This is a genomic window from Chryseobacterium taiwanense, from assembly GCF_000813825.1.
Classification (GTDB): domain Bacteria; phylum Bacteroidota; class Bacteroidia; order Flavobacteriales; family Weeksellaceae; genus Chryseobacterium; species Chryseobacterium taiwanense.
The window spans coordinates 1-115,343 of the sequence record NZ_JWTA01000007.1 but is presented as its reverse complement, the minus strand read 5'-3'; the positions used below and the strand labels follow the sequence as shown (position 1 = coordinate 115,343).

112 protein-coding genes and 1 pseudogene (1 of these 113 running past the window's edge) are annotated in these 115,343 nt (G+C 34.4%); 59 read left to right on the top strand and 54 right to left on the bottom strand.

The window, feature by feature from the left end; genetic code table 11:
• Positions 1–1,000, bottom strand: the 5' portion of a protein-coding gene (gene thrS / locus RM51_RS09980) for a threonine--tRNA ligase (protein ID WP_039368469.1). The gene continues 938 nt to the left of window position 1, outside the view; 1,000 of the gene's 1,938 nt are visible here — the first part of the coding sequence; the start codon lies at positions 998–1,000; the stop codon falls past the left edge of the window.
• A gap of 93 nt (positions 1,001–1,093) precedes the next feature.
• Here thrS and RM51_RS09975 point away from each other — a divergent pair, with 93 nt between their 5' ends.
• On the top strand, positions 1,094–2,281 hold the full coding sequence (locus tag RM51_RS09975) for a DUF4932 domain-containing protein (RefSeq protein ID WP_039368467.1): 1,188 nt from the start codon (positions 1,094–1,096) through the stop codon (positions 2,279–2,281).
• Between the two features lie 149 nt (positions 2,282–2,430).
• Here the strand turns inward: RM51_RS09975 and RM51_RS09970 are convergent, their stop codons facing one another.
• Complete coding sequence (locus tag RM51_RS09970; protein WP_039368465.1) at positions 2,431–3,975, bottom strand: hypothetical protein; 1,545 nt, start codon at positions 3,973–3,975, stop codon at positions 2,431–2,433.
• Positions 3,976–4,122: 147 nt separating this feature from the next.
• Here RM51_RS09970 and RM51_RS09965 point away from each other — a divergent pair, with 147 nt between their 5' ends.
• The 4 genes from RM51_RS09965 to leuB all read left to right on the top strand — a co-directional run bounded on the left by RM51_RS09965 (position 4,123) and on the right by leuB (position 8,528).
• On the top strand, positions 4,123–5,286 hold the full coding sequence (locus RM51_RS09965; RefSeq protein ID WP_084111055.1) for a 2-isopropylmalate synthase: 1,164 nt from the start codon (positions 4,123–4,125) through the stop codon (positions 5,284–5,286).
• Positions 5,287–5,316: 30 nt separating this feature from the next.
• Positions 5,317–6,699: a 3-isopropylmalate dehydratase large subunit gene (gene leuC, locus RM51_RS09960; RefSeq protein ID WP_039368463.1), complete on the top strand. Its 1,383-nt coding sequence runs from the start codon at positions 5,317–5,319 to the stop codon at positions 6,697–6,699.
• Positions 6,700–6,817: 118 nt separating this feature from the next.
• The gene (gene leuD / locus RM51_RS09955; protein WP_039368461.1) at positions 6,818–7,417 is read left to right on the top strand and encodes a 3-isopropylmalate dehydratase small subunit; all 600 of its coding nucleotides are present in this window, start codon (positions 6,818–6,820) and stop codon (positions 7,415–7,417) included.
• Positions 7,407–8,528, top strand: coding sequence for a 3-isopropylmalate dehydrogenase (gene leuB / locus RM51_RS09950; RefSeq protein ID WP_039368459.1), 1,122 nt, complete (start codon positions 7,407–7,409; stop codon positions 8,526–8,528). Before leuD ends, leuB begins: the two co-directional genes overlap by 11 nt.
• Positions 8,529–8,998: 470 nt before the next feature.
• On the opposite strand, the gene RM51_RS09945 is transcribed toward leuB, so the two are convergent.
• The 10 genes from RM51_RS09945 to RM51_RS09905 all read right to left on the bottom strand — a co-directional run bounded on the left by RM51_RS09945 (position 8,999) and on the right by RM51_RS09905 (position 17,609).
• Positions 8,999–9,184 carry a hypothetical protein gene (locus tag RM51_RS09945; protein ID WP_039368455.1) on the bottom strand — a complete coding sequence of 62 codons (186 nt, stop codon included), beginning with the start codon at positions 9,182–9,184 and terminating at the stop codon, positions 8,999–9,001.
• Between the two features lie 60 nt (positions 9,185–9,244).
• Entirely contained in the window at positions 9,245–9,370 is a 126-nt protein-coding gene (locus tag RM51_RS19665; protein WP_262483698.1) for a hypothetical protein, read from the bottom strand.
• A 10-nt stretch (positions 9,371–9,380) separates the two neighbouring features.
• Positions 9,381–9,986, bottom strand: coding sequence for a DUF4230 domain-containing protein (locus tag RM51_RS09940; protein WP_039368452.1), 606 nt, complete (start codon positions 9,984–9,986; stop codon positions 9,381–9,383).
• A 5-nt stretch (positions 9,987–9,991) separates the two neighbouring features.
• Positions 9,992–10,555 (bottom strand): TlpA family protein disulfide reductase, encoded by a 564-nt coding sequence (locus RM51_RS09935; RefSeq protein WP_039368450.1) that lies wholly within the window; start codon positions 10,553–10,555, stop codon positions 9,992–9,994.
• A gap of 1 nt (position 10,556) precedes the next feature.
• Positions 10,557–11,024, bottom strand: coding sequence for a pyrophosphohydrolase domain-containing protein (locus tag RM51_RS09930; RefSeq protein ID WP_039368447.1), 468 nt, complete (start codon positions 11,022–11,024; stop codon positions 10,557–10,559).
• 227 nt (positions 11,025–11,251) lie between these two features.
• Entirely contained in the window at positions 11,252–11,680 is a 429-nt protein-coding gene (locus tag RM51_RS09925) for a hypothetical protein (protein ID WP_039368444.1), read from the bottom strand.
• A 13-nt stretch (positions 11,681–11,693) separates the two neighbouring features.
• Positions 11,694–12,401, bottom strand: coding sequence for a glycohydrolase toxin TNT-related protein (locus RM51_RS09920; protein WP_039368441.1), 708 nt, complete (start codon positions 12,399–12,401; stop codon positions 11,694–11,696).
• 414 nt (positions 12,402–12,815) lie between these two features.
• A complete protein-coding gene (locus RM51_RS09915; protein ID WP_039368438.1) occupies positions 12,816–15,749 on the bottom strand; it encodes a reprolysin-like metallopeptidase in 2,934 nt (977 codons plus the stop codon).
• A 205-nt stretch (positions 15,750–15,954) separates the two neighbouring features.
• Positions 15,955–16,452 carry a DinB family protein gene (locus RM51_RS09910; RefSeq protein ID WP_039368435.1) on the bottom strand — a complete coding sequence of 166 codons (498 nt, stop codon included), beginning with the start codon at positions 16,450–16,452 and terminating at the stop codon, positions 15,955–15,957.
• Between the two features lie 17 nt (positions 16,453–16,469).
• Positions 16,470–17,609, bottom strand: coding sequence for an acyl-CoA dehydrogenase family protein (locus RM51_RS09905; protein ID WP_039368432.1), 1,140 nt, complete (start codon positions 17,607–17,609; stop codon positions 16,470–16,472).
• Positions 17,610–17,800: 191 nt separating this feature from the next.
• Here RM51_RS09905 and RM51_RS09900 point away from each other — a divergent pair, with 191 nt between their 5' ends.
• Positions 17,801–19,666, top strand: coding sequence for an endonuclease (locus RM51_RS09900; RefSeq protein ID WP_039368429.1), 1,866 nt, complete (start codon positions 17,801–17,803; stop codon positions 19,664–19,666).
• Positions 19,667–19,740: 74 nt separating this feature from the next.
• On the opposite strand, the gene RM51_RS09895 is transcribed toward RM51_RS09900, so the two are convergent.
• From RM51_RS09895 to RM51_RS09885, 3 genes are all read right to left on the bottom strand, one after another.
• The gene (locus tag RM51_RS09895) at positions 19,741–22,188 is read right to left on the bottom strand and encodes a TonB-dependent receptor (RefSeq protein WP_039368426.1); all 2,448 of its coding nucleotides are present in this window, start codon (positions 22,186–22,188) and stop codon (positions 19,741–19,743) included.
• A gap of 192 nt (positions 22,189–22,380) precedes the next feature.
• Positions 22,381–23,853: a trehalase family glycosidase gene (locus RM51_RS09890; protein ID WP_039368423.1), complete on the bottom strand. Its 1,473-nt coding sequence runs from the start codon at positions 23,851–23,853 to the stop codon at positions 22,381–22,383.
• Positions 23,854–23,855: 2 nt separating this feature from the next.
• Positions 23,856–25,085, bottom strand: coding sequence for an MFS transporter (locus RM51_RS09885; protein ID WP_039368421.1), 1,230 nt, complete (start codon positions 25,083–25,085; stop codon positions 23,856–23,858).
• A 123-nt stretch (positions 25,086–25,208) separates the two neighbouring features.
• Here RM51_RS09885 and RM51_RS09880 point away from each other — a divergent pair, with 123 nt between their 5' ends.
• The 5 genes from RM51_RS09880 to purF all read left to right on the top strand — a co-directional run bounded on the left by RM51_RS09880 (position 25,209) and on the right by purF (position 29,884).
• Positions 25,209–26,114 carry an AraC family transcriptional regulator gene (locus tag RM51_RS09880; protein ID WP_039368418.1) on the top strand — a complete coding sequence of 302 codons (906 nt, stop codon included), beginning with the start codon at positions 25,209–25,211 and terminating at the stop codon, positions 26,112–26,114.
• A 116-nt stretch (positions 26,115–26,230) separates the two neighbouring features.
• Complete coding sequence (locus tag RM51_RS09875) at positions 26,231–26,836, top strand: SatD family protein (protein ID WP_039368407.1); 606 nt, start codon at positions 26,231–26,233, stop codon at positions 26,834–26,836.
• Between the two features lies 1 nt (position 26,837).
• Entirely contained in the window at positions 26,838–27,533 is a 696-nt protein-coding gene (locus RM51_RS09870) for a DUF3307 domain-containing protein (RefSeq protein WP_039368404.1), read from the top strand.
• Between the two features lie 21 nt (positions 27,534–27,554).
• Complete coding sequence (gene purC / locus RM51_RS09865; RefSeq protein ID WP_039368402.1) at positions 27,555–28,274, top strand: phosphoribosylaminoimidazolesuccinocarboxamide synthase; 720 nt, start codon at positions 27,555–27,557, stop codon at positions 28,272–28,274.
• A gap of 110 nt (positions 28,275–28,384) precedes the next feature.
• Entirely contained in the window at positions 28,385–29,884 is a 1,500-nt protein-coding gene (gene purF, locus RM51_RS09860) for an amidophosphoribosyltransferase (RefSeq protein ID WP_039368399.1), read from the top strand.
• 76 nt (positions 29,885–29,960) lie between these two features.
• On the opposite strand, the gene RM51_RS09855 is transcribed toward purF, so the two are convergent.
• The 3 genes from RM51_RS09855 to aroB form a co-directional block, all read right to left on the bottom strand.
• Positions 29,961–30,539 (bottom strand): porin family protein, encoded by a 579-nt coding sequence (locus RM51_RS09855; RefSeq protein WP_039368397.1) that lies wholly within the window; start codon positions 30,537–30,539, stop codon positions 29,961–29,963.
• Between the two features lie 232 nt (positions 30,540–30,771).
• Entirely contained in the window at positions 30,772–31,395 is a 624-nt protein-coding gene (locus RM51_RS09850; RefSeq protein ID WP_039368395.1) for a porin family protein, read from the bottom strand.
• Between the two features lie 262 nt (positions 31,396–31,657).
• Positions 31,658–32,704 (bottom strand): 3-dehydroquinate synthase, encoded by a 1,047-nt coding sequence (gene aroB / locus RM51_RS09845; protein WP_039368394.1) that lies wholly within the window; start codon positions 32,702–32,704, stop codon positions 31,658–31,660.
• Between the two features lie 102 nt (positions 32,705–32,806).
• Between aroB and RM51_RS09840 the strand changes: the two genes are divergently transcribed.
• Entirely contained in the window at positions 32,807–33,958 is a 1,152-nt protein-coding gene (locus RM51_RS09840) for a pseudouridine synthase (RefSeq protein ID WP_228375805.1), read from the top strand.
• Between the two features lie 146 nt (positions 33,959–34,104).
• Here RM51_RS09840 and pncA read toward each other — a convergent pair whose 3' ends face one another.
• On the bottom strand, positions 34,105–34,710 hold the full coding sequence (gene pncA / locus RM51_RS09835; RefSeq protein ID WP_039368392.1) for a bifunctional nicotinamidase/pyrazinamidase: 606 nt from the start codon (positions 34,708–34,710) through the stop codon (positions 34,105–34,107).
• 165 nt (positions 34,711–34,875) lie between these two features.
• Between pncA and RM51_RS09830 the strand changes: the two genes are divergently transcribed.
• The 5 genes from RM51_RS09830 (at position 34,876) to RM51_RS09810 (ending at position 38,122) form a co-directional block, all read left to right on the top strand.
• Positions 34,876–36,018, top strand: coding sequence for a DEAD/DEAH box helicase (locus tag RM51_RS09830; protein ID WP_039368389.1), 1,143 nt, complete (start codon positions 34,876–34,878; stop codon positions 36,016–36,018).
• Positions 36,019–36,154: 136 nt separating this feature from the next.
• Entirely contained in the window at positions 36,155–36,691 is a 537-nt protein-coding gene (locus RM51_RS09825; RefSeq protein WP_039368388.1) for a YfiT family bacillithiol transferase, read from the top strand.
• Positions 36,685–37,146 (top strand): DUF1569 domain-containing protein, encoded by a 462-nt coding sequence (locus tag RM51_RS09820; RefSeq protein ID WP_039368386.1) that lies wholly within the window; start codon positions 36,685–36,687, stop codon positions 37,144–37,146. The genes RM51_RS09825 and RM51_RS09820 overlap by 7 nt, the downstream gene beginning before the upstream one ends.
• The gene (ytxJ, locus tag RM51_RS09815; protein WP_039368384.1) at positions 37,143–37,529 is read left to right on the top strand and encodes a bacillithiol system redox-active protein YtxJ; all 387 of its coding nucleotides are present in this window, start codon (positions 37,143–37,145) and stop codon (positions 37,527–37,529) included. Before RM51_RS09820 ends, ytxJ begins: the two co-directional genes overlap by 4 nt.
• Positions 37,529–38,122, top strand: a complete 594-nt coding sequence (locus RM51_RS09810; protein WP_039368382.1) for a Crp/Fnr family transcriptional regulator — start codon at positions 37,529–37,531, stop codon at positions 38,120–38,122. The genes ytxJ and RM51_RS09810 overlap by 1 nt, the downstream gene beginning before the upstream one ends.
• A gap of 61 nt (positions 38,123–38,183) precedes the next feature.
• Here RM51_RS09810 and RM51_RS09805 read toward each other — a convergent pair whose 3' ends face one another.
• Positions 38,184–39,338 (bottom strand): helix-turn-helix domain-containing protein, encoded by a 1,155-nt coding sequence (locus RM51_RS09805; protein ID WP_039368378.1) that lies wholly within the window; start codon positions 39,336–39,338, stop codon positions 38,184–38,186.
• A 258-nt stretch (positions 39,339–39,596) separates the two neighbouring features.
• On the opposite strand from RM51_RS09805, the gene RM51_RS09800 reads away from it, so the two are divergent.
• Positions 39,597–42,464 (top strand): TonB-dependent receptor, encoded by a 2,868-nt coding sequence (locus RM51_RS09800; protein WP_039368374.1) that lies wholly within the window; start codon positions 39,597–39,599, stop codon positions 42,462–42,464.
• Between the two features lie 20 nt (positions 42,465–42,484).
• Complete coding sequence (locus RM51_RS09795; RefSeq protein ID WP_039368371.1) at positions 42,485–43,309, top strand: tyrosine-protein phosphatase; 825 nt, start codon at positions 42,485–42,487, stop codon at positions 43,307–43,309.
• A 151-nt stretch (positions 43,310–43,460) separates the two neighbouring features.
• Here the strand turns inward: RM51_RS09795 and RM51_RS09790 are convergent, their stop codons facing one another.
• The 13 genes from RM51_RS09790 to RM51_RS09730 form a co-directional block, all read right to left on the bottom strand.
• Positions 43,461–43,835 carry a rhodanese-like domain-containing protein gene (locus RM51_RS09790; RefSeq protein WP_039368369.1) on the bottom strand — a complete coding sequence of 125 codons (375 nt, stop codon included), beginning with the start codon at positions 43,833–43,835 and terminating at the stop codon, positions 43,461–43,463.
• Positions 43,832–44,134, bottom strand: a complete 303-nt coding sequence (locus RM51_RS09785; RefSeq protein WP_039368366.1) for a DUF3817 domain-containing protein — start codon at positions 44,132–44,134, stop codon at positions 43,832–43,834. Before RM51_RS09785 ends, RM51_RS09790 begins: the two co-directional genes overlap by 4 nt.
• 2 nt (positions 44,135–44,136) lie before the next feature.
• A complete protein-coding gene (locus RM51_RS09780) occupies positions 44,137–44,637 on the bottom strand; it encodes a hypothetical protein (RefSeq protein WP_228375804.1) in 501 nt (166 codons plus the stop codon).
• Positions 44,638–44,666: 29 nt separating this feature from the next.
• Complete coding sequence (locus RM51_RS09775; RefSeq protein ID WP_039368805.1) at positions 44,667–45,257, bottom strand: TetR/AcrR family transcriptional regulator; 591 nt, start codon at positions 45,255–45,257, stop codon at positions 44,667–44,669.
• 90 nt (positions 45,258–45,347) lie between these two features.
• Entirely contained in the window at positions 45,348–46,421 is a 1,074-nt protein-coding gene (locus tag RM51_RS09770) for an SDR family oxidoreductase (RefSeq protein ID WP_039368364.1), read from the bottom strand.
• A gap of 90 nt (positions 46,422–46,511) precedes the next feature.
• Positions 46,512–47,090, bottom strand: coding sequence for a Crp/Fnr family transcriptional regulator (locus RM51_RS09765; RefSeq protein WP_039368362.1), 579 nt, complete (start codon positions 47,088–47,090; stop codon positions 46,512–46,514).
• Between the two features lie 24 nt (positions 47,091–47,114).
• Positions 47,115–47,621: a PPC domain-containing DNA-binding protein gene (locus RM51_RS09760; protein ID WP_228375803.1), complete on the bottom strand. Its 507-nt coding sequence runs from the start codon at positions 47,619–47,621 to the stop codon at positions 47,115–47,117.
• Positions 47,618–48,007, bottom strand: a complete 390-nt coding sequence (locus RM51_RS09755) for a MauE/DoxX family redox-associated membrane protein (protein ID WP_039368359.1) — start codon at positions 48,005–48,007, stop codon at positions 47,618–47,620. Before RM51_RS09755 ends, RM51_RS09760 begins: the two co-directional genes overlap by 4 nt.
• 44 nt (positions 48,008–48,051) lie before the next feature.
• Positions 48,052–48,903 carry an NAD(P)-dependent oxidoreductase gene (locus tag RM51_RS09750; RefSeq protein ID WP_039368357.1) on the bottom strand — a complete coding sequence of 284 codons (852 nt, stop codon included), beginning with the start codon at positions 48,901–48,903 and terminating at the stop codon, positions 48,052–48,054.
• Positions 48,904–48,921: 18 nt separating this feature from the next.
• Positions 48,922–49,974 (bottom strand): aldo/keto reductase, encoded by a 1,053-nt coding sequence (locus tag RM51_RS09745; RefSeq protein WP_039368354.1) that lies wholly within the window; start codon positions 49,972–49,974, stop codon positions 48,922–48,924.
• Positions 49,975–49,986: 12 nt separating this feature from the next.
• The gene (locus RM51_RS09740) at positions 49,987–50,277 is read right to left on the bottom strand and encodes a DUF3861 domain-containing protein (protein ID WP_039368351.1); all 291 of its coding nucleotides are present in this window, start codon (positions 50,275–50,277) and stop codon (positions 49,987–49,989) included.
• A 66-nt stretch (positions 50,278–50,343) separates the two neighbouring features.
• Complete coding sequence (locus RM51_RS09735) at positions 50,344–51,327, bottom strand: aldo/keto reductase (protein ID WP_039368349.1); 984 nt, start codon at positions 51,325–51,327, stop codon at positions 50,344–50,346.
• 15 nt (positions 51,328–51,342) lie between these two features.
• Positions 51,343–52,701 (bottom strand): amidohydrolase family protein, encoded by a 1,359-nt coding sequence (locus tag RM51_RS09730; protein ID WP_039368347.1) that lies wholly within the window; start codon positions 52,699–52,701, stop codon positions 51,343–51,345.
• Positions 52,702–52,861: 160 nt separating this feature from the next.
• On the opposite strand from RM51_RS09730, the gene RM51_RS09725 reads away from it, so the two are divergent.
• Positions 52,862–53,704: an AraC family transcriptional regulator gene (locus RM51_RS09725; RefSeq protein ID WP_039368344.1), complete on the top strand. Its 843-nt coding sequence runs from the start codon at positions 52,862–52,864 to the stop codon at positions 53,702–53,704.
• Between the two features lie 78 nt (positions 53,705–53,782).
• Positions 53,783–54,409 (top strand): chloramphenicol acetyltransferase, encoded by a 627-nt coding sequence (locus RM51_RS09720; protein WP_039368342.1) that lies wholly within the window; start codon positions 53,783–53,785, stop codon positions 54,407–54,409.
• 195 nt (positions 54,410–54,604) lie between these two features.
• On the opposite strand, the gene RM51_RS09715 is transcribed toward RM51_RS09720, so the two are convergent.
• Positions 54,605–55,771, bottom strand: coding sequence for a pepsin/retropepsin-like aspartic protease family protein (locus RM51_RS09715; protein WP_039368339.1), 1,167 nt, complete (start codon positions 55,769–55,771; stop codon positions 54,605–54,607).
• Between the two features lie 164 nt (positions 55,772–55,935).
• Between RM51_RS09715 and RM51_RS09710 the strand changes: the two genes are divergently transcribed.
• Positions 55,936–57,918, top strand: coding sequence for an LTA synthase family protein (locus RM51_RS09710; RefSeq protein WP_039368337.1), 1,983 nt, complete (start codon positions 55,936–55,938; stop codon positions 57,916–57,918).
• Positions 57,919–58,005: 87 nt separating this feature from the next.
• Here the strand turns inward: RM51_RS09710 and RM51_RS09705 are convergent, their stop codons facing one another.
• Positions 58,006–58,737 (bottom strand): MBL fold metallo-hydrolase, encoded by a 732-nt coding sequence (locus RM51_RS09705; protein WP_039368334.1) that lies wholly within the window; start codon positions 58,735–58,737, stop codon positions 58,006–58,008.
• A gap of 202 nt (positions 58,738–58,939) precedes the next feature.
• On the opposite strand from RM51_RS09705, the gene RM51_RS09700 reads away from it, so the two are divergent.
• Both RM51_RS09700 and RM51_RS09695 read left to right on the top strand, forming a co-directional pair.
• Positions 58,940–60,124: a dipeptidase gene (locus tag RM51_RS09700; protein ID WP_039368332.1), complete on the top strand. Its 1,185-nt coding sequence runs from the start codon at positions 58,940–58,942 to the stop codon at positions 60,122–60,124.
• Positions 60,125–60,365: 241 nt separating this feature from the next.
• Positions 60,366–61,553 carry an MFS transporter gene (locus RM51_RS09695; RefSeq protein WP_039368318.1) on the top strand — a complete coding sequence of 396 codons (1,188 nt, stop codon included), beginning with the start codon at positions 60,366–60,368 and terminating at the stop codon, positions 61,551–61,553.
• 9 nt (positions 61,554–61,562) lie between these two features.
• Here RM51_RS09695 and RM51_RS09690 read toward each other — a convergent pair whose 3' ends face one another.
• Positions 61,563–61,964 (bottom strand): winged helix-turn-helix transcriptional regulator, encoded by a 402-nt coding sequence (locus tag RM51_RS09690; RefSeq protein WP_052248459.1) that lies wholly within the window; start codon positions 61,962–61,964, stop codon positions 61,563–61,565.
• Positions 61,965–62,054: 90 nt separating this feature from the next.
• Here RM51_RS09690 and RM51_RS09685 point away from each other — a divergent pair, with 90 nt between their 5' ends.
• From RM51_RS09685 to RM51_RS09665, 5 genes are read left to right on the top strand one after another with little or no spacing between them, the layout of a single operon-like run.
• Complete coding sequence (locus RM51_RS09685) at positions 62,055–63,056, top strand: alpha/beta hydrolase (protein ID WP_228375802.1); 1,002 nt, start codon at positions 62,055–62,057, stop codon at positions 63,054–63,056.
• A 6-nt stretch (positions 63,057–63,062) separates the two neighbouring features.
• Positions 63,063–64,229 carry an MFS transporter gene (locus RM51_RS09680; RefSeq protein ID WP_039368315.1) on the top strand — a complete coding sequence of 389 codons (1,167 nt, stop codon included), beginning with the start codon at positions 63,063–63,065 and terminating at the stop codon, positions 64,227–64,229.
• A gap of 58 nt (positions 64,230–64,287) precedes the next feature.
• Positions 64,288–64,986 (top strand): DsbA family oxidoreductase, encoded by a 699-nt coding sequence (locus tag RM51_RS09675; RefSeq protein WP_039368312.1) that lies wholly within the window; start codon positions 64,288–64,290, stop codon positions 64,984–64,986.
• Between the two features lie 15 nt (positions 64,987–65,001).
• Positions 65,002–65,583 (top strand): 5'-methylthioadenosine/S-adenosylhomocysteine nucleosidase family protein, encoded by a 582-nt coding sequence (locus tag RM51_RS09670; protein ID WP_039368309.1) that lies wholly within the window; start codon positions 65,002–65,004, stop codon positions 65,581–65,583.
• Between the two features lie 15 nt (positions 65,584–65,598).
• Positions 65,599–66,120, top strand: coding sequence for a GNAT family N-acetyltransferase (locus tag RM51_RS09665; protein WP_039368306.1), 522 nt, complete (start codon positions 65,599–65,601; stop codon positions 66,118–66,120).
• A 65-nt stretch (positions 66,121–66,185) separates the two neighbouring features.
• Here RM51_RS09665 and RM51_RS09660 read toward each other — a convergent pair whose 3' ends face one another.
• Positions 66,186–67,667, bottom strand: coding sequence for an aminotransferase-like domain-containing protein (locus RM51_RS09660; protein WP_039368303.1), 1,482 nt, complete (start codon positions 67,665–67,667; stop codon positions 66,186–66,188).
• Positions 67,668–67,732: 65 nt separating this feature from the next.
• On the opposite strand from RM51_RS09660, the gene RM51_RS09655 reads away from it, so the two are divergent.
• Genes RM51_RS09655 through bioA form a run of 5 tightly spaced genes read left to right on the top strand, consistent with a single transcriptional unit; the run spans position 67,733 to position 72,435 of the window.
• A complete protein-coding gene (locus tag RM51_RS09655; protein ID WP_039368300.1) occupies positions 67,733–68,356 on the top strand; it encodes a hypothetical protein in 624 nt (207 codons plus the stop codon).
• Positions 68,349–69,458 carry an aminotransferase class I/II-fold pyridoxal phosphate-dependent enzyme gene (locus tag RM51_RS09650; RefSeq protein ID WP_039368297.1) on the top strand — a complete coding sequence of 370 codons (1,110 nt, stop codon included), beginning with the start codon at positions 68,349–68,351 and terminating at the stop codon, positions 69,456–69,458. The genes RM51_RS09655 and RM51_RS09650 overlap by 8 nt, the downstream gene beginning before the upstream one ends.
• A gap of 25 nt (positions 69,459–69,483) precedes the next feature.
• Positions 69,484–70,131 (top strand): dethiobiotin synthase, encoded by a 648-nt coding sequence (bioD, locus tag RM51_RS09645; protein WP_052248458.1) that lies wholly within the window; start codon positions 69,484–69,486, stop codon positions 70,129–70,131.
• The gene (bioB, locus tag RM51_RS09640; protein ID WP_052248457.1) at positions 70,131–71,144 is read left to right on the top strand and encodes a biotin synthase BioB; all 1,014 of its coding nucleotides are present in this window, start codon (positions 70,131–70,133) and stop codon (positions 71,142–71,144) included. The genes bioD and bioB overlap by 1 nt, the downstream gene beginning before the upstream one ends.
• A gap of 19 nt (positions 71,145–71,163) precedes the next feature.
• A complete protein-coding gene (gene bioA, locus RM51_RS09635; protein WP_039368295.1) occupies positions 71,164–72,435 on the top strand; it encodes an adenosylmethionine--8-amino-7-oxononanoate transaminase in 1,272 nt (423 codons plus the stop codon).
• 50 nt (positions 72,436–72,485) lie between these two features.
• Here bioA and RM51_RS09630 read toward each other — a convergent pair whose 3' ends face one another.
• On the bottom strand, positions 72,486–72,956 hold the full coding sequence (locus RM51_RS09630) for an Lrp/AsnC family transcriptional regulator (RefSeq protein WP_039368292.1): 471 nt from the start codon (positions 72,954–72,956) through the stop codon (positions 72,486–72,488).
• A 145-nt stretch (positions 72,957–73,101) separates the two neighbouring features.
• Here RM51_RS09630 and RM51_RS09625 point away from each other — a divergent pair, with 145 nt between their 5' ends.
• From RM51_RS09625 to RM51_RS19480, 3 genes are all read left to right on the top strand, one after another.
• Positions 73,102–74,487, top strand: a complete 1,386-nt coding sequence (locus RM51_RS09625; protein ID WP_039368289.1) for an MFS transporter — start codon at positions 73,102–73,104, stop codon at positions 74,485–74,487.
• Between the two features lie 58 nt (positions 74,488–74,545).
• Positions 74,546–75,466, top strand: coding sequence for a DUF3078 domain-containing protein (locus tag RM51_RS09620; protein WP_039368287.1), 921 nt, complete (start codon positions 74,546–74,548; stop codon positions 75,464–75,466).
• 329 nt (positions 75,467–75,795) lie between these two features.
• The gene (locus RM51_RS19480; protein ID WP_039368284.1) at positions 75,796–76,080 is read left to right on the top strand and encodes a bacteriocin-like protein; all 285 of its coding nucleotides are present in this window, start codon (positions 75,796–75,798) and stop codon (positions 76,078–76,080) included.
• A gap of 69 nt (positions 76,081–76,149) precedes the next feature.
• On the opposite strand, the gene RM51_RS09610 is transcribed toward RM51_RS19480, so the two are convergent.
• Both RM51_RS09610 and RM51_RS09605 read right to left on the bottom strand, forming a co-directional pair.
• Positions 76,150–76,848 (bottom strand): DUF1826 domain-containing protein, encoded by a 699-nt coding sequence (locus tag RM51_RS09610; protein WP_039368283.1) that lies wholly within the window; start codon positions 76,846–76,848, stop codon positions 76,150–76,152.
• Between the two features lie 131 nt (positions 76,849–76,979).
• Positions 76,980–77,876, bottom strand: coding sequence for a helix-turn-helix domain-containing protein (locus tag RM51_RS09605; protein ID WP_039368279.1), 897 nt, complete (start codon positions 77,874–77,876; stop codon positions 76,980–76,982).
• Between the two features lie 170 nt (positions 77,877–78,046).
• Between RM51_RS09605 and RM51_RS09600 the strand changes: the two are divergent.
• The 17 genes and pseudogenes from RM51_RS09600 (at position 78,047) to RM51_RS09525 (ending at position 90,940) form a co-directional block, all read left to right on the top strand.
• Positions 78,047–78,897, top strand: a pseudogene (locus RM51_RS09600) (aldo/keto reductase).
• A gap of 5 nt (positions 78,898–78,902) precedes the next feature.
• Entirely contained in the window at positions 78,903–79,760 is an 858-nt protein-coding gene (locus RM51_RS09595; protein ID WP_228375801.1) for an alpha/beta hydrolase, read from the top strand.
• A 9-nt stretch (positions 79,761–79,769) separates the two neighbouring features.
• The gene (locus RM51_RS19630; RefSeq protein ID WP_228375800.1) at positions 79,770–79,949 is read left to right on the top strand and encodes a hypothetical protein; all 180 of its coding nucleotides are present in this window, start codon (positions 79,770–79,772) and stop codon (positions 79,947–79,949) included.
• Positions 79,950–79,951: 2 nt separating this feature from the next.
• On the top strand, positions 79,952–81,004 hold the full coding sequence (locus RM51_RS09590; protein ID WP_039368788.1) for an alpha/beta hydrolase: 1,053 nt from the start codon (positions 79,952–79,954) through the stop codon (positions 81,002–81,004).
• Positions 81,005–81,139: 135 nt separating this feature from the next.
• Complete coding sequence (locus RM51_RS09585) at positions 81,140–81,967, top strand: helix-turn-helix domain-containing protein (RefSeq protein ID WP_039368276.1); 828 nt, start codon at positions 81,140–81,142, stop codon at positions 81,965–81,967.
• A gap of 99 nt (positions 81,968–82,066) precedes the next feature.
• Positions 82,067–82,645, top strand: coding sequence for a sugar O-acetyltransferase (locus tag RM51_RS09580; protein WP_039368273.1), 579 nt, complete (start codon positions 82,067–82,069; stop codon positions 82,643–82,645).
• A gap of 99 nt (positions 82,646–82,744) precedes the next feature.
• Positions 82,745–83,173, top strand: a complete 429-nt coding sequence (locus RM51_RS09575) for a cupin domain-containing protein (protein ID WP_228375799.1) — start codon at positions 82,745–82,747, stop codon at positions 83,171–83,173.
• Positions 83,173–84,225: a carboxymuconolactone decarboxylase family protein gene (locus RM51_RS19110; protein ID WP_084111049.1), complete on the top strand. Its 1,053-nt coding sequence runs from the start codon at positions 83,173–83,175 to the stop codon at positions 84,223–84,225. Before RM51_RS09575 ends, RM51_RS19110 begins: the two co-directional genes overlap by 1 nt.
• A 3-nt stretch (positions 84,226–84,228) precedes the next feature.
• The gene (locus tag RM51_RS09565) at positions 84,229–85,272 is read left to right on the top strand and encodes an alpha/beta hydrolase (protein ID WP_039368268.1); all 1,044 of its coding nucleotides are present in this window, start codon (positions 84,229–84,231) and stop codon (positions 85,270–85,272) included.
• An 8-nt stretch (positions 85,273–85,280) separates the two neighbouring features.
• On the top strand, positions 85,281–86,465 hold the full coding sequence (locus RM51_RS09560) for an NAD(P)-dependent alcohol dehydrogenase (protein ID WP_039368265.1): 1,185 nt from the start codon (positions 85,281–85,283) through the stop codon (positions 86,463–86,465).
• Between the two features lie 367 nt (positions 86,466–86,832).
• Entirely contained in the window at positions 86,833–87,699 is an 867-nt protein-coding gene (locus RM51_RS09555; protein ID WP_039368262.1) for a DMT family transporter, read from the top strand.
• A gap of 138 nt (positions 87,700–87,837) precedes the next feature.
• Positions 87,838–88,167, top strand: coding sequence for an ArsR/SmtB family transcription factor (locus RM51_RS09550; RefSeq protein ID WP_039368259.1), 330 nt, complete (start codon positions 87,838–87,840; stop codon positions 88,165–88,167).
• Positions 88,168–88,235: 68 nt separating this feature from the next.
• A complete protein-coding gene (locus tag RM51_RS09545; RefSeq protein WP_039368257.1) occupies positions 88,236–88,694 on the top strand; it encodes an SRPBCC family protein in 459 nt (152 codons plus the stop codon).
• 95 nt (positions 88,695–88,789) lie between these two features.
• Complete coding sequence (locus RM51_RS09540) at positions 88,790–89,368, top strand: YdeI/OmpD-associated family protein (protein WP_039368255.1); 579 nt, start codon at positions 88,790–88,792, stop codon at positions 89,366–89,368.
• A gap of 17 nt (positions 89,369–89,385) precedes the next feature.
• On the top strand, positions 89,386–89,784 hold the full coding sequence (locus RM51_RS09535; RefSeq protein ID WP_039368252.1) for a DoxX family protein: 399 nt from the start codon (positions 89,386–89,388) through the stop codon (positions 89,782–89,784).
• 24 nt (positions 89,785–89,808) lie between these two features.
• Positions 89,809–90,366, top strand: a complete 558-nt coding sequence (locus RM51_RS09530; RefSeq protein WP_039368250.1) for a DUF4256 domain-containing protein — start codon at positions 89,809–89,811, stop codon at positions 90,364–90,366.
• Between the two features lie 73 nt (positions 90,367–90,439).
• Complete coding sequence (locus RM51_RS09525; protein ID WP_039368247.1) at positions 90,440–90,940, top strand: hypothetical protein; 501 nt, start codon at positions 90,440–90,442, stop codon at positions 90,938–90,940.
• 33 nt (positions 90,941–90,973) lie between these two features.
• Here the strand turns inward: RM51_RS09525 and RM51_RS09520 are convergent, their stop codons facing one another.
• A complete protein-coding gene (locus RM51_RS09520; protein WP_039368244.1) occupies positions 90,974–92,005 on the bottom strand; it encodes a threonine aldolase family protein in 1,032 nt (343 codons plus the stop codon).
• Between the two features lie 85 nt (positions 92,006–92,090).
• Here RM51_RS09520 and RM51_RS09515 point away from each other — a divergent pair, with 85 nt between their 5' ends.
• Positions 92,091–92,744, top strand: coding sequence for a metal-dependent transcriptional regulator (locus RM51_RS09515; protein ID WP_039368241.1), 654 nt, complete (start codon positions 92,091–92,093; stop codon positions 92,742–92,744).
• Positions 92,745–92,818: 74 nt separating this feature from the next.
• On the opposite strand, the gene RM51_RS09510 is transcribed toward RM51_RS09515, so the two are convergent.
• From RM51_RS09510 to RM51_RS09495, 4 genes are all read right to left on the bottom strand, one after another.
• On the bottom strand, positions 92,819–93,997 hold the full coding sequence (locus RM51_RS09510) for an aminotransferase class V-fold PLP-dependent enzyme (RefSeq protein ID WP_039368238.1): 1,179 nt from the start codon (positions 93,995–93,997) through the stop codon (positions 92,819–92,821).
• 85 nt (positions 93,998–94,082) lie between these two features.
• Positions 94,083–95,222, bottom strand: coding sequence for a hypothetical protein (locus tag RM51_RS09505; protein ID WP_039368235.1), 1,140 nt, complete (start codon positions 95,220–95,222; stop codon positions 94,083–94,085).
• Between the two features lie 27 nt (positions 95,223–95,249).
• The gene (locus RM51_RS09500) at positions 95,250–96,152 is read right to left on the bottom strand and encodes a TssN family type VI secretion system protein (RefSeq protein WP_039368232.1); all 903 of its coding nucleotides are present in this window, start codon (positions 96,150–96,152) and stop codon (positions 95,250–95,252) included.
• Positions 96,153–96,209: 57 nt separating this feature from the next.
• Positions 96,210–97,127 (bottom strand): type VI secretion system baseplate subunit TssG, encoded by a 918-nt coding sequence (locus RM51_RS09495; protein ID WP_228375798.1) that lies wholly within the window; start codon positions 97,125–97,127, stop codon positions 96,210–96,212.
• A gap of 347 nt (positions 97,128–97,474) precedes the next feature.
• Here RM51_RS09495 and RM51_RS09490 point away from each other — a divergent pair, with 347 nt between their 5' ends.
• The 4 genes from RM51_RS09490 to RM51_RS09475 all read left to right on the top strand — a co-directional run bounded on the left by RM51_RS09490 (position 97,475) and on the right by RM51_RS09475 (position 101,521).
• Positions 97,475–98,266: a S1/P1 nuclease gene (locus RM51_RS09490; protein ID WP_039368227.1), complete on the top strand. Its 792-nt coding sequence runs from the start codon at positions 97,475–97,477 to the stop codon at positions 98,264–98,266.
• Between the two features lie 551 nt (positions 98,267–98,817).
• Positions 98,818–99,684 (top strand): sigma-70 family RNA polymerase sigma factor, encoded by an 867-nt coding sequence (locus RM51_RS09485; RefSeq protein ID WP_002979276.1) that lies wholly within the window; start codon positions 98,818–98,820, stop codon positions 99,682–99,684.
• 62 nt (positions 99,685–99,746) lie between these two features.
• Positions 99,747–100,403 carry a hypothetical protein gene (locus RM51_RS09480; protein WP_039368208.1) on the top strand — a complete coding sequence of 219 codons (657 nt, stop codon included), beginning with the start codon at positions 99,747–99,749 and terminating at the stop codon, positions 100,401–100,403.
• Complete coding sequence (locus tag RM51_RS09475) at positions 100,403–101,521, top strand: FAD-dependent monooxygenase (protein ID WP_039368205.1); 1,119 nt, start codon at positions 100,403–100,405, stop codon at positions 101,519–101,521. Before RM51_RS09480 ends, RM51_RS09475 begins: the two co-directional genes overlap by 1 nt.
• 146 nt (positions 101,522–101,667) lie before the next feature.
• Here RM51_RS09475 and RM51_RS09470 read toward each other — a convergent pair whose 3' ends face one another.
• From RM51_RS09470 to RM51_RS09430, 9 genes are all read right to left on the bottom strand, one after another.
• Entirely contained in the window at positions 101,668–104,448 is a 2,781-nt protein-coding gene (locus tag RM51_RS09470) for a multicopper oxidase domain-containing protein (RefSeq protein WP_039368199.1), read from the bottom strand.
• Positions 104,449–104,548: 100 nt separating this feature from the next.
• Entirely contained in the window at positions 104,549–105,022 is a 474-nt protein-coding gene (locus RM51_RS09465) for a DUF3347 domain-containing protein (RefSeq protein WP_039368197.1), read from the bottom strand.
• 104 nt (positions 105,023–105,126) lie between these two features.
• Positions 105,127–105,504: an HYC_CC_PP family protein gene (locus RM51_RS09460; protein WP_228375797.1), complete on the bottom strand. Its 378-nt coding sequence runs from the start codon at positions 105,502–105,504 to the stop codon at positions 105,127–105,129.
• A gap of 107 nt (positions 105,505–105,611) precedes the next feature.
• Positions 105,612–107,819, bottom strand: a complete 2,208-nt coding sequence (locus RM51_RS09455) for a TonB-dependent receptor plug domain-containing protein (RefSeq protein ID WP_039368193.1) — start codon at positions 107,817–107,819, stop codon at positions 105,612–105,614.
• A 40-nt stretch (positions 107,820–107,859) separates the two neighbouring features.
• Entirely contained in the window at positions 107,860–108,375 is a 516-nt protein-coding gene (locus tag RM51_RS09450; RefSeq protein ID WP_039368188.1) for a hypothetical protein, read from the bottom strand.
• Positions 108,375–109,184, bottom strand: a complete 810-nt coding sequence (gene kdsA / locus RM51_RS09445) for a 3-deoxy-8-phosphooctulonate synthase (protein ID WP_039368186.1) — start codon at positions 109,182–109,184, stop codon at positions 108,375–108,377. The genes RM51_RS09450 and kdsA overlap by 1 nt, the downstream gene beginning before the upstream one ends.
• Before the next feature lie 268 nt (positions 109,185–109,452).
• Positions 109,453–109,977: a DUF1697 domain-containing protein gene (locus RM51_RS09440; RefSeq protein WP_039368184.1), complete on the bottom strand. Its 525-nt coding sequence runs from the start codon at positions 109,975–109,977 to the stop codon at positions 109,453–109,455.
• Positions 109,978–110,010: 33 nt separating this feature from the next.
• A complete protein-coding gene (locus RM51_RS09435; RefSeq protein WP_039368182.1) occupies positions 110,011–111,504 on the bottom strand; it encodes an LTA synthase family protein in 1,494 nt (497 codons plus the stop codon).
• A 90-nt stretch (positions 111,505–111,594) separates the two neighbouring features.
• Positions 111,595–115,080 (bottom strand): glycosyltransferase family 117 protein, encoded by a 3,486-nt coding sequence (locus tag RM51_RS09430; RefSeq protein WP_039368178.1) that lies wholly within the window; start codon positions 115,078–115,080, stop codon positions 111,595–111,597.
• Between the last annotated feature and the right edge of the window lie 263 nt (positions 115,081–115,343).

The following is a 115,343-nucleotide window of genomic DNA, read 5'->3' as shown; positions in this document are numbered from 1 at the left end:
TCATTGGCTTCAACATAAATTCTTCTCCTTCATTCGGAGTTTTAATAGGCTGGAAGCTGTCTGCTCCATATTTATCCCAGTGTCCTGAAGTTACATACAATTCTTTTGCTCCGATGTGCGGAGAAATTACGAATTCATAACCTGCTTTTTTCTGAGCTTCAGAAAGGAAATTTTCTAATTTTTTTCTTAAAGCAGCTCCTTTTGGCAACCATAAAGGTAAACCTTGACCTACTTTTTCAGAGAAAGCGAAAATTCCAAGTTCTTTACCTAGTTTTCTGTGATCTCTTTTTTTAGCTTCTTCTAAAAGCTCAAGATATTCTGTTAAATCTTTCTGTTTTGGGAAAGAAATACCATACACTCTCGTTAACTGAGGGTTATTTTCATTTCCTCTCCAGTATGCTCCGGCTGCATTCAAAATCTTCATTGCCTTGACAATACTCGTATTCGGAATGTGTCCACCACGACAAAGATCTGTGAAATCGTCGTGTGTTACAAAAGTGATTTCTCCATCATTAAGGTTTGAAATCAATTCCACTTTATAAGGATTGTCTGCATACACTTTTAAAGCTTCTTCTTTAGAAACCGGATATAAAGAGAATGTAGAACCTTTTTTCGCGTTTTCTAAAACCTTCTTTTCGATCTTTTCGAAATCTTTATCAGACAAACTTTCGTCACCGAAATCTACGTCATAATAAAATCCTTTTTCAATTGCAGGACCGATTGTCAACTTAGCATTAGGATAAAATTCAAGGATAGCCTGCGCCAAAAGGTGAGCAGAAGAATGCCAGAAAGCCTTCTTTCCAAGATCATCATTCCAAGTCAACAACTGTACTGTAGAATCCGTAGTTATAGGCGTGGTCGTCTCTACTTGTTTGTCATTTACAACTGCGGAGATGGTATTTCTAGCCAATCCCTCGCTTATAGATTTTGCCACATCTAGCGGAGTTACTCCCGCCTCGAATTCTTTGACGCTATTGTCTGGAAGTGTAATTTTTATCATTGTTTACTAAGAAATTTTAAGATGCAAAAATACGCATTTTTTAGTTAAAATACTATATTCGCATGTACTTAAACCAAGAATTAATATTTAATAATGAAAAAAATACTTTTAGCATTTGCTATTACCATTTGCTCATTCAGTTTTTCTCAACAAAATACCTCAAAATTTTCAGTAACTTATAACAAGAACATTGAAACCTATTTTCTTGCAGAAATCCTTTCAACAGAGCATAGAAGAAACAATAAAGACTTTGAATTATATAAAATTAAAGAATGTTCAGGTTATCAACCCATCGTAAAAAAGGCATTAAATAAATTCGGTCATTTAAAGAACTCTCCAATTGCTGTAGCCACCGCAGAACTCAATGATGTCATCATGGAAAAATACGGTTTAGGGAATGATGCTTTAATGAAATCTCTAGTCTATCATAAAGAATTTCCTTCCAATAATTGGCAAAATGATTATCAATTTGAGTTTTCTCGTTTAAATAAAGACCAAAATAAAGAAGTAACTCTTTTAATTAAAAACTATATTAACGAACTTTCAAAATTCTATACCCAAGAGAAAGTAGAAGTATTTTTTAATGAAAACAAAGACTTTTACCAAGGTTCAATAAATGAATACAACAAACATATTCCTACGGGTTTTACCTATGCAATGGAACAATTTTATGGCGAAAAATTCAATCAGTATGTGATTTTAATATCACCAATGATGATGTGGCCTATTTCTGATGGAGAAGGAAGAGGGATTGGAACAGATGTCGTCTTAAAATCTGGTGCAAAAAATATTTATGAGATAGCAAGTCCGTTTGTAAAAGTTGAAAAACAAGGACAATTTGGATATGACAATCAGTTCCAAGCTAGTTTTTTAAGTGTACATGAATTTGGTCATTCTTTCGTCAATAAAGAAGTGTACAAATATTCCGACAAACTTCTGAAGTTTAAAGATATGTTTGAGAAATCAAATTTGAAAGAAACGATGATTAAAACAGGTGGTTATGGAGATCATGAAACCTGTGTTGCAGAACATTTGGTGAGATTGGGAGAAATTCAAACCGCAAAAATTCAGAAAGATTTTGAGAGAGCAAAACGATTGGAAGAATACCATTTAAAGAACAATTTTATCTTTTTACCTCAATTAGAAGAGAAAATAAAAGAGTATAATTCCAACAGAGCAACATATAAAACTTTTGGTGATTTCGTTCCGCAATTACTTGAAGTTTTTGAAAACAGTAATATTGATTTTATAAATTCTGAACTGGAGAAAGTTAAGAAATAATGTATTTTTTGAACCATTAAGGTTTTAAATAAGGAATTAAGGCAAGTTAAGAAAAATCAAGTAGATTTTTAAATCAAAACTCAACTTAATACTCTTAATTTCTAAATAAATCTTAATGGTTCAAATTAAAACGTTGCATCAAAAAAAAATCAATGATTTCTCTTATATCGCACTTTTTCTTTGATGATTTCAATAACATCCACATTTCTCACTTTAGATTTTACCCAACCATGAATATCTATATAAAACAAAGATCTGCGGTAATATTCATTCCCGGCAAAAACCTCTAGCTTTTTATCAAATTCTTTAAAGGAATCCAATTGTTTATCCGGAGTTAAATTATTCAGATTCTTGAAAAATTTAATGCTTTCAAAATGAAATTCATCCGGCTTTTTCATCTTTTTGGCAAACTTCAAAATCGCCTTGATAAATTCATCATAATCTTCATCATTTCCCGATTCATGTTTTGCCATTAAAATCAGAATCCTTGTGTGAAACAGAAGGTCTTCCTGTACATTTCCTTTAGATTCAATTACTTTTAATGAGTATTTTATGGAATCTTTAAACTTCTTACTTCCAAAAAACATAGCAGCCATTTTCAGGTAAAGAATCATGAAATGATGCTCATCGATTTTATCCCGAAGCCTTTCCATTTTCAGTTCGATTTCAGGAATTAATTTTGAGCCTGAAAAGAATTCACCTTTCACAAAGTGAATATTCATTAATGTATTATAATGTGTCAGAAAAACAAGAGATTGTATATTTTCATTTTGAGCAAAACTTGAAGAGGATACCACCACATTAAAATCTTTAAAACTCTCTTCCAGAATATCAATATTTCCATACAGAAATAGGATTTTTAACAGATAAGTATTGCCTTTGATATACCAAACCGGATGACTCATAATCATCTCTGGATTTTTATGAAACAGATCTACCCATTGATAGGCGTACTTCAAGGTGTATTTATATTCCTGAAGCAACTGATTTTTCCAAACATGTGCCTTAAAATACCATAGTTTTTCTGTGAAATTCAGTCTTTCGAAAGTTATTTTCTGAATTTGAGCATTGAAAACTTCCATGATTTCAGTCCTGCCTTCATCATTTTTTACATATCCATGTGTCAACATTTCGCTGTATAATTTCAACGAAAGATTTGACAGTTCAGTAGCATAATGATTCTGTTTACTGATTTCCGTAGATTGTTGTATCAATTCATCGGCGCGTCCTTCAATACTCCGTGTAATAAATTGAGATTCAATAACTTTTTCAAGATCTATAATTTCTGAAGCTATACTTTTTTCGTCTAATTCTAAAGCAGTCTGCTTAGTTTTATCTAATATTTTAAGAGCCTGTTTATAAAGCCCTTTTTGATATAAAATATTGGCAAAATCAAGCTGTTCACGTAATTGTATTCTGTAATTCTGATGACTTGGGTTCATTCGCAGGCTCACCAAAATTTGTTTATAAAGATGAGCTTTCAGATTGGACAATTGTTGCTTCGTCGAAATTTTTTTGTCAATAATGATGTTTTCATCATATTCCTTCATCTTATCAATTTCTGAAAACAGGAGAAGAAACTTTGCGTCTACATTTATTCCGAGACGGTTTACATAGAGCTTGAATTGCCTTTTTTCGGAGGTCGTTAACGACTTAATTAATACAAATAAAAAATCTTTCTGCAATTCTGCCATTGTAAATTTTTATAATTTAAAATAATGATAATCAAATAATTAAAATAAAAAATCAATATTTTGAGTATTGTAATTTTTATAAAAAATGAAAATTAAAAAACCTTTCAACTTTCTAGTTTTGAATCAAAATTAAATAAAAACTTCATTATGAATTCCGAAAAAGTTGAAATTTTTGATACCACATTGCGTGATGGAGAGCAAGTCCCGGGTTGTAAATTAAATACTGAACAAAAATTAATTATTGCCGAAAAACTGGACGAGCTGGGAGTAGATGTTATCGAAGCTGGTTTCCCAATTTCTAGCCCCGGAGATTTTCATTCCGTTTCGGAGATTTCAAAACTGGTAAAAAACGCCAAGGTTTGCGGATTGACGAGAGCCAATCAAAAAGATATCGATACTGCTGCAGAAGCCTTAAGATATGCTAAAAGACCAAGAATACACACAGGAATCGGAACTTCTGATTCTCATATCAAATTCAAATTCAATTCAAACAGAGAAGATATTATCGAAAGAGCTGTTCAGGCTGTAAAATATGCTAAAACATTCGTTGAAGACGTAGAATTTTACGCTGAAGATGCTGGAAGAACTGATAACGATTATTTAGCAAAAGTTTGTGAAGCCGTTATCAAAGCCGGAGCTACAGTGCTGAATATTCCTGATACAACCGGATATTGTTTGCCTGAAGAATACGGGCAAAAAATAAAATATTTAAAAGAGAATGTAAAGGGCATTGATAAAGCTATCCTGTCTTGTCACTGTCACAACGACTTGGGAATGGCAACTGCAAATTCTATTGCAGGAATTGTAAACGGAGCAAGACAAATTGAATGTACCATCAACGGACTTGGAGAAAGAGCCGGAAATACCGCTTTGGAAGAAGTGGTAATGATTCTTAGACAACATGCACATTTAAAATTATATACTGACGTTCAGTCCAAAATGCTCAACCCTATGAGCATTTTGGTTTCTGAATTGATGGGAATGCCGGTTCAGCCCAACAAAGCAATTGTTGGAGCCAATGCTTTTGCACATAGTTCTGGAATTCATCAGGATGGTGTCATCAAAAACAGAGAAACTTATGAAATTATCGATCCTGAAGAAGTGGGGGTAAATTCTTCAACGATTGTATTGACAGCAAGAAGCGGACGTTCTGCGTTAGCTTATAGATTCAAGCATATTGGTGTAGATGTTACCAAAAACGAGCTCGATTTTTTATATCAGGAGTTTTTGAAAATTGCTGATAGAAAGAAAGAGGTCAACAATGATGATTTAAGTTCAATCATCGAAAAAGTAACAAGAAAAATAGGGTAGTATAATTGATTTAAATGTGCTAAAATTAAAATGAACAACGATAAAAAGACACTTTTTGACAAAGTTTGGGATGCTCACGTTGTAGAAACGATTCCGGACGGACCTCAAATTATATACATCGACAAACATCTGATTCATGAAGTAACAAGCCCACAAGCTTTTGCAGAACTGGAATCTAGAGGTCTAGAAATCTTCAGACCTAAACAGATTGTTGCTACTGCCGATCACAATGTTCCGACCTTAGATCAGGATAAACCGATTCGCGATGATTCTTCAAGAAATCAGGTGGAACAGCTCACAGCAAACTGTAAGAAAAATAATATTGAATTATATGGTTTAGGACATCAATATCAAGGAATTGTTCACATTATTGCTCCTGAATTAGGAGTAACACAACCGGGAATGAGTATCGTTTGCGGAGACAGTCACACATCTACTCACGGTGCTTTCGGTTCTATTGCTTTCGGAATCGGAACAAGTCAGGTAGCGCAGGTTTTTGCAAGCCAGTGCTTATTGTTGAACAAACCAAAATCGATGAGAATTACCGTAAATGGTAAATTAAACAGAAATGTTCAGCCGAAAGATGTGATTTTATACATCATTTCAAAAGTCGGAACCGATAGCGGAACAGGATATTTCTGTGAATATGCCGGAAATGTTTTTGAAGAAATGTCGATGGAAGGAAGAATGACGGTTTGTAACATGAGCATAGAAATGGGCGCTCGAGGAGGAATGATTGCTCCTGATGAAACGACTTTCAATTATGTTAAAGACAGAACTTTCGCGCCAAAAGGCGAGGAGTGGGAAGAAAAAGTAGAATATTGGAAAACCTTAAAAACAGACGACGAAGCCGTTTTTGATGCCGAATTTTCTTTTGATGCCTCAGAAATCTATCCAATGATTACTTACGGAACCAATCCGGGAATGGGAATTTCTATCAACCAGAATATTCCGAATCCGCAAAACGAATCTGAGGAAAAGGCATTGAAATATATGGGTTTAAAAGCCGGGCAAGCACTTTCTGACATTAAAGTTAATTATGTTTTCATCGGAAGTTGTACGAATGCAAGAATTGAAGATTTTCGTTCTGCTGCGAATTATATTAAAGGGAAAAGTAAATCCGAACACGTTCAGGCTTTGATTGTTCCGGGTTCTCAACAGGTTGTAAAACAGATTTTCGAAGAAGGTTTGGATAAAATTTTCAACGAAGCTGGTTTTCAGATCAGACAACCGGGATGTTCTGCTTGTTTAGCAATGAATGACGATAAAATTCCGGAAGGAGAGTACTGTGTTTCAACTTCTAACAGAAACTTTGAAGGAAGACAAGGACAGGGAGCCAGAACGATTTTAGCAAGTCCTTTAACGGCGGCAAAAGTTGCTATTGAAGGAAAAATCTCAGTCTTTGAAAACTAATGATAAAGTGAATTTTATTTCAAAAGTGAAAGGTCAATGGTCAATATAAAAACAGTTGAAAAATTCACCATTGACTTGCGAAACAAAATTCACATTTCACATTAATAATTTTAACACAATGCAAAAATTAGTCATAATACAATCCCGAGCAATTCCTTTGCCGGTAGAAAATATAGATACAGACCAGATTATTCCTGCCAGATTTTTAAAAAGTATTGATAAAAACGGTTTTGGAGATAATCTTTTCAGAGATTGGAGATACAATGTTCATACGAATGAGCCTAATCCTGATTTCGTTTTAAATAATCCGACATACAGCGGTGAAATTCTTGTTGCAGGAAACAATTTCGGTTGCGGAAGCAGTCGTGAACACGCCGCTTGGTCTTTAACAGATTATGGTTTTAAAGTGGTTGTTTCAAGCTTTTTCGCAGATATTTTTAAGGGAAATGCTTTAAACAATGGATTATTGCCTGTAAAGGTTTCCGAGGAATTTTTAAAAGAAATACTATCTGACATTACAGAAAATCCTGAAAAAGAAATTTTGGTAGATGTCGAAAAGCAGACCATTACTTTCAATGACAAAAGCGAAAGCTTCGAAATTGATTCTTATAAAAAAATATGTCTGATGAACGGTTATGATGATATTGACTTCTTAATCAGCAGAAAACAAGCTATTCAGGAATTTGAATTAAAAACACAAAAAGTATATGAAAACTGATTTTAAAATTGCGGTTCTTGCTGGAGATGGAATCGGACCGGAAGTAGTAAATGAAAGCATTAAAATTTTAGATGCTATTGCTGAAGCTTTTCACTATAAATTTGAATTTAAACAAGCTTTAGTAGGTGCAGAAGCTATTTTCCAGACAGGAAATCCTTTACCGGATGAAACCCTTGCCATCTGTAAAGAATCTGATGCCGTGCTTTTCGGAGCTATCGGAGATCCTTCTTTTGATAACAATCCTGATGCGAAAGTCCGTCCTGAACAAGGTTTATTGAAACTTCGTAAAGAATTAGGGCTTTTTGCCAACATCAGACCTTTGAAAACATATAGTTCTTTGATTGAGAAGAGTCCATTGAAAAAAGAAATCATTGACGGTACCGATATTCAGATTTTCAGAGAATTGGTAAGCGGGATCTATTTTGGTGAAAAATTTACGGATGAAGAAGCAGGTTACGCTTATGATATCTGCAAATACAATCGTGATGAAATTACTCCGATTGTACATATGGCTTTTCAGGAGGCACAGAAACGCAGAAAAAAATTAACCTTAATCGATAAGGCAAATGTGTTGGATACTTCCAGATTATGGAGAAAAGTATGCAAGGAAATTGCAGCAGAATACCCTGATGTAGAACTTGATTTTATGTTTGTAGATAATGCAGCTATGCAGTTGATCTTAAATCCAAAACAGTTTGATGTGATCGTTACAGAAAATATGTTTGGAGACATTATTTCTGACGAAGCGAGTGTGATCGGAGGTTCTATTGGTTTACTTCCTTCCGCTTCTATTGGTAATGACAATGCTATGTTTGAACCCATTCACGGTTCTTATCCGCAGGCAAAAGGAAAGGGGATTGCCAATCCGATTGCTTCTATATTAAGTACAGCAATGATGCTTGATTATTTAAAACTGGATCATGCTGCCGAAAAATTAAGAGAATCTGTAGAACATGCAATAGAAAACAAATACGTAACCATAGACCTTAATGCAGAGCAACCATATTCTACAAGTGAAGTAGGTAGTTTTATTGTAGATTACATTAAATATTCTGAGAAAAGCTATTATAATTTTGAGAATGTAAAAATCGGAAAATCAACGATTGTATAATAATAAAGTGACTTGTCAATTTTGCTTCGTAAGTCAATAGTCAAATAGTTAGGGGTAGTTTACGAGCGAAGCGAATTGACCACTGTCAGTTCATAAAAAACGTTTGACTTTTATTTGTATATTTTTTTAAGGTTTCACTCAATGAGCTGAAACCTTTTTATATTTTGAACATGTGTAAATTTGATTAAATGTTCTAAAATCATCATTTGTTTTTTTGACGCAAAGAATATGCTTAAAGACTTAATTATTTAAGTGAGCAAAGAGGAATCAACAAGTTGATTTGATGAAGCTAAACTTTCAAGCTTCGCGCAACAAAATTATTTGCATTTGCTTTCTAAAAAAATGTAAAGTTGAATTAAAAACTTGTGTTAAAAAAAATAGAGTTATAAAAATTTAGACGACTATATACAACTTTATACCATTATCATAGCCTTAACAAAAAAATCCACCTTATAAAGATGGTTTTTTTATTATTCTTCTGTATTATCAGTTTTCCCTGATTTATTTTTTGAAGGTTTCTGAATATCTTCTTTTTTAATATCGGGCGGATTCGTTTTCTTTGACGAAGCAGGAATATCGGGAAAATCCTGATTCTGCTTCCTCGTTTCTGCACTGTTGGCAGATTCTTTCTTTTTGTCGTTTTCTTTGGTGTTCATAACTTTATATTTTATAGTTACTATCATTCAAAGGGTTTGCCAAAAAGAAATTATAATAAACTATCCTCCGTTTTTTCCTGATTTATTCGTTGATGATTTCGGAAGATCTTCTTCTTTATTCTTCTTAGGAAGATTAACTGCTGTATTTTCTTCCTTTTTAGTATTTTTTTCGTTTTCTGGTGTCATGGTCTTATTTTTAAAGACCTAAGATACCAATTTTCCCAGTCTGATCTTCAATCTCGTAATTCAATGCCTTTGCCAACACGAAAATAGTATTGAGGTTTTCCATTAATTGCTTGTGTCCTTCTGTTCTCAATTTATTTTGATCAACAGATTTCACAGCCGTTTCTTTAGCTTTCTGAGTTACATTTTTAATGTCTTTCTCAGAAATTCTATTGAAAAAAGAATCATCTAACGATTGAATTTCCACACTTGGCGTAATTCTCACATCTGCTTCAGGAAGGTCTGTAATAATCAGTTTTTTATTAATCGAATCAACCTTAATTTTCATTTTATTAAGATCATAAGAAACCTGCGCATTAGTCTTAGTATAAGTAATAATGCTATTGCTGGAAACTTCTTTTCCGAAAAACTCGTAACCCATTTTTGTTTTCTGCATCGAAGAAAAATTCTGTTCAATCACCACCATTTTATTCATTTTGGCAATCTGATTGGTCAGAATATAATAGTCTGACTGTTCTGTTTTATTACCAAAATTAAAACAGGATTTCAATCCAAAAAACAATACGACCATTAGCAGAGCTCCTGCCACGAAAGGGAGTATAAATCTGATATTTTTCAAATCTATTATTTTAATATTTCATTGATTACAGATTGGTCGTCTTTCTTCAGAATATTCACCAAATCTCTTTCAATATATCCTGTTGTAGGCATTTCTATGATTCTTCCGATTTCTTTACCGTATTTCTCAACAATAATTGTCGGAACTTTCTGAATATTATAAAGACCTTCATCTCCTGTTGGAGATTCTTTTTTACGGTTTACAGCAATTATCGTCAGTTTATTATCCGGATATTTTACTTCCTCCAAAATCTTCATTAATCTTGGAAAATCCCTATGACTGTCCTCACACCATGTTCCCATGAAAACGATGATATTATAGGAATTGATTTTATCCTTTTTAAGATCATTAATCGCTTTTTGATCCATTGCATATTCATCATGCTCTTTCACATACCAGTCTGCGTATGGAGCTTTCAGGAACTGATCTTTTAATTGGTGTCCTAAAAGCATTTTGCCGTCATTGGTAGTTTCAACCTCGCGGTTTACGACTACTTTCTGAGCATTGAACTGCTGAGCTGTAAAAGCCAAACAGGAAATCACGGCAACATTTGTAATGAGTTTTTTCATATTATTTTTCGATAATTGTCTTCAAATCAGCCGGAGAATAATATTTATTTTTCAGGACTTTATGATCTGCCTGTCTGTAAACATTAAATTTCTCACCCGATTTTTCATAAAATGATTCTACGTCTTTTGCTTTGTAAAATTCAACGGTTTCCTGTGCCTGTTCTTCATTATCGCAAGCTTTTGACATATTGGAGCGCTGAACTTCGTTGAATAGTTCTACAAATTTGTTGCCAAGTCCGAATTCCAGTACGGCACCACTCAAAACATATTGCAAATCACACAATGCATCAGCAATTTCTACGATATTATTGTCAGCAATCGCTTGTTTTAATTCATTTAATTCTTCCTGTAAAAGCTCAACTCTAAGGTTACATCTTTCCGGAGAAGGAATTTGTGGAGTATCTAAAATAGGGGCTTTGAAAGTTGTGTGGAATTCTGCTACTTGGTTCAGACTATCAATTTTATCCATGAATATTTTTTATTTAAAGCAAATATAGAAAACGATTTTGAAAAATTTACCACGCTTTTTTGAATAAAATCTAAACCTGATGAATTGCAGGATATTTTCATTAAAAAAAATCCACAGCTTACTACTGTGGATTTACTTCAATTATTTATTGTCATTCTGAATGAAATGAAGAATCTCTTCATCATAAATTAGATTTCTCCTTCCGTCGAAATGACAAACAATTTATTCTAGTTTAATGATTCTAGTTCTTTATATTCCCAAATACCTGAAACATCTAAAACAGTTAATCCCGGTTGTTTTTCGCCATAACTGAAAACTCCTAAGTATTTTGATTGGCAAGATTCACAGTGTGTTCCAAAATATAAAGTAGGCAACTCATTCACCGTTAATTCTCCATAATGAATTCTTCCGGGTGATGTTTTCGTTACTATATTGTTATTTAAAAGATCTGTTTTAGTCAATACTTTGTCTTCATTATAGAGCTGAAAAATTGGAAACCCAGATTCATAAGGCGTAATTTCAACGGTATTTACATGGTTGCACTTATTACAGGTAAACTTTACGATTGCCGATGGGCTTATCTCATCATTACTAAAGTAATTTTTTGCAACAAGAGCTTTTTTACCTAGGATTATTTTTTTTGATATTGAATGCATTTAGGTTTGTTTATTACTGTATTACCGTACCTACCAAGTTATTGTATTTTCCACTTGGACTTTTTTTGATGGTAATTTTCACATATCCTTCCTGTGCTAATTTATTCCATGTTTTTTGATAACCTGTTGTAATATCAATTGGAATTTTCCACATCGTCTGTTTACCTCCTCCGACTTGGCCAAACCAAGGAATAACATCAGCAGTTTGAGATTTGAAAGATAATAAATTATTTAAAACATCGATCTCATAATAGAAATCATAAGCATTCTCAGGTTGATTTAAGGCTCTTTGTGAAAACGTATAGACATATCCGTTAATGATTGGGCTTGTAAAACTTCCTCCCAAAGTAGGAACTCCGGTTCCATTATAATTACCGACAGCTCCGCTGTATCTGTCAAATTTTTGTCCAGCCTGGAAAGGAACATCATCTACAATATTGTATCCTCCGTTTGCAGGTGGCCATCCTCCGTTTAAATTATTAACTTTAAAAAGAGCTTCCAATTCTCCCCATTTTCCTTGTTTATAGAGCTCAAATATATAATCTCTGGTTTGCTGATCTACCGTTCCGCCTGTATCGTAAGTTGCTGCAAAGTCATTAGCACTTTTGTAGAATACCGTTTTTACAGGTGGAATAGCTGCTTCCGTCTCATCGTCTGAACTACAGGCAATGGAAAGAAAAGCAGTTGACAAAAAAAATAAATACTTAAATAAATGTTTCATATAAAAATTTTAAATTATGTAAAATAGGGAAGATCAACAGTTACTCGTCCTTATACTTATTTACAGGAAGTCTTATGTATAAAAGATCATTTCAAATCCTATGAAATGAAAATACATTTGAAGAAAAATACAAAATGATATTGCCTGGTTTTTCTAAAAAACATTTTAGAACTTCCGTGAAAGACAAGTCGGGTAGACGGTACAATAAGAATAATCTCAGCGATAAAATTAAATAAAAAATTCATTTACTAGTGACTTTTTTTAATAAAATTATCATTCTTACAGTAATAATGATTTATAAAAGAAAATTTCACATTCATCTCTGAATTGATTCTGAATACATTAATTGAATTTCCATCAATAAAAAAGCTGCCTGTTTTCACAGACAGCCTTACATAATTTAATAACTTGTTATTAGTTTTTAATGAATCTCTTAGAAACCTCTCCAATCTGAATAATATAAGCACCTTTAATAAGACTGCTAACATTCACAGAACCTCTTTCAAGTTTTCCTGAAGTAATTAGTTTTCCACCCATGTCGAAGATTTTATAATCTTCTGAAGCCGAATTTGAAATATGTAATATATCTCTTGCCGGATTTGGATATAGTTTAATATCAGTTACTAAATCTTTAGTATCCAATAGATCTCCTCTTCCGGATGAAACAATATTCAAGGTATAATCTTCAACCTGTCCGTACGTATACGATCCACAAGAAGATGTAGGAAGAGAGCTGTATTTCATCATTACTCTCATTCTTGTCGTTCCTAAAGTTGCCGTAGCAGGAATGGTAATTGATCCTGTAGCCGGACTTGTTGTAGAACCTGCTTTAGACCAAGCTAATTCACCGCTGTCTGCAAAGTCTCCATCTTTATTGTAATCAATATACACAGCGTACGCTTCACTATACTTCGTAGACGTCCAGGTTGGAGTTACTGAAATAGTATAAGCGCTTCCTCTTGTTACATTTGTAGAAACAGAGGTAAAGTCTTCGTAACCTGCAGTACCTGTAGAAGTATTATTAATTGTACCGAAGCTTACATTTCCTATTCTTTCATCGGCTGTGTTCGTTGCCGCTGCTGAACAGTAGCTCACCGAAGTTCCTGCAAGGGTTGTTACACTTACTGTATTGCTGGAAACAGATACATTTCCTGCTGCATCTTTCGCTTTCACCGTGAAACTGTAAGTTGTAGAAGGCGTTAAGCTTGTTACAGTATAAGTAGTAGATGCTGTGGAACCGATCAACGAAGAACCTTGATAAACATCGTAACCTGTAACTGCTACGTTGTCTGTTGCTCCTGACCAAGAAAGATTTGTGCTTGTAGAAGTAGTGCCTGAAGCTGCTAATGTAGGTGCTGTAGGAGCAACAGTATCTGAAGATCCTGAACCTGCATTTACAGTAATATTTGCGTTATTTACATCAAAGAAAATATGATTGGAACCTTTTACCATAATTCTTCCTGTAGTGGTAGAAACATTCGGAATCGTTACTGCCTGAGTTCCATCGTTTGGAGTCCCTGCCAATAGAGTAGTCCATGTATTCCCGCTGTCTGTAGACCAAAGAATATCAACGTTTGCAGCGTTTACGTTATTAGCTGTAGTTCCGGCTACATTCCAGGTTATCGTTTGAGAAGTACCTCCGGAATACGTTGTTGCTGAATTTTGCGAGCTTACACTGAAAGGTCCTGCTGTACCATTTACAGTAATTACTGCATCGTCAGAATTATTTCCGGAACCTCCGGCTCTGTTATCACGAACTGTAAATCTGAAATTATATGTTCTTGCTACATTTGATAAAGCTTCGACTGTGATTTCAGAACCTGCCGTTGTGGTTGCTCCCGCTAAAACAGATGCCATTCTTGGGAAATATCTCGTTGGAGTTGTTTGCGGAGTCCAAGATCTGAAAGTTGGCCCTGTTGCTTTTGTAGCACTTGCTGCAGAGCTTGCTCCAGTTTGAGAAGAGGATGCATTATCCATCTGCTCCCAAATGTATGTTAAAGAATCACCATTAGCATCAGTTCCTGCTCCGGTTAACATAAATGGCGTTCCTTTTGGAATCGTATAGTCTAAACCTGCACTTGCTGTAGGAATTGAATTTCCTGTAGCTGTATTTACAGAACACGTTTTAGCTTTAATATTATTGGTAATCTGCTGAATACTGATCGCATGGAAGAATGCATCTGAATGTGGCTGAATATCCTGACTTGTAATTCCTGCATAACCCATAATTGTTGATCCTGAACCGGGTTCCATATTTGCTCCCGTTCCTTCGTTGCTCATTGAGAAGGTATGATTTCCACCGAATTGATGCCCCATTTCGTGAGCTACATAATCAATATCGAAGTTATCTCCTGAAGGAATTGCATCCGCAGGAGAAGTATAACCACTTCCTTTTGAACCGTTTGTACAGATACAACCGATACAACCTGCGTTTCCTCCACCTCCTGAAGCTCCGAACAAGTGACCGATATCGTAGTTCGCTTCACCAATTACTGAGGTTAAAGTACTTTGAAGCTGAGAATTCCAGCTGCTCATTCCTGAAGCTGCAGAATACGGATCGGTAGAAGCATTGGTATAAATTACCGCATCATTATTAGCAATTAAAACCATTCTGGAAGCAAAATCTTTTTCAAAAACTCCGTTTACACGAGTCATGGTATTGTTCATTGCTGCTAAAGCGTTGGCTTTTGTTCCACCGAAATAGGTAGTATATTCTCCTGTACAAGACAATGCCAGTCTGAATGTTCTTAACTGAGCATCATCTGCGTTGGGTCTTGCAACTAAGCTTGATGAATTTGCAGCCCCTTTTTGCGCAACATCAATTACGCTACATTCAAATTTACTCAGATCATCTTTCTTATCAGACTTTTTATACACGACGTAAGTTGAAAGATCTTTTGTATAAGGCTCGATAAAAACAGCAGATTTATCACCGTAAATTTCCATAGATGATAATCCTAATGGGGAAATACTGAAGTACACTGTAGAATTGGGGTCTTCTAATCCTGTCCCTACGTAAGACTTGATATCGGGATATTTCGCAGCCAGCTCAGGAGCAAAGTTGGAATTCTCTTTTACTTTAAAGTTTTCCATCTTACCTTCAGAGTTCGGGAAAGAAATAATAATTTCCGACTTTTCTCCTGCTGCCAATCTCTTGGGAGCCTTTGCAAGAACATTTTTCAATCCGTTAATGTCCAGACTGAAAATCCTTGGAGTGGCAATCGTGGATTTGTTTTCAAAAATTTCTGAAGTTGTTTTTCTTGAACTTTCAGACCAAAGACGGTCGGTTTGTGCGAAAGAAATGCCTGAGATCAGAAGTACTCCGATCACGGATAATTGTTTTCTCATATAATCTTTATTTTGTTTGTGGAATATCAAAGCTAATAAAAAATATATTACAGAAAATAAAATTATTTAAGAAAATTTTAGATTATCTATTTAAAATATTATGCAATACATTGAAAATGGTTTAAATATTATTTTTTCACTAAAAGAAAATAGCACACGCAAAATACGTGTGCTATTGGGTTATTGATAATATAATTCTAAATTTCTAAAACTTATCGTCGGCAGTCGGTCCGTACAATCCCGGAACTTTATTTCCCGTAGATCTTAAATAGACAACCAACTCACCTCTATGATGGTACAAATGATTGTAAAGGAATGAACGAATCACCTGAATTTTCGGCATAGGAGGGAAGAGTACGTTTCCGTCCATTTCCATTTTCCATTCGTTGAAATACGTGCTTTCGTCCGAATTTTCTAAAACCTTCTGAGCTTTAGCAACATTTTCTTCAAACTTAGCAACAATATTTTCTGCTTTGGAAATATCTCCTTTGTCGTATTTGTATGATCCCATATCAAATACATCCTGATTAAAAGTAGATTCAAACCAATTATAGACTTCTGCAACGTGTGATGCCAACTGACCCGTTGTCCAATTAATTTCAGACGGCTTCCAGTCCAAAGCAGTGTCCGGAATTGCCTTCAAAAGTTTTCGGGTACTTTCTGCTTCATGCAAAAACTCACCCAACAAAGCCTGTTTAATCATTTGTTTATGTTTTATGGTTATTTTGTGATATCTCTACCGATCACCAATCTCTGGATTTCAGAAGTACCTTCACCAATAGTACAAAGTTTTGAATCTCTGTAGAATTTCTCAGCAGGGAAGTCTTTTGTGTACCCGTATCCTCCGAAAATCTGAACGGCATTGTTAGAAATTCTTACACAAGCTTCAGAAGCATACAATTTTGCCATAGCTCCTTCTCTTGTCATTTTTTGTTTAGCATTCTTCAATGTAGCCGCTCTTTGGATCAATAATTCAGCAGCATCGATTTCAGTTGCCATATCTGCCAACATAAAGTTGATCGCCTGGAATTCTGAAATTGATTTCCCGAACTGATGTCTTTCTTTTGCATATTTTAAAGCAGCTTTATAAGCTCCTCTTCCTGTTCCTAAACTAAGAGCTGCAATAGAAATTCTTCCTCCATCTAGAATTTTCATTGCCTGTTTGAAACCTTCACCCACTTCTCCTAAACGGTGAGAATCCGGAACACGAACGTTGTCAAAAATCAATTCCGCTGTTTCAGAAGCTCTCATTCCTAGTTTGTTTTCTTTTTTACCAGAAGTAAAACCAGGCATTCCTTTCTCCAATACAAAAGCCGTTGAATTATTTTTAGCTCCTTTTTCACCTGTTCTTGTCATTACTACTGCAATATCTCCGGAAATAGCGTGAGTAATAAAGTTTTTAGCTCCATTAATAATCCAGTCATCTCCGTCTCTTACAGCAGTTGTAGACATTCCTCCTGAATCTGAACCTGTATTGTGCTCTGTTAATCCCCAAGCTCCGATTACTTTACCTGAAGCCAACTGAGGAAGCCATTTATTTCTTTGCTCTTCATTTCCAAATTCATAGATGTGGTTCGTACAAAGTGAATTGTGAGCTGCAACTGAAAGACCAATAGAAGGATCTACCTGAGAAATCTCATCAAGAATTGCAACATACTCATGATAACCAAGACCAGAACCTCCATACTGCTCAGGAATAACAATCCCCATAAAACCCATCTCACCTAACTGATGAAATAAATCTTTAGGAAAAGTCTGGCTTTCGTCCCACTCCATAATATTAGGTCTGATATTTTTCTCAGCAAACTCTCTTGCTGTTTCAGCTATCATTTTAATGTTGTCAATAGTCTCTGTATTCATAATAGATAATAGTTAGTTCCCAAAGATAAATAAATTGACGGAACGTCCAAAAAAATTATTTTCGCCATAATAATTAGTCAACAAAGCTTTAGTTTTCAATTTTTTATATTCTAAAAATTAATGATTTCTTAATATTTTTTTCTAAAAATCAATTTTAATAATTTACTAATTTAGCCTCCCAATACTAAAGCATGAAAAAACTTCTACTTCCTGTAATTTTGATTTCATCATATTTTGCAGCGCAAGTTCCTGCAGGATATTATGATGGCACAACCGGTTTGAGTGGTTATGCACTAAAATCAAAACTTCATGATATTATTTCTGCAAAAAATATCAACTGGCACTATGGTGATCTTACCAACTATTATAACCAGACCGATCTAGATAAATATTATGATTATGGTGCCGCCAACACCACTATATTATTAGATATGTATTCTGAGATTCCGACAGGACCGGATGCGTATGAATATACCACCGCAAACATCATCGGAAGTGCAAGTGCAGAAGGGCAGGGCTGGAATCGTGAACATATGATGCCACAAAGTACATTTTACAGTAATTATCCAATGTATTCGGATTTATTTTATGTAGTTCCAACCGATGCGAGAATTAATCAGTTAAGAAGTAATTATCCTTACGGAATAGTAGGCTCTACGATTTATTATACATTTACCAATACTTCAAAAATCGGGAATTGCGCCATCCCTGGAATGACTTATACAGGACGTGTGTACGAACCTATTAATGAATTTAAAGGAGATGTAGCGAGAAGTTTGTTATATTTTGCCGTACGATATGAAGGAAAGTTAGGCACTTTTAATTTTAATAACAATACCAATCCGGCTTCAGATACCAATCCTTTGGATGGCACAGAAGAAAGAGCTTTTGATCCAGCTTATATTGCGATGCTCCTTCAATGGCATCAGCAAGACCCTGTTTCTCAAAAGGAAATCGACAGAAATAACGCCGTATATACTTTACAGAAAAACAGAAACCCTTTTATTGATAATCCGACTTGGGTAAATGCCATTTGGGGACAAACTCCTGATACGGTTGCTCCACAAACACCTACCAATTTAGCAGTAACTCAAAACAGTGCTTATTTCACCACACTAAGCTGGACACCAAGCTCTAGTACAGATGTTATCGGTTATAAAATTTACCAAAACGGAACTTTGGTAGGAGCTACAAGAAATACAACTTTCAGTGTAGATCATTTAACTCCTTCAACAGCGTATACTTTTACCATTAAAGCTTATGACAACGGATACTTGCTTTCTTCGGACAGCAATACAGCCTCTGCAACAACTTTAGCTTCTGATAGCTACGCTAAAGATCTGATGGTTACAAAATATCTGGAAGGAACATCCAATAATAAGGGAATAGAAATCACCAATAAAACGGGACACCCTGTAAATTTGAGCAATTACAGATTATCAATTCAGTTTTACAGCGGCAGTAACTATTATTTTGTAGATCCTTATGAACTGGATGGGATCATTCAAGACAATGAAACGTTTGTCGTATTACATCCTGAAGCTAATTTTTCTTGTTATACCATTAATCAGGCAAAATTTGTAACTGCAGCTCCGCAAATGACGTATTCAGGAAGCCAGTATCTTGAATTAAGATATCAATCGACAACAGTAGATGCAATCGGAGTTTCCGGTGCAAGCAATTCTTCAACATTAGGAAATGTTTCTTTATACAGAAAGGCAAGTGTAACCCAACCTACGACAAGCTTTGCTATTTCTGAATGGGATTCTTATGCAAGCAATTATTGCCAGAACTTGGGATCATTATCAACTTCAGACCTTATCACTTCTCGCGATGAATCACTTAAAATCTATCCAAATCCTGCTAATGAAAACATTTTTGTAAGCGGAAAAACAGAAGAGATACAGTCTGCACAAATTTTAGACTACTCAGGAAAAGTGATTTCTACAGAAAAAACTCCGTTCAAAAGTAAAAAGAATATTTCCGTTCAGCACTTATCTACAGGTTCTTATTTATTAAAACTTGACGGGAAAATCTATCCGTTTATCAAAAAGTAATTTTACACTTTTACTATAACAACAAAAACCGCCAGAAAATCTCTGACGGTTTTTTATTTATAAAGAAACTAATTTTAGAAATCTAATGTAATTGATGCTCTTACAGCAGCTCCCATAATAGGTCTTGCCATTCTGATATCTCCTGTTCCTGTAAGCGGAGATCTCGGATCGCCTTCTGTAATTCCGATCGTATTGAAAATATTGGTTCCGTCAACAGCAAATCTTATTTTTCCCATCTGATAAGAGGTTCCTGCCCCGAATTCCGAAAATGAAGGTAAGATATTTTTGTCCGTATTCGCTTCATCCTGGAAACGTTTACCATAGTAATTCATGCTTACATACGCTCTCCATTGTTTGGTAATATTCACGGCCGGAGCAATATTAAAATAGAATTTCGGCATTCTTCTTACCGTATTTCCGTCGTAATCAAAGAAATTACCTGCTGAATCTGTTCCTGTGAAGTTTTTATATTTCGGATTCTGAATTGTTCCGTTAAAATTCACTTCCAGCAAATTATTGAATAATCTTGCATATCCTTCCAATTCCACTCCAAAGTTGGTGGTATTGGCAAATTTATTTTCAGAAGTTCCGTCAGAGAATACATCCGTAAATGAAAGATTTTTCAAAGTAGAGTAGAACGGAATCACCGCGACATCGAATGTTCTTGAATAATATTTATATCCAACTTCCAATTGATTGGTTGTTACCGGTTTTATCGCCGACAAATCATTCATATTATTATAGTACGCCTCTTCATTCGGAGATCTGAATCCATTAGAGAAACGTGCATAGACTGCATTTTCTTTATTGATTTTATAATTCAAAGCCGTTGTGAAAGACACTCTGTCTACATCATAGTACCAATACGTGTATTTATTTCCTAACACTGCAATATTATCATCAGCAGTAGTTGTCAAGAAAGAATGTGTTCCGTCTGTAGTTAATCCTGAATTATTCAGGTTTGCAGTAGTTGTATTTACACCATACCCCTTATAAGAATCTTTGCTGTAACGGATTCCTCCATTGAAACTCAAATTATCAGTAATATTATAATCTAAATTCAAATACAGATCATTCAGACTTCCCTGAACTTGAGAATCTCTGACTAGGAACGACATATCTGTAACTCCGTTATAAGTTTTAGAATATCCTGCGCTTGTCGGAGTTAAGGAAGTATCAACCAAATTCAAAAGTTCCGGTCGGTCTGAAGCGGTTGTTAAAATATTGCTCCAGTTCCAGTATTGATGAGATTTCCAGTTGGATTTATAAAAACCTGCCGTTACATTTCCTTTGTCAAATTTATAATTGAACTGTAAATCGTTTACGAAATTATTCATTTGCTTATCAATTGCCCAGAAACCCAACTTCTGAACATAAGCAGGATTTACAATTGCTCCGTTACTTACCAATGAATACTGATAATTATTTCCAGTGATTCCTTCTGACTGAGCAAAATCAGCCATTGTTTGAGGTCCTCCAGCCGGGAAAATTCCGGTATAATTCATATTGATATTCGTATACCTTGTTTTATTGATCACAGAGAAATTACCTCCCAAATCATATTTAAACTCAGCTCCCAACACATCAACTCTAGGATGAATTCCATCTTCTAAATTTCTATTGAAAAATCCACCTCCTGCTTGCGGAATATTTAACTGACTAATCGCTCTATAGCTGTATGTTCCATAATTAGCATCAAAACCAGGGAATTCTTTCAGATCATTTCCATTTTGAGACAAGGGAATAGGAAGGAAGAATGTATTTCTATCATCAAGCTTTTTATAATAAACTTTAGCATAACCTTTATCGAAGACATATTTCAGATTCATTCTGACTTGTCCGCCATTATTTGCTTTAAAACCTGTTTTTCTGATTCCGTTATCTGTTCTGTAAAAACCACCGACATTAAAGAATAATTTATCCTGTACCAAAGCACCACCCAGATTAACATCTGTACGCATCAAACCATACGTACTGGTCTCTACTTTTGTGGTTCCTTTAAAATCATTGCTTCCTTCTTTTGTAATAAAGTTGATCAAACCTCCGGGAGAATTATTAGCATAAATAGATCCTGAACCACCTCTCAAAGCTTCCAGCCTGCTTACAGAATTATCTACACGGAAGAAATTATCCGCATTGGCAAACTGCAAAGCTCCGTCTTCAAAAACCGGAAGTCCATCTTCCTGAACCTGCACAAATTCATAAGCTCCAGCAGAAGGGATACCCCTTGCAAAAAGGTTATTTCCCACTTCACCACCCGAAGTTTCCACTGCAAAACCAGGAACTCTTTGTAATAAAGCAGCTGCACTGATCGGGTTTTGCTTCTGAATTTCCTTTGCGGTAAACGTAGAAATTGCTGTACTGGATTCTATTTTCTTTTTTGGATTTGAGTTTCCTGTGATTACTACCTGATCAATAGATGCCGTTCTCGTAGAGTCCTGTGGAGTCGTTTCCTGAGCATACGTATTATTAAAATAAAGCGTTGCAATTCCGGCAAGTAAAAAGATCGATTTTTTTTTCATAGCCCTGTTAATTTATAGTTAGTTTTAATTTTGAGTTTGATCTATTTTAAACATTAAGAGTAGGTAAGGTTTTAAGTTGAATGAAGGAAAACATCAAAGATGTTTTATAAGCACATTACTAAATATTTGATAAAATCAAATCTCTTATTCTCCTTTTTAAACCATAACATCTTAATTCCTTAATGTTTCATTTTATTTTAGTTTAAGATACACTCCATTTGTCCATCCAAAACCATCCTGATTAGGATATTCTCCACCTCCTGCAACTGTTTCTATATCTAAAGCATTGTACTTCTCCATTAATTTCCCTGTGTTTTTATACACCCTTTCCACATTCGCACACCAATTTCTTTTTATCCTTTCTGCCAAGTCGTCAAAACCGTAATTTTTCATGGCTTTATAGCCCAACCATTGATATGGTGCCCAAGCATTCGGAAGATCCCATTGTTGTCCGGTTTTCTTTGTGGTGGTCACCAATCCGCCTTGATAGAGAAACTTGTCTTCAATATTTTTTGCAATAGACCTTGCCTGTTCTTCATTTGCCAATCCCAGAAACAAAGGATAAAGAATAGCAATATGTTCAGATGAGGTTGTTGTATTTTTCTTCCTGTGAAAATCTCTATAAGTCCCGGATTTCCCATCCCAGAAATACTTATCGATCATCTCTTTTCGGTTTTCGGCTTTTTCTTTGAAAATATTTTCTTTTTCCGTCAAATGTTGAAGCGATGAAGATTTTGCTAATGTTTTTTCCAAATGCCATAAAAGACAATTCAAATCAACTTGAGCCAAATTCAATGTTTCAATCGTCTGTATGTTTTCTCCGTCTGCAAACCATCTGCTGGAAAAATCCCAGCCCGATTCACAGGCGCTTCGTATGTTTCTGTAAAATTCGCCACCTGCATTTTCAGAATCTTCAATATCTATTAAATAACTTTCAGGACGTGGTTCGTTTTCTGCATCATAATATCTGTTTAAAACATCTCCATTACTGGTTTTCAATACTCTTTCTGAACTTGATCCATTTTCCAGCTTTTCAACGCCATTCATCCAGAAAGCATATTCTTTTTCTAGTGTATCATGATAGTTGATGTAAATATTTTCATCTTTAGTTGTTTCAAAAAGCAGATCCAGCATCAATGAAAAATACGGTGGTTGAGAACGACTTAAAAAATGAGTTCTGCTTGCATTCGGGACAAATCCAACGGTCTGAATCAAATAAGAACAGTTCTCAATAATGTTTTCCATCATCTCAATTCTTCCCGAAGCCTGTAAACCCAGCATGATATAATAGCTATCCCAATAGAAGAACTCATTGAAACGTCCTCCCGGAACAACATAAGGTTTTGGAAGTTTTAGTAAAGTTCCTTTTTCTTCGTAAGCTGTTCTCGTCAATTCATCCCAAAGTTTTTCAATATGCTCTTCAATTGGCAATTGTTCTTCTCTTTGAATCGAAACTTTTGCTCCTAAAAAGTCAAAATTCGATAGGACAAATTCTTTCAAATCAAAATTTTCCGACTGTTTTTCCGCTTCATATTTTACATTTATATCATCAATTGGAAATAACGGAACTGCATCGGTCATCATCTTTTGATCTTCGAAAATCTTTGATCGTTGAACATCATCAAAAAGAGTCTGAATTTCGTTTATGTATAATTGTTTGTTCATCTTTATTTTTTTGGATTTATTTTTAATTTATTCATGAAAATTGCTGAAATAATCAACAACGAAAGGGGAATTAAGGAAAGGTAAAACGCCTGCTGTCCGCTAAATTCCTGGAACACAAAACCGGTAATTATCGATCCTATTGTTCCTCCGATTGCAGAGAAAACTACGATTAAACCAGACATTGCACTGTGTAAGTATTTGGGAATCGATGCTAAAATCACAGAGTTAATACTTGGATAAATTGGAGCTAATAAACCTCCCATTAATGGAAATAAATACACAACCAATGGGGCATTTAACCAAGTTGTTCCAGCATCAATAGTAATGTTGTGAGTCAAAGGAAGTACCAATAAAATACTAATAGCGAAACCAACCACACAAAAAGAAACCACGTAGATCCAACTGAATTTCTTCGAGAAAAAACCAGATAAGAACCTTCCCAACGCAAAAGCTCCCGCCAAAACCGCTCCCGCCTGAATACTCATCGAAGTTGGAACTTTTAAAATTTCTTTATAAAAAGTCGGTGTCCAAGTCTGGAAACTTTGTTCAACCAACACAAAAAGGAATGTGCATAATAAAAAGAATAAGACTTTTCTGTAGCCAAACAAACTTGCACTGTTTTTTAAATCTCCCAGCAAATCTGTTTTTTCACTTTTTGCTTCATGTTCATCTAATTTTGTGAAGAATAAAAACAAAAATGACAAGGTTGAAATTCCACCCAACACCCAATATACATTCAGCCAATGGGTCGATCTTGGATTGTGGTCATCTATGAACAAGCTGAATAAAACATTTCCCATTAATACGCCGATCATAAAAAAACCTTCCAGATAACCCATAAAACTTGAATGTTCTTTATCTGTATTCGTCACCAATCCGATGGAGGTGAAAACTGAAATTTTAATTAAAGCGAAAGAAATTCCGACAATCGTAAATAAGAGTTTAAAAAACCAAAAAGCATTAGTGAAAGGCATCACAAAACACATACAGCTCACCAATAACAAAGCAATCAGCATTGATTTTTTGATTCCGATTTTTGGTAAAAATGATGCTAAAATGAATGAACAAATTGCAATCGGTAAATCTTTGAAACCTTCCAAAACACTCGCATGAGACTTGGAAATTCCGAAGTTTTGCTGAACCTGAAGAATCACGGTTCCTACAGAATTCAAAAGAATCGCAAAAACGAAATAATTTAAAAATAAAACTGCTTTAATATTGAAATTTTTCATTCATATAATTTCTTGTGGGCTAAGATAAAAGCATTTGACTTCACATTAATTTAACATGATAAATCAATATTTGAACTATATTAATATAATTATTATTTTAGCTAATAAAATTCGATTAATTAAATGAAAGTCACTTTTGAACGAGTCATTCCTGATGAAAAAAGCTCTTTTCGCACGATTCACAATAATTCGCCCATTTCTGAATTCAAATGGGAATACCATTATCATCCAGAAATTGAACTTGTCTGTGTGATTTCAGGGAGCGGAACCCGACACGTTGGCTATCATAAAAGTAATTATACGAATGGCGATTTGGTATTAATTGGTTCCAATATTCCTCATTCAGGTTTTGGTTTAAATTCTATTGATCCGCATGAAGAAATTGTGCTTCAGTTTAAAGAAGAAATTCTACAGTTTCCACAACAGGAAGTGGAGGCGAGGTCAATAAAAAACCTTTTGGAGTTATCAAAATATGGAATTCATTTTCATGATGAGGTACACAAAACAATGCTTCCAAAATTGGAATTAATGTTAAAATCAGAAGGATACAAAAGATACTTATTGTTATTGGAAATCTTGTTTGAGCTTTCAAAATGTGAAAATTATGAGCTTCTGAACAAGGAAATCATGCCTTATACGATTATCTCTAAGAACAAAACACGCCTTGAAAACATATTCACGTACGTTGAACACCACTTTGATAAAGAAATCAATATTGAAGATGTTGCCAAACTTGCAAATTTAACATTACCCGCTTTCTGCAATTTTTTCAAAAAAGCGACACAGATTACCTTTACAGAATTCGTGAATCGATATCGTATTAATAAAGCCTGTTTATTGATGGCACAGGATAAAAGTATATCAGAATGTAGCTACAGTTGTGGTTTTAACAATGTGACGTATTTCAACAGAATGTTTAAAAAATACACAGAAAAAACACCTTCAGAATTCATGAAGAACTTTGCCCATAATAAAGTGAATGTAGATTTAAAGGTAGAAGATGAGGTAAAAATTAAAGCTTCATTCTAACTTTATACCCATCATTTTATAGATTATTGATATAAGCAGATTCACTAATAATCAATATCTATAAGTCTTTCTGCTTATATTTTTTATTTATAAGTAATTATGCTTATATTTGCAAAATGATAGCGGTCATTACCGGAGATATTATAAATTCACAACACGCGGAAACGGAAGTTTGGATCACCAGACTTAAAAATCTTCTCGAAAATTGGGGAAGCGCTCCTCACACATGGGAAATCTACAGAGGAGATGAGTTTCAGTTCAAATGTAATATAGATGACGTTTTCTGGCGTTTCTTAGCCATAAAATCATTAATAAAAAGTCAGGAAAATTTAGACGTAAGAATTGCCATTGGAATTGGTGAAGAAAATTTTTCTTCTGAAAAAATCACCGAGTCCAACGGAACCGCCTATGTACATTCCGGAAGACTTCTTAATGATTTAAAAAACGACGGTCATACCGTTGCTATCAAAACCTCAAATGATTCAGTAAATAAAGATTTGAATATTCTTCTCAAATGGTCATCAAAGGATTTTGACAACTGGACAATGGCTACTTCAGAAATCATTCACGAGATGATTATGAATCAAGATATTACACAAGAAGATTTAGCAAAAAGGTTTAATATCTCACAGTCCTCCATAAGCCAGAGGCTGAAGCGTGCAAACTACGAGCTTATCGTAGAGACCAATCAATATTTTAGAAAGAAAATTTCAGAACTGTAAGATGATTTTTATTCAACTCATATTGGCACATTTACTTGGAGATTTTATTCTTCAGCCAAATTCTTGGGTTGCAGAGAAGGAAAACAAAAAACTAAAGAGTAAATATTTGTACCTTCATATTCTGATTCACACAGTGTTAAGTTTTATATTTCTTTGGAACTTAGAACTTTGGTGGGTAGCCGTTTTGGTGGGAATTTCACACTTTATTATTGATGCCACGAAACTGAGTTTTCAAACCATTAAAAATAAAAAAAGCTGGTTTTTTATCGATCAGGCTTTACATATTGTAGTGATCACAGGAGTTTCTTTTTATTTTAATGAATTCAATCTTGAATTTTTAAAAGATCAGAGCTTCTTAAAAATTTTGATGGCAGCATTGTTTTTAACGACACCTGCATCAATTTTTATTAAAATATTATTGTCTTCATGGACACCCGTTCCGGAGACCGTAAGTAATATACAAACCGAATCTTTATCGAGTGCCGGAAAGTATATTGGGATTTTAGAACGTTTACTCGTTTTCACTTTTATCATGGTGAATCACTGGGAAGGCGTAGGTTTTATGGTTGCAGCAAAATCTGTTTTCAGATTCAGCGACTTAGCACAGGCCAAACAAAGAAAATTGACAGAATATGTACTAATCGGTACGCTGTTGAGCTTTGGAATGGCAGTTTTAACAGGAATTTTAATTAAATAATAAAAATAAATCTAGTAAGAAATGGAAAAGAAAGAAATGTTGTACGAAGGTAAAGCAAAACAAGTATTTGCTACCGATAATCCTGATCAAGTAGTAGTACGTTTCAAAGACGACGCTACAGCATTTAATGCTCAAAAAAGAGGATCTGTTGATTTGAAAGGTGAAATGAACAACGCCATCACAACTTTGATTTTTGAATATTTAAATGAAAAAGGGATTAAGACTCATTTCATTAAACAATTGAACGAAAGAGAGCAATTGGTAAGAAAAGTATCTATTATTCCTTTGGAAATGGTGGTAAGAAACTATTCAGCAGGAAGTATGGCTCAAAGATTAGGAGTGGAAGAAGGAATTAAATCTCCGGTTACCATCTTCGATATCTGCTACAAAAAAGACGAATTGGGAGATCCGCTTATCAACGATCACCACGCTGTTTTCTTAGGTGCTGCGACTTACGAAGAGCTTGATGAAATGTATGAATTAACTTCAGATATCAACGAAATCTTGATCGATCTTTTCGACAAAATGAATATTATCTTGGTTGACTTCAAAATTGAATTAGGAAAAACTTCTGACGGTGAGATTATCTTAGCTGACGAAATTTCTCCTGATACTTGCAGACTTTGGGACAAAGACACGATGAAGAAGTTGGATAAAGACAGATTCAGAAGAGATCTTGGTGAAGTTACAGAAGCTTACGTTGAGATCTATAACAGATTGAAAAACGTGCTTGGTAAGTAATTAAGCTAGAAGTTGGATGCTGGAAGTTTATTGGCTAAAAACAAAGTTTAATAATAAACTTCAGACTTCAAGCTCCCAGCTTCCATCATTATAATTTAGAAAAAATAGAAATGAAAAGTTTAGACGTTCATAAAAGTGAATATTTAAAACAATTTGAAACTCAAACCTACGGAAGAAACCTTTTCAGAACGAAGGAAGAAGAAAGACTAGATGCTCCAAACGAGGAGTGCGGTATCTTCGGAATGTATTCTGATAATGATTTGGATACGTTTTCTCTTTCACAGTTCGGGCTTTTTGCATTACAGCACAGAGGCCAGGAAGCTTGTGGTATTTCTGTCTTAAAAGACGGAAAAATCACCAATATGAAAGATGAAGGATTGGTTTTGGATGTTTATAAAGAGATCCCGGATCCTGAAACTTTTATGGGAAATTCTGCAATCGGACACACTCGTTATACGACTGCAGGAGACAAAAAGAAATATAATTTCCAGCCATTTTTCGCGAAAAACGAATATGACCAAATCATCCTTTCCATTGCACACAACGGTAACCTTACCAATGCAAAAGAATTGAAAGCTCAATTGGAAGCTGAAGGGGTTGTTTTCAGAGCAACTTCGGATTCTGAGGTGATCTTAAGATTAATTCAAAAAAATCTTGATCTTGGACTTCGTGGAGCCATCAAAGCGACTATGGAGAAAATTGAAGGAGCCTATTCAGTTGTGGGAATGACAAGAAATAAATTCTTTGCATTCAGAGATTTTAACGGGATCAGACCTTTGGTTTTAGGAGCCATCAACGAAAATTCTTACGTTGTCGCTTCTGAATCTGTAGCGTTAGATGCTGTTGGAGCTCAATATGTTCGTGATATTTTACCGGGAGAGATCATTTATACGAATGAAAACGAACCTGGAAAACTTCACTCTATTATGGTTGATGAAAGTAAAGCGAAACAAAGAATCTGTTCTTTCGAGTACATTTATTTTGCAAGACCTGACTCTTCTTTAGAAAATATCAACGTTTACGAAATCAGAGAAAAATCGGGAGAGAAAATCTGGGAACAAGCTCCTGTAGAAGCTGATTTGGTAATTGGAGTTCCTGATTCGGGAGTTCCGGCTGCCATTGGTTTTGCTAAAGCTTCGGGAATTCCTTTCCGTCCGGTTCTGATTAAAAACAGATATATCGGAAGAAGTTTCATTGTACCGACTCAGGAAATGAGAGAAAGGGTAGTGAACCTGAAGTTGAATCCTATCATTTCTGAAATCAAAGATAAAAGAGTAGTTATCATAGACGATTCTATCGTTCGTGGAACAACCTCAAAAAGATTGGTTAAAATCCTTAAAGATGCAGGAGTAAAAGAAATTCACTTCAGAAGTGTTTCGCCACCAATTATCGCCCCTTGTTATTTAGGAATTGACACACCATCAAAAGATGACTTGATTTCTGCAAATATGACAACCGAAGAACTTAGAAATTATTTAGGAGTAGATTCTTTAGAATTTTTAAGCATAGATAATCTAAAAACCATTTTAGGTTCTGCTAATCACTGCTTCGGATGTTTCACAGAAGAATATCCTGTAGGAAAAGGAGAAGAATTAGAATTATTTAATTAATTTTCTTTCCACTCTATAAAAATAAAATGTCAGACTTAAATTTTAAGTCTGACATTTTTTATTGAAAACAGATTGTTTAGAATTTATATGCTACACCAACTTGGAATACGTTGTTTCTGATAGCATCACCCGAATTGTTTTCTACGATATCTGTAGCTCCGGCAACGAATCTTGCGGTAACCCCAAATCCTTGTGCGATGTAATAACCTGCTCCAATTCCGACACCAAAGTCGAATCCTTTGTAGTAGTTATCTACATCTACAGAACCTCCGTCTCCTTTAATTTTTTTACTAATTGCAAAACTGAACTGTGGTCCGGCTTCCAAATATAGTTCAGGAAGAACATTGTACTGTAACATTACAGGAACTGAGATATAATCAAGATTTAATTTCACACTTGAATAATCTTTATTTTTTGCTCCCATTCCACTGTACAAAACCTCCGGCTGTACACTGAAAGAAGTTGCTACCGGAATATTTGCAAATACACCTCCGTAGAATCCTGCTTTTGCTTTCGCATCGTCAGCATTGATAGAAGATACATTAAGACCCGCTTTTACACCAAATGATACCGGCGAAGCTGAAGCCTTTGCTTTTTGCTGTGCAAACGTTAAAGAACTGATTGCAAGAGCAATTCCTAAGATTGTTTTTTTCATAATTGTTATTTGATTGATGATTTATTAATTTTCTATTCTTTAGTATACAAATTTCTTGCCAAAATTTATTAATTTAAATTAATATTCATAAAAAACAAAACACATTTCATCAAAACAAACAAATATTTAAACACCTATTTTCCAGTTAACTCCAAACAAAAATGTCAGACTTAAAAAGTAAGCCTGACATTTTTTATTGAAATTAAAATTTGTTCTCTGATTATTCTAAACCTTAGAATTTAAATGCTAAACCAACCTGGAAAGTGTTATTTCTAACAGCATCTCCATTATTTTCTTTGAAAATATCAGTTGCTCCAGCTACATATCTTGCCGTAAGACCAATATTAGGAGTAAAATAATATCCTGCTCCAATACCAATACCTAAATTAAAAGTATTCAAGTCATCTTTGTAATTGTCAGATTTTGTTGATTGACCTGTTTGTTCGTTTTTAATCTTATTGGTAGCACTTACCATTAAACCAAACTCCGGTCCTGCTTCTAAATAAAAGTTCGGAACGAAATTATACTGGAACATTACAGGCACTGCCACATAATCCAATTTTGTAGAAGCTGAGTATTTATTTCCTAACACTGTATATTCTGATTTTTCGCCATATTGAGTATAAAGTACCTCCGGCTGAATGCTGAATGAACTAGCAATCGGAATATTAGCAAAAACACCTGCATTAAAACCAATTTTTGATTTTTGATCATCTAATCCTTCATCTTTAGAAAGTGAAGAAACGTTCATCCCTGCTTTTACACCAAATGCAACCGGACTAGATGAAGATTTTGTCTGCTGTGCAAACGCCAATGTACTTGCCGTTACTGCTAATCCTAAAATTAACTTTTTCATAACTTTAATTTTTTAATGCTTACTATTTCTAATTTTAAATTTTACTACTGTCTAAGTTTTTCATTAGACGGAGAGTATCTTTCAAATTGCTTGCCAAAATTAAAAACGGAGAAAAAGCCAATAAAAAACCGTCGGAAAATCCGACGGCTATAAATTGTATTAATTTAATAATCAATAAAATAAAAACATTCCAAAATTCATGTTTAGAATAGTTCTAAATTTATTTTTTCATTAAAAACACCTTCATTTTTAAACAGAAAAACTAAGCATTATTCAATTTTCTATAGAAATTTAATGATTCTTGGATGTTATTTTGACTGCATTGGTGATCAAAAATACATGCTCCGATTTCTGAAAGCAATGAAAAATTGATTTTACTGTCTACATTCTTTTTATCATTCAATAATAAAGCAAAGATATCTTCATCTTTAAAATCACTAATATCTAAATAAGGATAGTATTTTTGAACGTTCTCAATAATGATATTTTCTTCTTCTTCTGATAACAATCCTTCAAGATAGGAGAGGTGTGCCTCACAAATCATTCCGGCTGCAACTGCTTCTCCATGAAGAATAGGATTTCCCTGTCCAAGACATAAGCTTTCGATAGCATGACCAATGGTATGGGCAAAATTTAGCGTTTTCCTGATATTTTTCTCATGAAAATCCTGCTCTACAACATCCTGCTTAATATTCATAGAAGTCTGAATATGGGGAATCACACTTTCTATATCTAATTTATTGATGCGTATAAGATTTTCCCAATGAGATCTATCAGCAATCAATCCATGTTTCAGCATCTCGGCAAAACCGCTTCTTAATTCTTTAAAAGGAAGGGTTTCTAAGAATTTTGGATATACAAAAATCTGCTCCGGGAAGGTAAAAGTTCCCACCATATTTTTAAAATGCATCAAGTCGATTCCTGTTTTTCCTCCTATAGAAGCATCACACATTGACAGAAGGGTTGTAGGAATATTGATAAACTGAACTCCTCTTTTATAGGTAGAAGCAACAAAACCTCCCATATCGGTAATTACTCCACCTCCTAAATTAATAACCAGTGCTTTTCTATCTGCCTGCATTTCTGTCAAAATTTCCCAAAGCTGATTGGCAGTCTGGATATTTTTCATTTCTTCACCCGCTTCTATCTCAAGAATTTCAAACCCTAAATCCGTCTCCATATTTCCTAAAAGAACAGGAAGACAATATTCATGGGTATTTTCATCAACAAGAATAAAGATTTTGCTAAACGTATTTTCGTGTAAGAATTCGTTTAATTGAGAAAAATTATCATTTAATATTGTTATCATTTTCTGATTTTCTGTAGGGTTATTTATAAAACTATATTGCAAAGTTATGATTCTTAATTTTTAACTCGTTATTAAATTACTATCTTTGCACAAATATTTAGCATGAGCAGAGACAATAATTCAGGAAGACCAAAGAAACCAAGAAGTTCAACAAGAAATAATTCTGATGATTCTCGTGCTTCAAGATCAGGAAATTCTTCTGGTTCAAAACCTTTCAAAAAGTCTTTTCCTAAAGCGGGAGAAAGAAATTCAGATTCCAGAAAAAGTGGTGGTACAAGTTACCAAGACAGAATGGATAAGAAGTTTGGGAAAACTGAACAAAAAGACTTTATTACCAATTCGAGTGAAGAAAAAAAATCGTTCGGAAAATCAGCTCCAAAAAGAGGCGGAAGCAGACCTAATACCTTTGATACAAGAGATAAGTATGAAAGAGGTAGCTTAAAATACGGAAGAAGACCGGGAAGTGGTGATGATAGAAATCAGGATGGTGCAAAATCTTTCGTACAAAAAAGAAGGCTGAACAAAATAGAAAAAGATATTCATAAAGATACTATCCGTCTTAATAAATATATTGCCAATTCAGGAATCTGCAGCAGAAGAGAAGCAGATGAACTGATTACTCAAGGTTTAGTAGAAGTAAACGGAAAAGTGGTAACTGAAATGGGATATCAGGTTCAGAAAACGGATAAAGTAGTTTTTGACGGACAAAATATCACTCCTGAAAAACCGGTTTATGTACTTTTGAATAAACCAAAAGGATATATTTCTACCACAAAAGACGATAAAGCAAGAAAAACGGTAATGGATTTAGTAGCCAATGCTTCTCCATATCGTGTTTTCCCTGTGGGAAGATTGGACAGATCAACAACAGGGGTTATTCTTTTAACAAATGATGGACACATGACAAAGAAATTGACGCACCCATCATTTGATGCTAAAAAAATCTATCATGTAACGTTAGATAAAAAGTTAACTCATGAAGATATGAAGTTAATTGCAGAAGGAATTCGTTTGGACGAAGGAGTAGCGGTTGTAGATCAGATTTCTTTCATTGAAGGTAAACCTAAAAATGAAATAGGTATTGAGATTCACATTGGATGGAACCGTGTGATCAGAAGAATTTTCCAACGATTAGGATATGAAGTGGAGGCTCTTGACAGAGTAATGTTTGCGGGACTAACGAAGAAGAATATCAAAAGAGGACACTGGAGAATCCTTACTGAACAAGAAGTAAACAATCTTAAAATGCTTTAATTCATAAAGTAATTTTAAAATCAATAAAAAAGACGCTGAAATATTTCAGCGTCTTTTTTTATTTTCTGTCATTCTGACGAAGGAAGAATCTTTTAATTAATAGGATTCTTCCTTCGTCAGAATGACAGTTTATATTGTTATAATAATTACCCTAAAACCGTCACGCCTTTCTGAATCATTTCATAAATAGCATCTCTTCCGTTTTCCGGTTTTACATTTACTGCTTTGGTTCCGTTAAAATGCAGACATGTAATATATCCGTTGGCAACAGCATCTGTACACGTAAACTTCACACAATAATCCATTGCTAATCCTACGATCTCCACCAACTGAATTTCATGATATTTTAAGAAGTCATCTAATCCCGTTTTCATGAAGTGATTGTTATCTTGAAACCCGCTATAACTATCGATTTCGGTATTTTTACCTTTCTGAATGACATGAGTTACTTTATCTCTGTTCAGATCTTTATGAAATTCTGCCCCGAAAGTTCCCTGCACACAATGATCGGGCCACATAAACTGAGGAACACCATTTAGAATAATGCTTTCACCCACTTTTCTATCATTATTACTTGCGAAACTTTTATGATTTGCAGGATGCCAATCCTGAGTCAGTACAATCTGATCGTACTCATTTTCTTCCATCAGAAGATTGATATAAGGTATTACTTCATTTGCTCCTGGAACAGCCAACGCACCACCTTCACAAAAATCATTTTGTACGTCAACTATTATTAATGCTTTTTTCATATTTAGAATTCTCGAATTTTTGATAAATGTACAAAAACTAACCTTCAAAAAATTGTCCAAAAATTAATTATCGGACAAATCGGCATTGTAATAGCAAATTCAATCATCATCCTATATTCCGGATATCCCATATCAATAGCGTATCTTTGCACAAAATAAGTTTTTATGTCATTTGAATCTCTAGGATTATCACACAATATTATACATTCCGTTAAAAAATTGGGATATTTAAAGCCATTTCCAATTCAGGAGCAGGCTGTTCCGGTTATTTTACAAGGAAAAGATCTGATGGGAATTGCACAGACAGGTTCCGGAAAAACTGCTTGTTTTGTGATGCCTATTTTAGAAAAACTACAAAATACTGAAGTTAAGAAAGACCGTAATGTTCAGGTTTTAATATTGGTTCCTACGAGAGAGTTGGCGATACAGATAGATGAAGTTTTCAGAGCTTTTACAGAAAATTTGAAACGTGAAGTCCGTACAATGGCTGTTTATGGAGGAGTTTCTATCAATCCACAAATGAAAGGAGCGTTTGGTGTAGAAGTCCTTATTGCAACACCTGGTCGTTTATTAGACTTAATTGAGCACAACGCATTAAGTATTTCCAGAATCCAGCATTTAGTCATTGATGAAGCTGATAAAATGTTTCAGTTAGGTTTTGGTGAAGAAATGAATAAACTTTTTGCCATGATGCCTGTAGCAAAACAAGTCACCTTGTTTTCTGCGACTTTGAATGACAAGGTTTCCGAAATGAAGGAGCGTTTATCAATCAATCCTACGATTATTGAAATCAAAAAAGAAGAGGTTGAAATTGATAATATTGAGCAATTGGCTTATCACGTTGCTCCGGAGAATAAAGGTCCTTTTTTACGTTATTTAATCAAAGAGAAAAACATTGAAAAAGCTTTAATTTTTGTTTCTTCCACAAGATCTGCCGATAATCTGGTAGAAAAACTAAAGAAGAATAAAATAAAAGCGGTTGCTATTCACAGTCAGAAATCGCAGGGGGCACGTAGGAATAATTTAGAAGAATTTAAAGGAAAAGGCGCTCAAATTTTAGTTGCAACAGATTTAATTGGTCGTGGAATCCATATTGATGCCTTGCCTTATGTTATCAATTATGAGCTGCCACGTTCGCCTTTAGACTATATTCACCGTATTGGTAGAACAGGACGTGCTCATGAGAAAGGAACTGCGATAAATATCCTGACAGATGATGAATTACAGCATTTCCGTGTGATTCAAAAGAAAATGGGGAAGAAGGTGACTTTACAAAGAACAGAAGATATTAATTTACACGGTTATTAGTATTTACTTTAAATATAAAAGAGCTTCAATTTTAATAGAATTGGAGCTCTTTTCGTATTTGGAATTCTCTATTTTTTAATAATTTTACAAAGCTGATTTTATTAATTAGCGATACTTAAAATCAACAAAATTGTTTATGAATAATTTAGATCAAAAAAGATTCCCAATAGGTGAATTTCTACAACCACAAACTATAAGTAACGAAGAAGTTTCCGAATTCATAGACACAATCAGTGATTTTCCGAAAAGAGTAAAAAAACTGGTAGAAAACTGGTCAGACGAACAACTGGATACGCCTTACAGAGAAGGAGGATGGACGGTACGACAGCTTATCAATCACCTTGCAGACAGCCATATCAATAGTTTTACAAGATTCAAACTGGCTTTAACGGAAGATAATCCAACAATAAAACCTTACGACGAAGCAAAATGGGCAGAACTTCCGGACAGTAAAACAATGCCGATAAAATCGGCTTTGAGAATGCTTAAAGGAACACATCAACGATGGACGGTTTTACTTAAAAGCCTTTCTGAGGAACAATTCAACCGAACTTTTCATCATCCGGAGCACAATATCAATTATAATTTAAAAAACTCTCTTGCTTTATACGCTTGGCATTGCAATCACCATTTTGCACACATTGAAAATCTGAAGAACAAAAAAGGTTGGTAAAAAAAACGCTTCATAACCGATATTTTTTTGAGGAGATCAAATCGAGAATCTCTACACTTTCTGCTGATTCTGAAAAGAAATGGGGCAAGATGAACGTAGCTCAAATGCTGTATCATTGTGATCTGGTGCTACAGGTTCCTCTTCAAAATATGAAACTTCCAAAGATTAATTTCATGTTCAGAGCCATAGGAGTTTTCACCAAAAGAGAAATGCAAATTTTTAATAACGGAATTCCTCATAATATGCCTACTTTTCAAAAACTAATCGTTAATTTTGAATGTAGTTTTGATGAAACCAAAAACAACCTTTTAAAAACACTGGATTCTTATTGGAATGCCTTTGAAAATGATCGTTTACCAAAGGAACACGTTCTTTTTGGTAATATGACAGAAAAAGACTGGGGATTTTTGGAGTATAAACATCTTAATCATCATCTTAAACAATTTAACGTATGAGTTTTTTTGATAAAATATTCGGAGGAAAAGAAGAAGCAAAAGAGCAAAAATCATTTTGGAAAAAAATAGAATCCGAAGATGATCTGAGAATTGTTATTGAAAATTCTTATGCCTATAAAGTTGCCATATTCAAACATTCAACAAGCTGTTTTATCAGTAAGACAGTCCTGAAAAACTTTGAAAGAGAGATAGAAAATCTTGAAAATAAAGAGGATATCGCAGATTTATATTTCTTAGACTTACTGGCATTCAGACCTATCTCTAATAAAATTGCGGCAGATCTTGATATACGACACGAAAGCCCTCAATTGCTTGTCATAGAAGATGGTAAAGTAATTAATGACGCTTCTCACCAAAATATTTCTATAAATCAGTTATCATAATGAAAAATATCAATACTTATTTAGCAAACATTCTCGAAGTTCCCGTAGAAAATGTGAATACATGCAGTCTTCATTATGAAGTTAAAAAAGTGGCTAAAAATGATTTCCTTTTACGATACGGAGAAATCTGCAGATATAATTTTTTTGTAGAAAAGGGATTGCTTAAGATGTATTCCATTGATAAAAATGGAAAAGAGCACATTATTCAGTTTGCACCTGAAAGCTGGCTGATTTCTGACAGAAGCAGCCTTTATTTCAATGAAAAATCGGTGTATTATATTGAAGCTGTAGAAGATTCTGAAGTGTTATTGTTGCAGCCTGATTTTTTCAAAAAATTGATGGAACATTTCCCTACAATTGCTCCCAAGAATGATATTCTACTTCAGAAACATGTAAGAAGCCTTCAAAACAGAATCAATTCGTTGTTGGGAGAAACAGCAGAGGAAAGGTACCTGAAATTCATCAAAATGTACCCGGATTTGTTATTAAGAGTTCCGCAATGGATGATTGCTTCTTATTTAGGAATTACACCTGAAAGTTTAAGCCGCGTAAGAAAGGAACTGGCAAAGAAAAACTTTGTGACAGATAAATAAAACAAAATCAATTCATTGACGATAGAATAAAAATCATTTTCTTTTTAGGAAATGATTTTTATTATGCACTAATTTCAAAGCTGTGCTTATTTTCGTTCGTTATACTTTTGTAATATTCTGATGGTGTTTTACCGATTATTTCTTTAAAATAACGGTTAAAAGACGATTTAGATTTAAAACCCGCTTCATAAGCAAAAGACAGAAAATTAATATTCTCATTTCTTTCAATGGCTTTTTCCACTATATTTTTAAAATATTCAATGCGGTATTCATTGATGTAGCGATAAAAAGGTTTTTGTCTATAACCGTTCAGCATCTCACTGATCTGATATTTGTTGATTTGTGTTTGTAATGCCAGTTGATCAAGGTTCAAATCACAATCTCTGTACAATTGTTTTTGCCTTACAGACTGATCCATTTTATGCCAAAGTTCACTGAATTTTATTTCGTAATCAACCGTATTTAATGATAAATTCTCTTCATTAAAGTTTTGATTGAATGGTACTTCAAGATTATTATTTAAATCTATTTTTAAAGATGGAGTAGTTTCGGTTTTCAAGCTTTTTCTTACAATTAAAAGACAGATGACCAATAGTAAAAAGTAAGCAACAGTTCTTATTGACAGATTGATTAATTGGTTTTCTTCAGGATAAAGATAAAGCAATGTTTTGGAAGCAATTACTCCTAATTCCATAACCAGGATACAATAAGAGATTCTTGTAATCACATCATGTTCCACCTTTTCAAGATTTTCAGTCTGTGCTTTTCTGACTATTAAAATGCTTTTTAGAGGATAATATAAATTAATGATAAATATTAAATACAAACTGAAATTGTTATACAAATCGAGCAGCCTCTGATCTGCATGATTTAGAATAACAAACACACAGGAAATGGTAAAATAAGCGATCATTAATACAAAAAGCGGAATAAAAATATACCATTTACTTGCAACCGAAAATTCCTTTTTTGTTTTACTCAACGTGTACAAATAGATCAAAGGACCATAACATACTCCAATGAACGTATTCATCTGCTGTCTGATACTTTCGTCAAGGATAAAATTAAAGATTACGAACTTGATCGTCAAATGAACGGCAATCGCTGAAAGCAGAAAAATAAACAGATAATTTGATACAGACTTTTTCTCTCTGAACTGTAAAAGCCAAAGCGCGACAAGTGCCTGAAAAGCCCCAATAATAACTATATATTGCATTCTTCCTTAGGTTTTCACAAAATAAATATAAAATCTTCATTTTATCATTCATAAGTCTATTATCTATCTATTAAAAATTTTATTTACAATTTAACATTAGGTTCATAAATAAATAACAAATAGTTAAATAAAAATAAAACACTGTAATTCAATGTATTAAAAGTATAAATCCAACGAGTGACACGTTAAAGAATTTGATTTTTTCCTTCGGACGAATAGAAATGTTTCATCCCCCACATTTGCATCAAAAAAAAATCTATGAACAATTCAATTGGTTTTTCAAAACAAAAGTCAAGAATCATTCAGATATCTGCATTTTTTCTGATGGCATCTTTGGGAACCATTCATGCACAGTCAATCAAAGGAACCGTTGTAGGCAAAACAAACGGAGCACTTCCGGGAGCCAATATTTCAATTGTAGATGCAGATGCAAAAGCAGTTTCAGCATTAGACGGAGATTTCAATCTTCTTTCACCAAAGTTGGGAGAGATCAATCTAAAAGTAGAGTATATCGGATATGAAACAAGAATTTTCCCGATCACTATAAAAGAAGGAACCAACGATATTGGCTACATAACGATTGCTCCTGAAGAAAAAAAGAGCAAGGAAAAGGTAAGCGATATTCAGCAGGTTGTCATTTCAAGACCGAATGCTTTAACTCAGGCTAAAGCGTACGAAATCAAGAAAAACAACAACGCCATCATGGAAGTAATTGCAGCTGATGCTATTGGAAAACTTCCGGACAGAAATGCTGCAGAAGCCGTACAAAGAGTTCAAGGGGTTGCTGTAGCAAGATATCATGGGGAAGCGGATCAAGCAACCGTAAGAGGAACTCCTTTTTACTGGACATCGGCTCTGTTTAATGGAAACAGATTGCCAAGTGCCAATGTAATGGGAAACAGATCATTTGTTTTGGATGTAGTCCCATCTGAATTGATTCAGTTTGTACAGGTTTCAAAAGCTGTCACTCCGGATATGGATGCTGATGCAATTGGTGGAAGTATCAATTTTATTACCAGAACTGCGCCTGCAAGAAAAACATTAAGTGTGAGTGGAGCAGGTGGTTATAACACCTTTTCACACAACGGAACTTATAATGGTTCAATTGTTTATGGTGACCGTTTCTTCAAAAATAAGTTAGGCGTAATTTTATCAGGAGCAATTTGGGACAGACAATGGGGAGCGGATGCTTTTGATGTGACCTATAACACCGGATTATCCAATGATACAGAACGTAAGTCAATCAATACAGTGATGATGAAGCGTTATATGGGTACCAGAAGAACAATTGGAGTCAACGGAGGTTTAGAGTATAAATTTAATGCGAATAACAAAGTATATTTCCGTGGAATGTACAATAAGTTTGATGACATACGTCCGGTATACGAATCGTATGTAGATTATACCAATAAGAGGTATCAATACAATTTCAGATATTCTCATTATCAGACCGAACTATACGGAATGGAATTAGGAGGAGAACATACATTGGCTCCAAAATTAAGCTTAGACTGGATGGCAAGTAATTATCAGGCAAATTATTTCTTAGATACTCCATCTACCAATGATACTAAAGGACTTCCTATCGCTACTTTCAGACAGAAAATTAATGGTGGGTTTAATAATTTAACCAATGGAAGAAGATATTGGGGCTTTGATTCTCCTACTGGAACAGGAGGTAATTATTTAGACTACAGTTCAGATGTTACCAATCCTTCAGAAGTAATGAGTGCCGATAAATTATTACTTTCTCAATTGGTAATTGCAAAATTGGATAACAATGAGCGAGACAAAATTGCAAGGGTAAATTTAAAATATGAATTGAATCCTAGTATTACTTTCAAAGTAGGAGCAAAATACAGAACAAAACAAAGAAACAGCACTTACGGATATAATCAGGTGTATGTTCCGACTACAGCCAATTTATTAAGCTTATCTCAATTGTCTACCGAAGCAGCTCCAACAGGAACTCAGTTTTTAGGAGGAATGAATAATAATTTAGATGCTTATATTATGAATCCACCAACGAAAGGGCAACTTTTTGATTTGTTTTCTCCAGGATTCTTATCCCAAAATAATTTCAAAGATTATTCTAGTGCAGCAACTAATGCAACAAGCGTTTACAATGGTGAAGAAAATGTAATGGCAACGTATGCAATGGCAGAAATAAAAGCATCTGAGAATTTTAAAATTATCGGAGGTTTTAGAAATGAATCTACAAGATTATCATTGTATGGTTCTAAATCTACCTCACAAGGTATTTCCCCTTCAACAGTGGAAAGTAATTACAATGCTTTCTTACCTATGTTGCACATGAAATATAATTTTACGCCAAAAGCTAATGTAAGATTTGCCTATACAAGATCGTTTGTAAGACCAAATTTTGGAAGTATGTCTCCGGGAGTGAGTATTGATAATACGGGAGGTACAAATACAATTACACAAGGAAACCCGGATCTAAAACCTACATTCAGTGATAACTTCGATTTGATGGGAGAATATTACTTCGACAACATCGGTCTTCTTTCCGGAGGAGTGTTCTATAAAAAAGTATCGGATGTTATTTTTGATGATGCTTCTATGATGGATATCAATGGAACCAACTATCTGGTGAAGCAGGCTAAAAACCTTAATGATGCAAATTTAGTGGGCTTTGAAGCAGGAATCAACAAACGTTTCGATTTCTTACCTGGTTTTTTTAGTGGCTTCGGAGTTGAATTCAACTATACCTATATTGATTCAAAGGTGGATGTTCAAAGAACTGACGGTAGTTTAATTTCTGACAGAACCACATTACCTAATCAGTCTAAAAATATGTTTAATGCCATTCTGTACTATGAAAACAGTAAGTTAATGGTTCGTCTTGCAGCTAATTACAGAGGTAAATCTGTAGAATCTATTAACCAGCAATTGGGAAGTCAGTATTACATCTGGTCTGATAAAAACTTTACGGTAGATTTTTCTGCGAGCTACGATATCTCTAAAAAAGTTAAGCTATTTGTAGAGTTAAACAACATCAACAACGAAAGTTTAAGACAATACATGGGAGATAACAAACAAAGAATTACTTCTCACGAATGGTATGGAAGCAGAGGACAAATAGGTATTCGTTGGCAAGTATTTTAATCTAAAATCTTATTATAAAAATGAAAAAAATAATTTTAACATTGGCAATCGCTACATTAGGAGTTTCAGTACATGCACAGATAAAAGACAGCGCAAGACGTGTCGTAAAGATGGAAGGTGCATACAATTTCAGAGATACAGGAGGGTACAAAACCACTGACGGAAAAGAGGTAACATTAGGAAAAGTATTCAGAAGTGATGCGATCGACAAATTATCTGATCAAGATTTAAAAACTTTTAAAGATAAAAAGATCGTAACCGTAGTAGACTTCAGAGGAGTGGAAGAGGCAAAAAAAGCACAGGACAGACTTCCTGCAAACACTTCTTACATTCTTTGTCCGGCAGGAAGCAATAATCTTCCTACCGCTCAGGATATGGCAAAATTTTTAAAAGACAAGAACTTCCTGTTTGACATGTATGGAGAAGGAGGATTGCCTTATTTTGGAGAAAGATACAGAACCTTATTCGTTCAGTTATTAACCCTAAAACCGGATGAAGCATTACTTTTCCACTGTACAGGAGGACGCGACAGAACCGGAATGGCATCCGCTTTATTCTTAAATATTTTAGGAGTTCCTCAAGATGTCATTGAAAGTGATTATGTTGCTTCAAATTATTACTTGGCTAAAAATCCTACCATGAAAGGAATGTATTCCGGACTTTCAAAAATGTCTGGATTAACAGAAGCCGAAATCAAACAGCAAATGGAACTAAGACCTGAACTGATCAGAAATTTCTTCGCTGCCATTAATAAAAAATACGGAAGCGTAGAAAACTTCTTCCAGGTTGAAATGGGAATCGGACCGAGAGAAATTGCAGTTTTAAAACAAAAATACCTTAAGTAATAAATTGTGAATCGTCATTTTGCCTTGCTTGGTCATATTTAAATTTTATTTCAAATTTACTATACTTTCAAACCAAAATGGGCAACTGACTATTTTTCAAACCCCTAGTTAGATTTTTATTAAGATAAGCCGTGTAGAATGTTCTCACGGCTTATCTATTTTCAGAAGCTTTCAGATTAAAACTTTTCTGCAAGTCACTCCACGCTCCACCGTTATAGACATTTTTAAAGCCTTTTTCTTTTAAAATACTTTCTACTTTTACACTTCGCAAACCATGCGAACACACCGTGATATAGGTTTTATCAGGATCAAGTTCAATATATCTTTCTCTGATCGTTCCCAGAGAGATATTCTGTGATCCCGCAATATGCCCCGTTTCAAACTCTTTTTCCGTTCTTACATCCAGAATGATGGCTCCGTTTTTAATTAGTTTATCCAAACCGTCATCAAGCGTCTGATATTTGTATACACGATACACTATATAGATCAGCAAAGCGATTCCGCAAAAAATCAATATATTTTTCATAGTTTGCTCAATATTTTTTTGTCAATATAAAATGTCCCAAACGGAATAAAACACGCTAAAAGCACTTTCCAGGTGGTCTCTTTAAACTTCCAGTTCTGCTCAATCCCAACGCTTAACGTATTGAATAAGAACAGGAGAAATAAAGAACCGTGAATAGGCCCCATCATCTTTACAAAAGCCGGATTATCAAACCCATATTTCATGGGAACGGCGATAAATACTAAGGTTAACAAAGAAATCCCTTCAAGAATCGCAATGATTCTTAAACGCCCGATTTTGGTTTTAAATAAATCAATCATAATTATCTGAAATAAGGTCTGTTAGCAAGAGGGGAAAACGGCCACGGAATGGCAATAAAGATGATGAGTAAAGCAATCAGAAAGTAAATCAGCATGGTTTTAAACCTCTCTTTATCAGTTTCTTTTCTTTTTGAAACGGCTGATCCGATGGTAATTAAAATAATCGAAAACAACATCAGGAAAATATGAATAAGCCCGAAAAACAAAAGATCAAAAGATTCTTTCGCTTCGTTGAAATTCTTCCAAAAGTATTTAATAATCGGACTTTGAGAATATAAGGTAATCCCCAACACCAGCTGAATATGGGCAATGGTTGCCGTCCAGTGTCTCACAGAATTATCCGTATTTGAAAATACTTTATTAGAAAAATAGCCTTGATACGCTCTGAAAACAGAATAAAATAAACTCAATACAACCAGCCATCGAAAAGTGGAATGCAGAAAGGTAAGTGTCTGATACATCATCAAATTTTTATGAACAGGACAAAGGTATGATAAAAACATACTAATCAGTATGTTTTTAATTAAAAAAATTATTTCAACGTATCAAAATAAGACTTAAGTCCTTTTAAATAAACAAGATAAACAGATTTTGAATTTTCCAATTTTCCTAAATTCCGTACTCCCCAATAGCCGGATAAGACAAAAATGGCTACTTCTTTTGCGTTCACATCTGCTTTTACAATCCCGGTTTCTTTTCCTTTTTCAATAGAATCAATCATGGTGCTTTCCCACTGCTGAGAAAGATGGTTCAGAGCTTTTGTAAATTCAATATTCCAGGGAGCCATTTCCTGCGTAAAATTGGAAGCAGGACAACCGTATTCAACCTTTAAATTTTCGTTTTCGATCAATAAATTGTACATTAATTCATAAATCGCATCCAACGGATTTACAACCGATTGAAAAGGTTCAATAAAAGTATTTTTGAATTTGGGGATCATGAGTTCATTGATGATCGCCAAACCCATTTCGTCTTTGGTTTTAAAGTGATAATAGAAAGCCCCTTTCGTCACCTGGGTGGTGGCAATAATCTCATCTACACTGGTCGTTTGGTAACCATTGACGTAGATAAGCTCAAAAGCTTTTTGGAGAATATTGAGACGGGTTGCTTCTGATTTTTTCATAAAATACCAGTTGGTCTTTTTTACAAAGGAACGATATTTTAAGGAAGAAAAAAAGAGCTGTCCGGAAACAGCTCTTTTCTGATGATACATTTAAGGGATTATTTTTTCCGCTCTCAGCTTTTCAAATACATCAAGGAAAGATCTTTCCGTATTCTGATATTCACTGAAACCTAAATTTCGGCTGTTGGTCATATCACACATCACTTCCAGAGGTCTTCCCAAATCAAGATCTGTATGCCATGCTGAAGATAACCTATTTAGATTTTCTTCCTTTAACTGATATTTGTGGGCAATATTCTTCCAGATTTCCTGATCATTTTCCATTTCTTTTTCCAAAGGCCTGATCTGATCTTCAAATCCTGTCGCTTCAATTCCAAACCAATCAGCTAATCTCTGCCAAAGCCATTTCCAACGGAATACATCTCCGTTTGCAATATTAAAAGCCGTATCTTTTGCTGATTCTGTAGTAGAAGCCCAAACCAATTGCTTAGCTAAAATTCTGGCGTCTGTTACATCTGAAATTCCGTTCCATTGCTCGGAAGATCCGGGCCAGATGAACTTTCTTCCGGTTTCTTTACAGATACTTGCATACACCGCCAATGTAGAAGCAATATTCATCAGGTTTCCGATTGCGTAACCCACTACAGTATGCGGCCTGTGAACACTCCACGTAAAGCCATCTCTTTCTGAAGCTTTATAGACTTCATCTTCCTGAGCATAATAAAAATTAGGCAACGGAAGTCTAGGATGTTCTTCTCTCACAGGAGTTACAGGCAGTTTTCCTTCTTTTGCATAGGCTTCGAACGGGCCTAAATAATGTTTCAAACCTGTTACCAAAGCAACATGCCGTACCGACTTTTTAGGGGATAAAACATCTAATAAGTTTCGGACTAATGCACTGTTTACACGAATGTTTTCCTCTTCCGTATCATTTCTCATCCAGGTAGTAAAATAAACATGAGTAGGAGAGATGCCTTCCAAAGCGCTTTCCAGACTTTTAACGTCCAATAGATCTGCTTGTATAGGAATCAAGTTTTCAATGGCGTTATTCGGATTTCTAGACAGTCCATACGTTGTCCAGCCTTGTGAAATCAGTTCCTGGGCAAGATTGCTTCCTGTAATTCCGGTAGCTCCGACTACCAGTGCCGTATTTTTGTTTTCCATAATGGTAAAAATTTATTTCACAAAATTATGGTGAGAAGCAGGCTGAAATACTTGACCTAGATCATGTGTTTCTATTGATCTGGATCAAGTTTATTGAGTAGAGATCTTTTTACGGATTCTGCTTACCGTTTCGGGCGCCAATCCGAGAAAAGAAGCAATAAGATTGTGTGGAACCCGCCGGATAACTTCAGGGTTTTTCTGTGCAAATTGGGTATATTTTTCTTCAGCTGTAAAACTATTGGAAACAATCAGCCGATAATCTTTCGTGACCAGACTGTTTTGATATAAAATCCTGAAATAACGGTCCATGACAGGAATGGTAAGCATCAGGTTTTCATATTCTTCACGGGTGATCATCAACAGCTCTGTTTCTTCAATAGCATCAATATTCAATACAGATTTTTCCTGATTGATAAAGCTGTTGAAATCTGAGATCCACCAACCTTCAAAAGCAAACATATTGATGTGTTCATTCCCTTTTTCATCCATAAAATAAGACTTTAAAAGGCCTTTACTTACAAACGAAAGACATTTGCAGATCTCTCCTTCCTGCAGCAAATATTGCTTTTTACGAAGTTTTTTAAAGGTGAAAAACGACTGCAGTTCTTTTTTCTGTGCTTCCGTTACATCCACCTTATTCTGAATATGGGAAAGGAGAGTCTCAAACATGAGGAAAATATTTATTCAAAAATACTATTTTTCAAAATCATAAAAATTCAAGCCCACTTCTTCATTTTTCGTCTTAACAACTTTCGTATTTAACGGATAAAAAATAAACTCGGCTGCTCCACGAATTTTCGCATCCAGAAGATGACCTGCCAAAGCAGTATAATCTTCTCTTCCTAATGTAATGTGTAAATGCAACATGGGTTTTCCTTCTACTTCAGAGACGTTTCCTGAAATATTCGTCACTTCCATCTGTTCTTTAAATGTTTTATCGACATAAGATTTGGTAGATGGAGTGAAGAAGCGTAGAGTCGCTTCATTTACAGCTCCGATTCCGGTAACTTCACCTGCCTGAATGTGCTGATTGTTTACAAAATCGCTTAATGATTCTACAATACTGGCTTTATCCTGTACACTGACAATATATGTGTTATCAACTTTTCTGGCTGACCAGTTTTTTCCTTTAAAATTCTGTGCGTTCATAAGATGGGTTGTTAAGATGAATAGTAATAAAGTTTTCAGAATATTTTTCATTGAATGTTATTTTCAGGTTTATATTTTTCATAAAACCAAAACAATCCGAACAGATAGAACGAATGCAATAACTGTGCTTCAATTGCCGACCAGTTTTCAATGGAGCAGCTTCCTAAAATCAAAATACTCATGACAGTCAAAGCTCCGTACAGCGTATATTTTGTTTTGAAATTAACCAGTAACAAAATACCTAGAATGGCTTCTGCAACAGGCAAAAGATAACTAAAAGGTACAATTAAAGCTGTCGGAATTGCAGATTTCTCCATACTTGTAACCATCCATTCGCTGAATGTCTGAAGTTTTGGCAAACGAACCAAGCCGTGCCCCAACAACGAAACCGCAACCGGAAGCCTCAGAAAAAAGAAAGCCGTTTTAAAATCTTTCATATTTAATATTTTTTATGGGTAAAATAGAACTTCTAACTTTTTACCTAGCCCTTTTTACCTAAAAACTGAATAATTCCAATCACATCCTGTTTTCCAAAACCTTCATCATGAGCCGACTGGTAAGTTTCAATCAAAGTTTTTGATAAAGGAAAATCTGCTCCGGCATTTTTTGCCAGTAAGATGTCTTTTAACATTAAATCCAATGCAAAAGCCGGATCATAATTATCTTCAATCAGTAATGGCGTTTTCACTTTTGTAGCACCGCTTCCGCTTGCACTTTCGTTGATGATTTCCAACATATCTTTTCTTTCAATTCCCAATTTATCTGAAAACAGAATGGTTTCTGCCAATCCCTGATAAATGGTTGAAATAAAATAATTAACGGATAATTTGGCAGCAATTCCTTTTCCGTTTTCGCCCAAATGCTTGATCGTTTTTCCTAATTTCTGAAGGTAAGGTTCTGCACGTGTAAGATCTTTTTCTTCACCACCTACCATAATAATCAATGTTCCGTCTGCCGCAGGTTTTGTACTTCCCGCAACCGGTGCGTCAATAAATCCGGCTTCTTTTATTTTCACAGCATTTGAGATTTCACTGGTCGCTTCCGGAGAAATCGTACTCATATCTACAAAAAGTTTACCTGTGATATCCTGGTTTAAAACTTCTTCATACACAGCTTTTACCGCAGTGTCATTTGTAAGCATGGTGAAAATAACATCACTGTTTTTTACCACTTCAGAAACGCTATTATAAACAATTGATTTTTCTTTAAAATCCTCAGCCTTTTCTATGGTTCTGTTAAAAACAGAAAGCTGAAAACCTGCTTTTTCCAAATTTTTAGCCATCGGATGTCCCATATTTCCGAGCCCGATAAAGCCTATTTTTTCTGTATTCATTTTTTCACTTTAAATAAATTACTTGATATGAGTATAAAAATCAGGAGTAGGATTTAAACTTTTATTCTGCCACTGATGCCAATACGGATAAATAGGAGGGACTTCGCTCGCTTTGTCCAGCTTTTCAACCTGTTCCCTGGTAAGATTCCAGCCTACTGCCTCTAAGTTTTGTTTTAATTGTTCTTCATTTCTGGCTCCTATAATGATACTTGAAACCGTAGGACGCTGAAGCAGCCAGTTGAGTGCAACCTGAGCTATATTTTTACCCACTTCAGCAGCAACTTCTTCCAGAGCATCAATGGTATTGTAAAAGATCTCTTCCTGAACCACAGCTTCCGGAACAGGACTTCCTCCCTGTGCAATACGGCTGTCCTTCGGAATCGGTTTGTTTCTTCCGTATTTTCCGCTCAGACGTCCGGATGAAAGGGGAGACCAGACAATAGCTCCTACATTCTGATCTAATCCGAGAGGCATCAGTTCCCATTCGTACTCACGGTTGGCTAAAGAATAATAGACTTGGTGTGCAATATATTTGCTCCATCCGTATTTTTCTGAAATTCCCATCGATTTCATCAAATGCCAACCTGAAAAATTAGATGCCGCAATATAACGGACTTTTCCGCTGGTTACTAATTCATCAAGAACTTTCAATGTTTCTTCGACAGGAGTATTTCCGTCGAATCCGTGCATATGATAAATATCTATATAGTCTGTCCCTAACCGTTGTAAGCTCCCTTCAATCTGTTTCAGAATATGTGCTCTTGAAGAGCCCTGATTGAGCGGATTTTCGCCAAACGTAAAAGTCGTTTTGGTAGATAAAATAAGTTGATCCCTTGGAATTCCCTCTATGGCTTTTCCGAGAACGATCTCAGATTTCCCATTGGAATAAATATCGGCCGTATCAAATAAATTGACTCCGGCATCCAAACAGATATTAATCAGTCTTTTGGCTTCATCAGCCTGAGTGCTTCCCCAAGCTTTAAAGAAATCGCCTTCACCGCCAAATGTGGCAGTTCCGAAGCTTAGAACAGGAACCTTTAGTCCTGATTTTCCTAAAAATCTATATTCCATTTTTTCTTTTTTTTATTGACTTTTCAGTTTTTTCATAAATTCCATGATTGCAGGTCTCAATTCCTCGAACAAGGGATGTTGCTTATTTTTGATCATCACTTCGGTAAAAAGCTTTAATCCTAAAGCAAATTCATGGGTCGTATTTTCGTCTTGAAAGATTTTCTTCGACTGTATTACTTCAAAAATATGAAATAGACTGTCGTGATTTTCAAAATCTAATTCTAAGGTTTTACCACCTTCCGATCCGTCTTTTAATGATAATTCCTGAAGGGTAAGATGGTATTTATTGTTTCTTTTTTCCATAATGGTAAAGTTAAATCTGAATGATCAATTTGTTGTTTTTCAATGTCAATCATTCAGATTTTTAGCTTAAAAATTATTAACTAACTCGTTTATCGTGCTTATTTCTTTTTTGCTTAAATTAATTTCAACAGCTTTTGCATTCTGAACGGCCTGTTCCGCATTTCTCGCTCCGGCTAAAGCAATGGTAATTCCCGGTCTTTCGATGGTCCAGCGCAACACCAACTGTCCTAAAGTAGCATTGTGTGCTTCTGCGATTGGTTTTATCTGATCTAAAAGTGCATTGGTCCTTTCAATGAATTCAGGCTGGAAATGCTTGTGGCTTGCACGGTGATCTCCTTCCTGAAACTGATACCCGTTATGAATTTTTCCGGTCAGCAAACCTCTTTCTAACGGACTGTACGCCAGAATTGATTTATTATTTTCGATACAGTATGGTACCGTTTCTTCTTCAATTCCACGGTTCACCATACTGAAAGGAATCTGATTGGAAACCAAATTCAACGTTTTCTCCGCTTCTGCCATTTGTTGCGCATCGTAATTGCAAACCCCTGCAAAACGTACTTTTCCCTGCTCAATCAGTCTGGAAACAGCTTCGAAAGTCTCATCAATCGGCGTTGTAGAATCGGGCCAGTGAATCTGATAGAGATCGATATAATCTGTTCCTAATCTTTGTAAGCTCTGTTCGCATTCATAAATAATGCTTTCTTTTCCTGCATATTTATAGACATCAATATCCTTTCCGTCATTATTTTTACTGTGCATGGCAAAATCACCTTTTGCGAGATCCCAACGCATTCCGAATTTTGTCAGGATCTGAACCTTGTCACGGGAAATCCCTTTGATGGCTTCTCCTACAATTTCTTCGCTCGTTCCCTGTCCGTAAATCGGAGCGGTATCAATGGAAGTTACTCCCACGTCATAAGATGCTTTGATGGCTTCAACAGCTTCATTTCTATCTGTACTTCCCCACATCCAGCCTCCTGCAGCCCAAGCTCCAAAAGTAATTGCTGATATTTCTAAATTACTGTTTCCTAATTTTCTGTATTCCATAATTTTAATTATTCTTTATTTAACTTTTTTCCCGGCTTTATATACAGAGACTATTTTTCTTGTGTCTTTAATACTTTTTGCAGGATTACCGTCAACTACGATGAAATCTGCTGTTTTTCCGGCCTCAAGAGTTCCGAAATCCTTATCAATTTTTAAAGCTTTTGCTGAGTTTTTTGTTGCCACCGTTAAAGCCTGAAGAGGAGTTAATCCTGCCTCTGTCATAAGCTGTAATTCCAAATGTTCTGAAAAGCCTTGTGCTCTTAAAGGCATCGCTCCACTGTCTGTTCCCATTGCTACCAAAATTCCTGCATCAAAAATCTTTTTAAGATTTTGCTTAGCAATTTCAAAAGCTTTCATATTCTTTGTAAAATTCGGAGAATTCTTAAGATCGTTCTGATATTTTTTAGAAGTAATCATTTCGTAAACACCCGGTTCAAGGGAATTTTTAAAGAAAGGATCATTGATCCATTCCGGTTTTTTGGCATAAATAAAAGCAAACTCATCCAGAGAAAGGGTAGGAATATAGACAATTCCTTTTGCTTTCATCTGAGCCAGAGTAGTATCGTCAATGACTTCACTTCTAATACTGTGTCCTATAATATCAATACCATCCGCAACTAATTTTTTCAGATCAGAAAGGTAATAAACATGAGCAGCAACTCTCAGATTTCTTTTATGTGCTTCTTCAATGATCGCTTTATAGATTTCAGGCTTGATTTTAATGTTGTATTTTCCGTTAAAATCATCCACCCAAATCTTTACAACTTCCGGACTTCCTTTTGCCAGACTGTCCATTTCAGAAGGAATCTGAGCTACAGAAGTCGGACGGAAAACTTTATCCATCGCAAAATCGAGTGGTGGAGCTCCGTTGGCAACTCCGAAACCATATCCTGCAGAATGAATTCTTGCCCCTTCAATTTCTCCTTTTGCAGATCGGTCTCTCAAACCGCTTTCAAACAAAAGAGGGCGATCTGTTCCCATCACCATGACATTCAATACTCCGTAATCCTGGTATTTTTTTAATTGTGAAAGAATATTTTCTTCCGTATAGTTTTCAGGTTTTGTAGTGGTTCCTTTTAAAGTACCGATATGGGAATGTGCAGAAATCAAAGCAGGAATAATGGTTTTTCCTTTTAAATCTACTGTTTGAGCATCTTTATCTGAAATATCGTTACCTATCTGGGTAATTTTCCCGTTTTTAACTAAAATTTTGGTATTTTCAATGGGATTTCCTCCGTTTCCATCTATTAACCGGACGTTTTCCAGCAATAAAACTTCATTTGAAGCCTCCGTATTTTCTTTATTTTTCTGATTACAGGAAAGAAGTAAAAAACTGGCCAATAGAGCTCCTGATATTTTGGTTAGCATCTTCATATCTTAAGTATTTTGGGTTGTTGTAAAACTGAAATAGGGACAAGAATAAATACAACCGGAAACTTTATTTAGAGAATAATCTTTTCGGTCTATACAAATTTTGTCAAAAAAATCCATTTTAAGGTTGTAAAAATCATTTAACATATTGTAACTTTAGGGTATGAAACGAAAACAGTTCGAGCCTTTGGAGATTGATGTTTTTGAAACATCTGTTTATCCTTTTCCCAATCATAGTCATACCTATTATGAAATGATCTACATCTTCAAAGGATGCGGAAATCATTATTTTAATAAATTGGTGATTCCTTATAAATCCGGAGATCTTTATTTGATTTCTCCCGAAGACGAACATTTTTTTGAGATTAAAAAATCCACTAAGTTTTGTTTCATCAAATTCAATGACAGTTATTTTGAAACCAATAAGCACCTTTCACCGGACAATCTTACCACCACTTCTCCGGTTAATATTATGCGGAATCCTTTGTTAAAGGAAGAAAAACTGAGCTTTGATGAACCCTGCAAGACGATTCTGAAAAAAACAGTTGAAAATATTATTGAATATAACAGATTTCACAAAGTTTCGGATTCTCCGATTATGTTTTTCCAGATTTTATCTCTGTTTGGATTAATTCGTGAAGCGTCTGCAAAGTTTTTAAATATTAATGTAGAAAGCGGAACGATTAAAAAAGATGATCTCATTTCCTACATTCATCAAAACATTTACAGTCCGGAACTTATAAGAATCAATGTCATTTCTAAGCATTTTAATATTTCAGACACTTATTTTGGTGCCTATTTTAAAAGAAATTTTGAAGTTTCTTACCGGAAATATATCACAGATTATAAATTAAAATTAATTGAAAGAAGGATTCAGGCAGGACAAATGACAATGAAGCAGATCGCGTTTGAATTTGGTTTTACCGATGAAAGCCATTTGACCAATTATTTTAAAAAGCAACTGAACATTAATCCTTCCGATTATAAATTTCAGCATACTTCATAAGTTGATGTAAAACGAATTTTTCTTTGTTACAATTTTTAAAATCGATAAAACTTACGGAAATTTGCAAAAAATAAATCAATGAAGGTAATAGATTTTGAGCGTTGGAACAGAAAGGAACATTTTGAATTTTTCTCGAGCATGAAAAGTCCATATTTTGGCTTTACAACAGAAGTTGACTGTACAAAGGCATATGATTTTGCAAAGGAAAAAAGGGAGTCTTTTTATGCGGTTTATCTTTATAAATCAATGGTCGCGATCAATACAGTAGATGAGCTGAAGCTCAGAATTGTAGATGGAAACGTAGTCTTATATGATGAGGTTCACGTTGGAGGAACCATCGGAAGACCAGATGGAACATTTGGATTTTCATTTTTTCATTATTCTCCGGATTTTGAAACTTTCAATGCAAGTTTACAGGAAGAGATACAGTCTGTTCAAAATTCTACAGGGTTAGGAATCAGCAATGATGTTTTACCGATCAATCACATCAGACATACTACCATTCCGTGGAATTCTTTCAGTGCCATCTTACATCCGACCAATTTTGATCCTAAAGAATGTATTCCGAAAATTGCCTTTGGAAAATTCAGCATCAGAAACGGAAGAAAATTCATGCCGGTGTCGATAGAAGCTCACCACGGATTAGCAGATGGTCTTCATCTTGCAAAATATATTGAAGAGTTTCAAAGACAGCTGGATCTTTAAATAGTAACCACAAAAGTCACAAAAGATTTAGATAGTATTAAAGTTTATTATTAAACTGAAAAAGAACATAGAAGTCTTTAAAAATCTCTGATTTTTATTCTTTGAGAACTTTTTACTATCTAACTATTATCTTTTTTACAAATAACTTTTGTGGCTTTTGTGGTTGAATAAAAAGTTTAAACCCGTTTATTGCTATTAAGATTTTTCATTTTTAGGAATATTGTAGTCTTCATTAAACAGGTGATTTGGTTTCAGATACACTACATTATTCTGAAAATCAAGAATCGTATTAAAACGCTTCAGAACTTCACCTCCTAAAAAATTGGTACTAAAACCTGCAGGCTGATTATATGAATTGATCTGAGCCGGAACGTTTTTCAATACATATTTCCCAAATATCAATTTCTCATTAAGTATCGTTTCCATAGGAATGGCGTCTTTATTTGAGTTATACATCACCGTTTTTGCGATTACAGGTAAATCTGCTTTCGGATAACCGCTTTTTGTAATTAAAGCATTATCGAATATTAATGTTCTTTGGAACCCGGAATCAAATAAGAATCTGTTTTTATATTTTTTATTATTGACTTCCATTTCTACATTGATGCAGAAGTGTTCTTTCATCAGTTCCATTTCAAATTTTTCATAGTCTTTGCTTATTTTAGGACGTTTAGAATGAACAACAATGATATTTTTATCATAATCTATTTCTACAACCTTACCGTCAAAAGCACTCCAGCCAAACATTCCGTCGCAACCATGTCCGGTTGTTTCGATCGGATAAATTTGCTGATGTTTCCATTCCAGGTTTCCTACAGTAAAATCATTATCACTGATGTCTTTCATGGTTAATTTTTGTCCGGTCGGATTCAGGTATTTTTTAATCGCATCTTTTATCAGATAAAAACCTGTTGCTCCAGTATCAAACATTAAATCAACATCATCTTTATGATTAAGTTTTCCTTTAAGCTTTATGTTATTCTGCTCTGTAAGAACGAAGGAAAGAGTATCTCTCTGAACAGGTTTTACTTTAGAAAAATTTTTGATCTCCGGACTTTCAAATCGGGTAAGACAGGAATCTTTTCCATTAAGCAGAACGATAAAATCGAACTTTTCATTGGGTTTCAACTTGACTTCAATAGAATCTATATCAGTTTTTAGTTTTACACTTTTAAATTTTACATTTTTCCCTGTAGTATAGGTGTCTGGTTTTATTTTAGGATTTAAAAACCAGCTCGTTTTTATTTCATTATTTTCCGTTATCGTTACCTCTTGTGTGTTAGAATTTACAACCAATAATTGTTTCTGGGAAAACACTAGAGTAGAACTTACAAGGAGAAGAGCAGATATGGATAATTTCATTTTATGATTTGCTTAATTTTTCACAAATATAAACTACAACTCACTAAATAAAGAAATAAAATAGATTTAAACTCAATAAAAATTATCAGTTTTTTTTACAAACTTTAACAAATTCAAAATTTATTCAAAATTTAATAGTTAATTTACGCTCTTTTAAAATAACTATGTCTTCAAAAAGTATTTCAACTCTCAATCAAAAGATTTTCAAGGGCAGATTTTCTGCTCTGTTCAGTATTTTAGTCCTATACATTTCGTTATCATTTTTAATAAGAACAGGCTTTCTTATTGTTTCGATAAAGGATGTAGATTTTAGCTTTTTATCTGTTTTAAGGGCTTTTATTACAGGATTTCTTTTTGATTTTACCATAGGATCATTATTCCTGCTTTTGTACGGAGCTTATCTTTTATTGCTTCCAAAGAAGTTGATAGGTTCTGTTTTTGATAAAATTTTCAGCTATTTCTATTTCACGCTTATCTTCATCATTGTATATTTCAGTCTTTTGGCGGAAATACCATTTTGGGATGAATTTGGAGCGAGATTCAACTTTATTGCGGTAGATTATCTGATTTACACGTATGAAGTAGTAGAAAATATCAACCAGTCTTATCCATTACCACTTATTGCAGCGGTTTTAATCCTTTTAATTGTTTCAACATTTGTTGTGTTTAAAAAATTAAAGGTTTTCAGCAACACTTTTACAGACAAAAAACCATTCGCTTCACGAGCAAAATATTTCCTGCCACTTGCTGCTGTTACAATAGTTTTAGCATTGGTTTTGAAGAACAAACAGGCGGAATTCAGCAACAACCTTATTATTAACGAACTAGGTAAAAACGGAGCATTTTCTTTTGTAACGGCTTTTAAATCAAATGAACTTGATTATCAGACTTTCTATCCAAAAGTATCGGATCAGGAAGCTTATAAAACTTTAAAACAAAACTTGTTACAAAATAATCAAAACTATACATCTACTCAATACGATGATATTTCAAGACTTACGAAAGGAGAAAATGAACAAAACCCGAATATTATCTTAATTGCAATAGAAAGTTTCAGTGCTGATTTCTTAACTGCTTTCGGAAATAAGAACAATCTTACACCGAATTACGATAAAATGGTCAACGAAAGTATATTTTTCACCAATTTATACTCAACCGGAACAAGAACAGTAAGAGGAATGGAAGCCCTTACATTGTGTGTTCCTCCAACACCAGGAAACAGTATTGTAAGAAGACCTAATAATCAAAATCTCTTCTCAATTTCTACAGTTTTACAATCGAAAAAATACCATCCTTACTTCATTTACGGAGGAGACGGTTATTTTGACAATATGAATAACTTTTTTGGAGGACAAGGTTTTGATATTGTAGACAGAGACAGAGGGAACCCACTGTCTGATGAGATCAAAACCAAAAGATACGCGATAGAAGACCAGGAAGTAAATTTTGAAAATGCATGGGGGATATGTGATGAAGATCTTTATAAGCAATCTATAAAATATGCTGATAAAAGCACTCAGGAAAGCAAACCTTTTTTCCAGTTTGTCATGACAACTTCTAACCACAAACCTTATACTTTCCCGAAAGGTAAGATTGATCTTCCACAAGGAGAGAGAGATGCCGCGGTGAAGTATACGGATTACGCTTTAGGACAGTTTATTGCTACGGCAAAAACTAAGCCTTGGTTCAAGAATACTGTATTTTTAATTGTTGCAGACCATTGTGCAAGCAGTGCCGGAAAATGGGAAATCAATATTGCAAAACACCATATTCCAGCGATTATTTACAACCTTAATCATACACCAGAAAAAATAGATCGTCTAACTTCTCAAATCGATCTAATGCCAACATTATTCGGGTATTTAAACTGGAATTATACTACAAGTTTGTATGGAAAAGATATTAATCAAACAAAACCGGGTGAAGAAAGAGCTTTCTTAGGAAATTACAGAACGTTGGGATTACTAAAAAACAATGTATTCACGCAGATTGATGACAAAAGGAAAGTAAAGCAATTCAATGTAACCGGAGCAGATCAGTCATTATCTGAAGTCAAGTCTAAAAACAATAATCTCGTTGCAGAAACCATTGCTTATTATCAAACAGCAAGTGAAAGATTTAAAAACGGAAAAATGAAGCAGAAATAAGCTGATTTTTCGATATAAATAAAACTCTTCTCTATATTTTAGAGAAGAGTTTTTTTATTTTTAATAATATATAGCTTTAGAATTATATTAAAATTCTAAAACAGCTTTATTAAGGTCATGATACAACAATACTTTCCAGTGATTTTCGATGGCTTCTTTTTGCCATTTTACTCTAAGTTCCATCGCTTTTTTTCCATCAAAGTCACTCTTGTAAGCAAGATGGTACTTCAGGTAGGATTCTTGTGGAAGATTATCCGCTCCGTAAAAAACAGTTTCATCATTTTCTTTAATCCAGAAAACCTGCATAAAAGGTGTATGACCTCCAACGACTTCAAAAGAAATCTCATCCGTAATCTGACCTTTGTCTTCATCCATCCAGACAATATTATCCAGTTCAATCAGTTTTTCCAGTGTATCAAAATCAAAAGAATGATTTCCTTGGTTTTCCAGAGCAAAATCCAATTCTCTTTTTTGAATATAGATTTCTGCATTAGGAAAAGTCGCTTCAAAACCATTTCCATCTCTTGTAATCACTGTTTCGATATGGTCTTTATGAAGATGTGAAAGCAGTATTTTCGTTACCTGATTGGGATTAATATTTTCTTTTTTGAGAATCTCAAAAATTACCGTTTCTCCATTTTCATTCTTCCATCCAATTCCTGCATCCAGCAGAATAACATCATTTTCTGTAATAATTAAAAAAGGAGTGACCGACATTTTAATTCCTTTAACAACATCTTTATTTTCATCTGCTAAAAGCGTAAAATCTTTGGTCTTGTTGGTAGAAAAATTTCCTTCTTTTAATGGTATAATTTTCATGCTGCAAAGTTCTTCATAATTTTTAAAATACAGAAAGCTTTTTCTCAATAGAGATCATTGGTAAAAGCGATAATCACTTAAAATTATAAATTATTTAAAAGTTTATTTAACATTTCAATCAAGTCTATATCAAAAGAGTGTAATCGATTGCTTTATGACAATTCTTTGTCAAAAACTAGTAATAAAAATTTAAAATAATCTTATGGAAAATTCGCAACAATGGTCTCGCAGAAAATTTTTAACAACATTAGGTGGAGCAGGAGCTGTATTAATGCTCAATCCGTTATTATCCTGGACGATCTCTGAAATTGATCCCAGAGTCTCTAAAATCGTTGCCAATACCATAGGAATTGATACCCACAATCATATTGATGTTCCTTTAAATGCTAAAGAATTACCTGGTCCAAAAGTAGATTTAATGGGTGAAATGAAAAAATCAGGATTATCTGCCATCAGTATGACTTTTGCCGTAGATTATCAGAAATTGGAAAATCCGGGAGACGCATATAACAGATTCATTACGGGGCTTGATGCAATGGATGTCATTCTTAAGGACAACGGGATTAAGCGTTCATTGAATTTTTCAGACTTAAAATCTTATCATCAAAAACATATTCCTACCGTCATTCAGTCTGTGGAAGGAGGTCATTTTCTGGAAGGAAAAATAGATCGTTTGCATATCGCTTACGAAAGAGGACTTCGACAGCTAGGACTGCTACATGATAATGATGCCTCAGTTCCGTTAGGAGATGTTTATACCAATCAGCCACAATTTGGAGGACTTACTTCATTTGGTTCTGATATTATTAAAGAATGCAACAAAATGGGAATTCTTATTGATCTTGCCCATGCTAATAACGAGACCATCGATATGGCTCTTAAAGTAACCACAAAACCTGTTTTAATTTCCCACACCGGACTTGATTCTCAATTGGGTAATAATGAATTCATGGCTAAAATGATGAAACCAAGACTCATCAGCAAAGAACAGGCAAAAATTGTTGCAGAAACAGGCTGCGTAATTGGAGTTTGGACTCATTTAGCAGAAACACCCTTGGATCATGCAAAGAACATTAGAGCATTAGTTGATGTCATCGGTATCGATCACGTTTGTATTGGGACAGACACAAAGCTGACTCCTGCTTACCGATCTCCAAATGAATCAAGACCTAAACCCAACGGAAATCCTAACGAAAAGAAGCAGAATTTTGAAGAAAAAAAAGAAGAAAGAGTCGGGGAAAGAACAAATCTCGCATGGAAAGATCAGAAAGAAGGCTTTTATTATACCGTGGTAGATGCATTATTGAAAACAGGCTTTACAGAAAGTGAAATTGAAAAAATAGGAGGCGGAAATTTCTGCAGAGTTTTTGATGCAGCAACGAAATAAAGTATATCTAAAATTACTTTTTATAGGCTATAAAAATCTTCGAAATCTTAAAAAAAAATGGATATTGGCGGAAGATCGAACGATTTAACTTTCACTGAATTTCAATAATTAAAATCAATAATCCTTACCTTTGAATTTCCTGTGCATGATTGATAGCATTAATTTGTCAATTAATTATTAACAATCTGAAACAGGAAAAAATTCACCTTTTCTATAACTAAATTTGTAGCAAATTTTTACTATGCAGATGAATTCTACCAACGGTATCTCGCGTACTGTCATTTGGTTGATGTCCGTGATTTCAGGGCTTGTTGTTGCGAATAACTATTATAACCAACCTTTACTAGCACTTATTTCAGAAGATCTGCATGTTCCTGAAAGTGCAGCAAGTAAAATTTCAGTTCTGACACAGCTTGGCTATGCAGCCGGATTATTGTTAATTGTTCCTTTGGGAGATAAGCTTTTCCGGAAAAAACTGATTTTAGTAGATTTAGTTTTAGTTTTTGCTTCATTGCTATGGATGACGTTCGCTCAGGAATTATGGATGCTGTATGTAGCCAGTTTGCTGATCGGTGCAACCTCCGTTATTCCGCAGTTATTTGTTCCGATTGCCGCTGAATTGTCTTCAGATAAAGAAAAGTCCTCCAATATCGGGATCGTCATGTCCGGATTATTACTTGGGATTCTTCTCTCAAGATTTGTAGGCGGAATCGTTGGAGAAATGTGGGGTTGGAGAGCCATGTTCGGGATTGCGGCCGGAATCATGATTTTGGTATGGTTTGCCGTGTATAAAATGTTGCCCGATTTACAGCCTAATTTCAAAGGAACTTACAAAGAATTGATGAAATCTGTTTTTCATCTGGCAAAAACTCAACCAGTTTTACGACTAGCTTCTTTCCGCGGGGCGATGGCTTTCGGATCCATGTGTGCATTGTTTACCACCTTAGTTTTTCATATGGAAAAACCACCTTTTAATGCAGGATCATCCGTTGTAGGGAGTTTTGGATTAGCAGGAGCTGTCGGAGCTTTAGCAGCCGCGAAAGTGGGAAAACTTCAGCGCTTTTTAGATCTGGATAGAATTATCTTGTATTCTCTTCTTATTGTGCTGGGAAGCTGGGCTTTCACTTATTTTGCAGGTGAAACCTATTGGGGACTGATTGTTGGTGTTATTTTGGTCGATTTGGGAGTACAGTCCAGTCACATTATGAATCAGACCAATTATTTTTTAATAAAATCCAATGCGGTCAACAGATTAAATACAGTCTATATGGTTTCCTATTTCATAGGTGGTTCTTTGGGAACATGGACAGCTTCCGTCGCTTGGCAATACGCTCAATGGAGCGGAGTTTGTGCTGTAGGAGCAACAATGGGAATATTAGCCTTAATAGCACATTTGATATTCAGTAAGAGAATTTCTGTTACTAATTGATCGGTAAACTTAATTCAAATCCTGCTGAACACAATCAACAGTAATAACCTCTCCCTGAATTAATTCACGGTGTTTTTTACCCCATTTATCAAGCTGCTTCCAGATTGGGATCAGCTCTTTTGCTATTTCAGTCAGTTCATAATCCACTCTTGGAGGCACTTCCGCATAAACAGTTCTTTTTACCAAACCTTCTTTTTCTATTTCCCGGAGTTGAAGAGTAAGCATTCGTTCGGTAATTCCGTTAATTCTTTTACGAATTTCACTAAAACGCAGTTTACCATCCTCCAACTTACATAAAATTAAAAGTTTCCATCTTCCGCCAATTTTACATACGGCATATGTAAGATCACATTCCTGAGTAATATAGAGTTCGTTAATACTGTTCGTTGAATTTTCTTTTCTTTTTGCCATTACTTACAAATTTGTTAGTACCATACAATTGACTGTGTACTGTGCAAATTTAAGACTTCATTTTAATTTTGCATCACAATTAACAAAAACATGAAAAAACTCTTTAGCATATTAATATTAACCGAATTAATTTCCTGTACTACTATGAAGGATAACTATAAAACCAACGAAATGAAACTAAACCCCGAACTCATAAAAATAACAGAACATCTACAAAAAATACAGGTATTTGACGGACAGAATGAAATCGACATGAGCCGAAAAGGATATGAAACAATGGCAGTTCAGTTAAGTGGTAAAAAAGAAGCCGTAAAAACGATCGAGGAATTTGATATTCCTCAGAAAGAACACAAAGTTCCTATAAGAATGTATAAACCAAGCGGAAACCAGAATGAGAAATCATCAGCAATTATTTATCTTCATGGAGGCTGGTTTGTTTCGGGAAGTTTTGAAACCCATGATGCAATTGTCCGTAAATTGGCAAATGCAACAGGATCGACTATTGTATTTATTGATTATCGTCTGGCTCCTGAATTTCCTTTTCCCGCAGGATTGGAAGACTGTAGATCTACGGTTGAATGGATCATCAAAAATGCAGAAAATTTAAATATAGATAAAAGCAAAATAGGAATCATTGGGGATAGTGCAGGTGGAGCTTTAGCGGCAAGTCTTTCCACTCAACTCGGAGATCAACTAAAATTTCAGGTATTAATTTATCCAGCTACTGATAATAAATTGAATACCCAATCATGGAAAGATTACGAAAACGGGCCCATCATTAATAAAAAAGAAGGAATCAGAGCCTGGAATTGGTATTTACCGCAACCGGAAGACCAAGCCAATCCTTTAGCCATTCCTATATTAATTAAAAATTTTAAGCATACACCACCAACACTTGTTTTGTTAGCTGAACATGATCCTTTAAAAGATGAAGGCCAGAAACTTGCGAACAATATGAAAACTTTCGGCATCAATGTTAAGACTGTCTTTTACAAAGATATGGTTCACGGCTTTATGCATATGGGAAGTTTAAAGGAAGCAAAGTTAGCCACAGATGAAATAGCAACATTTGTAAAAGAAAATTTAAAATAAAGATTAATGAAAAAATACGCTTATATAGGATTTTTAGGATTTGTCGCAGTCATTACAACCGAATTCGGAGTGATCGGGATTTTACCCCAAATTGCAGAACACTATAAAATAAGTATCGATAAAGCCGGATATCTTTTAAGTGCTTTTGCATTGATTATAGCACTAACAGGTCCGTTTATGACTTTACTGACCGCTGGGTTCGACCGCAAGAAAATAATGCTTATTTCTGTTTTTCTGTTTCTTGTTACAGGAATGATCTCCTCTTTTTCTCCACCTTTTTGGATATTGATCTTGGTACGGATACTTCCTGCTTTTTTACAGCCTGTTTATATCGCAACAGCTTTATCAGTTGCAGTCTCAAAGGCAGCACCAGAGAAAAAAAATGAATTAATGAGTATTGTATTTAGCGGAGTCACTGTCGCAATGGTAACAACGGTTCCTTTTGCCACATGGATTTCAAGTGTATATTCCTGGGAATATTCTTTTATCATTCAAACAATTGTAAGCCTTATTGCGTTATTGGCAATCTATTTTATGCTTCCTTCCATGCCTGTAAAAGAGAGGAAATCTTCAGGAAGTCAGCTTAAAATTTTATCTCAGCCTACTTTTATTTTAAGTACAGCTACTAATTTTTTTATGATTACGGCTTGGTTTTCCACCTATAGTTATTTTGCTGATTATCTGAATAAAGCTAAAGGAATGAACGAAACCATGATAAGTTATATGCTTTTTGTATTTGGTATCATCGGAGTTTTATCCACTTGGATTGCAGGTAAAATGCTGAATAAAAACGTTACAAAAACAACGGCATTTTTTCTTTCGGGAACTGTATTAATTCCAGTATTATTACATATTTCAAACGGAAATATATTATCAACAATCATCGTTATCGGAATTTGGGGATTTATGTATTCTCCAAGCTTTTTAAATGCTTCCACCTATATGATTTCTTCTGTTCCCGATTCTTTAGAATTTGCAAATAGCTTAGCGACTTCATTCGGAAATTTAGGTGTTACTTTAGGAACAACAATCGGAGGTTGGATCATTGTTACAAAAGGAGTAGAATATACTCCTTGGATTGGTTTTGTATTTGGTTTACTGGCATTTCTGATGATGATATTCAGAAGCATTCTGGAGAAAAAAGAAAATACGGCGATGGTCTGTAAAGAATAGGTTTAATAATTTTTTGGCGAGGATTAAATGTCTTAATTTTGAATAAACTTTTTAAGATATGAAAATAGAAATCTGGTCGGATGTAATGTGTCCGTTCTGTTATATAGGAAAGAATAATTTTGAACAGGCTTTGGCAAAATTACCTTTCAAAGATGAAGTAAAAGTAGAGTGGAAGAGCTTTCAGCTTGATCCCACTTTAGACCCTAAAGAAACCAAAAATACGATTGAATATTTCAAAGAGAAAAAAGGCTTTCCTGAAGCTCAGGCACAGCAAATGATTGGTCAGGTTGCGCAGATGGGAAAAGGGGCAGGAATTGATTTTAATTTTGAAAAAGCTTTAATTACCAATACTTTTTCAGCTCATAAACTTTTACATCTGGCAAAAAAATACAATAAAGCTAATGAAATGGAAGAAGCTTTGTTCATTGCTCATTTCATTGATGGGAAAAATGTGGGAGATCTTGAAACGCTGGTTTCTTTAGCTGAAACTTTAGGCATCGATAAAGAAGAAGCAAAACAGGCTGTAACCTCTGAAGAATTCGATTATGGGATCAACCAGGATATTCTGGAAGCGAGAAATAATGGCGTTTCCGGAGTACCTTTCTTTATTCTGAATGGGAAATATGCTGTTTCGGGAGCTCAACCTGTAGAACTTTTTGAAAATGCTCTTCAGCAAACTTATAACGAAACCGTTACTCCTCTGAAAAACCTTTCAGACAACGGAGCTTCTTGTGATACAGATGGATGTGAAATTTAATTTTTAGAAGTATACATGATAACAATCAATAAAGAACATCAATTTCCTCTTGAAGACACGCTTTTCGTTTTTGCTTTGGATTCCGAAGCCGGAAAGGTTTTTAATGATAAAAATAAACTGATTACAGGCATCGGTAAAGTAAATGCTGCGATGGAGCTTACTAAAGAAATCCACAGAAGAAAACCTAAATTAATCGTAAACTTAGGATCTGCAGGAAGTAAAAATTTCCATAAAGGAGACGTGATTTGCTGTACAAAATTCATTCAGCGTGATATGGATGTGAGAGGTCTTGGATTCAGTTTATATGAAACTCCTCTTTCCGGAATTCCTCCTGTTTTAGAATATGGATTAAAGAAAAATGATCTTCCCGAAGGAGTTTGCGGAAGTGGTGACAGTTTTGAAATGAACCATTCCGAAACCGATTATAATATTGTAGATATGGAAGCTTATCCGTTAGCATTAATAGCTATGAAAGAAAATATTCCGTTTCTATGCTTAAAATATATTTCTGACGATGCAGGAAGTGACGCAGCTGATGACTGGACTGTACAGGTACATTTAGCTTCTGAAGCCTTTAAAAAAATTCTATTTTCATAAATTAAATTTCAAAAAATGTCATCTATTATGATCAATAAAGCTGATCTTAATGATCTCGAAATTCTTCAAAGCCTCGGAAGAGAAACTTTTTATGAAACTTTTTCAGCCCATAATTCCGAAGAAGAAATGCAACATTATCTTGATAAAAGCTTTGCTTCGGAAAAATTAACAGCAGAAATCAATCATCCGGAATCGCAATTTTTTATTGCCTGGGAAGAAGATCTTCCCGTTGGATATTTAAAAGTAAACTCAGGAAAAGCACAGACAGAATTACAGAACGAAACTTCTCTTGAAATTGAAAGAATCTATGTAAAAAGTAGCTATCACGGTAAAAAAGTAGGGCAGGTTTTATATGAAAAAGCTTTAGAAGTTGCTCAGGAAGAAAACAAAAAATACATTTGGTTAGGAGTTTGGGAAGAGAATCTGAGAGCTGTTAATTTCTACAAGAAAAATGGTTTTATTCAGTTTGACACCCATATTTTCAAATTGGGAAATGAAGAACAAATCGATCTGATGATGAAAAAAACACTTCATTAAACCAGAATATAGGAATCGTAAAAATGCAGTTTTCATTCACATTTTTACGATTCTTACATTCTTTACTACACTAATTTCTTCAGATTGTCAGAAAGAATTTCTACACTTTTTGTCATTTCATAAGTATTCAGATTTCCAAAGCCAAGTCTCATTGCCACCAATTCTTTATTTTGATATAAAAGTGTCTTTGGGATAAAAAGATTATTCTGAGCGCAGTTTTTACTCAATTGCATTAAGTTGATTTTAATATTCAGCTGCATCCATATTGCAAGACCTCCTGCAGGTTTTTGAAAACTGACCAATTCTCCAATATTCTCCTCAATCAGAGTTGCGAAATGATCTCGTCTTTCCTGATAAACTTTCAATGATTTCTTTAGATAACGATTGATTTCCCCTTCTGCAATCATTTCACCTAATACGTGTTCCATGAGAATATCTCCCTGCCGATCGATGATTCCAAGATATTTTCTCATTTCAATCATCAAATTTTCGGGAGCGACAATAAAACCGGTACGAAAACCCGGAGCCAAAGATTTCCCGAAAGAACCGATATAAATAACCATTCCGTTTGTGTCTGCACTGGCAAGAGGAAGAATGGGACTTTTATCATAATGGAAATCATAATCGTAATCATCTTCCAGAATAATAAATCCGAACTCATTCGCAAGATGCAGTAATTCTAATCTTCGTTGAGCGCTTAACGTCACCGTTGTAGGGTAATGATGGTGTGGTGTAAGATAAAGCATCCTGATTTTTCTTCGTCTACAGATCTCTCTCACTTCATCTACGTTAATCCCTTCCTCATCTATTGGAATCGTAACAATGTTGACACCTGCTTTCTGAAAAATCATATTCACAGAAAAGTAACTCAAAGCTCCCACTAATACAGTATCTCCTTCAGACAATAAAATCTCAGAAACAATGTAAATACTCATTTCCGTACTTCGGGTAATAAGCAAATTGTTATTGGAAATCGGCAATCCTCTTGATAAATTGAGATATTGGGAAAGGTGCTTCTTGAAAAATTCACTTCCATCTTGGTTGTAGTGTCCCATCTTATGAGCTCTTCTCTTTAAAGTAGCACTATAAATTCTGGACTGCTGATCAATCTGAGTTAAACGGATATCCGGAGAGCCGTCATCTAAAACAAATTCACAGTCCGAATGTTCAAAAGGATTGTCTAATATATTGGATGTTTTAAAACTGAATCCTGTCGATTTTGGATAGTTTTTGAGGTTTATTTTATTGAAATCATTAAAATCAACCGGTTTTTCATCATTTTTACCGATTATGAAAGTTCCTTTATTAGGCAGACTTTCTACCCAACCCTGAGCAAAGAGTTCATCATACACAGCAACAATTGTATTCCTATGAACTTCTAAAACCTGGCTTAACGTTCTGGTTCCCGGAAGCTTTGTCCCGAATGGTAAAAAGCCTCTCTGAATTGCATTAATCAGCTGATTCGTAATCTGCATATAAATTGCAGACTCAGAATTTCTGTCAATTTTAATAAAACTTTTATATGGAATCTCAACCGGACTATTCATAATATAAAAACTGGCACCAAGTAACCATCCGGCAATATACTACTTTTGAACCAAAACAAAAAAGAATGGAATTTTACGATCTTTTAGAAAAAATAGTTCAGCACAATGAAACTCATGCCAAATGGCTGAATACACTTTCATTCATGGAAAATGCAGGAGCAAGAAAAATTTCTGCATGTGAACATCCGACAAAAGTTAGCCTAATTCAATTAAAACACGCAGCAGAAGAACACCGCCACTCTTATTATCTTAAAAAGCAAATCGGAAAAATAGACCCCGAACTTTGTAAAACATATAACGGTCATGAGCTTTTAGCTTCCATTGCTACCAAACAATATCTTCACTCTTTAGATATTAAATCTTGTAAATACCTTCAACAAGCCTTTTCATTAACCAAAGAGGAATTGAAATATGCAGCTTATCTTTTTGTAACCTATGCCATTGAAGTTCGTGCAGATGAATTATATCCTGTTTACCAAGAAATTCTCACTAAAACTTCTTCAAAAATCATGGTAAAATCGATTATACTTGAAGAAGAAGGACATTTAGAGGAAATGATCAACCAATTGGATGAGTTTTCAGAGGATTGGAAGAAACATGCTGAAATTATTTTAACGATTGAAAAAGAACTACACGAAGAGTGGATCAATTCAATCTCTAAAGAAGTTATGGAGCTTAAGTATGCTTAGCAAATTTCATCATTTTCAGGAAGCTTTACAAAAAAGAGAAAAAGAAGGTACATTAAGAATTTTATCCCTAAAGTCAGAAGGAATTGACTTTTATTCTAATGATTATTTGGGACTTGCAAGAAGTAAAGATTTCCACGAAACACTAATAAAAAGTGTTTTGGAAAATCCACAATTATTATCAGGAAGTACCGGCTCAAGATTAATCAGCGGAAATAGCACTGTCGTAATAGAAGCTGAGAAGTATATTGCAAAAGAACACCAGTATGAGGATGCTCTACTTTTTTCTTCAGGGTACAACGCCAATCTTGCTTTATTTTCGACACTTCCGACGCGTCATGATACCATTATTGTTGATGAACAGATTCACCGTTCCGTTCATGATGCCTGCAAGATGTCTCATGCTAAAAAACTAAAATTCAGACATAATAATCCTGAGCATTTAGAAGAGATTTTAAAAAGACAAAACGGACATTGTTATGTTGCTATCGAGAGTTTATATTCGATGGACGGCGATATGGCTCCTCTAAAGGAAATTGCCCTCATTGCTGAAAAATACAACGCAAGTTTGATTGTAGATGAAGCACATGCTTTTGGAGTTTTTGGCTATGGTTTGATTGATACATTACAACTACAACAGCAAGTTCTGGCAACGGTTGTAACCTACGGAAAAGCGCTGGGAACACATGGAGCTGCAGTTTTGACAAACCCACTTATAAAAAGCTACCTAATCAATTTTGCCTCACCTTTCATTTATAGCACTTCTGCACATGATTTTCAATGGATGAGCATTTGTAAAGGGTATAAGTTCTTAAAAATTAACAGTGAACACTCAACTGGATTGCAAGAAAATATTAAAATTTTCCGGGATCAGAATTTAGAAAGTCTTTCGTCTAAAAACAGTCCAATTCAAGCAATCATCATTCCTGATAATCATCAATTAAAAGCTTTAAAAGAAACCTTATCTGAAAATGGATTTTTGACATACGCTGTTTTCAGCCCAACCGTAAAAGAAGGAACGGAACGATTGAGAATTTGCCTTCACAGCTTCAATACAGAAGAGGAAATTCTCGGATTGACAAAGATTATTAGAGATTTTATTTAAAGGAAAAGAAAGGATATATAAAATCATGAATTTAGAAATAGAAGCAAAAAACCTTGAACAAAAGCAACTTTTTGTTACCGGAATCGGAACAGAAATAGGAAAGACCGTTTGTTCAGCCATTTTAACGAAATATTTTAAGGCAGATTATTGGAAACCAGTACAATCAGGAGATCTAGATCTTTCTGATAGTATGAAGATTTCAAACTGGGTAGGAGAGAATACAATTTGTTATTCAGAAACTTATCGTTTTCAATTGGCAGCATCTCCCCATCAATCGGCCAAAGAGGAAGGAATCACCATAGATTTAAATGAATTTAAACTTCCCGACACCTCAAACAACCTCATCGTAGAAGGAGCGGGAGGTTTAATGGTTCCTTTAAACGATAATGAATTTATCATTGATCTCATTGAAAAACTAAACATTCCCACCGCATTGGTGGTGAAAAACTACTTAGGCTGCATCAATCATACTTTATTGTCCATTTCAGCTTTAGCTCAAAGGAAAATAAAACTTGAATACCTCATCCTTAACGGAGATTTCCCACAAGATACCGAAAGAGTAATCTGTAAAAATATTCCCTCCGAAACAAAAATTATCAGAATTCCTGATTTGAAAAATATAACGAAAGAAAGTATAGAAAATATTGTAAAACAATTAGAAAAAATAGAATAATGGATAAGAATCAACTAAGAAATGACTGGACAAAAGAAGAAATAGAGCAAATTTACAATCTTCCGCTTCTTGAACTGATCTATAAAGCCGCAACGGTTCACCGTGAATGGCACAATCCTGAAGAAGTACAAATGTCTACTTTACTATCTATAAAAACAGGAGGTTGCCCTGAAGACTGCTCATATTGCGGGCAAGCAGCCCGTTATCATACCAATATCAAAGTTCAGGCATTGCTTCCTACAGAACAGGTAATTGAGCATGCTAAAAAAGCAAAAGAAGGAGGTTCTTCCCGTTTCTGTATGGCTGCAGCATGGAGAGAGGTTCGTAACAACCGTGATTTTGACCGAGTGATCGACATGGTAAAAGGCGTAAATGATTTAGGAATGGAGGTTTGTTGTACCTTAGGAATGTTAACGGAAGAACAAGCAATCCGTCTTCAGGAAGCAGGTTTATATGCTTACAATCACAATCTTGATACTTCTGAACAGTATTATGAAGAGATTATCTCTACAAGAACTTTTGATAATAGAATCAACACCATTAATAATGTAAGAAAAGCAGGAATTACCGTTTGTTCCGGAGGAATTATCGGTTTGGGAGAAACACACAGAGACCGAATTTCTATGCTTCTGACTTTATCTACGATGCCAAAACACCCAGAATCTGTTCCTATCAACGCGTTAGCTAGAGTAGAAGGAACTCCGCTTCAGGACAATGAAAAAACAAATACCTGGGAAATGGTAAGAATGATCGCTACCGCAAGAATCATCATGCCTTCATCTATGGTTCGCCTAAGTGCAGGAAGAATTGAAATGACCGAATTTGAACAAGGATGGTGTTTTATGGCAGGAGCAAACTCTATTTTTACCGGAGAAAGAGAAACTTTATTGGTCACCCCAAATCCTGGAGTCTCAGAAGACATGCAATTATTGGAAACTCTCGGATTAAAACCTATGAAAAGACAGTCAGAAAAAGCGATGGATCAGTTTGAAAACTGGAAATCTACTTGTTAATTCTTTTAATTTTTAAAATATGAATTTACAGCAACGTGACAAGCTTGTCAATTGGCATCCTTACACGCAAATGAAAACGACAGAAGACGCCATTCCTATCGTGAAAGGAAAAGGAGTGTATCTTTTTGATGATGAAGGAAAGCGATACATTGATGCTGTTTCTTCATGGTGGGTTACTTTACATGGTCATGCGCATCCACATATTGCACAAAGAGTTTCCGAACAACTGAACACGCTGGAACAAGTAATTTTTGCAGGTTTTACGCATGAACCCGCCATTCAGCTTGCCGAAAATCTTTTACAGCTGCTTCCTAGCAATCAGGAGAAAGTATTCTATTCTGATAACGGTTCTACTGCTGTGGAAGTGGCCTTAAAAATGTGTATTCAGTTTGCTTATAATCAAGGGAAAGAAAAGACAAAGATACTTGCTTTTAAAGATGCTTATCACGGAGATACTTTCGGCGCCATGTCTGTAAGCGGAAGAAGCGTGTGGACAAAACCGTTTGGGGAAATGCTTTTTGATGTTGTATTCATTGATACGCCAAATTCTAATAATCTGGAGAATCTAACATCTCAAATAAAAGATATTGCCGATGAAATTGCCTGCTTTATTTATGAACCACTCATTCAGGGAGCAGCAGGAATGTTGATGCATAATCCTGAAGATTTATCCGCTTTAATGAAGTTCTGTAAAGATCAAAATATTCTTCTGATTCAGGATGAAGTTTTCACAGGCTTCGGAAGAACGGGGAAATTATTTGCTGCTGATTATCTTACAGAAGAACCGGATATCATGTGTTTTTCAAAAGGATTGACAGGCGGAACCATGCCTATGGGAATTACCACTTCTTCCAACGAGATATTCAACGCTTTTTTATCAGAAGACAAATACAAAACCTTATTCCACGGACATTCTTTTACAGCAAATCCATTAGCATGTACAGCAGCTTTAGCAAGCATGGAGCTTTTATTGAGTAAAGAGACTCAGGAAAACGTCAATTTAATTAGTGAAAAACATAAAGAGTTTTCTAAAGTTCTACAGCAGCACTCACGAGTTGAAAACGTGCGTCAGACAGGAACTATTTTAGCCTGGGATTTCAAAACAGAGCAGGGAACCTCTTACTTCAACACCATCGGTAAGTTTTTCTATAAAGAATTTTTAAACAGAGGAATCATTATGCGTCCTTTAGGAAACGTCATGTATCTTGTCCCTCCTTATTGCATTACTTCTGAAGAGCTGGATTATATTTATGAATCTATCTTACAGGTTTTAGAAATGGAGTTGAATTAACATCATTCTATATAATCAACAAAGGTCTCCAAAATAGTTGGAGACCTTCTTTATATAATCTGATAGCTTTCTTTAATACTGTTCATCACAAAAATACTTTTCGTTTGCCCGATTCCTTCAATCTCGGAAAGCTTATTGACAAAGAACTCATGAAAGTCATCCATATTCGCTGCTAAGATTTTAAGCATAAAATCAAATTCTCCGCTAATATTATAAAATTCTACAACCTCTTTCAATCGACCCACCTGCTCAATAAATACACCTGCTGTTTTTTTGTTATGAACATTTAAGGCAACCATACAGATCACCATCATTCCTTTATTGATCTTTTTACGATCTACAACGGTTGTATATCCTTTAATGATCCCCAATTTCTCAAGTCGTTTAATCCGTTCATGAGTGGGAGTAGGGCTTAAATTAATTCTTACCGCTATATCACGAATACTCAGTTTTGCATCTTTCTGTAATATTCGCAAAATGGAGAGGTCTTTTTCATCAGGAATGTAAATTTCAGTTGCCATACGTTCTATTTTACAATTTCAAATCACTTTAAAAAGAACATTTATTCTTTTATAAAATCAAATTTACAAATATTGTTCTAAATTAATATATAAATTTTATAAAAAGTTCTATTAAAATTAATTTTGCAACACAAAAACATTTACAATGCAACCTAAAAAAAATCTTATTTTAATACTGGCATCCATCGGAACTTTTGTTGAAGCACTGGATATTGCTATTATTAATCTAACTATACCGTCTATTCAGTCACAGTTTAACATCACTGCGAATACGGTACAATGGTTGCAGACTTTATATGTTCTTTTTTTTGGAGGATTTTTAATTATCGGAGGGAAACTTTCTGATCAACTGGGTCGTAAAAAGATTTTCATCATCGGAGGAACGATCTTCATGCTGACTTCTCTGGGAGCAGGAGTATCAAACAGTTTTCAAACTCTGGCAATTTTCAGAGCATTGCAAGGATTAGGCGCTGCTTTTATTATGCCTTCCGCATTGTCTATTGTAACCCACACTTTCCAAAAAGACAGAGAAAGAAATCATGCATTGGGTATTTTCAGTGCTTTTGCAGCAATCGGATCGGGGAGCGGTTTATCTATTGGGGGAATTATCAGCACTTACTTAAGTTGGCACTGGGTATTCCTGATTAATGTCCCCATTCTTTTAATTACGATTCTCCTGTCATATAAATTCCTTCCTTCAGATCTAAAAAATAAAAATCAAGAACCGACCGATACGATTTCGGGTATTCTTTTAGTGGTAGGATTATTGTCTTTAACCTACGGAACTCATGAATTTATTCATATTCAGGAAAAACCTTTCTTAATTTTAGGTTCTATTGCTTTAGCCATATCATTATTGGGAGCATTTATCTATCGTTTAAAGAATATTTCCAATCCGCTTATTGATCTTAAACTTTTTTCTCATCCTTCTTTAATCACTTCTAATATCGTATTTTTTTCTCTGGGAGCCTTTTTTATCTCTTTTTTATTCCTTATTTCATTGATGCTTCAAAAAGATATGGGATACAGTGCTGCAGACTCAGGATTAATGCTTGTGCCTTTCAGTATATTATCTGCTTTGATTGCAAAATTTATATTACCAAAGATTTCAAAAAAACTGAGTTCAATTCAAATCGGACTTTTAGGGTGGTCATTCATGCTTTCCGGAGCATTGTGTTTAATTTTTGCGACTGTTCTTCATCATTCGACTTTCTTAGTTTTAAGTGGTGCCGCTTGTATTTCAGGAATTGGGATGACTTTATGTTTTACAAGTCTATCGGTTTTAGGGATTCGCGATGTTGAACCCAAACAATATGGTGTAGCATCCAGCTTAACGAGTACAAGCTACTTTTTAGGAGCAGGAATAGGCTTATCCTTTATGACGTTAATGACTCAATTATTCCCTTCTGAGTGGGCTGTAAGTAAATTATCTTTATATATCCTATTCATCTATGGAGCTATTGCTGTTCTTATCTTACTGTATTTCATCATAAAAGAGCAGAAAATTTTAAAAAAATCTCTTCATTATTAATGTAATTTATAACTACTAAGTGAAATAATATTTTTATTTTTATAGAAATAAATAGACTATGAAAAAGATTTTATTATCATTTAGTATTTCTTTAGGGGCATTTCTATTTGCTCAGGAAAAGTCTGAAGCCCCTGCAATTGACACCACAAAAGCGTGGAGCATACAAGGTCAAAATACATTAATGCTCAATCAGGCCGCATTCTCAAACTGGGTCGGTGGTGGAGCCAACAATGTGGGATGGCTTGCAGGAGTCAATTACAATCTTACTTATGAAAAAGGAAAAGATCTTTGGGAAAATATTATCATTTTAGGCTATGGACAAAACAATACCAAAGGAGTAGGAACCAGAAAGACACAGGATGTCATCAATCTATCAACGAACTATGGTAGAGAATTTGCAAAACACTGGTATATTTCTGCAGGAGCAAGTCTCCAGACTCAATTCGCAGCAGGTTACGAAGACGGCAACAACCCTGAAGCTGCAAAAATTTCCAACTTTATGGCTCCCGGCTATTTAAATCTCGGTGCAGGTGTTACGTATCGCCCTAATGATAATTTTACCATGACGTTGAGACCCGCCAATGCACGATGGACCTTCGTATTAGATGATGACTTACAATATGCCGGAACTTACGGACTTAAAAACGACGGGGACTCTTCATTATTCCAATTTGGTTTTTTAGGAACTGCTATATATAAGGTAAAGATCATGGAGAATATCAACCTGATCAATACAGGTTCTGTTTTTTCTAATTATCTTGATCATCCCGAAAGATTGGTACTTTCATATAGTGGTGTTCTTAATATGAAGATCAATAAATTCATTTCTACCAATGTGACCTTAGATTTATTATATGATCACAATCAGATTCAGAAAACTCAGTTAAAACAGACATTGGGAGTTGGGTTTGCCTACAATTTTGACAACGGAAGAAAGAGATCTGAGAACAAAGAAAATCAGTCTTGGTTGAAAAAATAAGGAAACCACGAACGAAAAAACACCAAATCTCTTAGAAAATATGGGTTACCACCTTCAAAAATAGATGAACTAATCACACAATATCGAAGCATTCAGCCGAAAAACACGCAAAAGATCACACTGATTACAGCTACATAAATTTTCCACTTATTCATTTTAACATTTAGAGAATCAATCAAATAAATTGAAAAATGAAATATTCAAAAAATACCAATTATATTAACGAAATATTAAATCATAAAAATATTTCATTATTTTTTTTAAAAAGATACAATCGTATCATTATTATTCATATCTTAGTGATGTATTAATCATATAAAATTACATTCATGAAAAATTTGAAAAAATTAAACAGAAACGAGTTAAAAACTATTTCAGGAAACGGACTACTTGATAACATCACTGGTGCTGTTGCAGGTCTAGGTGGCGTTGTTGGCGGTACTGTTGTAGGTCTAGGAGGAGTAGTTGGTGGTGTTGTAGGTGGAGTAGTAGGTACTGTAGGTGGAGCTGTAGCTGGTACTGTAGGTGTAGTAGGAACTACATTATGCAACGTTCAGTGCGTTGTTAACGGTATTGTTGTTATCAAGGTTCTTAATTGCGGATCTACTTGTTAAGAAATACACAAGTTTAGTAAGGTATAACCGCTCCTTTGGGAGCGGTTTTTTTATGTTGAAATATAAAATTTAACAGATTAAAAGCAACCTAAATTCTCCATTATTTTCAATAGGTGCGCGATGAACACACGGCAAAACCTGCTGATTGGGATGATCTACAGCCAATTTCCAAAGATGACCTTGCCCTAAATTAATAAGTTCAGCATTCTGCTTAGCCTGATAATGCAAATCGAAGAAACATTCTTTTAAGAAAATTTCAAAGTCTTCTTCTGAACCATCATGCAATTCTTTTAGCTTTTCTCGTATTTCGGGTATCAGTATTTTCTGTTCTGCCTGTTCATTAGGTAAAATATCACTTGCAGCACCGTGATAAGTACATAAAAAAGTATCGGTAGCTACAGGGGAGCGGTCTACATGAAACGAATACACATCGGTGGAAATGAAATCAAACTCATCATCTCGTTCATAACATTTCAATAGATTAAGAGAGGGAGACGCTCCGAAATGACTTAATAATTGTAAATCATTCAAAATGATTTCTCTAGCCTTATTTCCTTCAGCTGTTAATTTTAAAGACAATAAATCTTCAACAGAAACTTCCGTAATATTTTCTTCTAACTGGAGTTGCGAAACAATTTCTTTAAAATCTCCTTCCAGTTTTCTCTTCCAGGAAATGGCATTCGTGCTTCCTTGAAAATTCGTTTTTATAAGCTCCTCAAAAGAAGAAACCGTTTGAATTTGATGATGTTTAGAAATTATTTGATCCATATTAAGATAAAACTCAACTATTGTTTCAATTCTTATTAAGCGTAGTTCTTGACAAAATTATGAATTTTAGAATCACCATTCTTAACTGAAGATTAAAGTAATCAATACTGTCTCAAAACGAAATCTGAAATTCAATTCAAATCTCTGAACTCTTTTGGAGTTACCCCTGTTCTTTGCTTAAACAGCCGAATAAAATGTTGTGGATATTTAAACCCAAGCTCATAGGCAACTTGAGCAATAGATCGATCCATATTAAAAACCTTTTCTTTAGCTACATCAATTATTTTATTTTGAATATACTCCTGGGCGGTCTTTCCTGTTTCTTTTTTAATGAGATCACCAAAATAATTTGGCGATAAATGCAATTCATCAGCACAATAAGACACAGAAGGCAACCCAACTGAATAGGGCTTTTCAGAAATGAAATAAGTATTTAATAGATGTTCAAATTTTTCCAGAATTCCTTTATTTTCATTTTCACGGGTAATGAACTGCCGATCATAGAATCTTTCGCAATAATTTAAAAATAATTCAATATTGGAAGCGATAAGTTTTTTACTGTGCTTATCTACCGCTTGAGAAATTTCATTTCCAATTTTAGAAAAAGTTTCAAGAACCAATTGTTCCTCTTTCCCCGATAAATGCAACGCTTCATTGGTTTGGTAACCAAAAAAGCTATACTCCGAAATGGTTTTAGCTAAGACAGTTCCTTTGATGAGATCAGGATGAAAAACCAAAGCATGTCCCATTGGTTGATAAAGATCGGTCTTGTTTTCAACGTCTACAATCTGTCCCGGTGAAATAAAAACTAGGGTTCCTTCCTGATAATCGTAATAATTTTTACCGTACTTAAGATCTCCGCATTTTACATCTTTCAGGAAAATGCAATACACATTAAAGTTCATTTTTGAACCGGTTCTTTGATGTGCTTTTGAAAAATCGATAACACTTACCAAAGGATGTAAAGTTTCATGATTATTAAATGCATTATAATCATCAACAGTTTCGAAATTAACTACTTTACTCATATAATCAAGCCTTTTATTGAAACAAATGTAGACATTAAATAACCGATTTGAATATCAATATCTTAATATCAGTAATAATGGTTATTATCTCCGTAATCTATCTACCAATATCCCGAATTGAAGTTAGGAAATTTGCATTAGAAATCAATTTAAACATAAATCAAAATATAATGGAAAAAGTAATTTTAAATAATGGAGTGGAAATGCCCGTTTTGGGTTTGGAGTATTTCAGGTCACCAATCCTGAAGAATGCGAACAAAGTGTTTTGTCTGCCATTGAAACAGGATATCGCTTAATTGATACGGCAGTTTCTTATCAAAATGAACAATACGTCGGAAATGCTATCAAAAAAAGCGGAATTCCCAGAGAAGAACTATTCATTACGACCAAACTCTGGGTACAAGATGCAGGTTATGAAAACACATTACAGACATTTGAAAAATCTTTAAATAAATTACAATTAGATTATTTAGATCTTTACCTGATTCATCAGCCTTATGGAGATGTTTTCGGTTCTTGGAGAGCAATGCAGGAATTATACTATCAGGGGAAAATTCGTGCTATAGGGGTATCAAACTTTCATCCGGATAGAATAACTGATTTGATAACGAACAGTCATTTTATACCTGCCATTAATCAAATAGAAACACATCCTTTTCATCAGCAAATCGAAAATCAAAAGTTTTTACAGGAAAATAAAGTTCAGATAGAATCTTGGGGACCTTTTGCAGAAGGTAAGAACGATATTTTCAATAATGAAGTTTTAAAAACTATCGGAAGTAAATATAATAAAACCATCGCTCAGATTATTCTCCGTTGGCTTATTCAGCGAGGCGTGGTCGCAATCCCAAAATCTGTTCGTAAAGAAAGAATGGAAGAGAATTTCAACATTTTTGATTTCAAACTTTCCGATGATGATATGAATTTGATTGCTGCTTTAGACACCAATGCAAGTCTGTTTTTTGATCATAGAGATCCTGCAATGGTAAAATGGCTGAGTGAAAGAAAACTAGAACTTTAAATCAAATGAAAAAGATTGTAATTTTAGTATCTCTCGTCTTTGTATCATCCTCATTCTCCGCACAGGAAAATAAGTATTTAACCATCAAAGAGCAAGGAACTTTTTCAGCAGGAGGAAATATGATTAAAAGCGAAGGGACTTTTGATCCTTTATTACCTTGGAATATTCCTCAAGGCGGGCAAACACGCCACGGAGATCATGCCGATGTTTTTTATCAAATTCCGGCTCATCCAAAGAAATATCCTATGGTATTTTTGCACGGTTATGGACAGTCAAAACGCAGTTGGCAAACAACAGCCGATGGAAGAGAAGGTTTTTCTGATTTATTTCTGAGAAAAGGTTTTCCTGTTTATTTGATCGATCAACCTGGTCGAGGAGATGCCGGACAAACAACAAAACCGGGACAAATCTCAGCAAATCCGGATGATCAGACTTGGTTTACACAATTCAGAATCGGTTTATACCCTAATTTTAATGAAGGAGTTCAGTTTCCCAAGGATGAAAAATCCTTAGATCAGTTTTTTCGAATGATGACGCCCAACACAGGAAATATAGATGAAGAAACTATTGTCAACGCAATGTCTGCAGTTTTTGACAAAACAGGAAACGGAATTCTTGTCACCCATTCTGCAAGTGGAACAATCGGCTGGAAAACAGTACTGAAAAATAATCATATAAAAGCTATAGTTTCCTACGAACCGGGCGGATTTATTTTCCCAGAAGGTGAAGTCCCAAAAGATAATCGGGGTGGAGCAGGAATTCCAATGGCAGAATTTATGAAATTAACTAAAATTCCAATCGTTGTTTACTACGGAGATTTTATTCCGAAAGAGGAAACCAAAGCTGCCTCACTGAATTTTTGACGAAATGTATTGTCAACGGCAAAACAATGGGCAAAAGTCGTGAATTCGCATGGAGGAGATGTGAAGATTGTTCATTTACCAGAGATTGGAATTAAAGGAAATACTCATTTCCCAATGTCTGATTTGAATAATAAAGATATTGCAGAAGAGCTTAATAAGTGGCTAAAAATGAAAAATTTAAATCAATAAGCATGAAAATCACAACACTATTAATAGGACTCACCATAATGTATACACCAATGATCAACGCACAATCTATAATTAACTATCAGCAAAATCCTTTCACTCTTGTGTATGATGGAGCGATTACAAAAAATGAAAAAGGGAAAGTAAATATTCATCCTGTTCATTACCAAACCAATGGAATAAATATTGCTGCAAATGTTTATACACCAACAAATTATGATAAACTAAAAAAATATCCGGCAATTGTTGTAGCCCATCCCAACGGAGGTATTAAAGAACAAACAGCAGGATTATACGCACAAAAACTGGCTGAATCCGGTTACATTACCATTGCATTTGATGCTGCTTATCAAGGAGGAAGTGGCGGCGAACCTCGTCATACCGATAAACCTGCCAATCGAGTGGAAGATATTCATGGAGCAGCAGATTTTATTTCTCATTTTGAAGGTGTAGATGCTGAAAGAATTGGAGTATTTGGAATTTGTGGCGGTGGTGGTTATACATTGAAAGCTGTTCAGTCCGATAAAAGATTTAAAGCAGTGGCAACATTGAGTATGTTTAATTCCGGGGAAGTAAGACGCAATGGATTTCAGAATTCTCAATTAAAAACCATTCAGGAACGCTTGAAACAGGCTTCGGAAGCACGTGCAAAAGAAATTACGGAAGGAAAAACAATGTACAGTGGAGTAGCCAGTATTTCTGATGAGGAGATCGCTAAAACATCGACAGATCTTTACAGAGAGGGTTATCTGTATTATTACAGAACTAATGCACATCCGAATTCTACTTTTTTATACCCTACAAGCAATCTAATGGATTTGATGACTTGGGATGCCACAACAAACATAGATTTGATTGATCAGCCCTTATTAATGATCGCAGGAAGCAAAGCCGATACAAAATATATGACCGATGAAGCATTTCCAAAAGCCATTAATGCAAAAAATAAAGAATTATTCGTGATTGACGGAGCAACGCATATTCAAACCTATTGGAAACCTGAGTACGTGAATCAAATCGTTGAAAAACTGAAGAAATTCTATCACGACAATTTATAAAACTAAAATAATTTACACTAAAAAGTTCAGTGCCAAATAATGAGCCTCTCAGAAATGAAATTTGAGCTTTTCAGTAAAGAGAATTGATCTTTGAAATATTAAATTTGTACTATTAAAAATCAAAAAATTCTGAAAATGAATACTCAAGAAAATGAAAATTTAGTCACGTTCAGCTATTCGGGGATTTTCCTGTCTTGTTTTTCAGAAGAGAGCACCAAGTGTATTCATTCAACGCCAGAGCATGTTTTGGTCTATTTATATTCCGGAGAACAGATTATTGAAGACAGAAACAAAACAATAAAACTGAAAGCCGGAGACTGTGCTTTTATCCGCAGAGACCATCGTTTAAAAATGTTCAAAAATGGAGTTGGAGAAAATTTGTACAAAGGAATTTCTTTAACTTTCAGAAGAAATGTGTTGCGCGAATTTTACAGCAATATGAATAAAGCGGAAATTCCTAAAAATGTTCCAATTTCCGATACCAATGTTTTTAAAATAAATCCAGATGCAGCCATTACAAGCTTATTTCAGTCGCTGACTCCTTATTTTGATGGTCACGTAAAACCTACAGAAAGTATTACCCATCTTAAATTATTGGAAGGAATCTACGCTCTGTTGAATCGTAATGAAGAATTTTACCCCATCTTATTTGATTTTGCCGAACCCTGGAAAGTAGATATTTTGGAATTCCTTAATGAGAATTATCAGGATGAACTTTCGATGGAGCAGATTGCCTCATTTACAGGAAGAAGTTTAGCAACATTTAAAAGAGATTTTAAAAAGATAAGCAGTCTGACTCCACAAAAATGGATCATCAAGAAACGTCTTGAAATGGCTTATATCAAATTAAAAGAAGAAAGAAAAAAAGTACAGGATGTCTATGTTGAAGTCGGTTTCAAAAACCCATCTCATTTTTCTACTGCTTTTAAAAAACAATATGGTTTTGCTCCAACGGAAATTTAACTTTTCTTTAGCAAAATGAACTTTTCAGAAAACTAATTTGAGCCTCACAGAAAGATCACTGTGAGGCTTTCATTTTAATTTTGTATAAAGATTTACAGGATGATAGCAACAGAAAAATCGACCGAAGATATTTTTACAAGATTATTAAATGGTGAAACAATTTTGCCTCATGATCCGCAAATAGGCAGGCTAAGAGAAGAATCTTATAAAGTAAAAAAACTTCTTGTAAAAATGAACAGTTCTTCTGATTCTAAAGAAATCGAAGAACTTTTAAGCCAGATAGTAGACAAAAAACTCGAAAACGTTGTTGTTTTCACTCCGATTTATATCAATTATGGCAAGAATATCAATATTGGTAAAAATGTGTTTATCAATTTCGATTGTACTTTTCTTGCATTAGGCGGAATTACCATTGAAGATAATGTATTAATCGGTCCTAAAGTAAGTTTGATAACAGAAAATCATCCTTTACACCCTAAAGACAGAAAAGGATTGATCGGAAAATCTATTCATATCAAAAAAAATGCATGGATTGGTGCCAACGCAACGATTTTACCTGGAATTAGTATTGGTGAAAATGCAGTGATTGCCGCAGGAGCAGTAGTTTCTAAAAATGTTCCGGATAACGTGGTTGTAGGAGGAATTCCTGCAAAAATTATTAAAACCATCGAATTATAAAATATAAAAATGAATTTAAAATGTTTAACAAAAGTTACATCCATGAGTGTCATACTTTTTTCACTGATGATTTGTAACACTTTAAAAAGCCAAAATAAAATGAATACAGAAGTTCCAAAAATTAGTGATTTTCCTACGGGAGAAGAAAATACAGGTTTCGCACAATATTTTACAGGGAAATCCTGGCTGGCTCCGCTCACTAAAAATAGTGATCTCAATGTTCCATTATCTAATGTAACATTTGAACCGGGTTGCCGAAATAATTGGCACAGTCATACCGGTGGACAATTGCTCATTGTTGTAGGCGGAGAAGGATTATATCAGGAAAGAGGAAAACCTGCAAGGCATTTGAAAACCGGAGATATTGTTGAAATTGCACCCAATATTGAACATTGGCATGGAGCAACTGCCGGAAGTTGGTTTTCACATCTTGCAACAACGGGCAATCCCAAAACGAACGAAAATAAATGGCTTGAACCTGTGACCGATGAAGTCTATCAAGAAGCCAACAATCAAATCAAAAAATAATGAAAATAAACAAGTGGAAACTGAGAATCTTATTTTTTGTGTTCACTTTAATAACACCCATTATGAACGCACAAAATACAGCGGAATTAAACAATCAGCAGCAAAGCTTGGTTAAAATCTCGTCACTCACTGCAGCTGGAAATATTGATGAACTTAAAACTCAATTAAACAAAGGATTAGACGAGAAATTAACTATCAATGAAATTAAAGAAGCATTGGTACAATTGTACGCTTACTGTGGATTTCCAAGAAGTCTGAATGCCATTAATGCTTTCAAAACGGTTTTAGAAAAGAGAAAATCAAAAGGAATTAATGATATTGAAGGAAAGAAAATTGTTGTCGAAAATAATCCTCCCGATAAATACGAACAAGGAAGAAAAGTCTTAGAAACCCTGTCTAAAACTCCACAAAGTAAACCTGCACCCGGATTTGGAGAATTTGCTCCAAGAATAGATGCCTTTTTGAAAGAACATTTATTTGCCGATATTTTCGTGAGCGATGTTTTGAGTTTTCAGCAAAGGGAATTGGTCACTATTTCTGCATTAGCATCAATCAGCGGTGTTGAATCGCAATTACAATCGCATATCAACATTGGAAAAAATACTGGAATTACAGAAGAACAACTGGCTCAGGCAGCAGATTTAATTGAAAATACAGTCAATACAACCCAAGCTAATACCATTCGAAAAATTATCGGAAAGCCTTTAACACCAATCATAGAAACCGATATGATGGTTCGTATGGCTGAAATTGAAGTTGTTCCGGAATATCTTGAAGAATACAAAAAGATTGTAAAAGAAAATGCTGAAGAATCTATAAAAAAGGAAAACGGAGTCATCACAATTTTCCCGATGTATCAGCAGGAAAACCCAACACAGATTCGAATCGTTGAGATATACGCTAATAAAGATGCGTACAATTCTCATCTGCAAACCTCCCATTTTCAACATTATAAAGCCACAACTTTAAAAATGATAAAAACTCTAAAGTTGGTAGAAATGAATGCAGTAGATCAGGAAATGATGATTGAAATATTTAAAAAACTGAGATAGAAAATGAAAAGCATAAAATTATTGGCAATGGCCGCAGTGTTTGTATTGGGTCATTCATACGGTCAGAAAAATTTAAAATCAGAAAAAATGAATAATGCTAAAGAACATTATACTTTCCAATTAAGTGATAAAGTGAGTCGTCAGAAAGTTACATTTAAAAATCGATACGGAATCACGTTATCCGGAGATTTATACCTTCCTAAAAACATTGGCAATGAGAAATTACCTGCATTGGCGATTAGCGGACCTTTCGGTGCTGTAAAAGAACAGTCTTCAGGTTTATATGCTAATGAAATGGCACAAAAAGGTTTTGCTGTTATTTCTTTCGATCCTTCTTATACAGGTGAAAGTGAAGGTGAGCCCAGAAATATTGCATCATCGGATATTAATACAGAAGATTTCAGCGCAGCCGTAGATTTTTTAGGACTTCAAAAGAATATTGACCGAAATAAAATAGGAATCATCGGAATTTGCGGATTTGGTGGCTTTGCACTCAATGCAACGGCTATTGATAAACGTATAAAAGCTGTAGCTACAACCAGTATGTACGATATTCCTCGTGTTGCATCAAAAGGGTATTATGACAAATTATCATTGGAGGAACGTACAAAAATCCTTGAACAAATGAGCCTTCAACGATGGAAAGATGCTGAAAACGGAAAAACAGAATACGGAGAGAATGAATTGGGAAAAAAAACAGATGAATCGCCACAATTTGTAAAAGAATATTATGATTATTATAAAACATCAAGAGGTTTTCACGAGCGTTCAATCAACTCAAATGCAGCCTGGTCAAAAACGAATGGCTTTTCAATAATGAATATTCCAATTTTAGCTTATATCAAAGAAATTTCTCCAAGACCTATATTATTGATTGCCGGAGAAAACGCCCATTCAAGATATCTTAGTGAAGATATTTATAAAGTGGCTTCCGAACCAAAGGAGTTGATGATTATCCCTAATGCTGTTCATGTTGACTTATATGATAAACTAGATAAAATTCCATTTGATAAACTGGAAAATTTCTTTAAAACTAATTTAAAATAAATTTAAATATGGAGGAAAACAATAATAATACATCGAGAAGGAAATTCATTCAGCAGACCGCGTTGGCAAGTGCAGGAATGATATTGGTGAATCCCTTGAATATTCTAGCACAGAATAATAATCAAAATAATATGACTAAAAATATAAAATCAAAAGGTTATGCCGCGAAAGACAATTCTGGAAAGCTAAGTCCTTGGGAGTTTGAAAGAAGACCTGTTGGAGACAATGATATTTTAATTGACATAAAATTCGCAAGCATCTGTCACTCAGATATTCATCAAATGAAAGGCGATTGGGGAACGCAACAATATCCACAAGTTCCGGGACATGAAATTGTAGGCATTGTAGCTGCTGTTGGCAAAAATGTAACCAAATTTAAAGTAGGAGACAGAGCCGGAGTTGGCTGTATGGTAGATAGTTGCATGCAATGTGAAAGCTGTACACACGGTGAGGAGCAATTCTGTGATCATGGGAAAACCTTATTCACGTACGGGAATCCTGATAAAACTTCTCCTTCAGGAATTACCCAAGGCGGATATTCCAACAATATTGTTGTGAGAGATCATTTTGCGGTTCATATTCCTGATCATATTTCTCTACAAGAAGCTGCTCCGTTACTTTGTGCAGGAATTACAACGTATTCTCCCATTATGAATGCCAATTTTAAAATTGGGGACAGAGTAGGTGTTGCCGGAATCGGAGGTTTAGGACATTTAGCAGTAAAAATTGCGGTTTCAAAAGGCGCTGAAGTATACGCGTTTACAACTTCACCTGATAAAGCAAAAGATATTTTAGTCTTTGGAGCAAAAGAAGTAATTGTTGTAGACAGTTTAGATAAATTAAAACCTTACAAAGGAAAACTGGATTATATGATTTCCACGATTCCTGTGCAGTTTGACTTGGCAGCATACAGTTCAGTTGTAAAACCTTACGGACATTTCACTCAGGTCGGAATGCCAGTTGGTTTTGAATTAAAACTAAGCAATATTGGTTTAGCCAGTTCAAGAGTAAACTTTAATGCTTCATTAATTGGTGGAATTCCGGAAACTCAGGAAGTTGTACATTATTGTGCAGACAATAAGGTTTTACCAAAAATTGAAGTGATCAAAGCCACACAGATCAATGATGCATGGACAAAAGTTCTGAATAAAGAAGCACGATACCGATATGTAATTGATGCAGCAACATTTTAAATAAAACAATGATTATTAACCCGTTAAAATAACGGGTTAAATTTTTAGAAAGACAATTCAAAATGTATATCTGTTTAAAATTGAGATCTTGAAAAAAATACAATTTAACATAATATAAATTATAGGATTTTATTTTACCCAAATATAGGAGAGTCTACTTTGCTATTTTAACGCTCATTTCCTATATTTGTCTTTATTCAAATACATATGAACCACGCGAGCTGTTTGCCTCCTCCAATGATTTAATATTTTCAAATTCGTTTGAAGTATTTCCTGACTGATAAAATGTTTATTGGTTATTTTCTAATGCTTCAGATTTCGATAAAAAAATAATTACAAATCATTTTTACATACAGTTCATTTTCAAATGAAAAAATCATATTTATTATTGCATCTGGCCGTAATTCTGGCCGGATTCACAGGTGTATTTGGAAAATTAATTTCTCTTAATGAAGGTCTTCTCGTTTGGTACCGACTTTTATTTTCTTCCATCTTTTTATTCCTGATTTTAAAACTGCTGAGAATCCGTTATACGATTTCAACTCAGGAAAAATTACGAATATCCAAAGTTGGTCTGCTTATCACGCTTCACTGGATTTTCTTTTATGCAAGCATTAAATACTCAAACATATCCATTGGTGTAGTTTGCTATTGCTTAGTGAGTTTTTTTACAGCCATCTTTAAGCCTTTACTAGATAAAGAAAAATTTAAAATTTCAGAATTATTATTGAGTACTTTGACTCTTTTTGGAATCAGTTTAATATTTCATTTTGATGCCTCTTACCAATTAGGAATTTGTTTAGGTGTTATCTCATCAGCTTTGGGAACGCTTTATACCATTTATAACAAACGTCTGGTTGAACATTTTGATACTAAGATCATTAACTATTATCAAATGGTTGCAGGAACTTTGATTTTAGGCCTATTAATGCCTATTTATCTCTTCTTTTTCCCGTCAGAACGCATAGTTCCTAGTTTAAAAGATACGGGTTATTTGGTCATTTTAGCCTCGTTCTGCACCGTAGGTTTATACGTGATTTTTGCCGAAGTTTTAAAGAAAATTCCTGCATTTACGGTGAATTTAACCTTCAATTTGGAGCCTATTTATGCAATTATCATGGCATTTTTATTCTTTAATGAAAGCAAGCAAGTGAATATTTCATTTTATATAGGACTCTCATTTATAATTACTTCAGTAATTCTTCAGACACTGATTTCTATCAAAAAGAAATAAAAATTCTTAATCATTTCACAATAAACCCTTTTATAATGCTCATTTATAGAAGGGTTTATAATTTAACCTCAATTTTTAACGTTAAATATTTGCGTAGCTAAATAACTACACATATATTTGTAGTCAAATAACTACATAATGAATTTAAGACGAGATGTTTTTCAGGCAATCGCAGATCCTACCAGAAGATCCATATTGATGCTGGTGGCTGCACAATCTATGACGGCGGGAGCTATTGCTTCTAATTTCGATACCGCAAGACCTACCGTTTCCAAACATCTTCAGATCCTCACCGAATGCGAACTGTTGAGATCTGAACAAAACGGCCGTGAAATTATTTACCACCTTAATCCCAATAAAATGAAAGAAATAGCCGATTTTATCGAACCTTTCCGCAAAATGTGGGACGAGAAATTCAACAAGTTAGAAGAAGTCATGAAAGCCTACCAGAATAAAAAAAATGCGTGATACGAAGTACATGTTCTTATAACACGTCTCCCGTATCTCGAACCACGAAACTCTAAACACCTCAAAATATGGAACTCAAAACAAAAATCCACGCCGAAGACGGAAAACAGGAAATCTTCATCACCCGGGAATTTGATCTGCCTGTTGAACTCCTTTTCAAAGCCTATACAGAAGCCGAACTTTTTGAACAATGGATGGGCACAAAAGTGATAAAATTTGAAAACAAACAGCATGGAAGCTATCGATTTGAAACTTCAAATCCTCAAGGCGAAGTGGTTTTCAGTGCCAATGGAACTATTCATGAAATCATTCCGAAACAGAGAATTATCCGTACTTTCCAAATGGAAAATACTCCTTTTCCTCCTCAGTTTGAGTTTCTGGAATTTGAAAAAATTACTGATACCACAAGCAAAATAACAATTCAGACGATCTATAAATCAGTAGATTTCAGAGATCAAATGCTGAAATTACCATTTGCACAAGGCATTAATATGGCTCACAACCGTCTGCAAGAACTGTTTAAATAATGAGATGCGGGATACGAGATTCGAGGTTGAACCCAATAAATTATACGACTACATAACTCGCAACTCGTACCTCGAAACACCATAAACCAAAATATATGAATCCAAAAGTTGATTTTTTCTTTAATAAAGCCCAGCAATGGCAAAAAGAATTTGAAAAACTAAGAGCAATCGCCCTAGAAACTCAGCTTGTAGAAGAGTTGAAATGGGGATGCCCTTGCTATACGTATGAAGGAAAGAATATTTTCCTGATTCATGGGTTTAAAGAATATTGTGCCCTCCTCTTTTTTAAAGGCGCTTTAATGAAAGATCCTGAAAATATTCTGATTCAACAAACTGAAAATGTGCAGGCTTCGAGACAGATCCGTTTTACAGAAATACAACAAATCATTGATTTAGAAAAAGTTCTCAAAGAATATATGTTTGAAGCTGTTGAAATTGAAGAATCCGGTGCTAAAGTCGAAATGAAGAAAACCAGAGAATTCGAAATGCCAGAAGAATTTCAGAAAAAATTGGATGAAAATCAAGAATTAAAAGAAGCTTTCGAAAGTTTAACACCTGGAAGACAACGCGCTTACCTACTCTATTTTTCTTCTGCTAAACAATCCAAAACCCGTGAATCCAGAATTGAAAAATACATTCCGGAAATTCTTAACAGAAAAGGATTAAATGATTAATTTTTAAATCGCAAAAAATGGAAACACCAAACAAATCACAGAAAAGAAATAAAATCATCTATTGGATTTTCACGCTTTGGATGTCATTGGGAATGATTTCAACAGCCATTGTACAGCTGCTGAAAAACAAAGATGAATTGGCCAACTTCACGAATCTTGGATATCCATCATATTTAATGACCATTATCGGAGTCTGGAAAATACTAGGTGTACTGGTAATTTTACTTCCTAAACGTCTGTTGTTAAAAGAATGGGCCTATGCTGGATTTTTCTTTGTCATGTCCGGGGCTATCGTTTCCCATATTATTGTGAATGACCCATTTAGCAAAAAATTTCCCACAATTTTACTGCTTGTGTTAGTGATTATTTCTTGGTATTTTAGACCTGCCGAAAGAAAAATATCTATTGCAGACTAACACCACATCAAAATAGAATTCAATATGAACACAAAGAAACTCTCCACAACACAAAACAAAGAATTGTTGAAGATTCTCAAACTTCGCTTCGAGAAAAATATGAGCCGACATAAAGGTCTTGATTGGGATAAAATTCAAGCAAAGCTTGAAAAAAACAATGAAAAATTGTGGTCTCTCCACGAAATGGAAGAAACGGAAGGTGAACCTGATGTTGTTGATTATGATAAAAAAACAGATGAATATATTTTCTTTGATTGCTCTTCGGAAAGTCCGAAACGAAGAAGTCTTTGCTACGATTATCCGGCTTGGGAAGCTAGAAAAGCCAATAAACCTGAGAATAATGTCATTGATAAAGCCGCAGAAATGGGTATTGAACTCCTAAATGAAGAACAATATCGTCAACTTCAGGAACTCGGAAAATTTGATCTGAAAACGTCAAGTTGGGTAAAAACTCCTGCATCAATCAGAGAATTAGGAGGTGCAATATTCTGTGATCGCCGTTACAATACTGTTTTCACTTACCACAACGGAGCTGATTCTTATTATGCAGCAAGAGGTTTCCGAGGATGTTTGAAAGTTTAATTTTTAGATGCATTCAATAATAAAATCATTATTTTAGCAACTTCGAAATTTAGCTAACACAACAAAAAGGATTATGAAAAAGTTGATCTTATTAAGTTCACTCTCAGTTTTTTTAATGAACTGTAATAAAAAAACAGAAACTGCAGCTCCAAAAGTAGAAATAGACTCAACAGCTACTACAGAAACAGTAACCGACACTTTAGGTCCAAAATCTTTCTGCTATATGGGCGTAACCGGAAAAGATTCTGTATTTGCCAATATTGATGACAATTTGGGAACAATTACCGGAAAAATGTCTTACAAGAACTTTGAAAAAGACAGCAATAAGGGAGATATTTCCGGTTATAAATCAGGAGATACCTTAAAACTGACTTACGAATTTGTATCTGAAGGCAAAAAAAGTGCAAGAGACATCTTCTTCATTCAAAAAGACAATACTTTAACGGAAGGTATTGGTGAGCATAAGGAAGAAAACGGGCAGGTAAAATATGTCAGTGAAAAAAATATCAGCTATAAAGACGGTCAAAAGCTGGAAACCGCTGATTGCAATATGGTAAATAAAGCTTTAAAATAAAGAAAAATGCAACTTTAGTAAGTTGCATTTTTTTTATAATTCAGTTTTAATAATTTCAATAAAATCATTCACGGGTTCGTCCTCCGTATTCCAGGAAGTAATAAGACGAATAGCTGAAAAATTTTCATCAACTTTTTTCCAGACATAGAACTCAAACTTCTCCGATAATTTTTGAATGACTTCATTGTTTAAAATCGGAAAAATCTGATTGGTATATGTATCTGAAAGAAATTGTACTCCTTTTTCTTTCATTGCATTTTTGATTTTCATGGCCTGCTGATTCGCATGTTTTGCCAAGTCAAAATACAAATCGTCTTTCATCAATTCTAAAAATTGAATTCCTAATACTCTTCCTTTTGCCAGCAACGCTCCTTTTTGTTTGATGTTAAAAGCGAAATCCTGCTGAAGTTCCTGATTATTAATGACAATAGCTTCACCAATTAAGGCTCCGTTTTTAGTTCCTCCCAAATAGAAAACATCAGTAAGTTCGGCTACTTTTTCCAGCGTAAGATCACTAATTTCAGATGTCAAACCATGTCCCATTCTTGCTCCATCCATAAATAAATACAGCTTGTTTTCTTTACAGAATGTTGAAAGAGCTTCCAGTTCTCCTAACGTATAAATCGTTCCAAGCTCTGTAGAATTGGAAATGTACACCAACTTTGGCATGACCTGATGCGGAATATTTCTGTGATTTTCCAAAACCGGAATAATATCTTCCGGAGTTAGTTTACCGTCTTCCTTTTCTATGCTTAAAATCTTATGACCGGTTGCTTCAATTGCTCCTGTTTCATTATTGAGAATATGACCTGTAGCTGCCGAAATCGCACATTGATAAGGCCTTAAAATAGATGAAATTACAATTAAATTAGCCTGTGTTCCTCCAGAAACAAAATAGATCTCCGAATCGGCTTTTTGTATTTTTTGTTTGATCAATTCTTTAGCCTGTAAAGAATACTCATCTTCTCCATAACCTGCCTGTTGATTAGTATTATGCAGCAAAAGTGCCTGCAAAATATTCGGGTGACAACCTTCCGAATAATCGTTTTTGAATGAAAATTTCATAGAGTAAAATTAAAAAAACTTAAAATAACAACCATTAATAATTCATAATATTTTGTTAGATTTGTAATGAAAATCATCTAACATTTTGAAAACAACCTTAACCGAAGAAAACTATCTGAAAGCTTTATTTCATTTAGTAGACAACGAAAGCAAAGTAACGATTAATGAACTCAGCAAATTTTTGAATGTAAAAATGCCGAGCGTTAACAACATGATGAAGAAGTTTGCAGAAAAAGGCTGGGTAATCTATGAAACCTATAAACCTCTTATCGTTACTGAAAAAGGAAGACGAGAAGCAGCTCTAGTCGTAAGAAAACACAGGCTTACAGAAATGTTTCTGGTGAAGAAAATGAACTTTGGCTGGGAAAATGTTCACGAGATTGCGGAACAGCTTGAGCATGTACATTCTCAGATTTTCTTTGATAAAATGGATGAAATTCTTGATTATCCTAAATTCGATCCTCACGGAGAACCGATTCCTGATAAAGACGGAAATATCATTGCTCAGGATTTACAAAAATTAAGTAACTGCGAAATCGGAGAAGTGGTAGTTTTTGCTTCCGTAACCCTTTCGGATGATGCCTTTCTTAATTATCTGACGGAAAGAAATCTATTGCTGAACAAGAAAATAAAAATCATCAAGATTGAAAGTTTTGACAAATCAATTACCATAGAAGTTGATGGAAAACAGGAAGTTTTGAGTAGAAAAGCAACAGAAAAAATATTGATAAAAAAGTAATTTCAAAAACATTAAGATTTTATTTAAGGAACTAAATGATTAGGCTTAAATAAAATCTTAATGGGTAAAAAGTATTATTTTAAAATATTTTTCAAGATCTCAGAAACCGTATCAATTTCATCAACCGTATTGAAATAATGTGGTGATAATCTTACAATTCCGTTGATATTTTTATTGGTAAAATCAATTAAAGCAGAATTTTTATACGTTACGGAAAAGAAAACATTATTTTCTTTCAATACTTTCTGAATATTTTCCAAGTCTCCGTTTGGTTCACAAAAAGTAATAATACTGCCCAGATTATTTCCCTGATCCCAAATCTGGAAACCGCTATTTTTTAAATTCCCTCTCAGTCTTTCGGATAAGCCTTTGTTATAGTGTTCAATAGCATGCATTCCAATATGATTCGCATATTTAACAGCTTCCGTAAAACCCAGCAAAGATGCGTAAGAAATTTCCCAATGTTCGAATCTTTTTGCAGTTTTAAATAATTCATAATCATCATATTCAGACCAGTGAGCCCCTCTCATATCCAGCAATAAAGGAGCATAATTCTGTTCCAGCATTTTATCGGAAACATATAGGAATCCCGTTCCTCTTGGTCCTCTCATGAATTTTCTGCCTGTTGCCGTTAGAAAATCACACCCTATTTTCTCAACATCTACAAACATTTGTCCAATAGATTGGCAAGCATCTACCAAGTACAAAACATCATATTTTTTGCAGATCTTTCCGACACTTTCAACATCCTGAATTAACCCTGAATTGGTTGGAATATGAGTAACTGCAACCAACTTTGGGTTATAATTTTTAATCAAATTTTCTAAGTCTTCCAAATCAAGCTCATGGTCTGAAAGCTTTTTTGTTCTGATAATTTTTACATTCAGTTTCTTCTGAAGCGAAATGAATGTAATCTGATTGGAAATATAATCATCAATCGTTGTAATGATCACATCTCCTTCTTTAAAAACAATACTCGACAAAGCTTTTGCATAAGCATCTGTAGCACTTGTTGCAAAAGCAATATTTGAAGATTTACAGTTAATCAGTTTAGCGGTTTCTTCATAAAAGCTTTCAAGCAACTCAGCATTTCTGTTAGCAGTTTCATATCCTCCGAATTGCTCTTCCTGTTTTAGATAACCAATCATTGAATCTACTACATGTGTTGGCATCAAAGAAGATCCTGCATTATTTAGAAATATTTTACCATCAAATAATCCTCTAATGTCCTGTCTTATTATATCTATATTCATATGTTACTGACTATTTTTTTAACAATTTTACACAAAAAATCCCGAATTTACATTCCCGGGATTTATTTTTTAAGCTATAGTATGGTTAATCTAAAACGCTCCAACCTCTTTTCGGATTGGTATTGGAAGAAACTTCCTGTTCGTTTACGATAATATTTTCTTTTCTCTGACCAATATAATCCAGCTCGCTCAGTTTTGAGAAGATAATTTCCAAGCTTCTCAGCATCTGCTGAATATACAATAACGGTTCTCCGCAATTGTGGTGATCATAGTTTGTTTCCGCTACAATAGATAATTGGTTTAATAACGTATGAGGCGCAATTTCACTCCATTCTAAGCTATAGTTCAGCATTTCTTCCAGTTCTGCGGGAACCAAAACTTGTGTAGCATTGTATAAATTCAGAGCTAGTTTTGCAAAAGATTCAATTAAAAATACCGGTGGTTGCCAAGGCGTAATATTTCTAAACTGAAAATACATATCCGCAAAAGTGGTCACCATCGTATTACACAGAAACTTAACGTTCTGCGCTAATGCAGTATTCTGATTTTTATGAGAAGCTTTCTGAATAATTTTAAAAGCATACTGCTGCAGATTACCAATTGATTTCGCAAAACCATTATAATAGCTTAACAATGCAGGATGACTCTGAACGGAAGTGCATGGTGGAATAAAATTTGAATCTACCTGTGCAATATTACCTTTTAAATCAACTTTTCCAACAATTAAATAGTTTCCTCCTGAATAACTGCTGTTTAGAGAAGTTACCGGAAGTAATTCTATATGGTAATTGGATTGAGCATTCGGATGTCTCGGTGGAATTTCTTCAGGATCAATATCCCCGAAAGGAACTTTATCAAAAGGATTTACCGAAATCAAAATATAATATTCTCCGTCTACCTGTTCCTCGTTCATTGATTTTGCCAGTGATTTTACGCTCACTCTCCTATCATTAAGCTCTACTCTATATCCGGCTAATGTAACGGCGCTGCAATGTTTTATCACTAACTGAACATCATTGGTTGCGGTATTATGAACATCAAAAATAGTTTTGTCTGTAAATTCATTGGGAATAGGCAACAGTCCGTAATTATAATTGGTAATTCCTAATGAATTGGAGTCTCTGATGGTATCAATTAAAAAATTGTCCTGATCATTTAAGTGTCGCTGAGAGACTTTCATTCCGTCTACCCAATTGATCGCAAAATGTCTAATTGGCTGTATCATATTAAATACTTTTAAGATTTGTGTGTGTTATGGTTTTTTAGCAATTCCTTCTTCTTCATGCTGAATTACTCTTTTACAAATAACCACTTCATTTTCTGAAATGCTATTTGCAGAAATATCCTGATCGAAATTGATATATTTTCTAAAACTGAAAAATGATTTTTTCGTGTAAAAAATCCAATAATAAGGTTCTTTTTCACTATCTGAAAGATGAATAATAGATCCCGGATTTTTATGGTTATAATCATCGACTACTCTGTAAAACCAATCTCCGAAAGTAACGCCTGTTGGTAGCGTTTTGGCCTTAATTCTGAATCGATTAGATTCTTCCAGATTTTTACTTAATTCCACATTCAAGACCATCAATCTGTCAAAATCCGCTCCTTCAAAATCAGGAAGTTTTTGATCCGGTGAATACCTCCATGTTTTATAAATATCAACAGGGATACTGATAAACTGAACATAACAGTAATGAAATACCAACGGAACGAGAAATATAAATGCACTGGTTGCAGACATTACAGGATATCCCGTTCCTCTGCTCATCAAGCTAAAAATCAAGGTAAACAGATACCCTCCGAATAGAATACATGTGACTGAAAGTACCGATTCAAACAGTACACTCATTGAAAAGGAATCAATATGCTTTTTAAAATACCTGTCTAAAAGATTTACGTGGATAATCCCCAAAATGAAATAAACGATCTGAGCAATCAGATACCAATAAGGATTAAAAGAGTTTCCGGCAAAGCCAAAAAAACCGGGTACCGCTATACACAAGCTGCACAGAAGGACGTATATAATAATTGTTTTAATTTTAATCGCAGGTTTATTTCTTCTGATTATTCCCAGAATAACCATCATAATGACTGCAATCAAAGGCATTAAAATATATCTTAAGAATATACCTTTTACTGAAGAGATTTCCATTTGTCTTTTTTCAATTAATAATGTCTTGGTTGGTGTTTGTAAATATAATAAAATATTTTAGAGGAATGTGGAGTAACCAAGGCGGTTTGCATTTCGTTCGTCATCCTCCAGAGCGAATGAATATTCTTCTTTTTCTGTGATGAAATTTTCTTTCACATCTACGCTTACCGGCAAAAAGTAATCATATAATGTATGAAGAACTTTTCTAAATGGGCTTCCGTTAATAAATTTTTTCATTTCATAATAAGGAATAGGTCCAATATTCACGACCCAGTTTCTTTGCCCGTCCATATGTCTTCCGCTCGGAATATAGGTAACTCCCAATCTGGAGTTTCCAAGCAGCATAGAGTCATCATTCTCCTCTATTTTGTCTATTACATTGGGAGCAAAGGTAACTTCTACGGGAATTTGAAGAAAAGCAGTCATACATCTTTCAAACCATTTTTTATCTCCTCTAATCTGATGAAAAAAGGGTAAAATATAAATAAAAATATAAGCGTTCTGCTTGTCGAGCATTGTCACTAAAGGCCAAAGCTCACTGATCGTATCTAATAAAGAATCCGTATCACTTGAAATATCAAAATCAAATTCTTTGAGTAAAGCACTTATTTCGGTAAAGAAAATCTCCAGTTCAAAAGGTTTGAAAAACTTCCTTGCATCTTCCTCTACTCTTTTTTGCCTTCGGATTTCTTTAACAACGGTTTCTACATTTTTTCTAGATGCTCCTAATGACGGCGGATGAAATAACCCTTCAGGAAGGTAATCGTAAATTCCTTCTCTGTATGTTTCGATCGTGAAAACTTCTTCATCAAAACCTAAAAAATGGCTTGAAATGCCTTTTATATCCTTAAGGTAGGCTCTATCGTTAATTCCTAAACGTTCAATAAAAATATTACTGACTGCTCTATGGTATTTTAATAAATTAACAGCTACAGCTTCAGCTTTGAAATCTGTCTGTAACTTATTATAATTCATATCTACGATATTATTCTCATACATAGTGTTTCTTGTGATTTGGGCATGTAAAGGTAATATATCTCATAGTATTGAAAAAATATTTTCCCAATAATTTTATCTTAAAAATACTAATTTAATCCTATTAAAAAGAATAATCCTACTAATTATCCGTAAAAATACGGTAAAAGGATTTCAGGTTTCTTTGCTTACATTTCTCCGCAATTTTAGAACAACTGAGAAATAAATTCACAAAATACTTATTTAGATTAAATTTTATTAACACTCTTATAAATAAGAATTCTGCCATATTTAATTCTACTTCGGAAAGTGAGCCGTATCTTTGCACCCTGAAAATGTTATTTACAATGAAAAGTATTTATTCTAAAATTCTGATTTTAGCTTTCATGGCATCTTCGCTTTATTCTTATGCGTGGGGATTGACGGGACACAGAATTATTGCAGAAATCGCAGAAAATCATCTTTCCGGAAAGGCAAGAAGAGAAATTAAAAAAATAATGGGGAGAGAGCGCCTTGCGTATTGGGCAAACTGGCCGGATTTCATTAAATCTGATACTACAGGTGCATGGAAACAGGCTTCAGCTTGGCATTATGTAAACATTGATCCTCAAACAGATTTCAAAGCTTTCGAAAAGAACTTGGAAGCTCAGGCGGGACCAAGTTTATATACTCAGGCAAAAGTATTGTCTAGCCAGATAAAAAATGAAAAAACATCTGAAAAAGACAGAAAAATTGCTTTGATTTTCCTTATCCATATTATGGGAGATTTAGCACAACCTTTACATGTAGGAAGAGCTGAAGATCTAGGTGGAAACAAAATTAATGTTACTTATTTTGGAGAGAAAACAAATTTACACTCAGTTTGGGACGGAAAATTGGTAGATTCTCAAAAGTACAGCTATACAGAATATTCAAAATTACTGGATATTAAATCTAAAGATGAAGTAGCGAAAATTCAGTCAGGATCATTGGAAGACTGGTTGTATGATTCTCATCAAATCGCGAATAAGATCTATGCTCAGACTCCTAATGATTCAAAATTAGCATACGATTATCAGTATAAATTCAATGATACGATGGAAAGACAGCTTCTATACGGAGGTTTGAGACTGGCAAAATTCTTAAATGATCTATTTTAAGAGTGAATCGTCAATAGTGAATTTTATTCTTACTTATATAAGCGGAACTTAGGTTTCGCTTTTTTGTTTTTAAAAAGTAACGAGATTAATTTTTGAACTTAATGATTTACCAGAAAGTTTATCATGTTGAAAGCATTTAAGTATAAATAAAAAGATTCGAGCCTAGATGCTTTCAGCATGACAAACTATGTGAATATTTTTGAATGTTGAAATTTGAAATAATGATTGCCACTCTAGCCCCGATTGGAACGGCATCCTTTTTGGTTGCGGGTGGAGCGAAGCGAAACCCGTAACCAAAAAGATACAGTGGAAAGCGGGATAAGCTCCTTATAAATATTTTAAATCGATAAAATGCTTTTCGATAACATATTTCAAAGAATTTGCTTGAGTTGATCTATTTAAAAATCATGGTTCTGCTGCGTGAGAGCCATAATTTACAACTATTTTTTCAATTGTAATTTAAATAAATAAAAAATAATTGAAACATGTGTAACCTTTTTACCTTTTCAAACGTATAATATATAGTAACTCTTTTTTGAGGAAAAAAATAGATGAGACAATTAAAAATCACTAAGCAGGTAACCAACAGGGAAACTGCTTCATTAGACAAGTATTTGCAGGAAATTGGTAAGGTTGAACTAATCACTGCGGACGAAGAAGTAGAATTGGCACAAAGAATTCGTGCGGGCGACAGAGCAGCACTTGAGAAATTAATCAAAGCCAACCTTCGTTTCGTAGTTTCGGTTTCTAAACAGTACCAAAATCAAGGTCTTTCTTTACCCGATTTGATCAATGAAGGTAACTTAGGACTTATGAAAGCGGCAAAAAGGTATGATGAAACTAGAGGTTTCAAATTTATCTCTTACGCGGTGTGGTGGATTCGTCAATCAATTTTACAGGCGTTGGCTGAACAGTCGAGAATTGTAAGATTGCCATTGAACAAAATCGGTTCTATCAACAAAATCAACAAAGCATACGCTCACCTTGAGCAGGAAAATGAAAGACCACCTTCTCCGGAAGAATTGGCTGAAGTTCTTGACATGAGCGAGGAAGATATTAAAGAATCTATGAAAAACTCCGGAAGACACTTGTCTATGGATGCACCTTTAGTAGAAGGTGAAGATTCTAATCTTTACGATGTATTACGTTCTGGAGAATCTCCAAGTCCGGATAAAGATTTGATGCTTGAATCTCTACAAATCGAGATCGAAAGAGCATTGAACACTTTAACTCCAAGAGAGGCTGACTTGGTAAGATTATATTTCGGATTGAACGGAAAACATCCAATGACTTTAGAAGAAATTGGTGAAACTTTCGATCTTACCAGAGAGAGAGTCCGTCAGATCAAAGAAAAAGCGATCAAGAGATTAAAACATAATACCAGAAGTAAGATTTTGAAATCTTATTTAGGTAAATAATTTTAACGAACAATTTATAGGCGGAGCTTGATTTTCAGGCTCCGCTTTTTTTATATTTGAATATGGAAGAAAATAAATTTAATCAAATAATTAAAAGTGAAAATTTTGCTTTAGCTTCAGATTTATCAGAAGTAGTATTGGATAGTTTTATTGATAATGAAATCCTAAAAGATATACCAATGATTGGAACAATCTCAAAATTACTAAGTCTTGGTACTACAATAAATGATAGATTGTTTACAAAAAAATTACTTCACTTTTTAAGAGAATTAGAAAACATTGATCAAAATTTAATTTTAAAAGAGATTCAATATATAGATGATTCTAAAAAGTATAATCAAAAAGTTGGAGAAAAAATACTAGAGGTAATTAATAGAGTTGATTCAGATGACAAACCTAAAGTCATTGGTAAATTATTTAGAAATTTTTTACTTAAAAAAATTACATATTTTGAATTTTTAAGGCTTTCTCATATAATTGAAAACGTATTTATTCTTGATCTTTTAATTTTAAGTAAATCTAAAGAACATATTACTCTTAAAAATAATAAAATAACATATCTTCCGCTTAATGAAAATAGTAAAGAATTATTTAATTATAATATTGTAGATAATATAACTCCAAATGATTACGTGGACCCAAAAGATATTACAGTATTTCAGTCATCTGTAAAATTGACAACCTTAGGACTAAATATATTAAATTACGGTTTAAAATAATGAATTCAATTTCAATCATCGGAGCAGGAATAGGAGGTTTAACACTTGGGAATATTCTGAAACAACATAATCTCGATTTTACCATTTACGAATCGACGCCTGAAATAAAACCCGTAGGTTCAGGAATTATGATGGCTATCAATGCCATGCAGATTTTTGAAAATTTGGGTTTAAAGGAAAAAATTGAAAAAGCAGGAAATACAATTCACGGAATTTCTATTACTGATGAAAAACTAAACTTCATTTCGAAAACCAATGTGCTGGAACTTGAAAAAAAATACAACTCCTGCAATGTAGCAATCCACAGAGCCGATTTGCAGAGAATTTTAACCGAAAACATTGGTTTTGAAAACATTAAACTGAATCACTCTTTAAAAGAAATTCAAACAGATGCAAACTATCTTCTCAACTTTGAAAACGGGACGAAAGTTGAAAGCACAACCGTTTTCGGAGCAGATGGAATTCATTCAAAAATAAGAGATCAGATCTTTGGACTAGGAACCATCCGCAACACAGAACAAATGTGTTGGAGAGGATTGGTTGAGCTTGACTTGCCTGAACAATTTCATCATGAAGCTATTGAAGTATGGGGAAAAGGAAAACGTTTCGGCTTCGTTAAAATGACAGACAGGAAGATATATTGGTATGCCGTTATCAATAAAAGAATACATAAACGCTATAACAGTATCTCCGAAAATTTTCATGGTTTCCACTCATTAATCATCGATATCATTGATTCTACTTTGAAGGAAAATATTATTCTTAATGATATTATAGATCTCTCTCCTATTCCAACGTGGCATTCCGAAAATCTTTGCTTGATTGGCGACGCTGCCCATGCGACAACGCCCAATTTAGGACAAGGTGCTTGTCAGGCCATTGAAGATGCGTATATCATTGGGAAATTACTAGAGAAAAATAAAGATTTTAATTTCATTTTTGAACAATTTCAGAAGATCAGAAGAAAAAAAGTGGATCATGTTGTCCGTACAAGTTTAAAGATCGGACAGATTTCTCAATGGGAAAAAAGAACGTATTTACGAAATCTTATCATGAGATTAATTCCTGAAAGTATTAACCAGCAAATGGTTGAAAAGGTTATAAAATTAGAACTGTGATTGGATTTCCCACAGATTTTTCAGATCAACACAGATATTTATGTTTAATTTCTATAAAAAGAAAAATACACGCAATCATTCGTGTAAATCTGAGAAATCTGTGGGAAATAAAAAAGACTGCTTCAATACTGAAACAGTCTTTGTCATTAATAGGTTAAAGTAATTCCGGCTCCCCAACCCATTTCATTATCATAATTTCCGGAAACGGATAGCCACTTTTGTAAGATATAGCGTAATCCTGTGGTGAATTCTCCGTCAGAATTTAAACTGAAATTCCCTCTTAATCTTCTGGAAAGCGGTATATCTTCCCTGCTCAATTCGAGTAAAACTTTTCCGTTTTGATCAACACTTGCATCGGCTGTCACCAACATAGGCAAGAGGTATTGCATCCCGACAATAAAGTTGGCTTTATTTTTAGAAGCTATCTGCTGACCGAACCAGCTTTTCTTTCCGTGAAAGTCCATTCCCATTTCTTCCGTCATCTGTCTTTCCATAATTTCATGGTTTTTCTGAATTCTGAAACCTGCATAAGGTAATGCCCATTGGAATTTCCCTAAGAATCTCCCTACTTTCATACTTCCTTCAAAATGATCAAAATCCCAATTGGAATGAAATTCATTAAGGTTTGCCCATCTTGGTCCGAACATCGTCATCGTTTCAGCATGGAGTTTATTACTCTGCAGATCCAGCATCGCCATTGAACTTACCATTCTGTTATCTTTCATAAAGTCTTTCCATGCTAATTTTCTGTTCGGAAGCTGAGGATTCGGTTTGGAGTTTTCGTAGCTGAAAATTCTTCCCATTCCTGCCATCATGTGATACAGAATATGACAGTGAAAAAACCAGTCTCCATCCTGATTCGCAGCAAATTCAATCGTATTGGTTTCCATCGGCATGATATCTACCACATTTTTAAGTGGTGAATATTCTCCTTTTGAATTAATTAGTCTGAAATCATGACCATGAAGGTGCATCGGATGACGCATCATTGAATTATTATACATGGTAATTCTCAGGATTTCTCCTTTTTTCACCATTATCTTATCTGTTTCTGTAACGGTTTTATTGTCTAACGTCCACAGATAATGATTCATATTTCCTTCCAGAGTAAATTTCAGTTCACGCACATTTTCCGTCGGAAGAATTGTTTTTTCAGGAGATTTTAAAATATTGTAAGATAATCTTTTAATTGATTTTTCTTCCTGCATATTCATTCCTGAATGATCAGAATGATCTTCACTTTCTTTCTCTTTGGTTTTAATTCCCATCATTTCATTGATATGCTTCATCGTCATTTTTCGCTGGCTTTCAGGAAGTTCAGGATACATCACTTCATTCATATCCATCATCTGATTTCCCATCGTCATATTCATCGGCTTCATATTTCCGCTCATCTCCATCATGCTGTTCATCATTTTCATTCCTTCAAAAAGTTTTAATCTCGGCAAATTCGGAGCTTCTACTTTCTCTCCTGAACCTAACCAAAGTGAAGCATGGCCAATTCTGTCTTCCGAAGTTGCACGGAATTCAAAACTTTTATTTTCAGGAATGGTCACTTCAATATCATAGGTTTCCGAAACTCCTACGATCAGACGGTCAACTTCAATAGGAACTACGTCATTTCCGTCGTTTCCTACCACTTTTATTTTTCCGCCTCCGAAATTCAGCCAAAAATAAGTGGAAGAACCACCGTTTGCTACTCTTAATCTGACTTTATCTCCTGCTTTTAATTGGGAATAATCAGAGCTAGGCTGTCCGTTAATAAGAAATTTATCATAATACACATCACTTACATCCATCGCCTCCATTCTCTTCCATTCATTCAGAGCCTTTGTTCCGAAGTTTCCTGATTTAATCGCTTCCCAATAGCTCTGAACTGCATTTTTTTTAATGGCATACCAATCTGTATTCGCCATATGAAGCCGTCTTGCAATCTGCATAGGATCATCATCACTCCAATCTCCTAATAAGACCGGAATTTCTTTTGTATATTCCGTTTTAGGCTCTCCTTCTCTTTTTTGAAAAACCAAAATTCCATTCATTCCGATCTGCTCCTGTAAACTTTCATGAGAATGATACCAATACGTTCCGTTCTGGGAAATTTTAAATTTATACAAATGTGTTTCTCCCGGCAGTACAGGTTTAGTAGTCAGATAAGGAACTCCATCATGCTCATTAGGTAAAATCACTCCATGCCAATGGAAACCCGTATTTTCTTTCAGCATATTATGAAGGTAAATTTCTGCGGTATCTCCTTCTGTGAAATATAATGTAGGAGCCTGTAATTTTCCGTTTACAGCGATAGCTCTTCTATTTTTACCTGTAAAATTTACGATGGTATCTTTTACATAGAGATCATAACGAACTGTTTTTCCTCCAAAACTTATCTTCCCATTTTCTGAGTTTCTTTTTAAAACAGAATTCTTAGGTTCTGGATCAGATTGAGACTGATTATGATTTTCAACTTCAACCAACTCCATTCCGCATTTCGGGCATTTTCCTGGTTTATCCAAAATAACTTCCGGATGCATGGGACAGATATATTTTTGAGATTGAGGCTGAGATTTAGTTTGAGGTTTAGATTGGGTTTTATTTTCAGAATTTAAATTAGGCTTAGTTTTATCTGTTTTCTTAGCCAGATTCGCTTTTTTAACATCATTTTTGTTCTCAACCTTAGTCTTAGCCTTATTTTTAATTTCCTTTGATTTTATCTCTGTTTTAGCTACAGTTTTCACTTCCGGTTTAGCAACAACTTTCGGTTTGATAACCATTGTTTTCTTTCTTAAAGTCATTCCACATTTCGGGCAATCTCCCGGTTTTGAGGAAACAACTTCAGGATCCATCGGACACGTAAAATATGTTTTTGTTGTCTGTGAAAAACTAAAGACAGAGAATAAAAGCATCAGAAACATTATCATCTTTTTCATAATATTTCGAAGTTTTTAAAGTTGTATAATCCTAATTAATACTTAAAGTTAATTTTAATTAAAACTATACAACTTATTATTTTTAAATAGAATAGATTAATTATTTAATCTCTGACTTTACACTTCCACATGAAAGCATAGAACTTCCATAGTAAGGATTTATGATTTTCTTCTCATCGCTCAACCAGCTTCCGTCCGCCATAGGACAATACTGAACGTAGATAGGATTTTCAGATAACTTAAACTCTTTGGTAAGAGCAATCATATTATCCGAAAGGTTTAAAAAGGTTTCTCTTTGGGTACTTATATTTCTTGCATCCGAAATAGCCGTAGCATCTTTTCTAAGGATATTTAAATTCCCTTCTGAAACCTGCTTGTAATCAATAGCCGAAGCTGTTTTAATGAATTCTGTTGCTGCTTTTGAAGTTTTATCTGCATCATCTGAAGCCAAAGCAGATTTTATGGCGATGTAATTCTGGTAAAGCTTAGAAACCTGAGCGTCTTTTTTAGACTGCGCTGAAAGAGAAATTACTGAAAATAAAGATAATGCTGCTGTAATGATATATTTTTTCATTGTTTTAAATTTTAGAATTAATTTGTAGGGTTAAGATTTTTTATCGCATAATGCGATACATCATGTCGTTCGTAATGATAAGTGTATCAAACGACTGACAAATTTTAAATTCTAAATGTACAATGATTAATATAGATAGGAACCGACCGATTTTCCGGTGGTGCATTGATTTGAATCTGAGTAAATTTTGTCGCTGAAAAAGAGCGATCAATAATGAAAAATTCGTGATGCTGAACTTCTGAAATCTGTTTTAAAAAATCGATTTTAAGCAGATCCGACTTTTGAGAATCGTCAACTTTTACAATTTTGATTTCAGTTTTACAGCAGTCTTTTTTTGTTTTAACACCGCATTTACTGCAAACATCATCAACTTTCTGGCTTATAGAAGCTAATTCTTTCATGCAATAATGTACACTGAAAACTGTTCCGGAAGAAAATCCGAAGTAGAAAACAGAAAACAATATGGCAAGAATCTTTTTCATTGAGGCAAAGTTAAAAATATCTTTAATATGAAGGTTATAGAATTTTGTATTGTTGTTATAAAATTCGGGAAAGAAAAAAGCTTCTGATATTTTCAGAAGCTTTTATATTATAATTTGAATTCTAATTTAAGATTGAAAAAACGTCCTGTCAGACGAACCGGAACCGGATACATCAAGTTGGAATTATAATCGGTAATCCACTGATTGGCAACGGTATTATTAATATTAAAGGCATTGAAAACCTGAACCCCTAAAGTCAATTCTTCAAAATTGCTCCAGAAACCGTACGTTTTTTTATTATCTTTTCTATCGATAAATACTTTAGAAAGCCCTAAATCCACTCTTTTGTACGCAGGTAACGTATTCTGATACTGATATGGATCGGTAAATACGGGCGCTCCGTTTGGTAATCCCATTGCATACACCAAGGTAAGGTTTACACGCATTGAAGGAAATCTCGGCATATAATCCTGATAGAACATCGCAAATCGAAGTCTCTGATCTGTAGGTCTAGGAATATTTCCTCTTCCATCTATATTTTCATACGCTCTTGCATAACTCGCAGATAACCAAGAATCTATTCCTGGAACAAATTCTCCATATAGTCTGGTATCAATTCCATAGGCATAGCCCGAAGCATTGTTTTTACCAGAGTAACGGATTCTGACATTATCCATATAATAAGGGATAAGGTTATCCATTTTTTTATAATAAAGTTCAGTACTCAACTTAAATGGTCGGTCATACATCTCAAATTCGTAATCATTTGCCAATATAAGCTGTATTGAACGTTGAGATTTTATATCAGAGTTGAAGTTCCCTTCCAGATCTTTAATTTCTTTATAGAAAGGCGATTGATAATAAATACCTCCATTCACTTTAAATAACATATCGGAATCCCAATCTGGTTTTATAGCAAACTGGAATCTCGGAGAGAATATGGTTTCTTTATTAAAGCTCCAATTAGCCACTCTTGCCCCTACGTTTACAAATACCTTGCTGCTTCCCCAATAGAATTTTTGAGAATATTGTGCATAAGCAGACAATCTTGTCGGCTCAATATGGTTTTTTCCTGATATACTGTAAAACAATTCAAGATCTGCTTCATTAAGTCTAGGATCAAGAATATTGGCAGGTCTTGGAATACTATATCCTGCAGAATCTACCAACTTCCATTCATTGGTAAGATCTTTCAGGTTTTCTTTTTCATATTTAACTCCAACTTCAAAATCGGAATTTACATTAGGCGAAAACCTTGCTTTGAACTGTGTTCCGTACGTTCTTACAAAAAGATCATTTCTTGCACTTTCAATCTGACCTCCTACGTCATATGACACAACAGGTGCTCCCGTTGATGGATCAAAAGTCTGAAGTTCGTATTGAGAATGAATGGTATAATATTCTTTTTCTCTGTTCTGATAGGAAAAGCTGTCTAAAGTAAATCTCCATTTATCTGATGGTTTGTAATTCATAGAGAATGTTCCCATCATATTTTTATACATGTCCTCTTCTCTTCCCGCATATCCAATGTTTACGGTAATAGGCTGCTGAAGACTTCCAAAAGTTACACTTTTTGCTTTAGGCACCATTTCATAGTCATTCTTAGCATAGTACCCTATGAATGAAAGTGAAAATTTATCGCTGACATGATAATTGATATACGACTGAAAATCCCAGTACGTAGGGTTGAAATCTGTATCTTCATTTAAAGTATTCAATACCAAATTGGTATTTCTGTACCTTCCTGAAAATAAAGCGGTCAGTTTTTTATTTTTTGAAGCTAAACCAGTTGTCAATCTTCCTCCGATAAGGCTAGCTTCTCCTGAAAGTTCGAACTTCTTAGGTTCTCTGTAATAAATATTCAGAGCTGAAGACATTTTATCTCCATATCTGGCTTCAAAACCACCGGCTGAAAAGTTAACCGTAGAAACCATATCCGGATTAATGATACTCATCCCTTCCTGCTGAGAATTTCTGATCAAAAAAGGACGGTAAATTTCAATATCATTGATGTAGATAAGGTTTTCGTCATAGTTTCCACCACGAACCATATATTGGGAAGAAAGCTCTGTATTGGAGTTTACGGAAGGTAATGTTTTAAGGATTCCTTCAATACCTCCTGAAATACTCGCAACATTCTGAGCATCTTTTGCTGAAATTTTCACAGCGGAAAGGTCGGTTGTTTTTCCTGTTTGTTTCTGGAAAACGACTTCTTCAATATAGGTAACTCTGGTTGTTGTAGTATCTTTCTTTTTGACCTGAGAAAATACAAACAGAGGCGCCAAAAGGCTCAATGGTAAAACTAGTTTTTTCAAACGAAATATTTTAAAATTTCAAACGGTTAATTTATAACTTTTATTTTATTATTTGACTCTGCAGAAAAACTTTTGACCACTCTTCCACAAATTTCTCAGGCAATTTCTTTTCTTTTATGGCAACAATGCACATAAATACATCATTCTCACCTTTTGTATAGTAATACACCTGAGACTCTGTAGTCTTGGAATCTTTATAAGAATCGGCTTCCATCCTAAAAAGAATATACTCGCGTTCATCCTTTTTATTTCTAGCTAATTCTTTTATTCTTAAATTTTTTGTTTTTGTCTTACTCAATTTTTTATGATTATCAAAAAAAGTCTGCAATGGAACCGATGCCATATTTTTAGTGACTAATTTTGTGACAATAATATCATAGTTATCCCAATTCTGACCTTTAGGAATATATTCCATCAATATCATCTGGTCATTTTCCTGCTTTTCTTCCAGATGAAGATTGTATTTTTCAGGCAAAGAAAATTGTAAAGAATCTCTTTTCTGTGCATATACAGACAGAGAAAAAGAGAGTGATAAGAGTAATAAGAATTTCTTCATTATAAAATAGCTTCTCTTACTCTTGTCAATTTTTGTAATAAGTCTTCTAATAAATCAAGTCTTAGCATATTCGCTCCATCAGATAAAGCAGTTTCAGGAGTTGGGTGGGTTTCTATGAAAATTCCGTCTGCTCCTACAGCGATTCCTGCTTTTGCAACGGTTTCAATAAGTTCTGGTCTACCTCCTGTAACTCCAGAGCTTTGATTTGGTTGTTGTAAAGAATGGGTAACATCTAAAATAACCGGAGCATATTCTCTCATGGTAGGAATTCCTCTGTAATCCACGATCAAATCTGTATATCCGAAAGAATTTCCTCTTTCAATAATCGCTACTCTTGGGTTGTCTGAATCGGTAACTTTCTGAACAGCAAATTTCATAGATTCCGGAGAAAGGAATTGTCCTTTTTTCAGACTCACACATTTTCCTGTTTTTGCTGCAGCCACCAAAAGGTCTGTCTGACGTACTAAAAAAGCAGGAATTTGCAGAACATCAACATATTGAGCTGCCAAAGCTGCGTGTTCGTTCTCGTGAATATCGGTCGTTGTTGGAATATTAAAAGTTTCTCCAACTTTTTTAAGGATTTCCAATGATTTTTCTTCACCAATCGTCGTAAAAGAGTCTACTCTACTTCTGTTGGCCTTTTTGAAACTTCCTTTAAAAATGTATGGAATATTATATTTATTAGTTAATTCTACTACTTTTTCGGCAATTCTAAGCGCCATATCTTCGCCTTCAATAATACATGGACCGGCAATAAGGAAAAAGTTTTTTGAATCTTTGTGATGAATATTATCTAAATACTGAATCATTTTATTTTTTATTAAAAAGTTCAGTAAAAATACTGAGAAAGTTTCAGAATCGGAAATTATTTGAGGGCTTTAACAGACTATGGCTACAATAGCTTTCATCTTTTGGATTTCTAAATTTTTCTGATTTTTAGTTTTTATATAGACGGATGCTTCGACTTCGCTCAGCATGACAGTCGAATACTATCTGCTTTTTAACTTAACATTATTTTATAACCATGTCATGCTGAGCCTGTCGAAGCATCTATTTTTCACTAAACTCAAGAAAAATTTAAAATTTCTTTAAAATCTTTTCAAAAGTATTAATGTTTCTGCTGGTAAACTGGTCTTTCAGGCTTTTCTTACCTAGAATTTTTCCAAAAGTAGAATCTAATGTATTTCCTTTTGGAACTTGCCAGTAGAAGATATCGTTCACGATTTTAGCCTCTTCATTATCGGTTTTTGAAGCATTTTCAAATTCCTGCATTAACACTTTTTCAACACCATCATTTCCAACAAAAGTATAGGAATGAAGATCATCATTTTTTTCAAAAGGGTTTCCACTCCAAAATTGTTCTACTTCTTCCTGAGATTTAACGAATAAAAAAGCATCATAAGAGAAATGTTCAGACATTGCCTTTTCAAGAATTTCTTTTAACTCTTCAGCTTTTTTATCGGATGAAAAGACAATATTTCCGGAAGCCAAAATAGAAATCACGTCATTCATTCCGGCATTTTTGAACACCTGACAAACGTCTACCATTTTCATATTGGTTCCTTTCACATTGACTCCGCGGAGAAAAGCACAGTATTTCATAGTTTTTAAATTCGTTAAAATCTTTGTCGTTAATTATTTAATCTTTTCGTATAAATTATAGTCAGTTCCGGAAGGCTTTAAATGGTAAATTTTTTCAAGGATTTTATTCTGACTGCTCAAATGGTCTTTGATACGAAATTCTTTTAAAAGTTTATAATGTGATTTATAATATTCAGCATCTTTTCCGCTAAACAGATCCTTATAAGAAAGTAGATATTTAGGTTCTCTTTTCTTTACGGTATTCATCCAATAATTGGTTTTATCTTTTTTAATTTCTTCCTGAATCTGCTTGTCAACCAACCCTACTTCATCAATCGTTTTTAATCCTGAGAAATACGGGACATAACCAGCCGGTTCAAGTAAAATCCATTGTTTTTTATCTTTTTCATACAAATCCAGATAAAGCCCGATTGATCTTCTGTAATTCCATTCTCCGTTTCCTGTCGCTATGGAATGTACAGTCTGAAAAGCCAACATAGGAAGAATATAGAAAACAATGAGAGCGCTCAGCCAAAGATTTCTTTTTTCCTTCTGCTCCAACACAAATATAAGAACCGGAACAAAAAGCAAAATCTGCGGCACCCAATAATACCAATCGAAAAGGCTTTTCTGTGAAAGAAAAATAATCTGCTTTGTCCAGGCAAAAATGAAGATCATCCACAAAAATTTATTTCGTTGTGTTTGTTCTTTCTGTCTTATGATAAAGATAAAACATACCATCTCAAAAACAGCTACAAGAATAGTAAAAGGGTTAAAATCTCCGGGTAATTTGAGCATTCCCCAAAAATTACCATAGTTCAGTCTGAAATAATCCCAATTTTGCTGTAAAGTAAAGTTATTGTCATATCGTAGTTTCTTGGCAACGATTGTATTGTTGATGAATTCTCCAAAATAAAACCAGTTAAAGGCCAATGCTACACCAACTCCTAAAATTCCTCCTAACACATAGCTCCATTTTATTTTCCGGTTCCAAAAAGTATCTACAAGGAAAACAATTCCTAAAAAAATAACGGAATCTATTCTTGTAAATAAAATGAAAACCGGTAAAATAAGCAAAGCCCATCTTTTCTCTTTTTTAAAGCCATAATACAGCAAAGCCATTTCTAAAAAGAACAGAATTCCATACTCCATTCCTAAAATAGAAATCTTTATGGAAGGTGGAAGAATACCAAAAAGAAATATGAAAATTGCTTTATGCCAAGGATTTTTTAAAAGTAAATGGGAAAGGAACAAACTTCCGATACTAAACAGTACCGTATTGAAAATCAATAACGGTTCTATAAAATTTTCTTTCCCGAAAATAAGGTTAAAGAAATAGGAAACAAAAACATACAAATGGGTTGTAGAAGCTGAAATTTTAGTAGCACCGTTGAAACCTATGACTCCATAATCCATAAGGTTCTGCGCTACTCTCCAAGTAATAAAAGCATCTTCCTGAATATGATGGGTAAGCAAAAAGTAAAGTTTTACAATAATTGCAAAGAAAACTGCATAAACGGGAAGGTTTTTATTTTGAGATTCAGCCATTCTGTATTTTTAAGTGAGACAAATATAATTTTAAAATTTCTGAATATCAACAAATAAAAAAACGGAACCGAAGTTCCGTTTTAAAAATATTTACTGTGTTGCTTTTATAATCGCGTTGGTAATTTGTTCTTCTTTTTCTTTAGAGTAAGTAGAATCAAACGGTTCCATCACATCAAATAAGTACTGATAGAATGGTGTTATCTTTTGTACTTTTTCAGATTCCTGCATTGCTTTTTCTTTCCCAATCTCCTTAAGATTTTCAATGAATCTGTTGAACTTTCCATCGATTGGCTCTATCGATTTTACAAGATAATTGTACGCTTTATCTTTTTGTCCTGTCTTTCTATATCCATCAGTAACCGCAGAAACAACTAAAGAGTATTCCATTGGCTTACTTCTCATCTCTCTTCCTACTAATCTTTGATCTTTAGAATTTAACTTCATATAATATTCGTATTCTTCAAAGATTCCTTTTTTAAGTACTTCAGCTAATTTCAATCCTTTTTGCTCTTGTCCGGAAACAATATATCCGTATACCATAGAACTTAATGAACGAGGGTCATTGAATTTTTCTGCTGGAATTTCTTGTGAAGCAAGATCCAATAATTCTAATGCTTTTGCTTTTTGACCGCTTAATGCCAATGCTGCTGCTGCTCTACTTGCTGAACTTCTATAGCTGATAATATTTGAAGTAGCCGTTTCATCGAAATGAGTATTTAGATTTTTGAAGTTACCCCATCTGTAGTTTTTAACTACATTATAAAGTGAATTTGCATCTACTCTTCCTAAATCTCCGTCTGAAGTTGGAGGCGTATGAATTGGAACCAATCTATAGCTAAATCCATCAAACTGAAGATATTCATCAAGATAGAAAATATTCTCACTGTCATAGATACCTCCTGAAGAGAAACTTACTGGTCTTTTCCAGTCAAAGTTTGCAAGAAGGTCAAGCATCATCAGATTGCTCTTGTATAATGTATTTGCTTTATAATCAATCATAATTTGATTCGCTACATTGGGAAGATCAGCTGCGTTAATAATTCCTGCTTTTACAGCATTCTCTTTATTTACAGGTAAAATGAATTTCGTTACCGGAAGAATATTATATTTTTCATATTTCTCTTCTCCAAAATACATTTTCAACAACTCATCTTTCTCAGGCGATTTCATTTTGATGAAATTAAGCGCTTCTTTCAGTGTTATAGAATCCTGAGTAAGATATTTTCTGAATGATTGGAATTCCGTTTCCGGAGCGCCTTGTTCTTTTAACATTGAGAAAACTCCTTCCCAATCTTCTTTTTTCATCAGATAGATCTGATCATTTACTCCGTCTCTGTAATCATCGTGTGTAAGAATACCAGGAATTCCTGCTGCATTGTATGTTCTTCTCTTCACCTGATCTAAATTCCAAGGAGTGGATGCTAATGTAAAGTTTACCACTTTCACATCATCACGGAATCTTTCCGTTTCCTGAATTGCCCATACCGGATAAGTATCATTATCTCCATACACGAATAAAATATCGTTCTTAGGTAAAGATCTTAAAATAGAATATCCGTAGTCGTAAGAAGTGTATCTGTTGTGTCTGTTGTGAACGTTATAATTCTGGAAGCCCATCATAAAAGGAACACCTAATAAAACGACACCTGCTATAATATTTGCTACGTTAGATTTTACTTTAGACTGTAAGAACCAAAGAATAGCTCCTGCTCCTAATCCGATCCAGATGGCAAATGCATAGAACGAACCTACCATTGCATAATCTCTTTCTCTTGGCTCAAATGGTTTTACTCCCGTATAGAAAATAATTCCAACACTTGTTAAAATAAATAAAGATAACAAAGCATAGAATCTACCGAAGTCTCTGTTTAATTGGAAGAAGAATCCAATTAGACCTAAAATTAATGGTAAAAAGAAAAACTTAACTGTACTTTCATTTTTAAACTTCGCAGGCATTGCTTCCTGATTTCCCCACATTGCATCGTCGATAAAAGGAATACCGGAAATCCAGTTTCCTCTTGTATTTTCGCTGCTTCCTTCTAAATCATTTTGTCTTCCTACAAAATTCCAGAATAAATATCTACCAAAGTAATATCCGTTTTGGAATGTGATAAAGTAATCCATATTCTGAGCAAGAGAAGGCTTCTGCACATTGATCAAATCATAAGGTTTTACTTTCAAATAATCTGATGCAGTGATTGATCCATCTTCATATTTCCCTCTTAATTCTTCAAAAATCTGTTTTGCCTGAGGACTGTCTGCAATATCTTCGTTGTCATAATTGAAAGTAAAGTCTGGTGCTCCATACATAGAAATATAATTAGACATCACCTGCTTATCTTCACTAAACATTCTCGGCATTAAGCTTACATGAGATTTGTTGAAAACATAATTAAATCGGTCTCCCGTTTTTCTATACGTACCAGTCTTTTCGTCTTTTTCGTAAATATCACCCGTTTTAACCGTTTTAAAACTTCCATCTTCATTTTTCTCGATTCCTTTTGCATCTAAGAACGCTGTATAGTTTTGTCCGTAAAATGTAGGCCAATCACCGTACTGCTCTCTGTTGTAATAGTCCAACATACCAATTGCCGTATCAGGATCGTTAAGGTTCATCGGCGGATTTGCATTCGCTCTGATCGGAATTACCATCCAACAAGAGAAACCAATAATCATATACACGATAGATAATGAAATCGTCTGAAATACATTCTTTTTTGATTTTCTTGCATACTTGATCAGGAAGTAGCAAATCGCAACCATTAAGATAAATGCTACGATCGTTCCTGAGTGGAAAGGTAGTCCTAACCCATTTACAAAGAAAATTTCAAGCTTTCCGAACATCGTCATGATCAATGGGAAAATGATTTTAAAAACAATAATTAAAATCCCCAAAGTGATTAAGTTTGCCCAAATAAAGTTCTTCCAAGTGAACTGATAATTTCTTGCATAATATACTAAACACACTGCCGGAATTGCCAACATACACATCATGTGCACCCCAACAGAAAGACCAAGGATGAAGAAAATAAGGATGATCCATCTTTCGCTGGAAGCATCTTTATATTCATTTTCCCATTTAGTAATCAACCAAACTAATAAAGCAATAAACATGGAAGCCATAGAATATACTTCTCCTTCTACTGCAGAAAACCAGAACGTATCTGAGAAAGTAAAACATAAAGCACCGATCATCCCAGCAAAAAGGATAGATATTTCCTGATGTTTGGTTACTTCTTCAAAATCTTTGTTCAGAAGTCTTCTTAAAAAATGTGTGATCGTCCAGAACAAAAACAAAATTGTAAATGCGCTGAATAATGCAGACATCCCATTAATAACAATTGAATAATTCTCACCATTTCCAAAAGCAAAAATAGCTGCTACCGCTCCCACAATCTGGAACAATGCTGCTCCCGGTGCGTGCGTAACTTCCAGCTTTACTGCCGAAGAAATATATTCCCCACAATCCCAAAAACTAAAATTGGGCTCTATGGTCGAAAGGTAAGTGAAAAATGCAATGACAAAAATCACCCATCCGAGAAGGGTGTTCCATTGCCTAAAAGTCCAGTTTTTCATAGTATAAAATCAATTATGCGAAAATAGCGTTTTTAGATCATTCTATAGGGATTTTAACAAAATTTAAAGATTTGGCGCAGTATTTGTCAAGTCTGTAACGTTGGAAATTACAAAATAATAATATTTTTTTATTTAATCAATACTTTCAAACCCAACAAAAGTTTAGAAATTATTTATTTTTTTGTATTTTTGCCGTCAGATTTTTATTGAAAATAACAAATAATGAGTAATGTTTACGATAATATCCTTGGCCTAATAGGAAA

Coding starts and splice junctions, on each gene's coding strand:
- RM51_RS09975 (WP_039368467.1), top strand. CDS start 1,094: ATGAAAAAAATACTTTTAGCATTTGCTATTACCATTTGCTCATTCAGT.
- RM51_RS09970 (WP_039368465.1), bottom strand. CDS start 3,975: ATGGCAGAATTGCAGAAAGATTTTTTATTTGTATTAATTAAGTCGTTA.
- RM51_RS09965 (WP_084111055.1), top strand. CDS start 4,123: ATGAATTCCGAAAAAGTTGAAATTTTTGATACCACATTGCGTGATGGA.
- leuC (WP_039368463.1), top strand. CDS start 5,317: ATGAACAACGATAAAAAGACACTTTTTGACAAAGTTTGGGATGCTCAC.
- leuD (WP_039368461.1), top strand. CDS start 6,818: ATGCAAAAATTAGTCATAATACAATCCCGAGCAATTCCTTTGCCGGTA.
- leuB (WP_039368459.1), top strand. CDS start 7,407: ATGAAAACTGATTTTAAAATTGCGGTTCTTGCTGGAGATGGAATCGGA.
- RM51_RS09945 (WP_039368455.1), bottom strand. CDS start 9,184: ATGAACACCAAAGAAAACGACAAAAAGAAAGAATCTGCCAACAGTGCA.
- RM51_RS19665 (WP_262483698.1), bottom strand. CDS start 9,370: ATGACACCAGAAAACGAAAAAAATACTAAAAAGGAAGAAAATACAGCA.
- RM51_RS09935 (WP_039368450.1), bottom strand. CDS start 10,555: ATGAAAAAACTCATTACAAATGTTGCCGTGATTTCCTGTTTGGCTTTT.
- RM51_RS09930 (WP_039368447.1), bottom strand. CDS start 11,024: ATGGATAAAATTGATAGTCTGAACCAAGTAGCAGAATTCCACACAACT.
- RM51_RS09925 (WP_039368444.1), bottom strand. CDS start 11,680: ATGCATTCAATATCAAAAAAAATAATCCTAGGTAAAAAAGCTCTTGTT.
- RM51_RS09920 (WP_039368441.1), bottom strand. CDS start 12,401: ATGAAACATTTATTTAAGTATTTATTTTTTTTGTCAACTGCTTTTCTT.
- RM51_RS09915 (WP_039368438.1), bottom strand. CDS start 15,749: ATGAGAAAACAATTATCCGTGATCGGAGTACTTCTGATCTCAGGCATT.
- RM51_RS09910 (WP_039368435.1), bottom strand. CDS start 16,452: ATGATTAAACAGGCTTTGTTGGGTGAGTTTTTGCATGAAGCAGAAAGT.
- RM51_RS09905 (WP_039368432.1), bottom strand. CDS start 17,609: ATGAATACAGAGACTATTGACAACATTAAAATGATAGCTGAAACAGCA.
- RM51_RS09900 (WP_039368429.1), top strand. CDS start 17,801: ATGAAAAAACTTCTACTTCCTGTAATTTTGATTTCATCATATTTTGCA.
- RM51_RS09895 (WP_039368426.1), bottom strand. CDS start 22,188: ATGAAAAAAAAATCGATCTTTTTACTTGCCGGAATTGCAACGCTTTAT.
- RM51_RS09890 (WP_039368423.1), bottom strand. CDS start 23,853: ATGAACAAACAATTATACATAAACGAAATTCAGACTCTTTTTGATGAT.
- RM51_RS09885 (WP_039368421.1), bottom strand. CDS start 25,085: ATGAAAAATTTCAATATTAAAGCAGTTTTATTTTTAAATTATTTCGTT.
- RM51_RS09880 (WP_039368418.1), top strand. CDS start 25,209: ATGAAAGTCACTTTTGAACGAGTCATTCCTGATGAAAAAAGCTCTTTT.
- RM51_RS09875 (WP_039368407.1), top strand. CDS start 26,231: ATGATAGCGGTCATTACCGGAGATATTATAAATTCACAACACGCGGAA.
- RM51_RS09870 (WP_039368404.1), top strand. CDS start 26,838: ATGATTTTTATTCAACTCATATTGGCACATTTACTTGGAGATTTTATT.
- purC (WP_039368402.1), top strand. CDS start 27,555: ATGGAAAAGAAAGAAATGTTGTACGAAGGTAAAGCAAAACAAGTATTT.
- purF (WP_039368399.1), top strand. CDS start 28,385: ATGAAAAGTTTAGACGTTCATAAAAGTGAATATTTAAAACAATTTGAA.
- RM51_RS09855 (WP_039368397.1), bottom strand. CDS start 30,539: ATGAAAAAAACAATCTTAGGAATTGCTCTTGCAATCAGTTCTTTAACG.
- RM51_RS09850 (WP_039368395.1), bottom strand. CDS start 31,395: ATGAAAAAGTTAATTTTAGGATTAGCAGTAACGGCAAGTACATTGGCG.
- aroB (WP_039368394.1), bottom strand. CDS start 32,704: ATGATAACAATATTAAATGATAATTTTTCTCAATTAAACGAATTCTTA.
- RM51_RS09840 (WP_228375805.1), top strand. CDS start 32,807: ATGAGCAGAGACAATAATTCAGGAAGACCAAAGAAACCAAGAAGTTCA.
- pncA (WP_039368392.1), bottom strand. CDS start 34,710: ATGAAAAAAGCATTAATAATAGTTGACGTACAAAATGATTTTTGTGAA.
- RM51_RS09830 (WP_039368389.1), top strand. CDS start 34,876: ATGTCATTTGAATCTCTAGGATTATCACACAATATTATACATTCCGTT.
- RM51_RS09825 (WP_039368388.1), top strand. CDS start 36,155: ATGAATAATTTAGATCAAAAAAGATTCCCAATAGGTGAATTTCTACAA.
- ytxJ (WP_039368384.1), top strand. CDS start 37,143: ATGAGTTTTTTTGATAAAATATTCGGAGGAAAAGAAGAAGCAAAAGAG.
- RM51_RS09810 (WP_039368382.1), top strand. CDS start 37,529: ATGAAAAATATCAATACTTATTTAGCAAACATTCTCGAAGTTCCCGTA.
- RM51_RS09805 (WP_039368378.1), bottom strand. CDS start 39,338: ATGCAATATATAGTTATTATTGGGGCTTTTCAGGCACTTGTCGCGCTT.
- RM51_RS09800 (WP_039368374.1), top strand. CDS start 39,597: ATGAACAATTCAATTGGTTTTTCAAAACAAAAGTCAAGAATCATTCAG.
- RM51_RS09795 (WP_039368371.1), top strand. CDS start 42,485: ATGAAAAAAATAATTTTAACATTGGCAATCGCTACATTAGGAGTTTCA.
- RM51_RS09790 (WP_039368369.1), bottom strand. CDS start 43,835: ATGAAAAATATATTGATTTTTTGCGGAATCGCTTTGCTGATCTATATA.
- RM51_RS09785 (WP_039368366.1), bottom strand. CDS start 44,134: ATGATTGATTTATTTAAAACCAAAATCGGGCGTTTAAGAATCATTGCG.
- RM51_RS09780 (WP_228375804.1), bottom strand. CDS start 44,637: ATGTTTTTATCATACCTTTGTCCTGTTCATAAAAATTTGATGATGTAT.
- RM51_RS09775 (WP_039368805.1), bottom strand. CDS start 45,257: ATGAAAAAATCAGAAGCAACCCGTCTCAATATTCTCCAAAAAGCTTTT.
- RM51_RS09770 (WP_039368364.1), bottom strand. CDS start 46,421: ATGGAAAACAAAAATACGGCACTGGTAGTCGGAGCTACCGGAATTACA.
- RM51_RS09765 (WP_039368362.1), bottom strand. CDS start 47,090: ATGTTTGAGACTCTCCTTTCCCATATTCAGAATAAGGTGGATGTAACG.
- RM51_RS09760 (WP_228375803.1), bottom strand. CDS start 47,621: ATGAAAAATATTCTGAAAACTTTATTACTATTCATCTTAACAACCCAT.
- RM51_RS09755 (WP_039368359.1), bottom strand. CDS start 48,007: ATGAAAGATTTTAAAACGGCTTTCTTTTTTCTGAGGCTTCCGGTTGCG.
- RM51_RS09750 (WP_039368357.1), bottom strand. CDS start 48,903: ATGAATACAGAAAAAATAGGCTTTATCGGGCTCGGAAATATGGGACAT.
- RM51_RS09745 (WP_039368354.1), bottom strand. CDS start 49,974: ATGGAATATAGATTTTTAGGAAAATCAGGACTAAAGGTTCCTGTTCTA.
- RM51_RS09740 (WP_039368351.1), bottom strand. CDS start 50,277: ATGGAAAAAAGAAACAATAAATACCATCTTACCCTTCAGGAATTATCA.
- RM51_RS09735 (WP_039368349.1), bottom strand. CDS start 51,327: ATGGAATACAGAAAATTAGGAAACAGTAATTTAGAAATATCAGCAATT.
- RM51_RS09730 (WP_039368347.1), bottom strand. CDS start 52,701: ATGAAGATGCTAACCAAAATATCAGGAGCTCTATTGGCCAGTTTTTTA.
- RM51_RS09725 (WP_039368344.1), top strand. CDS start 52,862: ATGAAACGAAAACAGTTCGAGCCTTTGGAGATTGATGTTTTTGAAACA.
- RM51_RS09720 (WP_039368342.1), top strand. CDS start 53,783: ATGAAGGTAATAGATTTTGAGCGTTGGAACAGAAAGGAACATTTTGAA.
- RM51_RS09715 (WP_039368339.1), bottom strand. CDS start 55,771: ATGAAATTATCCATATCTGCTCTTCTCCTTGTAAGTTCTACTCTAGTG.
- RM51_RS09710 (WP_039368337.1), top strand. CDS start 55,936: ATGTCTTCAAAAAGTATTTCAACTCTCAATCAAAAGATTTTCAAGGGC.
- RM51_RS09705 (WP_039368334.1), bottom strand. CDS start 58,737: ATGAAAATTATACCATTAAAAGAAGGAAATTTTTCTACCAACAAGACC.
- RM51_RS09700 (WP_039368332.1), top strand. CDS start 58,940: ATGGAAAATTCGCAACAATGGTCTCGCAGAAAATTTTTAACAACATTA.
- RM51_RS09695 (WP_039368318.1), top strand. CDS start 60,366: ATGCAGATGAATTCTACCAACGGTATCTCGCGTACTGTCATTTGGTTG.
- RM51_RS09690 (WP_052248459.1), bottom strand. CDS start 61,964: ATGGCAAAAAGAAAAGAAAATTCAACGAACAGTATTAACGAACTCTAT.
- RM51_RS09685 (WP_228375802.1), top strand. CDS start 62,055: ATGAAAAAACTCTTTAGCATATTAATATTAACCGAATTAATTTCCTGT.
- RM51_RS09680 (WP_039368315.1), top strand. CDS start 63,063: ATGAAAAAATACGCTTATATAGGATTTTTAGGATTTGTCGCAGTCATT.
- RM51_RS09675 (WP_039368312.1), top strand. CDS start 64,288: ATGAAAATAGAAATCTGGTCGGATGTAATGTGTCCGTTCTGTTATATA.
- RM51_RS09670 (WP_039368309.1), top strand. CDS start 65,002: ATGATAACAATCAATAAAGAACATCAATTTCCTCTTGAAGACACGCTT.
- RM51_RS09665 (WP_039368306.1), top strand. CDS start 65,599: ATGTCATCTATTATGATCAATAAAGCTGATCTTAATGATCTCGAAATT.
- RM51_RS09660 (WP_039368303.1), bottom strand. CDS start 67,667: ATGAATAGTCCGGTTGAGATTCCATATAAAAGTTTTATTAAAATTGAC.
- RM51_RS09655 (WP_039368300.1), top strand. CDS start 67,733: ATGGAATTTTACGATCTTTTAGAAAAAATAGTTCAGCACAATGAAACT.
- RM51_RS09650 (WP_039368297.1), top strand. CDS start 68,349: ATGCTTAGCAAATTTCATCATTTTCAGGAAGCTTTACAAAAAAGAGAA.
- bioD (WP_052248458.1), top strand. CDS start 69,484: ATGAATTTAGAAATAGAAGCAAAAAACCTTGAACAAAAGCAACTTTTT.
- bioB (WP_052248457.1), top strand. CDS start 70,131: ATGGATAAGAATCAACTAAGAAATGACTGGACAAAAGAAGAAATAGAG.
- bioA (WP_039368295.1), top strand. CDS start 71,164: ATGAATTTACAGCAACGTGACAAGCTTGTCAATTGGCATCCTTACACG.
- RM51_RS09630 (WP_039368292.1), bottom strand. CDS start 72,956: ATGGCAACTGAAATTTACATTCCTGATGAAAAAGACCTCTCCATTTTG.
- RM51_RS09625 (WP_039368289.1), top strand. CDS start 73,102: ATGCAACCTAAAAAAAATCTTATTTTAATACTGGCATCCATCGGAACT.
- RM51_RS09620 (WP_039368287.1), top strand. CDS start 74,546: ATGAAAAAGATTTTATTATCATTTAGTATTTCTTTAGGGGCATTTCTA.
- RM51_RS19480 (WP_039368284.1), top strand. CDS start 75,796: ATGAAAAATTTGAAAAAATTAAACAGAAACGAGTTAAAAACTATTTCA.
- RM51_RS09610 (WP_039368283.1), bottom strand. CDS start 76,848: ATGGATCAAATAATTTCTAAACATCATCAAATTCAAACGGTTTCTTCT.
- RM51_RS09605 (WP_039368279.1), bottom strand. CDS start 77,876: ATGAGTAAAGTAGTTAATTTCGAAACTGTTGATGATTATAATGCATTT.
- RM51_RS09595 (WP_228375801.1), top strand. CDS start 78,903: ATGAAAAAGATTGTAATTTTAGTATCTCTCGTCTTTGTATCATCCTCA.
- RM51_RS09590 (WP_039368788.1), top strand. CDS start 79,952: ATGAAAATCACAACACTATTAATAGGACTCACCATAATGTATACACCA.
- RM51_RS09585 (WP_039368276.1), top strand. CDS start 81,140: ATGAATACTCAAGAAAATGAAAATTTAGTCACGTTCAGCTATTCGGGG.
- RM51_RS09580 (WP_039368273.1), top strand. CDS start 82,067: ATGATAGCAACAGAAAAATCGACCGAAGATATTTTTACAAGATTATTA.
- RM51_RS09575 (WP_228375799.1), top strand. CDS start 82,745: ATGAATACAGAAGTTCCAAAAATTAGTGATTTTCCTACGGGAGAAGAA.
- RM51_RS19110 (WP_084111049.1), top strand. CDS start 83,173: ATGAAAATAAACAAGTGGAAACTGAGAATCTTATTTTTTGTGTTCACT.
- RM51_RS09565 (WP_039368268.1), top strand. CDS start 84,229: ATGAAAAGCATAAAATTATTGGCAATGGCCGCAGTGTTTGTATTGGGT.
- RM51_RS09560 (WP_039368265.1), top strand. CDS start 85,281: ATGGAGGAAAACAATAATAATACATCGAGAAGGAAATTCATTCAGCAG.
- RM51_RS09555 (WP_039368262.1), top strand. CDS start 86,833: ATGAAAAAATCATATTTATTATTGCATCTGGCCGTAATTCTGGCCGGA.
- RM51_RS09550 (WP_039368259.1), top strand. CDS start 87,838: ATGAATTTAAGACGAGATGTTTTTCAGGCAATCGCAGATCCTACCAGA.
- RM51_RS09545 (WP_039368257.1), top strand. CDS start 88,236: ATGGAACTCAAAACAAAAATCCACGCCGAAGACGGAAAACAGGAAATC.
- RM51_RS09540 (WP_039368255.1), top strand. CDS start 88,790: ATGAATCCAAAAGTTGATTTTTTCTTTAATAAAGCCCAGCAATGGCAA.
- RM51_RS09535 (WP_039368252.1), top strand. CDS start 89,386: ATGGAAACACCAAACAAATCACAGAAAAGAAATAAAATCATCTATTGG.
- RM51_RS09530 (WP_039368250.1), top strand. CDS start 89,809: ATGAACACAAAGAAACTCTCCACAACACAAAACAAAGAATTGTTGAAG.
- RM51_RS09525 (WP_039368247.1), top strand. CDS start 90,440: ATGAAAAAGTTGATCTTATTAAGTTCACTCTCAGTTTTTTTAATGAAC.
- RM51_RS09520 (WP_039368244.1), bottom strand. CDS start 92,005: ATGAAATTTTCATTCAAAAACGATTATTCGGAAGGTTGTCACCCGAAT.
- RM51_RS09510 (WP_039368238.1), bottom strand. CDS start 93,997: ATGAATATAGATATAATAAGACAGGACATTAGAGGATTATTTGATGGT.
- RM51_RS09505 (WP_039368235.1), bottom strand. CDS start 95,222: ATGATACAGCCAATTAGACATTTTGCGATCAATTGGGTAGACGGAATG.
- RM51_RS09500 (WP_039368232.1), bottom strand. CDS start 96,152: ATGGAAATCTCTTCAGTAAAAGGTATATTCTTAAGATATATTTTAATG.
- RM51_RS09495 (WP_228375798.1), bottom strand. CDS start 97,127: ATGAATTATAATAAGTTACAGACAGATTTCAAAGCTGAAGCTGTAGCT.
- RM51_RS09490 (WP_039368227.1), top strand. CDS start 97,475: ATGAAAAGTATTTATTCTAAAATTCTGATTTTAGCTTTCATGGCATCT.
- RM51_RS09485 (WP_002979276.1), top strand. CDS start 98,818: ATGAGACAATTAAAAATCACTAAGCAGGTAACCAACAGGGAAACTGCT.
- RM51_RS09480 (WP_039368208.1), top strand. CDS start 99,747: ATGGAAGAAAATAAATTTAATCAAATAATTAAAAGTGAAAATTTTGCT.
- RM51_RS09475 (WP_039368205.1), top strand. CDS start 100,403: ATGAATTCAATTTCAATCATCGGAGCAGGAATAGGAGGTTTAACACTT.
- RM51_RS09470 (WP_039368199.1), bottom strand. CDS start 104,448: ATGAAAAAGATGATAATGTTTCTGATGCTTTTATTCTCTGTCTTTAGT.
- RM51_RS09465 (WP_039368197.1), bottom strand. CDS start 105,022: ATGAAAAAATATATCATTACAGCAGCATTATCTTTATTTTCAGTAATT.
- RM51_RS09460 (WP_228375797.1), bottom strand. CDS start 105,504: ATGAAAAAGATTCTTGCCATATTGTTTTCTGTTTTCTACTTCGGATTT.
- RM51_RS09450 (WP_039368188.1), bottom strand. CDS start 108,375: ATGAAGAAATTCTTATTACTCTTATCACTCTCTTTTTCTCTGTCTGTA.
- kdsA (WP_039368186.1), bottom strand. CDS start 109,184: ATGATTCAGTATTTAGATAATATTCATCACAAAGATTCAAAAAACTTT.
- RM51_RS09440 (WP_039368184.1), bottom strand. CDS start 109,977: ATGAAATACTGTGCTTTTCTCCGCGGAGTCAATGTGAAAGGAACCAAT.
- RM51_RS09435 (WP_039368182.1), bottom strand. CDS start 111,504: ATGGCTGAATCTCAAAATAAAAACCTTCCCGTTTATGCAGTTTTCTTT.
- RM51_RS09430 (WP_039368178.1), bottom strand. CDS start 115,080: ATGAAAAACTGGACTTTTAGGCAATGGAACACCCTTCTCGGATGGGTG.